The organism is Massilia sp. 05N420 (assembly GCF_056397205.1).
On sequence record NZ_JBFTMX010000014.1, the window covers coordinates 113,142 to 228,484 of the forward strand.

Genomic DNA, 115,343 nt, shown 5'->3' on the forward strand with positions numbered 1-115,343 from the left:
CTGCGCGGGGACGACGCACTTTCTCAGAAAATGGGCGTAGCGGAATCCCCCACCCCATGCTCCCCTTCGCCAGGCTTAGCCGGGCGCATGAACACCGTCAGGGTGGGAGCATAGGCGTAGTTGTTCTCGACATAGTCGCGCAGGCCCGCGGTAAAGAGGATGTTGCCGACCAGGCGGTTGGCCTTGTAGTGGGCGCCCCACCACTCATCGGCGCTGCCGACGCCGTCGCGCTTGCAGTAGACGGCCAGCGGCTTGCTGCTGCGGGTCACCGTCACCCGTCCGGGCGCGACCACGAACCAGCGGCCGATGTCGTTCGCCAGCAGGCAGCCGACGCCGGTCACTTCGCGATGATCGAGAATGGCGTGCACCTCCACCTGCTGCTCGGGGGAGTCGCCGTTGATGCCGCCGCTGCCCACGCAGCCCGCCAGGCAGGCGCCCAGCGCAAGCAATGAAACTTTCTTCATGTACCGTCCGCGGCAAAGCGCGGCAGGCGCACGCCGTCGACCTCGACCGTTTCGAAAAAGACGTGCTTCGGCCGGACCCAGGTCCTGCCGTCCTCGCCACGGTAGACGATCACCGGCGTATGATCCGCCTCGAGCACGGCCTCGCAGACCAGCTCGTAGACCCCGCCCTTGTAGTGGCGGTAGCGCATCAGGCCTGTTCTGCGACCTGGCGGCTCTGGTTCTGGCTCTGGCTCTTTTTCTTCAGGCTCTGGATGACCCGCACGATGCCTTCGACGCCTGCACTCTCGTCGAGCGCACTGAAGGCATCCAGGACCTCGTTCAGCACGCGGTTGCGCACCGCAGCCTCGTCGGCCAGCATGACCGGGGCCTTGTCCTCGGCCGGCGCGAATTTCTGCACCTGCTGGGCCTGCTGCGCCTCGAGGGCCTTGCTGCCGTGCGTCAGCGCGGCCTGCCAGATCAACCAGCGGCGCTGGGTTTCATATACCAGGTACTCTTCCGGCTTATCCTCACGGCGCCGGACAATGTGGCCATCGCGTTGGGCCCATGCTTCGAATGCTTGACGCATTGCTGTCCTTTACAAAAGCTGTGTGCAAATCCTGCTTGCGGATCCGCGATCGTTACACACCTGCCAGTGGCCGGAGCGGTTCCGGCCCGGGCAACCCTAACAAAGCAATGAATTGCCAGGAGATACTTGACTTCAAAGAAATGTGCAAATACTACACTAAAATTGGCCTACTGCAACTTTTTCTTCCCGAATGAAAAAAGATACGAAATCGTTCCGCGTCTTGCCCCGATTGTTACATCTTGTCACAGTCAGGCCGTGTTTGCCAGACCTGTCATATGTTTTTCTTATCGAGCAATGATTTTACGTCATCACCATTGCATTTTCTACAAATTATTGCAATTGAGCATGGTTTCAAAAGGAAACCCTCCACAAATACAACAGGTAGCTGAAATCGCCTTACCGTCTCGCAACCGAGGTAAAGCAACATTCATTCCTCCTTGAAGAAATTTCATAAAATCAAATAGTTAGCGTTTTCCCGTTAAAGGATTTCCGCTGTCCTGTAAGTAATTCCGACAGGCATCGACTAAAGACGTTCTCATAAGCCGGTTGAGCTATTAAGATGCAGGTCTGTTTGATCTTTCGACGCTCACATTAATGAAAATTGCCACCTGGAACGTAAACTCCCTCAAAGTGCGCCTGCCGCACCTGCTGCAATGGCTTGCCGCCAATCCGGTCGACGTGCTCTGCATCCAGGAAACCAAGCTCACCGACGACAAATTCCCCGTCGCAGAGATCAACGCCTCCGGCTACGAGGTCGCCTTCACCGGCCAGAAGACGTATAACGGGGTCGCCATCCTCTCCCGGCATCCGCTGAGCGACGTGGTGCGCAACAACCCGCACTTCCCGGACGAGCAGCAGCGCCTGATCGCCGCCACCGTGCAGGGCGTGCGCATCATCTGCGCCTATGTGGTGAACGGCCAGGCGGTCGGCTCCGACAAGTACGCCTACAAGATGGCCTGGCTGTCCGCCCTGCGCGAGTGGGTGAAGGAAGAGATGGCGGCGCATCCGGACTTCGCGATCCTGGGCGACTACAACATCGCGCCGGACGACCGCGACGTCCACGATCCGGCCGAGTGGGAAGGCCAGATCCACTGCTCCGAACCGGAGCGCGAAGCCCTGCGCGCGCTGTTCGGCCTGGGGCTGACGGACGCCTTCCGGCTGTTCGAACAGCCGGAAAAGCAGTACAGCTGGTGGGACTACCGGATGATGGCCTTCCGCCGCAACCGCGGCCTGCGCATCGACCACATCCTGCTGTCGCCGGGCCTGGCGCAGCGCTGCACCGCCTGCACGATCGACCGCGAACCGCGCAAGTGGGAGCAGCCTTCCGACCACACCCCGGTCATCGCAACGCTCGACTGAACAGCGGCGGTATCTCCTCGGCGGCGGCCGGCTTCGCGAACAGGTAGCCCTGAAGATAAGCGCAGCCGTGCTGGCGCAGCAGGTCCATCTGGCCCTCGGTCTCCACCCCTTCGGCCACCACCGACAGCTGCAGGCTGCCGGCCAGCGCCATGATGGCGGCGACGATCGCCTGGTCTTCGCTGCTCGATTCCAGGTCGCGCACGAAGGCGCGGTCGATCTTGATCTTGTGGACCGGGAAGCGCTTCAGGTAGGCCAGGCTCGAATAGCCGGTGCCGAAGTCGTCGATCGACAGGCGGATGCCCATCTTCGAGATCTGCCCCAGCGTCTCCAGAGTCTGCTGGCCGTGCTGCATCAGCGCGGTCTCGGTGATCTCGAATTCGAGCAGGCTCGGGTCGATGCCGGTATCAATGAGGATGCGGCGGATCGATTCGATCAGGCCGCGCTGCATGAACTGGCGCGCCGACAGGTTGATCGCCAGCGGCACCGCCGGCAGCCCCGTGCGCTGCCACGCCACCGCCTGTTCGCAGGCGGCGCGGATCACCCACTCCCCCACCGGCACGATCAGGCCGTTCTCCTCCAGCATCGGGATGAAATCGTCGGGCGCGACCAGGCCGTGGCCGGGACGGCGCCAGCGCAGCAGCACTTCCAGGCCTCTCACGCTGCGCTCCCGCATGCAGACGATGGGCTGGTAGAACAGCGTGAATTCATGGCGTTCGAGGGCCCCGCGCAGGCTGGTCTCGAGTTCGAAATGGCGCGCCGCCGCCACGTTCATGCGCTCGGCGAAGAACTGGTAGTTGTTGCGGCCCGAGGCCTTGGCGTGGTACATCGCGGCGTCCGCCTTGCGCATCAGGGTCTCGACGTCTTCGCCGTCGTCCGGGCACAGGCAGATGCCGATCGAGGGCGAGATATGCAGGCTGCGGCCTTCGAAGCGCACCGGCTCGGCCAGCGCGCCGATGATCTTCTCGCCGACCAGCGCGCATTCCTCGGCCGCGCGCACGCCCGGCACCAGCACCACGAATTCGTCGCCGCCCAGGCGCGCCACGGTGTCGACCGCGCGCACCACCTTGCACAGGCGGTTCGCGACTTCCTTCAGCAGGTGGTCGCCGGTCAGGTGGCCGAGCGAATCGTTGATGGTCTTGAAGCGGTCCAGGTCGATGAACATCACGGCCAGCTTGCGGCCCTCGCGGCGCGCCGCCAGCATCGCCCGGTCCAGGCGTTCGGAGAGGAGCGCGCGGTTCGGCAGCCCGGTCAGGGCGTCATGATAGGCCATGTGGTGGACCCGTGCCTCGGCCTGGCGGCGCTCGACGATCTCGGCCTGCAGCAGCCGGTTTGCGCCGGCCAGTTCGGCGGTACGCTCGTGGACCCTCACTTCGAGTTCGTCGCGCGCCCGGCGCAGGGCGTCGGCAGCCTCGCGCTGGTCGGTGACGTCGTCGATCAGCCAGACGCTGCGGCCGCTGCTCTCGGCCAGGTCGAAAGGCCGGCCCGACAGGCGCGCCCAGAAGCGCGTGCCGTCACGCCGCATCAGCTGGTATTCGGCCATGTGCACACGCCCGGCCGCGAAGTCGGAGCGGGTCTGGCGACGCGCCTCGTCCCAGCTGGCCGCGTCCGGATAGAGCGCGCGCACCGAGGTGCCCTCGATCGCGGCGCCGGGATAGCGGAACAGCTCTTCCATCTTGCGATTGCAGCGCAGCGTGCGCCCGTGCTCGACCACCGCGATGCCCAGCACCGCGTTGTCGAGGATGGCCTGGTTTTCCAGCAGGGCGTTGCGCAGCGATTCCTCGTCGCACTTCTGGCGGGTGCGGTCCTCGATCATCCAGATCGTACCCTTGGCCGGCGCCTCACGGTTGATCGCATAGCCGATCAGCCTGGCCCACATCGGCGTGCCGTCCTTGCGCACCATGGTGCTCTCGGCCTCGAAGGGCTTGCCCTGCCCGAGCACGCTGTAGGCCGCCACGCCCAGCGCGTCGAAAGACTGGTCGTCGGCATACAGGATCCGCGTCAGCCGTTCCAGGGTCTCGCCCTCCCGGTAGCCGAACATGCGGTCGAAGCTGCTGTTGGCGCGCGTGATGACGCGCTCGCGGGTGAAGAAGATGCCGATCGAGGCGTTGGTCATGATCGCCTGCACCTCGATCAGGGCCTGGCGCGCCTCGGTGACGTCTTCCAGGATCCAGATCGTGCCGGCCTCGCGCGAGGTCATGTCGACCGCCTTGGCGCGGATGCGGCACCAGATCAGCGAGCCGTCGCGGCGGCGCAGCTGGATCTCGGCCTGTTCGAACAGCTCGCCGGCGGCCAGGACCTGGATCGCCTTCTCCATGAAGGCTGCGTACTGCGTCCGCGAGAAGAAGAACTCGACCGGGTCGCGTCCGACCAGCTCGCAGGCATCGTAGCCCAGCATCTGGGCCATGCGCGGATTGCAGGACTTGACCATATGCGGCAAGGTGACGACGATGCCGACCGGGGCGTGTTCGAGCACCGCGGCCTGCTCCAGGCGGGCGCGCTGGTCGGCCTGGCCAGTGCGGCGGTCTCGTGCAGCGCCTGCGGGACGCTGCGCTCGCAGAACAGCGCCGGCAGCGTGCGGCCCTCGATCGGCGCACCGAGCAGCCGCTCGAGCGCCTCGTTGGCCGCCCAAATCATCCCCTGCGCGTCGCAGGCGCATGCCGGCGCCGCGAGCAGCGCCAGCGCTTCGGCCACCAGGGCCGGTTTGCTCGTTACACGATCCATCCCTTGTTCCAGTCTCCGGGTCCGTCCATCGGACCTCTATTTCCCATGGGAATCATAAACCACAAATCACCGGAAATATCAAACTGGCAAAAAAAAGGCCCGCCGTGTTGTACGGCGGGCTCATCGGCTGAATGCGCTCCTGGAGTCGCTCTTAGAAAGCGTCGCCGGGGATGCGTACCCAGCCCTCCATCAGCACACGGGCGCTGCGGCTCATCACGGCCTTTTTGACGACCCAGTCGCCATCCACCTGCCCGGCCTGGGCGCCGACGCGCAGGGTGCCGGACGGGTGGCCGAAACGCACGGCCTCGTGCGCACGGCCGCCGGCGGCCAGGCTGACCAGGGTACCGGGAATCGCCGCCGCGGTGCCGATCGCCACCGCCGCCGTGCCCATCATCGCGTGGTGCAGCTTGCCCATCGAGAGCGCGCGCACCAGCAGGTCGATGTCGTGCGCTTTCACCTGCTTGCCGCTCGACGCCGTGTAATCGGCGGGCGGCGCGACGAAGGCGACCTTCGGCGTGTGCTGGCGGCGCGCGGCTTCCTCCACGTGCGCGATAAGGCCCATGCGCATGGCGCCGTGGGCGCGGATCGATTCGAACATCGCCAGCGCCTTCGGGTCGCCGTTGATGTCGTCCTGCAGCTCGGTGCCCTTGTAGCCGACATCCAGAGCGTTCACGAAGATGGTGGGAATGCCGGCGTTGATCATCGTGGCTCTCAGGGTGCCGACACCGGGCACCTCCAGCTCGTCGACCAGGTTCCCGGTCGGGAACATCGAATTGCTCCCCCCTTCGCCGCCCTCGCCCTCCTCGGACGCCGGGTCCATGAACTCGAGCTGCACTTCGGCCGCCGGGAAGGTCACGCCGTCCAGCTCGAAGTCGCCGGTTTCCTGGACCTGGCCATTGGTGACCGGCACGTGGGCGACGATGGTTTTCTGGATATTCGCCTGCCAGATGCGGATGGTGACGCTACCGTTTTCCGGAATACGGCCGGCGTCGATGAAACCGTTGGCGATGGCATAGGGGCCGATCGCCGCCGACAGGTTGCCGCAGTTGCCGCTCCAGTCGACGAAGGGCTTGTCGATCGAGACCTGGCCGAACAGGTAGTCGACGTCGTGGTCCGGGCGCGTGGCCTTGCCGACGATGACGGTCTTGCTGGTGCTGGAAGTGGCGCCGCCCATGCCGTCGATCTGCTTGCCGTAGGGGTCGGGGCTGCCGATCACGCGCATCAAGAGCTTGTCGCGCGCCTCGCCGGGGACTTGCGCCGCTTCGGGCAGGTCCTGGAGGCGGAAGAAGACGCCCTTGCTGGTGCCGCCACGCATGTAGGTGGCGGGGATTTTAATCTGTGGGACGTGGGCCATATGTGTTAGCTCCAAAACCGTCATTCCCGGCATTGCCGGGAATGACGGGTTCAATATCATGCAGCGACTTTGGTGGTCGCCAAAAAGTCCTGCGCAAACCGCTGCAGCACGCCGCCGGCCTCGTAGATCGACACCTCTTCCGCCGTATCCAGGCGGCAGATCACCGGCACCTCGACCGTCTCGCCGTTCTTGCGATGGATGACCAGCGTAAGCGTCGCGCGCGGCGTGCGCTCGCCCACCACGTCATAGGTCTCGGTACCGTCCAGGCCCAGGGTCAGGCGGGTGGTGCCCGGCTGGAATTCCAGCGGCAGCACGCCCATGCCGACCAGGTTCGTGCGGTGGATGCGCTCGAAGCCTTCGGCCACGATGGCTTCCACGCCCGCCAGGCGCACGCCCTTGGCCGCCCAGTCGCGCGAGGAGCCCTGGCCATAGTCGGCACCGGCCACCACGATCAGCGGCTGCTTGCGTTCCATATAGGTCTCGATCGCTTCCCACATGCGCGTGACCTGCCCTTCCGGCTCGATGCGGGCCAGCGAGCCGGCGCGCACGCTGCCGTCGGCATTGCGCACCATTTCGTTCTTCAGCGTTGGATTGGCGAAGGTTGCGCGCTGGGCCGTCAGGTGGTCGCCGCGGTGGGTCGCGTAGGAGTTGAAGTCCTCTTCCGGCAGGCCCATCTTGTGCAGGTATTCGCCGGCCGCGGAGTTCATCATGATGGCGTTCGACGGCGACAGGTGGTCGGTGGTGATGTTATCGCCCAGCACCGCCAGTGCGCGCATGCCTTTCATGGTGCGCTCGCCGGCCAGCGCGCCTTCCCAGTACGGCGGACGGCGGATATAGGTGCTCATCGGGCGCCAGTCGTACAGCGGCGACACGGCTTCTTCCGTCGTCTCCTGGCGCGCGAACATCACGTCGTACACATTGCGGAACTGCTGCGGCTTGACCGACTGCTCGACCACGGCGTCGATCTCGGCATCGCTCGGCCAGATGTCGGCCAGCCTGATCTCGCGGCCGGAGGCATCGACGCCCAGCACGTCCTTCTCGATGTCGAAGCGGATCGTGCCGGCGATCGCATAAGCCACCACCAGCGCCGGCGAAGCCAGGAAGGCTTGCTTGGCATAGGGGTGGATGCGGCCGTCGAAGTTGCGGTTGCCGGACAGGACGGCGGTCGCGTACAGGTCGCGCTCGACCACTTCTTTTTGAATGACCGGGTCCAGCGCGCCCGACATGCCGTTGCAGGTGGTGCAGGCAAAGGCGACGATGCCGAAGCCCAGCTTTTCCAGTTCCGGCAGCAGGCCCGCCTCTTCCAGGTAGAGCGCCACGGCCTTCGAGCCTGGCGCCAGCGACGATTTCACCCAGGGCTTGCGCAGCAGTCCCAGCTTGTTGGCGTTCCGCGCGATCAGGCCGGCGGCGATCATATTGCGCGGGTTGTTGGTGTTGGTGCAGCTGGTGATGGCGGCGATGATCACGGCGCCGTCCGGCATCAGGCCCGGCTCATTCTCGACCTTGCCGGCGATGCCCCGGGCCGCCAGTTCCGAAGTCGGCACGCGATTGTGGGGGTTGGAGGGTCCGGCGATGTTGCGCACCACGGTCGACAGGTCGAAATGCAGGGTGCGTTCGTACTCGACGTTCGCCAGGGTGTCGGACCACAGGCCCGCTTCCTTCGCATAGGTCTCGACCAGCTTCACCAGTTCGTCGTCGCGGCCGGTGAGCTTCAGGTACTTGATGGTCTGCTCGTCGATCGAGAACATGGCTGCGGTGGCGCCGTATTCGGGGGCCATGTTCGAGATCGTGGCGCGGTCGCCCAGGGTCAGGTTCGCCGAACCCTCGCCGAAGAATTCAAGGTAGGCGGAGACGACTTTCGACTTGCGCAGGAATTCGGTCAGCGCCAGCACGATGTCGGTGGCGGTGATGCCGGGCTGCGGTTTCCCGGTCAGCTCGACACCGACGATGTCCGGCAGCCGCATATAGGAAGCACGGCCCAGCATGACGCTCTCCGCTTCCAGGCCACCGACGCCGATCGCGATCACGCCCAGCGCATCGACCATCGGGGTATGCGAGTCGGTGCCGACCAGGGTGTCCGGGAAGGCCACGCCATCCTTTACCTGGACCACGGGGCTCATGCGTTCGAGGTTAATCTGGTGCAGGATGCCGTTCCCCGGCGGGATCACGTCGACGTTCTGGAAGGCCTTCTTGGTCCACTCGATGAAGTCGAAGCGGTCTTCGTTGCGGCGGTCTTCGATGGCGCGGTTCTTGGCGAAAGCGTCCGGATCGAAGCCGCCGCACTCGACCGCCAGCGAGTGGTCGACCACCAGCTGGGTCGGCACCACCGGATTGACCAGGGCCGGATTACCGCCTTGCAGGGCGATGGCGTCGCGCAGGCCGGCCAGGTCGACCAGGGCGGTCTGGCCCAGGATATCGTGGCAGACCACGCGCGCCGGGAACCATGGGAAATCGAGGTCCCGCTTGCGTTCGATGAGCTGCTTCAGCGAAGGCACCAGGGCCTGCGGCTCGCAGCGGCGTACCAGGTTTTCGGCCAGCACACGCGAGGTGTAAGGCAGGCCGTCCCAGGCGCCCGGCTGGATTTCCTCGACTGCGGCCTTGGCGTCGAAGTAGTGCAGATTGGTCTGGGCGGCATCCTGTCCGCGCAGGGGTTTGCGATATTGGCTGTTCATGATGGATCAGGTGAAACCAGAGATAAGAGCAGGTGCTGCGTGGCGCAGTACCGGCCTTCGTGAAAGATGGCATCCGGCTGGACGCCGAATTGCTGGAAGCCGAGGCTGTCGTACAGGCGACGGGCCGGCGCGTTGTCCTCGTTGACCACCAGCGTGAGCTGCCGGAGGTGGCCGAGCGAGCGGGCGAAGGCGATCAGATGCGCCGTCAGCAGTCGCCCGATGCCGGCGCCCTGATGCTCGCGCCCGACCATCAGGCTGTTCAGGCTGGCGACGTGACGCAGCCGCCTGCCCTCCTTGGCGCGCAGGCAGATGGCGCCGACCAGAAGTTCACGGTCGAAAGCGCCGAACCAGTGGTAGTCCGGCCTGGCAAGGCGCTCCGCATGCCAGGCGAGGGATTTGCCGAGCGCTTCTTCGTAGTCGGGACCGTGCGCGAACTGGAACTCGCGCAGGCTGGCCAGGCGCAGCTCGCGGTAGGCGGCTGTGTCGCTTGGGGTGAGTCGGCGGATAGTCGGGTCGTTCATGTCATCCTTCGTCATCCCCGCGAAAGCGGGGATGACGGCAGTGGTTTACTTACGCTCCGCCAGCGGCACGAACCTCAGATCCTCCGGACCGACATAGTTCGCGCTCGGACGAATGATCTTGTTGTCGATACGCTGCTCGATGATGTGTGCCGACCAGCCCGAGGTACGCGCGATCACGAACAGCGGCGTGAACATCGCGGTCGGCACGCCCATCATGTGGTAGGACACCGCCGAGAACCAGTCCAGGTTCGGGAACATCTTCTTCACTTCCCACATGACCGTTTCCAGGCGCTCGGCGATGTCGAACATCTTCATCGAACCGGCGCTCGCCGACAGATCGCGGGCTACTTCCTTGATCACCTTGTTGCGCGGGTCCGAGATCGTGTACACCGGGTGGCCGAAGCCGATCACGACTTCCTTGTTGGCGACGCGGTTGCGGATGTCGGCTTCGGCTTCGTCCGGGTTCTCGTAGCGCTTCTGGATCTCGAAGGCGACTTCGTTGGCGCCGCCGTGCTTCGGACCGCGCAGCGCGCCGATCGCGCCGGTGATGGCCGAGTAGATGTCGGAACCGGTGCCGGCGATCACGCGGCCGGTGAAGGTCGAGGCATTGAACTCGTGTTCGGCGTACAGGATCAGCGAAGTGTGCATCGCTTTCACCCACTCATCGGATGGCTTCTGGCCGTGCAGCAGGTGCAGGAAGTGACCGCCGATCGAGTCGTCGTCGGTCTCGACTTCGATGCGCTTGCCGTTATGGCTGAAGTGGTACCAGTACAGCAGCATCGAACCCGTTGACGCCATCAGGCGGTCGGCGATGTCGCGCGCGCCCGGGATGTTGTGGTCGTCCTTTTCCGGCAGGGTGCAGCCCAGCACCGAGACGCCGGTGCGCATCACGTCCATCGGGTGCGAGGCGGCCGGCAGGGCTTCCAGCGCGCTCTTCACCGCTTGCGGCAGGCCGCGCAACATCTTCAGCTTGGCCTTGTAGCCTTTCAGTTCGGCGGCGGTCGGCAGCTTGCCGTGCACCAGCAGGTAGGCGATCTCTTCGAATTCGGATGTGTCGGCCACGTCCAGGATGTCGTAGCCGCGGTAGTGCAGGTCGTTGCCGGAGCGGCCCACCGAGCACAGCGCGGTGTTACCGGCGGCGACGCCGGACAGGGCGACCGATTTCTTGGGTTTGAAAGTCGGGGTCTCGGTTTGGCTGGTCTGATCGGTCATGGTCTTGATATCTCCGTATTCGATGAATTATTTGGCTTTGTTCTGGGCAAACAGGGCATCGAGCTTCTGCTCGAAGCTATGGTAATCGATGCGGTCGTACAGTTCGGCGCGGGTCTGCATGGTGTCGACCACGCTCTTCTGGCTGCCTTCGCGGCGGATGGTCTCGTAGACGTTCTCGGCGGCCTTGTTCATGGCGCGGAAAGCCGACAGCGGATACAGCACGATGTCGACGTCGGCACCTTTCAACTCTTCGACGCTGAACAGCGGGGTCGCGCCGAATTCGGTGATGTTCGCGAGGATCGGCACCTTGACCGCCTTCTTGAACTGGGCGTACATCTCGAGGCTGGTGATCGCTTCCGGGAAGATCATGTCGGCGCCGGCTTCGACGCAGGCGACCGCGCGCTCCACGGCCTTGTCCAGGCCCTCGACGGCCAGCGCATCGGTGCGCGCCATGATGACGAAGTTGTCGTCGGTGCGGGCGTCGACGGCGGCTTTCACGCGGTCGACCATCTCGCCCTGGCTGACGATCTCCTTGCCCGGTCGGTGGCCGCAGCGCTTGGCGCCGACCTGGTCTTCGATATGGCAGGCGCCGGCGCCGGCCTTGATCAGCGAGCGCACGGTGCGGGCCACGTTGAAGGCGGACGAGCCGAAGCCGGTGTCGATGTCGACCAGCAGCGGCAGGTCGCAGACGTCGGTGATGCGGCGCACGTCGATCAGCACGTCTTCCAGGCCCGAGATGCCGAGGTCGGGCAGGCCCAGGGAGCCGGCAGCCACGCCGCCGCCCGACAGGTAGATCGCGCGGTAGCCGGCGCGCTTGGCCAGCAGGGCGTGGTTGGCGTTGATCGCGCCGATCACCTGCAGCGGATGTTCTTCCTGCACGGCCTGGCGGAATTTGGCGCCTGCGGAGAGTTGGCTCATGTCCTCTTACCTTTCAATGATGCGTTGACGGGAATATGCCCTCACTAATGCAAACGGCGTGCCAAGCCAATCGCTGGCGCCTTGCCCCGTGTTTTCAAGCACTTGCGCCGTTTCGCCCTGCGTGTTTCGGCATCGATGTTTCACGAACGTTTCATTTTGAAACATCGTTGCGCAACACGCAAGCCTGGATCCTGTTCGCACAGCTGAGTTGCTCAGGCGTAGAATCCCCTGCGCAATTCCTTTTTGACAAAAACAACCAAGAGGATCTATGTGCGACATTCGTAAGGCCGGCCTGCTCGCCGGCATCGCCCTGCTCTGCTTCGGCGCCCATGCCGAACCGGTCGACGCCAACACCATCAACCGCGTCGCCGACGAAGGCTATAACCGTGGCCAGGTCGTGAACCTGGCCGCMTACCTGAGCGACCGCATCGGCGGCCGCATGACCAATTCGCCGGCGATGCGCCAGGCGGAAAAGTGGACCCAGCAGATGTTCACGAGCTGGGGCCTGAAGAATGTCCACGCCGAAGGCTACGATTTCGGGCGCGGCTGGTGGATCGAATCCTCGAGCGTGCGCATGGTGGCGCCGCGACCGCTGGCCCTGACCGCGATCCCGGTGGCCTGGACACCGGCGACCCGTGGCACCGTGAGCGCGACTATCGTGGTGGCGCCGGTCCGCAACGTGCGCGACCTGGCCCAGTACAAGGGCAAGGTGAAAGGCAGGATCGTGCTGGTCAGCTATCCGGAGGTGCCGAAGGACGACACCAGCGCCACCTTCAAGCGCTACGACGAGGCCGAACTGGGCAAGTTGTCGACCTACGACCAGCCGCACTACGATCCGGACCAGTCGTTCGACCTGTACAAGAAATACTTCGAGCAGGCGCGCGAGATCGACCGCTTCATGGCGGCGGAAGGAGCGGTCGCGCTGGTCAAGATGTCCTACCGTAACGGCGGCCTGGTGCAGGGCGAAGGCTACTTCCACCGCAAGGGCGACACCGTCTCCCTGCCCGAAGTCGAGATGGCGGCCGAAGACTACCGCCGCCTGGCGCGCCTGGCCAAGGTCGGCGAAGTGAAGCTCGAACTGAACAGCAATGTCCACTTCGACGACCGCGACACGAACGCCTACAACATCCTGGCCGAGATCCCGGGCAGCGATCCCCAGGCCGGCTACGTGATGGCCGGCGCCCACCTCGACAGCTGGGTGGCCGGCGACGGCGCCGCCGACAACGGCGCCGGCTCGGTGGTGGTGATGGAAGCGGCGCGCATCCTCTCGCAGCTGGGCGTGAAGCCCAAGCGCACCATCCGCTTTGCGCTGTGGTCGGGCGAGGAACAAGGCCTGCTGGGCTCCCTCGCCTATATCAAAAATCACATCGCGACCCGCCCGCGCCCGAGCAATCCGGAGCACGCCAAACTGCCCGAATTCATGTGGGAGACCTACCCGGTCACGCCGCTGCCCGGCTATGACGAGATGGCCGCCTACTTCAACCTCGACAACGGCTCGGGCAAGATCCGTGGTATCTATGCCGAGGGTAACTTCGCGGCGATACCTGTGCTGAAGAACTGGCTCGCTCCCTTCGACAGCCTGGGTGCGAACAAGGTCGTGGCCAAGAAGACCGGCGGCACCGACCACCAGATCATGGCCGGCATGGGCCTGCCCGCCTTCCAGTTCATCCAGGACCCGCTCGACTACGGTTCGCGCGTGCACCATTCGAACCTCGACACCTTCGACCACCTGCGCACCGAAGACCTGCGCCAGGCCGCGGTGATCATGGCCACCGTGCTGCTGCAGGCGGCCGAGAGCGACACACCGATGCCGCGCAACGTGCTGCCGAAGCAGCCGACGCCGACCGATCCCTTCCACTACCGCGATCCGGCCAAGGAATGAGGATGAGGCGCGCATACGCATCGCTTGCCTGCGCGCTGCTGCTGGCCGGTCCGGGTGCGAACGCCCGGGCCGACGGCATCGCCAGCCGCGCCGAGGCGGTGAAGATCGTCGCCGACATGCGCCGCATCGTCACCTCGCAGGGCATCGAAAGGACGCAGGCGGTCAGGATCGGCGGCATCGAGCAGTGGATCAGTGTGCGCGGCGCCGACCGCCGCAACCCGGTGCTGCTGATGCTGCACGGCGGCCCGGGCTATGTGGCGATGCCGACCAGCTGGTACTTCCAGCGCGGCTGGGAAGAGTATTTCACGGTCGTGCAATGGGACCAGCGCGGCGCCGGCAAGACCTATGCCGCCAACGATCCGGGCAAGGTAGCGCCGACCATGACCCGCGCCCGCATGCTGGCCGACGCCGAGGAGATGGTGGCCTGGCTGCGCAAGGAATTCGGCAAGCAGCGCATCTACGTGATGGGGCACTCATGGGGCAGCTCGCTCGGCATCGAACTGGCGCAGCGCCATCCTGACTGGCTGCACGCCTATATCGGCATCGGCCAGATCACGGATGCGCCGGAAAGCGAGCGGCGCGGCTGGCGCTTCGCGATGGATGCGGCGAAGAAGGAGAACAATCTCGAGGCGGTGCGCGAGCTGGAATCGATCGCGCCCTACGCCCAGCCGGGCAAGCAGGTAGCACTGAAGGACCTCTACCTGCAGCGCAAATGGCTGGGCCGCTACGGCGGCGCGGTGTACGGCAGGACCGGCTTCGACGCCGAGGCGGCCGCGGTGAAGCTGTCGCCGGAATACACGGATGCGGATTTGAAGACCATCTGGGACGCCACCGAATTCTCGTCCAGCCGGCTGCTGGCGGAGACGATCTCGATGGACTTCAGCGGCTACACGACATTCCGCTGCCCGATCCTGATCTTCAACGGACGGCACGACTACAACGTGTCCTCATCGGCCACCGCGGAATGGTTCGGGAAGGTGAAGGCGCCGTCGAAGCGGCTGGTGTGGTTCGAGCATTCGGCCCACGAGATCTTCAACGAGGAGCCGGGGAAGACCCTGGTGTCGCTGGTGCGCCATGCGCGGCCGTTTGCGGAGAAGGCGGGCGACGTCGCGCCCTGACGCAGCTTCAGCGGCGCTGCTGGAAGACCAGCGTGTTTCCGCTCGGGTCGTCGACGTAGAATTCGCGGGTGCCCCAGGTCTGCTCGAGCGGGCCGGCGTGCACCGGCGACTCCGGCCGGGTGGGCGGATTCAATCCGCGCGCGACGAAGCCTGAAAACAGGGCATCCACGTCCTCGCACAGGACGATGACGCTGGAATGGCCGAAGCGGCCTTCCCCGGGCGTCAGGTTCAGGTGCAGCTCTTCCTTGCCCCTGGCCAGGCCCGCGTAGCACGCGGATTCCTCGGGCCAGCTGAAGCGCAGCTCGAAATCGAGCACGCGCGTATAGAAGGCGATGGCTTCCTGGATGTCGCGCACGACCAGTATCGGTATCATCTTCCCCGCCCCTTCCCAAATAAAGAACCCGAAGGCCGGAAACCGGCTTTCGGGTTCAGTGTACAGCAGCGGCGGATCAGTGTGCCGATGCGGCGGCGGCGCCGATACCAGTCTCCGAACGCACTTCCTGCGCCTCGAAACCAGCCTTGTCGATCGCCGCGCGCGGGCTCTTGTCGGTGATCGAGAACAGCCACACGCCCACGAAGCCGACGATCATCGAGAACAGGGCCGGCGAGGTGTACGGGAAGATCTCGGTCTTGTTGTGGAAGACGTCGACCCACACCGATTTCGACAGCACGGTCAGGCCCACGGCCGTGATCAGGCCCAGGAAGCCGCCGATGGTGGCGCCGCGGGTGGTGCACTTGCTCCACAGGACCGACATGAACAGCACCGGGAAGTTGGCCGAGGCGGCGATCGCGAAGGCCAGCGACACCATGAAGGCGACGTTCACGGTTTCGAACACATAGCCCAGGCCCACGGCGATGATGCCGAGGATGATGGTGGTGATCTTCGAGACGCGCAGTTCGCTGCCCGGGGCCGGCTGGCCCTTCTTGATGACGGTGGCGTAGATGTCGTGCGAGACGGCCGAGGCGCCCGACAGGGTCAGGCCGGCCACCACCGCGAGGATGGTCGCGAAGGCCACGGCCGAAATGAAGCCGAGGAAGACGTCGCCGCCGACCGCGTTCGCCAGGTGCACGGCCGCCATGTTGTTACCGCCCAGGAGCTTGCCTGCCGCATCCTTGAAGGCCGGGTTGGTACCGACCAGCACGATCGCGCCGAAGCCGATGATGAAGGTAAGGATGTAGAAATAGCCGATCCAGGTGGTGGCCCACAGCACCGACTTGCGCGCTTCCTTGGCGCTCGGGACGGTGAAGAAGCGCATCAGGATGTGCGGCAGCCCGGCGGTGCCGAACATCAGCGCCATGCCGAAGGAGATGCCGGAGATCGGGTCCTTGATGAAGTTACCCGGGCCCATGATCGAGTCCTTCTTGGCGTGCACTTCGACGGCCTTGGCGAACAGCGCTTCCGGGCTGAAGTTGTACATGGCCAGCACCGAGAACGCCATGAAGGAGGCGCCCGCCAGCAGCATCACGGCCTTGATGATCTGGACCCAGGTGGTGGCGGTCATGCCGCCGAACAGCACGTACACCATCATCAGGATACCGACCAGCACCACGGCGATGCTGTAGTCCAGGCCGAACAGCAGCTTGATCAGCTGGCCGGCGCCGACCATCTGGGCGATCAGGTAGAACAGCACGGTGACCAGGGTGCCCGAGGCGGCGAACATGCGCACCGGTTTCTGGGCGAAGCGGTAGGCGGCGACGTCGGCGAAGGTAAAACGGCCCAGGTTGCGCAGGCGCTCGGCCATCAGGAAGGTGATGACGGGCCAGCCGACCAGGAAGCCGATCGCGTAGATCAGGCCATCGAAGCCGTTGGCGAACACCGCGGCCGAGATGCCCAGAAAAGAAGCGGCCGACATGAAGTCGCCGGCGATGGCGAGACCGTTCTGGAAGCCGGTGATGCCGCCGCCCGCGGTGTAGAAGTCGGACGCCGAGCGGGTGCGCTTGGCGGCCCACTTGGTGATGAACAGGGTCAGGATGACGAACACAGCGAACATCGTGATCGCGGTCCAGTTGGTGGCCTGCTTGGTGGCCTGGCCCAGGTCGGGCGCGGCGATGGCGGCGTTGGCGGCCGCCAGGACGGCCAGCGCGCTGGCGTTACGGATCAGGTTCTTCATGCTGCGCGCACCTTGTTCGGCTGGTTGGTCTGTGCGGGCTGGCCGGCGGCGGCATTGCGCTGGATGGCGTCGGTCAGGGCGTCGAATTCCTTGTTCGCGCGGCGCACGTAGATGCCGGTGACGACGACCGTGAACAGGATCACGAACAGGCCCAGGGGCACACCCCAGGACATCACGCCCGCACCGATGCGGGAACCCATGAATTCCTTGTCGAAGGCGTTCAGCAGGGTGAAGCCGTAATACACGACCATCACGGCCCAGGTCAGCATCCAGCCGTAGCGGGAGCGGGTCTTGACCAGCTTCTGGTAATTCGGGTCGCTCTTGACCCGTTGAACAATGTCTTGATCCACTTTTGTCTCCAATACTTTTAGTGATGCCTTTTATGCAGGCTGTTTGCGATCCTACGGGCCGGTCCTTACCCGATTCTTACGGCATGGGTCGGATTCCACTACACTTGCGATATGAGTCATCCCACCCGCACCCTGCACGAGGGCCTCGACAAGCCTGTGATCTGGACCGTTTCCGTGTCCCGCCTGTCCGATCTGTTCCGCGACATCACCCTCGAATACGACCACCTGGCCCAGATCGAGCCGCTGCACCTGGGCTTCGACGACGCCGCGCGCCATATCCGCGAACGCATGGCGCTTGAGCACTGCGACGTCGTGATCGCGGCCGGCTCCAACGCCGCCTACCTGAAGGGACGGGTCTCGGTGCCGGTGGTGGTGGCGAAGGCCAGCGGCAGCGACGTGATGCAGGCGCTGGCGCGGGCGCGCCGCCTGTCGCCGCGGGTCGCGGTGATCAGCTACCAGCAGCCGATGCCGGAACTGGCGGAGTTCGCCGCCACCTTCGGCCTGTCCATCGTCCAGCGCACCTATGTGACCGAGGAGGATGCGCGGGCCGCCATCGACGAGCTGAAAGCGGACGGGATCGGGGCGATCGTCGGCGCCGGCCTGATTACCGACCTGGCCGAGGAAGCCGGCCTGAAGGCGGTGTTCGTGTATTCGGCGGCCTCGATCCGCCAGGCCTTCGACGATGCGCTGGAGATGGCGCGCCTGACCCGCCTGGAAGCGGGGCGCGGACGGCGCGTCAGCCCCGATCCGCGGCGCGCGCGGCGCGGCCTGAACGACCTGCGCGGCGACTCGCCGGCGATGGAGCGGCTGCGCCAGGCCGTGGTGCTGTACGCACGTTCGCCGGCCACGGTGCTGATCCAGGGCGAGACCGGCAGCGGCAAGGAGCTGGTGGCCCAGGCCATCCACCGCGAGAGTCCGCGCCGCGGCGCCCTGCGTCCCTTCGTCGCCGTGAACTGCGGCGCGATCGCCGAGTCGCTGCTGGAATCCGAGCTGTTCGGGCACGAGGAAGGCGCCTTCACCGGTGCGCGGCGCGGCGGGCGCGCCGGCCTGTTCGAAGCGGCCAACGGCGGCACCCTGTTCCTGGACGAGATCGGCGAGATGCCCCTTAGCCTGCAGACCCGCCTGCTGCGCGTGCTGGAAGAACGCGAAGTGATGCGGGTGGGCGGCACGCGGCCGGTGCCGATCGACGTGCGGGTGATCAGCGCCACCCACTGCGACCTCGACGCCCGCGTGCGCGAGGGACGCTTCCGCGCCGACCTGTTCTACCGCCTGGCGGTGCTGCGCCTGGCGCTGCCGCCCCTGCGCGAGCGCCGCGCCGACATCCCGCAGTTGGCCGAATGGTCGCTGAAGAACGCGATGGCGGCCCTCAGCGCCCGTCCGCATCCGAACCAGGCCGCCGAGATCGCCGCCTGCGCGCCGCTCCTGCAGGCCTATGCCTGGCCGGGCAATGTGCGCGAGCTGCGCAACCTGATGGAGAGGCTGGCGCTGTTCCTGGCCGCCGAGCCGCTGCAGGCCCTGACGCCGGCCTTCCTGCTGTCGGTAGCGCCGGAGCTGGGCCAGGCCCTGCCCTCGCCGGCTCCGGCCCCGTCCGCTCCCCCGCCCGCCGCGGCCGTTCTTCCATCGCCGCATGAAAGCGTGGCCGAGGTGCTGGCCCGTTTCGGCGGCCAGCGCGACGCCGCAGCCCGCCACCTGGGGATCAGCCGGACCACGCTGTGGCGGCGCCTGAAATCCGGCGCCTGACTTTCCTCAAAAGAGTTAATCTTCCCCAAGCCGGGACGCCAACAGGCGTCCTATGCTCGTCTTTTTTTGACGACCTGGCCACCTTGGAGGAGATATGGAAACCGCGCAACCCGCGTCATCCGCTGCAATCTTTTCGCTGATCGGCAACACCCCGCTGGTCGAGGTCACCCGGATGGACACCGGCCCCTGCCAGTTATTTCTCAAGCTCGAGTCCCAGAATCCTGGCGGTTCCATCAAGGACCGCATCGGCCGCGCCATGATCGAGGCCGCGGAAAAGGATGGCCGCCTGCAGCCGGGCGGCACGGTGGTCGAGGCCACCGCCGGCAATACCGGCCTCGGCCTGGCCCTGGTGGCCCGCATCAAGGGCTACCGCGTGGTGCTGGTGGTGCCGGACAAGATGGCGGCCGAAAAAGTCCTGCACCTGAAGGCCCTCGGCGCCGAGATCCACCTGACCCGCTCGGACGTCGGCAAGGGCCATCCCGAGTACTACCAGGACTATGCCGCGCGCCTGGCCCGCGAGATTCCCGGCGCCTGGTTCGCCGACCAGTTCAACAATCCGGCCAACCCCTGGGCCCACGAGACCACCACCGGTCCCGAGATCTGGGAACAGATGCGGCATGAGGTGGACGCCATCGTGGTCGGGGTCGGTTCTTCCGGCACCCTCACCGGCCTGTCGCGCTACTTCGAGAAGGTGCAACCGGCGCTCGAATTCGTGCTGGCCGACCCCGAGGGTTCGATCCTGGCCGAGTACGTGCGTACCGGGCGCGTGTCCGAGGTGTCCGGCTCGTGGGCGGTCGAGGGCATCGGCGAGGATTTCATTCCGGCGATCGCCGACCTGTCGCGGGTGCGCCGCGCCTACTCCATCGGCGACGAGGAAAGCTTCAACACCGCGCGCGCCCTGCTGCGCCAGGAAGGCTTGCTGGCCGGTTCCTCGACCGGCACCCTGCTGGCGGCCGCCCTGCGCTACTGCCGCGAGCAGACCACGCCGAAGCGCGTGGTCACCTTCGTGTGCGACACCGGCACCCGCTACCTCACCAAGGTCTACAGCGACGGCTGGATGGTCGACCAGGGCCTGCTGCACCGGCCGCGTACCGGCGACCTGCGCGACCTGATCGGGCGCCGCTTCGACGACGGCGAAGTCGTCACCGTGTCCCCGACCGACCCGCTGCTGACCGCCTTCAACCGCATGCGAAGCGCCGACCTGGCCCAGCTGCCGGTTGTCGACCGCGGCCGCCTGGTCGGACTGATCGACGAATCCGACCTGCTGCTGCACGTGACGCAAGACCAGCAACACTTCCAGGCCCCGGTATCCGGCACCATGACTTCCGAGCTGCAGACCCTGCCGCCTTCGGCCGGCATGCAGCAGTTGCGCGAGATCCTCGACCGCGGCCTGACCGCCGTGATCGCGGAAGGCGATCATTTCTACGGGCTGATCACGCGCTTCGACCTCCTCAACCACCTGCGCAGAACATTGAAATGAAATGAGTGAAATGAACGATAGAGAAAGCAAGCGCCATCTGGCCACCCGCGTCATCCACGGCGGCCAGGCACCCGACCCCGCCACCGGCGCGGTGATGCCGCCCATCTACGCGACCTCGACCTTTGCCCAGGAAAGCCCGGGCGTGCACAAGGGCCTCGACTACGGCCGCTCGCACAACCCGACCCGCTGGGCGCTGGAACGCTGCGTGGCCGACATCGAAAGCGGCGGCGCGGCCTTCGCCTTCGCGTCCGGCCTGGCCGCCATCTCCGCGGTGCTGGAACTGCTGCCCGCCGGCTCCCACATCGTGGCCGGCGACGACATGTACGGCGGCACCTACCGCCTGTTCGAAAGGGTGCGCCGCCACAGCGCCGGCCACGATTTCACCTACGTCGACCTGACCGATCCGCTGGCCGTCGCCAATGCCCTGCGTCCGGAAACCAGGATGGTGTGGGTGGAGACGCCGACCAACCCGATGCTGAAGCTGGCCGACCTGCACGCCATTGCCACCCTGTGCCGCGAGCGCGGCGTCCTCAGCGTGTGCGACAACACTTTCGCCAGCCCCATCGTCCAGCGTCCGCTGGAGCACGGCATCGACATCGTGGTGCACTCGACCACCAAGTACATGAACGGCCATTCGGACGTGATCGGCGGCGTCGCCGTGGTCGGCACGGAAGCGCGCCACCAGACCTTGCGCGAGCGCCTCGGCTTCATCCAGAACGCGGTGGGCGCGATCCAGGGACCATTCGACAGCTTCCTGGTGCTGCGCGGGATCAAGACCCTGGCGCTGCGGGTCGAGCGCAGCTCGGCGAATGCGCTGGAACTGGCGGGCTGGCTGGAAAGCCAGCGCAAGGTCAGCCGGGTGTTCTATCCCGGCCTGGCCTCGCATCCCCAGCACGAGCTGGCGCGGCGCCAGATGCACGGCTACGGCGGCATCATCTCGATCGACCTCGATACCGACCTGGCCGGGGCGCGCCGCTTCCTGGAACACTGCGAGATCTTCACCCTGGCCGAGAGCCTGGGCGGAGTCGAGAGCCTGATCGAGCACCCGGCCATCATGACCCATGCGACCATCCCGCCGGAGCAGCGGGCGCTGCTCGGCATCGGCGACGGCCTGATCCGGCTGTCGGTCGGCATCGAGCACATCGACGACCAGCGCGCCGATCTGGCGCGGGCGCTGGCCGCCGTTTGAAGGGCGAAACTCAGCGCTTCAGGGCCGGAATCGCCGCCGGCTTCAACGGCTTCACCGGCTCTTCCTTCATCTTCTTCTCCAGCAGCTCGAGGGCCACCTCGAGCTGGCGGTCGCGCCCGTTGAAGGTCTCGAAAGGCAGGTTGTCGACCTCGACATCCGGGGTCACGCCGACGCCTTCGATCAGCCACTCGCCATCGGTCGAGAACTGGCCGTTCTCGGCGACCCGCGCCATGCCGTTATCAAGCAGGCCGTTGCCGTCGCTGAGCCAGACGCCGGCGCCGGCGGTGCGCTTGCCGACCAGCGGGCCGAGCTTCAGGGCCTTGACGCCGGCGGCGAAGGTTTCGCCGTCCGAATAGGTCAGCTCGTCCGTCAGCACCACCAGGTGGCCGCGGAAGGTGTTCTGCATGTTCGAATAAGGCTGCTTGCCGTTCGAAGACCAGAAGGCCCAGGCGCGCCGCAGCAGCTTTTCGATGATCCAGCTGTCGATATTGCCGCCGTTATTGCGGCGCACGTCGATGATCAGGCCGTCCTTGTTGATGTTGGCGTAGAAGTCGCGCGCGAAGGCGTTGATGTCGCGCGCCACCATCGCCCGCAGGTGCAGGTAGCCGATCTTGCCTTTCGAGGCGCTCTCGACCTGCTGGGCCCTGCCCTGCTCCCAGTCGGCGTAGCGCAGGCTGGCATGGGTCGCCATCGTGACCGGGGTGACGATGACGGCGCGCAGTTCAGCTTTACCCCGCGCATCCTTGGCGCCCGGGCTCTTCACGTTCAGCAGCACCTGCTTGCCGGCGGTGTCCAGCAGCAGGTCGGAAATGTCGCGCGCTTCCAGCAGCGACTTGCCGTTGACGGCCGTGATGATGTCGCCTTCCCTGACCTGGACGTCCGGCGCGGCCAGCGGACCGGCCTCGGACGGCAGCTCCGGCTCGCTGCGGTAGACGTGGTCGACGCGGTAACCGTCGGCCACCCGGGTCAGCACCGCGCCCAGGCTGGCGGGCGTGCCCTCGGCGGGCGCGCGGCGCACGTCGCCCGGACGGATCTGCGAGTGCAGCGCGCCGACCTCGCCGATCATCATGCCCAGCACGTCGTCCAGTTCGGCGCGGTCGGTCACGCGCTCGACCAGCGGCGCATAGCGCGTACGCGCGGCGTTCCAGTCGATGCCGCGCATGTTGGCGTCGTACAGGAAGTCGCGGTGCATGCGCCAGGCGTCGTTGAACATCTGCTTCCATTCCATGCGCGGGTTCGAGCTGACCGCCCAGTCGTCGACCTTGACCTTGGACTTCGTGAGATCCGCGGGCGCCTTGGCGGCGGCGTCGACGATCAGCATGTCGCCCGGCGCGCCCTTGGCGAAAGTGCGGTAGAAGACGTGCTTGCGGTCGGTGGACAGGCCGAATTCGCGCACATTGGCGGCGAAGGTTTCGGGTTGCGGGCTGCTGCGCGAAATGGCGAGGGTCTTGAGGGTGCCCTTGGCGCGCTCGTCGTCGCCGGCGTCCAGCAGGTAGAGACGCTTGTCGTCGACGGCGAGGGCGCTGTAGTTACCCGCTGCGAGCGGCACTTCGTACAGGCGCTCGCGCAGGCCCTCGTACACGATCGGAGGCAGCGGCGCCGCCGGTTTGTCGGCACCCGCCCTGGCTTCCGCCGCGGCGGCGGCGGCGGCGACTGCCGCGCTCTTGGCGGCATCCGCCTCTTCCGCGCCGGGCGACTTCACGGCCGCCTTGGCCGCCGCCTCCGGCGACTTCTCTTCCGGCTTGGTCAGCTCGTCTTCCGGCTTGAACGGGAAGCGCACCCCGGGCTGCAGCGCCAGCGCATACACGCCCACGCGCTTGTCGAACACCGGGCCCATATTGCGGTCGCCCCAGGGCGAGGCATTGCCCAGGTTGAAGTGGCGCGCGGAGAGGAAGTACAGCCATTTACCGTCCGGCGAGAAGGCCGGCGAGCTGGCTTCGTAGCGATCGGTGGTGACGAAGCTGAGCTTGCGGCTGGCCAGGTTCAGCATGCCGATCTGGCTGCGCCGTTCGCTGCTGCCGTCGCGCACGAAGGCCAGGTTGCGGCTGTCCGGCGACCAGACCACCTGGTCCGGACGCTCGAGGCCGGCCTGGCCGGCATCGTCGATGATGACGTTGGCCTTGCTGGCCAGGTCGAGCAGCCAGGTGCGGCCCTTCTTGTCGGTGTGCGCCAGCCATTTGCCGTCCGGGGACGGGTAAAGGCCCAGGCGGTGGCTGGCGCCGTCCGTGGTCAGGCGTTCGCCGTGGCCGGAACCGTCGGCCGCATAGCGCCAGATCTCGTTCTCGCCGCTGGTGTCGGCGATGGCATAGATCCACTTGTCGTCGTGGCTGAAGACGGCGCCGCGGGCACGCGCGCCTTCCGGCACCGCGATCTCGACGCGGCGATGGCTGCCGGTGCCGGCGATCGTCACCCTGCCGCGGGCGGTGAGGACGATGCGATCAAGCTTGCTGGCGACCTCGATGCCGGTCAGGGCGTCGAGCGGCGACTTCACACGGCGCAGGCGCTGCTGGTCGAAGTCGGACACCAGGCTGGCGTGGACCAGCGAATCGCGCCCGCTCGCGATATCGAACACGTGCAGGTCGGCGCCCAGTTGGTAGGCGATGCGTCCATCGCCGAGCGAGGCGGTGCGCACGTCCCATTCCTTGTGTTGCGTGAGCTGGCGGCGGTCGCTGCCGTCCGGGAGCGAGGTCCACAGATTGTCGGCGCCGTTCGCATCGCTGATGAAGTACAGGCGGCCGTTCCACCACATGGCGTGGCGGTTGTTGGCGCGATTGTCAAGAGATTCGCCCTTGAACAGCGGCTCGGCCTCGGTCTTCGAACCCAGGTCGAAGCGCCACAGCCGGGCATGGGCGCCGCCGCGGTAGGACTTCACGTTGTCGCGGGTCTCGGACAGGCCCATGCGCGTGAAGTAGACGGTGCGCCCCAGATCGTCCAGCACGGCATCGTTGGCGTCGGCGAGCGGCAGTACGCGGCGCGTGAGCTTGACCGGATCGAGCACGGCGACCACGCGGCGCTTGCTCGGGCCGACCGGGTTGTCGATGGCGACCAGGACTTCGCCCTGGGCCGTCCAGCCGAGCACGCTCACGCCGCCATTCTCGAAGGTGATGCGCTTCGGCAGTCCGCCTTCGATCGGCATCACATAGGCTTCCTGGGCGCCCTCGTAGGAAGCGACGAAGGCGACCAACTTGCCGTCCTGGGAAATGGCGGCATGGGTTTCGCTCGACKGGTGGGTGGTCAGGCGGGTCGCCTTGCCGCCGGCGATGGAGGTGCGCCAGAGGTCGCCTTCGGCGGTGAACACGATGGTATCGCCGCGCACGGCGGGGAAACGGATATAGGGATCGGCGGCGACCGCCTGCTGGCCGATGAGGGCCAGCGACATTGCGAGGAGGGTGCGGGACACGTTCATGTTCACTAGGCAAGTTTGCTAAAGAACATGAGTTTGCCATAGCGAAACGCTTAGTTGGCGTGCATACGTGCAAAAAAGAGTGCCGTTGACCTCAGGCCGGCAACAGCCGCACCTCCCTGCCCTGCTCCCTCACCTTGAAGGTCGAGACCACGCCGGTCAGCTGCTCGGCCTGGGCGCGCATGGTGCCGGCGGCGGCCGCGGCCTGCTCGACCATCGCCGCGTTCTGGCGGGTCGCCTCGTCCATCTCCGCGATCGTGCGGCGCACCAGGGCGATGCCCTCGGCCTGCTCGGAGCTGGCGGCATCGATGGCGGCCAGCAGGTCGGCCACCTGCTGCACGCGCTCGAGGATCTGGCGCATCGTCAGGCCGGCCGCGCCGGCAATCCCGGCGCCCGATTCGATGGCGCCGAGCGATTCCGCGATCAGGCTCTTGATTTCCTTGGCGGCCGCGGCCGAATGCTGGGCCAGGCTGCGCACCTCGTTCGCCACCACGGCAAAGCCGCGGCCTTCGGCGCCGGCGCGCGCCGCCTCCACCGCCGCGTTCAGGGCCAGGATATTGGTCTGGAAGGCGATCCCGTCGATCATCGCGGTGATGTCGCCGATCCTGGCGGCCGACTGGCGGATCGTCGCCATGCGCTCGACCATCTGCTCGACCGCGCCCGCCCCTTCGCGCGCCACGCCGGATGCCGCCAGGGCCAGTTCGCTGGCATCGTGGGCGTTCACGTGATTCTGCTGCACCGCCTCGGTCAGCTCGGCCATCGAGCGCACGGTGGCATGCAGGCTGCTGGCCTGCTGCTCGGTGCGCTGCGACAGGTCGCGGTTGCCGGCGGCGAGGTCGGCCGAGGCGTCGTCGATCATGCGCGCGCTGTCGAGCACTTTCACGACGGTGGCGGAGACGCCGCCGGTCATGTGGTTGAGGGCGTCGAACAGGCGCCCGATCTCGTCGCCGCGCGCGTGGCGGATGGTGGCGCTGAGGTCGCCGCGGGCGACCCGTTCGGCCAGCCGCACGGCGTCCTGCAGCGGCGCGACGATGCTGCGCGTGAGCAGCCAGCCGGCCAGGCCGCCGAGCAGCAGCGCGGCGCCGCCGACGCCCAGCAGCAGGACGCGGCTGAACAGCGAGGCGCTTTCCGATGCCGCGGCCAGCGCGTGGGCCTGGCGGGTCTGGTGGGCCAGCAGCGCCCCCAGCGCCCGGGTATAGGCATCGAAGGTGGCGGAGAGGCTGGTGGATGCGAGCTGTTCGACCTCGACGGTCTTGCCGAGGTCCTTGGCCTGGAAGACCTGTTGGCGCACCTTCATGTAGGCGGCCTTGTCGGCGGCGGCCTGCTGCTGCAGCTTGCGCTCGTCCGCGCTGGTGGCCAGCGCCGCGATGCGCGATTCGAGTCTGGTGGCCTCCTGCTCGCCCTGGCCGAGCTGGGCCTGGAAATAGTCGCCGACTTCGAGGCTGTCGCTGCGGGCGATGGCGACGGCGCGCATGCCGTTCAGGCGCGCCACGCCGAGCAGTTCGGAACTCAGCTGCTGGCCGGCCAGGCGGTTGTTGACGAGATCGCTGGTCAGGGCATCGGCGGCCTGCATGCGCCACAGGGCGACGGCGCAGATGACGGCGATGGCGGCAGAGACGACGGCGAAAGCGCCGAGGATCTTGGTACCGGTCTGGAGCTTGGCAAGTCGCATGGGAGCAATGCTGGTTAAATTGCCGCCCAGTATAGGATTGCATTATGACAATCCGATGACGAAAAAAAAGCCCGCACGCGGCGGGCTTCCTGTGGCGGGGCGAACCCCGCGCACATTGTTACGTACTCGTTACTCGATCTCGACCGTTTCGACCGGCTCCGGCGGCGGCGGGACGTCGCCTTCCGGGAACTCGAGGAAGACGTCGTCCTTCTCGTTCAGGTCCACCGTCACGCGTCCGCCGTTGACCAGGCGGCCGAACAGCAGCTCGTCGGCCAGCGCCTTGCGGATCATGTCCTGGATCAGGCGCGACATCGGACGGGCGCCCATCTGCGGATCGAAGCCCTTCTTCGCGAGGAACTTGCGCAGCTTCTCGCTGAAGATGGCTTCCACCTTCTTCTCGTGCAGCTGCTCTTCCAGCTGCATCAGGAACTTGTCCACGACGCGCAGGATGATTTCCTCGTCCAGTGCGCGGAAGCTGATGATCGCATCCAGGCGGTTGCGGAACTCCGGCGTAAACATACGCTTGATGTCGGCCATCTCGTCGCCTGCCGCCTTCGAATCCACGAAGCCCACCGAGCGCTTGGTCAGGCTCTCGGCGCCCGCATTCGTGGTCATGATGATGATCACGTTGCGGAAGTCCGCCTTGCGGCCGTTGTTGTCGGTCAGCGTGCCATGGTCCATCACCTGCAGCAGGATGTTGAAGATGTCCGGATGGGCCTTCTCGATCTCGTCCAGCAGCAGCACCGCGTGCGGCTTCTTGGTGATGGCCTCGGTCAGCAGGCCGCCCTGGTCGAAGCCGACATAGCCCGGCGGCGCACCGATCAGGCGCGACACCGCATGGCGTTCCATGTACTCCGACATGTCGAAGCGCACCAGCTCGATGCCGAGGATGAAGGCCAGCTGCTTGGCCACCTCGGTCTTGCCGACGCCGGTCGGACCGGAGAACAGGAAGGAGCCGATCGGCTTGTCCTGTTTGCCCAGGCCCGCGCGGGCCATCTTGATCGCGGCCGACAGCGCCTCGATCGCCGGGTCCTGCCCGAACACGACGTTGCGCAGGTCGCGGTCGATGGTCTGCAGCTTGCTGCGGTCGTCCTGGTTGACGGTCTGCGGTGGAATCCGCGCGATCTTCGCGATGATGTCCTCGATCTCGGTCTTGCCGATGGTCTTCTTCTGCTTCGACTTCGGCAGAATGCGCTGGGCCGCGCCCGCTTCGTCGATCACGTCGATCGCCTTGTCCGGCAGGTGACGGTCATTGATGAAGCGCGCCGCCAGTTCCGCCGCGGTGGAGAGTGCCGACGACGAGTACTTCACGCCGTGGTGCTCCTCGAAGCGCGACTTCAGGCCGCGCAGGATCTGCACGGTCTGCTCGACCGAAGGCTCGTTGACGTCGACCTTCTGGAAGCGGCGGCTGAGCGCATGGTCTTTCTCGAACACGCCGCGGAATTCCGTGAACGTGGTCGCGCCGATGCACTTCAGCTGGCCGTTCGCCAGGGCCGGCTTCAGCAGGTTCGAAGCGTCGAGCGTGCCGCCCGAAGCCGAACCGGCGCCGATGATCGTGTGGATCTCGTCGATGAACAGGATGCCGTTCGGCATATCCTTCAGCTGCTTGAGCACCGCTTTCAGACGCTGCTCGAAGTCGCCGCGGTACTTGGTGCCGGCCAGCAGCGCGCCCATGTCCAACGAATACACGACGGCATTCTGCAGGATGTCGGGCACGTCTTCCTGGACGATGCGCCATGCCAGGCCTTCCGCGATCGCGGTCTTGCCGACCCCGGCCTCGCCCACCAGCAGCGGGTTGTTCTTGCGGCGGCGGCACAGGATCTGGATCACGCGGTCCACTTCCTCTTCGCGGCCGATCAGCGGATCGATGCGGCCATCGGCGGCAGCCTTGTTCAGGTTCTGGGTGAACTGGTCCAGCGGGCTTTCCTTGGCCTGGCCTTCGACCTGGGCTTCTTCCACGCCTTCCGACGCCTTCTGGCTGTCGATCTGCTGGTCCTTGCGCACGCCGTGCGAGATGAAATTGACCACGTCGAGACGGGTCACGCCCTGCTGGTGCAGGTAGTAGACGGCATGCGAGTCCTTCTCGCCGAAGATCGCCACCAGCACATTTGCGCCGGTCACTTCCTTCTTGCCGTTCGAGGCGGATTGCACGTGCATGATCGCACGCTGGATCACGCGCTGGAAGCCAAGGGTCGGCTGGGTATCGACCTCGCCCGTGCCCGGCACGGTCGGGGTATTGTCGCCGATGAAATTCGTCAAGGTCTTACGCAGGTCTTCGATGTTGACCGCGCATGCACGCAGGACTTCAGCGGCCGACGGGTTGTCGAGCAGCGCCAGCAGCAGGTGTTCGACCGTGATGAACTCGTGACGAGCCTGCCGCGCTTCGACAAAGGCCATATGTAAAGAGACTTCTAATTCCTGCGCAATCATACTTCCTCCATCACGCACTGCAGGGGGTGACCTGCCTTACGCGCATGCGTTAATACAAACTCCACTTTGGTACACGCTATATCTTTGGAAAACACGCCGCACACCCCTTTACCATGGCGATGTACGGAAAGCATGATCTGCGTCGCCGTCTCGCGATCCTTGTTGAAGTACTCCTGGATGATGGCGACCACGAATTCCATCGGCGTGTAGTCGTCATTCAGCAGCGCCACCTGATACAGGGGGGGTGGCTTTACGGTCTGCCGCTCCAGCAGCTGTTCGGTATCGTGCTTGGTTGCCATAAGAGTATTCTAAGATGCTTTCGCTGTTCGTGCGTACGTTAACAATCAGGGACAATTGAGGGAATCCCCCTATGCAATCCCATGTGCTTTCCATCTTACGCGTTTTCCCAACTGAGCGCAGATGGCGGTCCGATTGTAAAAATCAAGAGCTTGTTGCAAAGCAGTAGTGAATGTTTTTACAACACCCGTTCAAAAGCGCTTGACTTACAAGATTATTGCACCAACAATGCAAACATTGACATGTACTTATGTACTTGTTGATAAGAAGTGAGCAGGCTGAGGAGGGGGCAAGAAGCTTCTTGCTTTTATGGCTCGTGTGATTAGTTTTTATTTGAAAGTTTTTTATGGCAACTGGTACTGTTAAATGGTTCAATGATTCCAAGGGTTTTGGCTTCATCACTCCTGATGACGGCGGCGAGGATCTGTTCGCGCACTTCTCCGCAATCAATATGGCCGGTTTCAAGACCCTCAAAGAAGGTCAGAAAGTCCAATTCGAAGTCACGCAAGGCCCTAAAGGCAAGCAAGCTTCCAATATCCAGGGCGTGTAATCTCCCTCGGAAGCCAGAAAGCCCCGCTGCGGCGGGGCTTTTTTTCTTGGGCGCAGTCTCTCAGCCGCTGCGCCCCCGCTCCCCAGGCGCAACCCTCCACCAGCGCCGCAAGCAGTTCCGGCGTGCCCCGCAGAATCTCCTCGACCTCAGGCCCATCCAGCGCCGCCTTCTCGTCCATGCGTTTGATGAAGGTCTCGTAGCGCTCGGCCAGCTGCCTGGCGCTGGACGCCATAGATCAGCTTGCCGATCCGTTCGTAAAAAGGTAGGTCGGCCATGCCGCGTCTCAACCCATGTAGTCGATCATGACCTCGCCGAAGCCCGAGCAGGAGACCTGGGTCGCGCCCTCCATCAGGCGCGCGAAGTCGTAGGTGACGCGCTTCGACATGATCGCCTTCTCCATCGAGCTGATGAGCAGGTCGGCCGCCTCGGCCCAGCCCATGTGACGCAGCATCATCTCGGCCGACAGGATCAGCGAACCCGGGTTCACATAATCCTTGCCCGCATACTTGGGCGCGGTGCCGTGGGTCGCTTCGAACATCGCCACCGAATCCGACATATTGGCGCCTGGCGCGATACCGATGCCGCCGACCTGGGCCGCCAATGCGTCCGAAATATAGTCGCCGTTCAGGTTCAGGGTCGCGATCACGCTGTACTCGGCCGGGCGCAGCAGGATCTGCTGCAGGAAGGCGTCGGCGATCGAATCCTTGACGACGATGTCGCGGCCGGTCTTCGGGTTCTTGAACTTGCACCACGGACCGCCATCGACCAGCTCGGCGCCGAATTCGCGCTGGGCCAGCGCATAGCCCCAGTCGCGGAAGCCGCCTTCCGTGTACTTCATGATATTGCCCTTGTGGACCAGGGTCACCGAAGGCTTGTCGTGGTCGATCGCATACTGGATCGCCTTGCGCACCAGGCGCTCGGTGCCTTCGCGCGAGACCGGCTTGACGCCGATGCCCGAGGTCTGCGGGAAGCGGATCTTCCTGACGCCCATCTCGTTGACGAGGAAGTCGATGATCTTCTTCGCGCCCTCCGACTCGGCGGCCCACTCGATACCGGCGTAGATGTCTTCCGAATTTTCCCTGAAGATGACCATGTCGGTCTTCTGCGGCTCCTTCAGCGGCGAAGGCACGCCGGTGAAGTAGCGCACCGGGCGCAGGCAGACGTAGAGGTCCAGCTCCTGGCGCAGCGCCACGTTCAGCGAGCGGATGCCGCCGCCGACCGGGGTCGTCAGCGGGCCCTTGATCGACACCACATATTCTTTCACCGCATCGAGGGTCTCCGGCGGCAGCCAGACGTCGGGGCCGTAGATCCGGGTCGACTTCTCGCCGGCGAAGATCTCCATCCAGCTGATCTTGCGCCGCCCGCCATAGGCCTTCGCCACCGCCGCGTCGACCACCTTCAGCATCACCGGAGTGATGTCGACGCCCGTGCCGTCACCCTCGATGTAGGGGATGACCGGCTGGTCCGGGACGTCCAGGGAAAAGTCGGGCTTGACGGCGATCTTCTGGCCTTCGGTGGGTACTTTAATATGTTCGTACATCGTGTTCTCCGTAGGGGCGCGCTGGGCTGCGATAATCACAATATTGATGACGATTGCTATTTTGCTCTAAAAACCGATTACATGTCCCTCATCTTATTCAACAAGCCATTCCAGGTACTCTGCCAGTTCAGCGCCGAGCCGGGCCGCGCCTCGCTGGCCGATTACATCGATATCCCGAATATCTACCCGGCCGGCCGCCTCGACGCCGACAGCGAAGGCCTGATGCTGCTCACCGACGACGGCCGCCTGCAGCACCGCATCGCCCATCCGGACCAGAAGGAAGCCAAGACCTATATCGTGCAGGTGGAAGGCGCGGCCGACGCCGAACTGCTGGCGCGCCTGCAGGCGCCGCTCGACCTGGGCGACTTCGTGACCAAGCCCTGCCGCGCGGTGCAGATCGCCGAACCCGAATGGCTGTGGCCGCGCAATCCGCCGATCCGCGTGCGCCATGACAAGCCGACCAGCTGGATCGCCATCACGCTCGAAGAAGGAAAGAATCGCCAGGTGCGGCGCATGACGGCCGCGGTCGGACTGCCGACCTTGCGCCTGGTGCGCACCAGCATCGGCCCGTTCTCGCTGGCCAGCCATCCGCTGATGCCGGGCGACTGGATGGAAGTGCCGGCGGAGGCCGTCGGTGCCGGAAAGGCGAAGAAAGGCTGAGGGTTGACTTGCCTCAAGGGCAAGACCCTCATCCCGAAAGGAATGCCTGCCGTTAACGAGCCAGATTCACGTCGTGGATCGATTTCTTAACGAAAAGGAACCCGAAATGTCCAAACTCATCGCTGGGCTGTTTGCTTCGCTGTTCGCCGTTTCCGTGTTCGCCGCCACCCCGGCAGCCGCGTCCGCAGCCGCACCGGCCGCGTCGCCGGCGGAGCCGGCCGCCGTCGCACCGAAGAAAGCCAAGAAGATGAAAAAGACCAGGAAAACCGCAGCCCCCGCGATGCCATCCGAACCGGCCAGGTAAGCACCGGCGCCGGACAAGCGAGGCAGGCCGCGGCCTGCCTTTTTTCAAATTCGGGGTCAAATTCGGGGTCAGAGCACTTTTTTTGGCAAGATCCTCACGGCATCCCTGCTGGGCGATTAGTCGCGATGGAAGGCTGGACCTGCCCTATCCCAGCGCTGAAGCATGCGCCTGGGCAGTTGCCCAAAAAAGTGCTCTGACCCCGAAGTTGGCAAACGAAAAAACCCGCCGGACCGGGGTCGGGCGGGTCTTTCATCCTTCGGAACTGCGCGCCCGGAGGCGCGGCAGGTGTCGCTATCAGGCCGACAGGGCCTTGATGGCGGCAGCCAGGCGGCTCTTGTGGCGAGCGGCCTTGTTCTTGTGGATAATTTTCTTGTCAGCGATGCTGTCGATGGTCGACACGGACTGCTGGAAGATGGTGGTCGCAGCGGCCTTGTCGCCAGCCTGGATGGCCTTCTTGACAGCCTTGATCGCGGTGCGCAGGGTCGAGCGCTGTGCCGAGTTGTGAGCGTTTTGCTTAACTGCTTGACGAGCGCGCTTGCGCGCCTGTGCGGTATTTGCCATGGAAATTCCTAATCGGTGTAAGTTGCGTCCGCAAACACCTCAAACGATTAGTGTCTGCCAACTGAATTCAATACAGCCCTCGATTATAGCGAAGGTTTCATCGCAGGGCAATTCCCAATTCATATTCCTGTCCGCTTTACCCCGCAAAAAGCGACGCCACGGAGGTTTCCTGGGGCTATTGCCCAGCTATAATCGCGGCCTATGAACCTACTCCGAACCTTGGCGGCCATCTCGAGCATGACGATGGTTTCCCGCATCACCGGCCTGCTGCGCGACAGCCTGTTTGCCCGCGCCTTCGGCGCCTCGCCCTACACCGACGCCTTCTATATAGCGTTCCGCCTGCCCAACCTGCTGCGCCGCCTGTTCGGCGAAGGCGCCTTTTCGCAAGCCTTCGTGCCCATCCTGGCCGAATACAAGACCCAGAAGGGCGAAGCCGCCACCCACAGCCTGGTCGACCACGTCGCCACCACCCTGGTCTGGGCGACCGTGCTGGTCAGCGTGCTCGGCGTTATCGGCTCGCCGCTGATCCTGATGGCCATCGCCAGCGGCCTGGACGGCGACGGCTTCGACAAGGGGGTTGTGATGACCCGCCTGATGTTCCCCTACATCGCCTGCATGTCCTTCGTGGTGCTGTCCGGCGCCGTGCTCAACACCTGGCGCGAGTTCAAGATCCCGGCCTTCACGCCGGTGCTGTGGAACCTGTCCTCGATCATCTTCTCGCTATTCCTGGTGAAGTACTTCGAGGTGCCGATCTATTCGATGGCGGTGGCGGTGATGGTCGGCGGCGTGGCCCAGATCGCGATCCAGATCCCGGCCCTGAAGCGCATCGGYATGCTGCCGCGCCTGTCCTTCAACCCGCTCTCGGGCCTCAAGGACCCCGGCGTGCGCCGCATCCTCAAGAAGATGGGCCCGGCGGTGTTCGCCGTCTCCGCCGCCCAGATCAGTCTGCTCATCAACACCAACTACGCCTCGAACATGGGCGGCGGCGCGGTCTCCGTGCTGCAGTATGCCGACCGCCTGATGGAATTCCCGACCGGGATGCTGGGCGTGGCCCTCGGCACCATCCTGCTGCCCAGCCTGTCCAAGGCCAATTCGGACGGCGACGTTGCCGAATACTCGGCCCTGCTCGACTGGGGCCTGCGCCTGACCCTGCTGCTGGCCCTGCCCGCCGCGGTCGGCCTGGCGGCCCTGTCGACGCCGCTGATTGCCGCCCTGTTCAACTATGGCGAATTCAACGCCGCCAACGTGGCCGCCGCCACCGCGCCGCTGATGGCCTATGCCGCCGGCCTGCTGGGCATCATCCTGGTCAAGATCCTGGCGCCGGCCTTCTATGCGCGCCAGGACATCCGCACCCCGGTGCGGATCGCCATCGGCGTGCTGATCGCGACCCAGGCGATGAACCTGGTCTTCGTGCCGCTGCTGGGCGTGGCCGGGCTGGCGCTGTCGATCGGCATGGGCGCCTGCATCAACGCGCTCTTCCTGTTCATCGGCCTGCGCAAGCGACGCATCTACACGCCGCATGCCGGCTGGCTGGGCTTCTTCCTGAAGGTGGTGGCCGCCGTCGTCGTGATGGGCATGGCGGCCTGGTTCAGCCAGGCGCAGCTCGACTGGGCTGCGTTGCGCTCCCATCCCTTCCTGCGCATCGGCGCCCTGCTCCTGATCATCGGCTTCAGCGCCGCCGTCTACTTTGCCGTGCTGTTCGCGCTGGGCTTCCGTCCGCGCGACTTCATGCGCCGCGCGAAGTAAGACGGTCCTTCGCGTCCTTCGCGTCCTTCTCGTCCTTCTCGTCGTCGCCGGAACCCGAGGCTTCCGACGGCGGCGGCGGTTCGGCCGGTTCCGGCGGTGCCGCATTTTCCGCCGGCGGCGGTTTTGCATTCTCCGGATCGCCGCGTCCCGGGAACAGCGACGGCGGCTCGGACGGCGCGGCGCCGGGCGGCTGGCCGGCGGGCGGCTGGCCGGCAGCGGGCTGGCCCGGCTGGCCGAACAACCCCGGCTGCCCCGGCTGACCCGGCGGCTGCCCCGGCTGCCCCTGCGCCACCCCCTGCCCGGTCGCCGCAAACTTCCAGTCCGAGATGTGCTCGCGCCCCTCCAGGTTCTGGAAGCGCGCATCGAAGTTCGCCTGCTTCAGCGGCTTGGCCTGCGACAGGCTGTACACCGCCACCACCCCGCTGCCCTTGCCGTCGATGCCGCCTCCCTTGTTCAGCCAGACGATGCCCCACTCGGCCTTGCCGCTGACCGGGTCGACGAAGATCTTGCGCAGGTGACGGCGGGTGCCGGGAAAGCGCGGATCCTTCAGCAATTCTTCCAGCGAGGGCGGCTGCGGCGGCTGGCCGCGCGGGGTGGCCTCCGCATAGCTGGCCAGCGCGGCGCTGAAGGCGGCACCGATCTCCAGCAGCTCCTGCTCGGCGGCGGCGCGGCGCAGCAGGGCGTCGGCCTTCAGGGTCGCGGCGCCCACCAGGCCGATGATCGTGACCAGCACGATCAGACCGACATAGGTGAAGCCGGCCTCGCGGCGCAGCCGCATGCAAGGCCCGCGCGCTACCATTCCGAATACGGCTTGCCGTTATGGCCCTTGCCCTCGGCGCCGCTGCGGATGTCGTACACGTTGCCGCGCGACGGATCCTCGGGCGGCACGACGATCCAGCTGGCGTCGCTGTCCGCCACCGGATCGAAGGGCAGGCGCGGCAGGTATTTTTTATCGACCAGCTGCTCCAGCGATTCCGGATAGCGTCCGGTATCGGCATGGAACTGGTCGATCACTGCGCGCATGGTGCGCAGGTTCTCGGCCAGGATGGTCTCCTTCGTCCTGTCGACGCTCGGGAAAAAGCGCGGCACGGCCAGGGTCAGCAGCAGAGCCACGATACCCAGCACCACCAGCAGTTCGATCAGGGTGAATCCGCGGTTCGTCTTCATGCGTTCACCACCTGCCGTAGGGGATGCCGTTCAGGCCCACCCGGCCGGACAGCGAATACACGTCGTACACGTCGTCGCCCTCCTTCGGTTCTTTGGCCTCGCTGGCATAGCTGCGCTTGCCCCAGGTCTGGGCATCGTCCAGCGCCGGGTCGGCGGCGAAGGGATCGCGCGGCAGGCGGCGCAGGAAGTAGATCTTCGCCTTCTTCGGGCTGCGCTGGTCGACCACGCCGTCGGCCAGCAGCTCCAGCCTGGGCGGATAGCCGGTCGCGCCCACGGCCTTGGCGATGCGGCCTTCGTCGCTGGCCTTCTTGTAGGCGTCGATGGCCTGGCGGATCTCGCGCAGGGCCAGGCGCAGGTCCTGCTCGTGGCGGCGCTGCATGGCCATGCTGGCGGCTGGCACCACCATGGCCCCGAGCAGGGCCAGGATGGCGAGCGTGACCAGCAGCTCAATCAGCGTGAAGCCGCGCGCGCGACGCATCATTGGCGGGACGGCACCGGYGTCACGTCGGGCTGGGGCAGCGGCACGGCCTGCACCTCGGGCGTCGGCGGCAGCGCGGTGGCGGGACTCGAAGGCGGCGCGGATGGCGGCGGACCGCCCATGTTGACGCTGGTGGCCGGCACCATCGCCGCCGGCGCAGGCGCAGGCGCGGGCACCGGTGCAGCGGCGGGCGAGGCCGGCGCGGACAGCTGCGGACGGCCCGGCAGCGTGGCCGGCAGGCGCAGCGCCTGGTCCGGACGGCGCCGGAAGCTGGCCTCGGTGCCGGCATTGAATTCGGCGGCGCCGGCGGCGGGACGCTGGATGTTGCGCACCAGGTGGGGCGTGATCGACAACACCACCTCGGTCTTGTCCCGGGTGTCCTGGCGGCTGCCGAACAGGCGGCCGACCAGCGGCAGGTCGCCCAGGCCCGGCAGGTGGGTGGCGCTGCTGCGCTCGTCGTTCTTGATCAGGCCCGCCAGCACCTGGTTCTCGCCATCCTTCAGCTGCAGCATGGTGGCGGCCGAGCGCGTGCCGATGCGGTAGGCGGTGGTGCCGGTCTTGGTCTGGATGGTGTCGACCAGGGTGCTGGCCTCGAGCGAGATGCGGATGCCGATCTCGTTGTTCAGGTAGATGGTCGGCTCGACGTTCAGGGTCAGGCCGACGTCCACGTAATTCACCGACTCGGAGGCGAAGCCGCCCACGCCCGAGGAGATGGTGGTGGTGATGGTCGGCAGCTTGTCGCCGATGACGACCTTGGCCTTTTCCTTGTTGCGCACGCGGATGCGCGGCGCGGCCAGGGTGTTGGCGTCGCCGTCGGTCTTCTTGGCGGCGATGGTCGCCGACACGCCGGTCACGCCGATATTGCCGGCATTGAGGCCGCGCACCTGGTCGATGGTGAGAGGGACGTCGTTCAGGTTCTTCAGCGGCGCGAAGGACAGCGCGGTCGGCCAGTCGACGCCGAGATCGAGCAGGCGGTTGCGCTGCACCTCGAGCACCTCGACGTCGAGCACGACCTCGGGTTCCGGCACGTCCTGCAACTGGACCAGCTGGGTGGCCAGCCTGACCGCTTCCGGGCTGTCGCGCAGGATCACCAGGTTGRGCTTTTCGTCGACCACCACGTCGCGCGACTTGAGGATGGTCTTGAGCGTGTTGGCGATGCTCTTCGCGTCGGCATTCGCCAGGAAGAAGGTCTTGACCGTCATCTCCTGGTATTCCTTCTGCTTGGCCGCGATGTTCGGGTAGATCAGGATGGTGTTGCCGTCCATGACCTGGCGCTCGAGCTGGTTGGTCATCAGGAGGTAGTAGACCGCCGATTCGACGGTGCTGTTCTTCAGGAAGATGGAGGCCCGCTGGTCGGTCTTGACGTCCTTGTCGAACAGGAAGTTGAGGCCCGAATGGCGGGCGATGACTTCGAAGATCTGCTTGATCGGGGCATCGCGGAATTCCAGGCTGATCGGCGTCCTGAAGGCCTGGGCCAGGGCCGCCTCGCCCGGCGCCGCCGCGGTCTTTTCGGTGACCTCGGCCAGCAGCCGGCGCGCCGGTTCGTGGCTGKGGCGCTCGCTCAGGATCGCGCCCAGCTTCTGGCGCGCGGCGTCGTAGTCCTTGCGTTCGAAGGCGGCGCGCGCGTCCTCGAGCAGCACGGCGTGGCGGCGATCGGCCTCGACCAGGCGCAGGCCGGCGCGGGCGCGGTCGTTGACCGGATCGATGCCCAGCACGCGCTGGTAATCCTGCAGGGCCAGCTGCACATTGCCGTCGGCGAGTTCGCGGTCGGCCTGGGTCAGCAGGCGGTTGGTGGCGTTGTCGCGCGCGCCCAGCCAGGCCGTCTTGTAGGCCGCATTCGCCGGATCGGCGGCCACCGCTTCCTGGTATTTCAGCAGGCCGGCCTCGACCCTGTCCTGGGCCACCAGCGCATTGCCCTCGCGGTAGGCCGCCTGGCCGGCGCAACCGGCCAGCAGGATGGCGACTGCAAGAGGTACCGCCAAGTTACGGGACAGACGCAGCATCAGTCGAATACTCCAATATTGAGCTGCTGAACCTGGTTCAGCGGCAAATAGGTCAGGGTCAGCAAGGGCGGTGCGATGGCGTCGACGCGATAAGTGCCGTCGATCAGGCTCTTGTCGTGCACGACATAGGTGCGGTCGCCGCGCGTCAGGTAGACCTCCCAGGCGCCGTTGGCCACCGCCTTGCCGATGAAGGTGAAGGGCAGCGGCGGCGCGCTCGGCGGCGCAGGCGGCGGCGCGGGTTGAGGCGGCGGCGGAGGCGGCGTCCAGTCCTGGCGTCCGAACACGCCGCTCTCGCCCTGGCGGAATGCGGCCTCGCTGTCGCCGACCAGGGCTTCGCGCGGTATCAGTGCCAGGATGCGCGGTCCGCCGGAGCCCTCCGCCGCGGCCGGTGTGGCCGCCGCGGTGGCCGCTGCGAGCGCGGATGGGACAGGTGATGCGGCACGCGGGCGCGGTGCCCGCTCCGCCGCCTCGGCCACCTCGACCTCGGGCGAGCGGTCGCCGAAGATGGCCAGCAGCGCGGCGCCCGCCAGGGCCGCGCCCAGCAGCAAGTGGCGCGGCTTCATCGCTCGCCTCCCGGAACGTCCTTCAGGTAGAGGGTCAGGCGCAGGCGCGCCTCCACCACCGGATCGCCGATGCTGTCGCGGCGGAAGCCGATGTCGTCCAGCGAGGCGAACGGGATCGCGCGCAGCGCGCCCAGCGCGAACTGCCAGATGGCGCCATAACTTCCCTTCACCGGCAGGTTCACCTGGTAGGTGTAGAAGCGCGCATTGCGGTCGTAGGCGCTCTTGTACTCGCCCTGGCTGAGCGACAGGCCGTTCTTCGCCGCCAGCGCGAACAGGGTCTTCACCTGTTGCTCGGCGTAGCTGCGCGGGCCGAGGGCGGCATAGAAAGCGTCCAGCGTGTCGGGCGGCGGCGCGGCCGGAAGCGCGGGCGCCGGCACCTTTGATGCCGGGCTCGCCGTGCGCGCCGCGGCCGCCTTCAGCGCATCGTGTTCCTGGTCGGCCCGCACGGCCGCGTGCAGGGTCCAGGCCAGCGCCGCGAGGCAGGCCAGGATGGCCAGCCCGATCACCGTCAGCAGCGGATTGGCGCCCACGGCCAGCCGCAGGCGCAGCATCAGGCCGCCGAAGGATGGGGAGCTCATTGCGCCGCCCTCCACTGCGCGTCGAGCTGGAAGCGGATCGGCCGGTTCGGATCCTGTTCGTTGATCTCGTGGCGCGCCAGGACGACGCTGCTGAACCATTCCTGTTTCCGCAGCTGCCCGACGTAGGCGATCATGTCGTCGCTGCTCTTCGCCTCGGCGGTGATGAGCACGCTGTGCCTGCGTGCATCCGGTTCCAGGGCCAGCAGCGCGACGCTGGCCGGCGTGCCGGCCTGCACGGCGTCGTGCAGCGCGCGCCAGGGCAGGTTCAGCTGCAGCACGGCGGCGTTCACCGCGGCCGCCTGGGCGTCGGACACGGGCGGCCGGGCCACGGCCGGCGCCACCGTCCGCGCCTGCGCCTGGGTGCGCGCCTGCGATTGCGCGCGCAGCAAATCGATTTCCCACTGCCGCTTGCCGAGTCCGAGAGCGGCGGAAACCAGGCCGAATGCGACGCAGGCCAGCACCCACAGCGCGACCCAGCTCAGGCGTGGCGTGCGGAACACGCTGCGCACCAGGCCCGGCGGTGCGAAATCGATGCGGACCTTCTTCATGGCGCCCTCCCCGTCATGGCCAGGCGCGCGCTGTCCGGCCACAGCGGATCGAGCTCGTCCTCGAACAGGGTGCAGGCGAACTTCAGGCGCCCGGCGCTGCTGGCCCAGCCTTGCGGCGCCGGGCCGCAGACCTGCAGGCGCTCCGGGCGGCCCAGGCCCACGCGCAGAGCCTCGCGCGCGACGTGGCTTTCCAGCCAGTCGCGGTCGGCGCCGTCGGGAATCGGCGCGGTACGCACCGCGGCCAGCTGTCTGCCCTCGAAGGCCGCCACGCTCAGCACGCCGCCGTGCACCAGGCCGAACCAGGCGCCAGGACGCAGCCGCGAACGGAACTGGTTCAGCGCGGCGACGAATTGCGGCGCCACCTCGACCAGGTGGAAGCGGTGGCTGGCAGCGGCCTGCCGCRGCTGCGCCAGCAGGGCCTGCGGCACGGCCGCGGCCAGGAAGGGCTGGCTGGCGTTCCAGTCGGCGCGGATGCTCCATCCGGCCAGGCCGGCGCCGAACAGCGCCTGGTAGCGCAGCGCGGCGGCGGCTTCCAGGTCGGCCATCCGCGCCGCGCCGCCCGGGGGCGCAACCTGCCACAGGCGCACCAGTTCGTCGGACAGCACCACGCTCACGCGCATGCCGGCCACGTCGTGCTCATCCAGCAGCAGCGGCAGCGCCTCCGCGATCGCATCCAGGCCAGTGTACGCGCCATCCGCGGCCAGGCGCAGCTGTCCGAGCAGCAGGGCGCGCTCGTGCTGCCAGGCGCTGGTGCGCACCAGCGCCAGACCGTCGGGCGCGATCCCGAGGCGCAGCGCCTGCGCCAGCCAGGGTCTCAGCCATCTACGCATGCAGGGTCACCCGTTTGATCTCTTCGATGGTGGTGGCGCCGCGCCTGACCAGGTCGAGCGCGGCCATGCGCAGGCTGCGGGTGCCGTTGGCGGCGGCCGCGGCCTTGATGCGGCGGATCGGCTGCTTGTCGACGATCAGCTCGCGGATCTCGTCGTTCAGGGTCAGGATCTCGGCGATCGAGCGGCGGCCCTTGTAGCCGGTGCCGCGGCAGTCGCCGCAGCCCTTCCCGCGCATGAACAGGTAGTCGCCCACCTCTTCCGGGTGCAGGTGCGCCGAGGCCAGCTCGGCGTCGTCCGGCTCGTATTGCGCGGCGCAGTGCGGGCAGTTCATGCGGATCAGGCGCTGGGCCCAGATGCCGTTCAGGGCCGAGACGAAGGCATACGGATCGATGCCCATGTGGGTGAAGCGGCCGAACACGTCGAACACATTGTTGGCGTGGACGGTCGTCAGCACCAGGTGGCCGGTCAGGGCCGACTGCACCGCGATCTCGGCGGTCTCGCGGTCGCGGATCTCGCCGACCATGATCTTGTCCGGGTCGTGGCGCAGGATCGAGCGCAGACCCTTGGCGAAGGTCAGGCCCTTCTTCTCGTTGACCGGGATCTGCAGGATGCCCGGCAGCTGGTATTCGACCGGATCCTCGATGGTGATGATCTTCTCGCGCCCGTTGTGGATCTCGGTGAGCGCCGCGTACAGGGTCGTGGTCTTGCCCGAGCCGGTCGGCCCGGTCACCAGCAACATGCCGTAGGCTTCCTGGGCCAGCATGCGCAGGGTCGCCAGCGAGGGCGAGTCGAAGCCCAGCGCCTCCAGGGTCAGCGCGCCATAGGACTCGATCATGGCGCGCTTGTCGAGGATACGGATGACCGCGTCCTCGCCGTGGATGCTGGGCATGATGGAAACCCGCAGGTCGATCTCGCGGCCGCCGGACTCCACGCGGAAGCTGCCGTCCTGCGGGATGCGGCGCTCGGCGATGTCGAGTTCGGCCAGCACCTTCAGGCGCGAGATGATGTGCTCGGCCAGTTCGATGCCGCCCACCGAGGCCGCATGATCGAGCACGCCGTCGACGCGGTATTTCACGGCCAGGCCGCCGGCCGTGCTCTCGAGATGAATGTCGGAGGCGCCGGCCTTCAAGGCATCGTACAGGGTCGAGTTGACCAGCTTGACGGCCGGGCTGGCGCCCTCCGACACCGAGGCGAAGGACAGCATCGTGGCGGCCTTGCCGTCGCGGCGCCCGGAGTCGCTGTCGCCCACCAGCGTATCGACGGCGCGCGCCGATTCCTCCTGCTTGCCGAGATAGGCCTGGATGTCGCCGGCCAGCGCCAGGCGCAGGTGCAGCGGACGCACAGCCGTGCAGCCGGCCTGCGCCGCCAGCCAGGTCTGGAGGTCGAGGTCGAAGGGGTCGGCGATCACGCCGGTCAGCTGCCCCTCTCCGTCTTTCAGCAGGACGCAGTTGCGCGCCATCGCATGCGCCAGCGGCAGCAGGTCGAAGGCCGGCTGCCGGCCGAACATCTCGGCCGTCTCCATGACCGTCAGGCCGAAGGGCTCGGCCAGCCGGCGCACGATCTGGCGTGCTTCCAGCCCGGACAGGGACTGCAGCTCCTCGACCAGCGAACGCTGCGACTGGCGGCTCTGGGCGCGCGCGCGAGCCAGCAGGGCGGGATCGAAGTGAGCGAACATGTCGGCGTTCGAATCAGTCACGACATGTCTCCGGCAAGGTCGAAGATCGGCATGTACAGCAGCACCACGATGGCGCCGACCACCAGGCCGATGGCGGCCATCAGCAGCGGCTCGAAGGTGCGCGTGAAGCGGTCGATCCAGCGCCCGATCTCGCCGTCGTAGAAGGCGGCCGAGCGGGTCAGCATCGGGCCCATGTCGCCGGTGCGCTCGCCCACCCGCAGCATGCGCAGCGAGATCGGCGTGGTCAGGCCGTTGGCCTCGAAGGCGTCGGACAGCGGACGCCCGGATTCGATCGCCGCCTTGGCCGCGCGCAGGCTGGCGCCGATGCCGGGCGAGACCATGCCCTGCACGGTCTCGATCGCGCTGACGATGGTGATGCCGCCCTCGTTGAGCATGCCCAGGGTCAGGTAGAGGCGCGACAGTTCGTAGACGCGGGCGCGCTCGCCGATGCCCGGCAGCTTCGCCAGCAGGCGCGCGGCGCCGCCCTGGCGCAGCACGCGGCGCATGCCCCAGCCGGCCAGCAGGATGGCGGCGGCGAAGGACAGCAGCAGGCCGCCGGCGTGGCGGCCGGCGAACTGGCCCCAGTCCAGCATCAGGCGCGACATCCACGGCAGGTTGCGCCCGGCCCCTTGATACACCTCGGCGAAGCGCGGCACCACATAGGACATCAGGAAGATCGAGACGCCGCCGCCGACCACCAGCAGGATCGCCGGATAGATCGAGGCGCTGACGATTTTCGAGCGCACGGCATCGATGCGCTGCTGGTATTCGATATAGCGTTCGAGGGCGCGCGGCAGGTCGCTGGTGCCCTCGGCGGCACGCACGATGCCGACGTAGAGCGGCGGGAACAGGCCCGGCTGCTCGGCCAGCACGCCGGAGAAGCGCTTGCCCTCGCGCAGGCCGGCCAGCAGGCGCTCCAGCACCGCGCGGGTGGACGGACCGGCTTCCTTTTCGAGCAGGGCTTCGAGGCCCTCGACGATGCCCAGGCCCGCGGTCAGCAGGGCCAGCAGCTCCTCGCTGAACAGGACCAGCGACAGCTTGCCGCCGCGCCGGCGCAGCTGGAAGCCGGCCGCGCRCGCCGGTTCGACCGCGCTGACGTAGAGACCGCGCGCCTCGACCTGGCGGCGGGCGTCGGCTTCATCCGAGGCATCGACCACCACGCTGGCGATGCTCATGTCGGGAGCGAGGGTGCGGACCGCGAACTGCACGGCAGGCGCGCTTATTGCGAGCTGATGTCGGCGGCGTCGCCGGTGCCGCCCGGCTGGCCATCCTTGCCGAGCGAGACGATCTCGTAGTCGCCCTTGGTGCCGGGCGCACGGTACTGGTAGGGGTGGCCCCAGGGATCAGGCGGCACGCCCTTTTTCAGGTAGGGACCGTTCCACTTGCCGGCGGCGGTGGGCGGCGCCACCACCAGGGCGTTCAGGCCTTCCTCGGTGGTCGGGTAGCGGCCGACGTCGAGGCGGTAGGTGTCGAGCGACTTTTCGAAGGCTTCGATCTGGGCGCGCGCCACCGTGACTTCGGATTTGCCGAGCTGGGAGAAATACTTGGGGCCGACATAAGCGGCCAGCAGGCCGATGATGACGATCACCACCAGCAGCTCGAGCAGCGTGAAACCTGCGCTGCGGGCCTTGTCGACACGACCGTGTGCGCCCCGGTACTTCTCTGAAACCATCCCCACTCCTTTGTGCTTTTGGAAAGCCTAGCCGTGCAAGGCTACCATGCTCCTAGACGCACAGACAATTTCTTTTTTACTATGCAACACAAGTTGCGACAATCGAAGGAAACGTATCGATGCGTCACAGGCTTGTAACCGAAAAAAGCTAGGAATAATGCAGCCACGCAAGGGGAATCGCCGGGGAAATCAGCGCGCCTGCAGAACCCCGCTGCCGCCCAGCTGGCAGGTGCCGGCGCGGCAGACGGCGCCGGGATCCATCATGTATTGGCAGGTCGAGACCCTGCCGTCCGCCGCATTGGCGGTGCGCCGCTCTTCCTTGTAGCGCTCGCCGAGGGCCTGGAGTTCGGCCTGCTGCGTCTTGCCCGAGGACCAGGCCAGGTAGCTTTCGGGCCCTCCGCAGGGACGCGCACCGAGCGCCAGCGTATGACATTGCGCATCGCTGGAACAGTCCGGCGTGCCGACCAGGGCGCGGATGCGCGCAAGGGTATCGCCCGGTTCGCCTGCGGCGGCGGCCGGCGGGGTCTGGGTGCCGCGCGGCACCTGCCGGGCCTCGGGGGTGGCGGCGCTGCAGGCGGTACAGGCGGCCAGCGCCAGCAATAAGGGGATCAGGGTTCGCATGGACCCATCATGCGCCCCGGCCCGTCGCAGCGTCAAGCGTACCGATGGGGCGTCGGCACCCTTCGTTCATAAGCGCCTGTTACACGACAGATGCTTAGTTAATTCAAATATTATTCGGCTGAATGTGAATATCGCCGTTCGTTCGCTTGTGTGTTATCTGCCACACAAAGTTATCTTAAATGATATATTCTATGGCAAGTTTTGGGCAGTCCCGCAAGCCGCGCATCCGCGCATCCTCACCGAAAAAAGGCAAACCATGATCAGGACCACACTTCGCGGCGGTGTACTCAAACATATCTTCGGCGCTGCCGTCCTTGCCATCGCCTCCGCCGGCGTGGCCCAGGCGGCCGTCATCGATTTCGAAGGCCAGAGCGGGCCGGCGCTCAACACGAGAAGCTTCGTGCAGGACGGCTACAAGGTCACCTTCCTCGATCCGGGTGGCGTTGCGCCGCCGAACACGATCCTGATCGGCCGCTTCATCGACGGTGGCAACCTGGCCAGCTGCGGTCCGAACGTTTGCCCGATCAATAACACGACGACCTACTTCGACCTGCTGACCAGCGGCCTGATCGACATCACGCCGAACGTGTCGGGAGCGACCTTCAGCTTCAGCGGACTGGACGCCAGCTTCATCGCCGCCCTCGGCGAACAGTACCCGTCCATCCCGGCCGCGCTGCAAGTGATCGGCCTGCGCGCCGACGGGACCACCGTCGACACCATCCAGTTCAACATCCCGGACACGATCGCCTTCCAGCACTTCGACGCGACCGATGCCGTCGGCGGCCTCGACTTCTCGCAGCAACAGTTCATCGAACTGGCGATCGTCGGCTTCCGCTGCAACGCGGAGGGCCAGTGCGGTGGCCTGGACGGCAATCCGGCCCAGATCGGCCTGGACAATATCGCCCTGTCCGACCTGCCCAGCAACGAGGTGCCGGAGCCGGCCAGCGCGGCCCTGCTGGCGCTGGGCCTGTTGGGCGTGGGCGCAGGCACTCGCCGCCGCCGCTGATCCCTTCGCGGCACCGCCGGCGCGGCCTCCGGGATGCGCCGGCTCCCCTCCTTTTCTGCCCTCCTCCTCCCACGTGCCGAAGCGATAACACAGCTTGCCGCGGATGTGAATTTGTTTATGCAGTTTTTCCAGATGTCAGTACGCAAACGTCGCATCAGCACGACGTTGCCTTGGTGTACTTAAAATTTCCCAGGGTACACTTTCGGCATTTACTCGCAACTTCGCTTATTTCCACACAAAAATCTTTCAAAACATCAATATTTGCACTAAATTAACGAAAAAAATATTGAGCCGCGGAAAATTTCCTGCCTACAATAGATCATCTGTTGAACGCACCCTCTTCCGCACCATGAAACTTCACGCCTTCCGCTCCGTTTCCGCCCTCGTCGTCGCCGTCATCCTCGCCGCCTGCGGCGGTGGCCAGGCCGACCAGCCGACCCAGACCGCTGCCGCCGTGCTCGTGTCCGGACAGTCGGGCACTGCATCCCAGGTCGCTGCCACCATGCCGGTGCCGGATTGCGCCGCCGATGGCTGCAAGAGCCCGCGCATCATCGACGGCAACGCCGAAGCCTACCGCTACGATGCGATGCGCCGCGCCGCCGCCGGCCAGGCAGCCGGCGACACCAGCAGCAGCATCTGATTCTTGCCGGAGGCTCAGGCTTCCAGCAGGCGTAGTTCGAGGCAGCGCGCCAGAGCGTGCGCGCGATTGCCGACCCCGAGCAGGCGGTAGATCCGCTGCAGGTGGTTCTTGACGGTCAGCGCGCTGATCCCGAGGATCAGCGCCATCTCTTCATTGCTCTTCCCCTCGCGCAGCCAGCCGACGATCTCGGTTTCGCGCGCGCTCAGCGGCCGCGGCGGCCGGCCGGCGGCATGCGCTTCCGACGCCGGCAGGCGCAGCAGCGCCAGGTGCAGGTGGGCGAGCAGCAATTCCAGGAAATAGGCATGCCGCGGCCCCGGCCGCATCGGCAGGCCGAACAGCAGGAATACGCTTGCCCCGTCCGCCAGCGGCCCGGTGCCGTGCACCAGCACGCTGTCGAAGCCGGCTTCCCGCAACTCCGTTCCGAAACCGGCCAGGGCGCCGCGCCTGCCGTCCGCCTCATCCGCGCCGAGGTCGGCCAGCGCCGGCAGCCTGCCGCCCCGCATGCAGTGGCGGGCGATGCGCAGCGCCAGGCCGTCGCGGCAGTCTGCCAGCAGGGTTTCGGCATCGGCCGGAAGCAGGGTCGCATGCAGGCATTCCAGCCGGCGCAGCGCACCCGAAGGCGCGAACTGCAGCGCCACCATCACCTGGTGCGGCAGCAGTGCCTGCAGCTGGCCCTGGGTCCAGAGAAAGAACTGGCGCATGCTGGCCACCCGCAGGCCGGATTCGACGGCGCGCAGCAGGTATTCCTGCTCCTGCCGGCTGAGGATGACGACCGCGTCCACGCGCGAACTCAGGCGACCTCGGACCAGTCGACGCGCGCGTTCCAGGCCACGAAGCGGTAGCCGGTGCCGCGCACGGTTTCGATGTGTTCCTGGTGGCCGCTGGGCTGCAGGGCGTTGCGCAGGCGGCCGACGTGGGTATCGACGGTGCGCTCGTCGAGCACGGCATGGCGGCCCCAGACCTTGTCGAGCAGCTGGGAACGGGTGTGCACGCGCTCCGGATGGTGCATCAGGAAGTTCAGCAGGCGGAATTCGACCGGTCCCAGCGCCAGCAGGCGCGAGCCGGCGATCACGCGCTGGGTGCCGGGATCGAGGCGCAGGCCGGCCATCTGCACGGTCTCGCTCGACACGTGCGGAATGCGCCGCCGCAGCACCGCGCCCATGCGCGCCAGCAGCTCGCGCGGATTGAAGGGTTTGCCGAGGTAATCGTCGGCGCCCGATTCCAGTGCCAGGATCTTGTCGTGCTCGCCGGTTCGGCCGGACACCATGATGATCGGCAGCTCGCGGGTGCGCGCCTGGGCGCGCAGGCGGCGGATCAGCGCCTCTCCGGATTGTCCGGGCAGGTCCCACTCGAGCAGCAGCATGTCGGGCAGGCTGTCGTCCATCAGCACCAGGGCCGACTCGGCGTCGAGGCAGCTGGCGGCATGGTGGCCGGCGCTGCTCAGGTTCAGCTCGAGCAGCCGGCGGATGGCGGGATCGGGGTCGACCACGAGAATGTGTGCTGCCATGGAGCTCGGTCTACATTGCTGGGTCTGCGGGAACAGGAATGATTTTAATATGCACCAAGCAAGATGGACTGAACAATATGATTTGCCTTGGAGATTGATATCTTTCCCGAATAAATGAGAAAAGCGCGCAAACCCTAGAGGGAAGCGGGCTTCCCCCGTCCGGAACAGGCCGGCGAGGGCGCGGGAAAAGTGGCGAAAAGGATACATACAAGACACAAAAAACCCGCCTGCCATCGCGGACAGGCGGGTGATTGCAGCCGCTGCCCGGGTCAGGCGCGGCGGCGCTGCATCAGGCCCATCAGGCCGAGGCCGGTCATGACCAGGGCCCAGTCGGCCGGTTCGGGCACGTCGGTGTTGCCGCCGCCGGCGCCTTCGGTGACGAACGCGATGTCGCTGCCCTGGATCTGCGGCGGCGCGCCGGCGGACAGGTCGATCTGGACCACGGATCCGGTGAGGTAATCCGTCTGCTCCTGGTTCACGAAGGCGACGCTGAAGCGGCTGAAGTCGCTGCCGGTATCGCCGACATCGAGCGTCAGGTCGAAGCCGAGCAGACCGCCGAAGGTGACGGCTTGCCACAGCGCGCCGTCCGGAGCACGCAAGGTAAAGCCGTTGCCCGCCGCGGACGCGTCGCCGAACAGCGTGGTGCCGCTGCCGACGCCGGTGAGCTTGCTGATGAAGGCCGAGGTCGGCACCCCGGTGCCCGGGCCGGCCAGCGACAGCTCCAGGTAGCCGCTGCCTTCGGCGGCGAAGGACTTGGTGGTCAGGTCCACGTGGTAGGTGATCGGGGTGGCCAGGGCGGCGCCGCAGGCCATGGTCAGTGCCAGCAGCGAGCTGGTCAGGAGCGATTTCAGAGTTGCCATCTTGTTTGATCCTTGATTCGGTGGGTTAGAACGAGCCGCTGTACAGCTTCGGCGTGTACGAGATCGTGACCTTGTTCGGGTTGCTGAATGTCACGCTGACCGTCACCGAGGCACCCGCGGCGAGCGACGCATCGGGCAGCGTCACATACGGCGCACCATCCCTGGTGCCGCTCTTGTTGTCGAGCGTGACGCCGGCCGGCAGGCCTTGCAGCAGGAACTGCAGGGGACCGTTCAACGCCGCAGCGCCGATGTTGGTGAAGGTGACCGAGCCGCTGTACTTGTTGGTGATGCGGTTGACGGTGAAGCCCGACTGCACCGCTTTCACGCTGGCGCTCACGTCGGTCAGTACCGGCGCCAGGTTCAGGCTGACGATCACCGGATCGTGGTCGGAGGCGCGGAAGGCGTTGTTCACGTAGGGGTCGTTGCCGGCCTTGCCTTCCAGGTTGTAGTCGATCGCATCCGGTTCGTCGGCGTTGTTATGCCATTCGGTCACGCCGGCCACCTGCTTGTCCAGCGAGGTGCTGGCCAGCGCGTGGTCGAGGTAGCCGCTCTGGCCGTCGAACACATAGGAGTACGGCATGCCGTTCGGACGCACGAAGCGCTCCAGCTCGCTGACCATGCCCTGGCCGTTCAGGTAGACGATCGGATCTTCCTGGCCGTAGGCATTGAAGTCGCCCACCGCCAGCACGTCCGGATCGCCCGAGCTTGCCACGACCTGGTTGATGAAGCTCACCAGCTGCTGCGCCTGCTTGACGCGGGTGGCGTTCCAGCAGCCCTGGCCGTCGCCGCTGTCGCTGTCGCCGGTGCCGGCGCCGCTGCAGCTGCCCTTCGACTTCAGGTGGTTGACGATCAGCGAGAACCTGGCGCCGTTGGCGACCGACTTGAAGGTCTGGGCCATCGGCGGACGGTTGTTGATCGCGGCGTTGTCAGACATCGAAGCGCCCACCAGGCTCACCACGGCCGGCTTGTAGATCATCGCCACGCGGATCGCGTCGGTGCCGGTGGCCGGCGGCTGCGGCACGACGGCGTAGGCCGGATAGCCGACCGCCTGGTTGAGCTGGYCGACCAGGTAGTTGACCGCATAGTCGCCGTTGTTCTGGATTTCCATCAGGCCGACCACGTCGGCATCCATGCCCTTCAGCTCGTTGACGATCTTGTCGCGCTGGCGCACGAACTCGGCCAGGCTGTCGGCGCCGCGGCAATTGCTCTTGCTGGTCGAACTGCCGAGCTTGCAGCCCTGGCCGGTCCGGCCCTCGACATCGGTGCCGTCGGTGAAGGTGGTGAAGAAGTTCAGCACGTTGGCGCTGGCGACCTTGACGTTGCCCGGGGCGACTTCCGGCTTGTCCAGGCGCGCATTGGTGCGGCTGATCTGCGGGGTCTCGGTCGGCTGCACCTTGAACGCGGCGCCGCCGCCGCCGATCGCGCCGAAGTCGAGCACGCCGGTCAGGTCGTTCACGGTATCGCCGGTGCGCACGGTCTTGTCGTCGGCCAGGTAGGGAATCTGCGGCGGGGTCGTGAAGATGCCGTCGTCGAGGACGACCATGTTGCGGTCGTTGGCCTTGATCAGCGCGATCGCTTCCGGCGTGCCCGGGCGATAGCGGTTGGTGGCGGTTTCGCGGCGGCCGTTCGACAGCACCAGTTCGCCGCGGTCGGCCAGGTAGCTGTTGCCGTTCACGGTCAGCGGGCCGACGAAGCGCACCAGCATGCCTTCGTAGTTGGCGAGGTCGGCGTCCGGCAGCTGGATATTGGTCGGGGCGATGGTGTAGCCGCTGCCGGTGACGGTGACCGCGGTGACGCTGGTGAGTTCGGTGTAGGAACGGGTCGCGCCGCTCGGCTTGTATTCGGTCACGGTGCCGGTCACGCGCACCATGTCGCCGACGTTGCCGGCAGTGGCGGCGCCGAACACGTAGATGGCGTCCGAGGTGGTCGGGTCGCCGTCGCCGTTCGGGTCCTGGATGAAGAAGCCGCCGCCGCTGAGCTTCTTGGTGATCACGCCGCTGGTGGTCTGGACGGTGTTCGCGTACTTGCTGGTGGCGCCGCTGCCCTGGATCTGCGGGATCGTCAGCTGGCCGGCGACCGAGACGTTGACGGTGCAGCTGTTGCTCTGGCTGGCGTCGTTGCTGAAGCTCACGACCACCGGATAGAGGCCGGCCGGCACGTTGGCCGCGACCGACAGCTTGACCGAGGCGCTGCCGCCGGCGGCGGCGGCCGGTGCGAAGTCGGTAAGGCTGATGCCGCTCACGGCGCCGCTGGCGATGACGGCGGCGTTGACGATGCTGTCGCTGTCCGATGCGCTCAGGGCGCCGGAGAAAGCGGTGCCGAGTCCGCCGCTGACGGTGGCCGGGCAGTTCAGGACGATCGGCGCGGCCGGCGGGGTGCCGCCGCCAGTGCCGCTGCAGACATGCAGCTCGCTGGCGGTGTTGCGCGGCGCCGGCGTGCCGTTGACGAAATCGTTCTTGTTATCGTCGGTATCGGCACAGCCGCCGTCCTTGCGCAGCGCGGCGAGCGAACTCGACAGGTTCGGCGAGGTGGGGCCAGTGCCTTCGTAGCCGGTGGCGCTGGTGCCGAAGCCGACCAGGTCGGCCAGCGTGGGCTGGTCGGTCGGATTCGGATTGGCGACCGTCGGCAGAGCGGTCTGGCTCCTGACCAGCGCGACCTTGCCTGCGCTGGCGCTCATGTTGACGCTGCCGGATAAGGCGTCCGCGGCCGGCATCGCGGCACCGACCGCGCCGCCGGATTGCAGCTGAATCAAGTAGTACTGTCCCGCAGCCAGGGTTACCTTGGGAATGTTGACCTTGTTGCTACCCCAGCTGTTGCCGCCGGCAGAGGTGTACTGGATGCTCCAGCCATCGAGGGTGACAGGGGCGCCGCTGCGGTTGAACAGTTCGACGAAGTCGTTCTGGTAGGTGGCGCCGCCGTTGCCGCCGCCGCCGTAGACCTGGCTGATGACGATGGGGCCGCCGTCACCGGCGAAGGCCGGCGCCGACAGGCTGGCCAGCAGGGCCGCGAGCACGGTCAGGCGGCCTGGAGCTTGAAAGAATGAACGTTGGGTCATGTGGGTTCCCGAAGTGGATGCGGTTGTCAGTGAGGCACTTAACAAATCAATATTAAATGCACAAATTGACAACATCATGACCACGGATTAGTCCGTACGGACCAATCCGCTTCACCGCTCGAGAAACGGAAGGGGGACGGCCGTCAGCGCGGCCGTTTGCGGTAGGGAGCCGCCAGCGGCTCGCCGATGAACAGGCCCTGGGTCGGCCAGGCGACGCTCTTCCAGTAGGCTTCGATCGCGCTATTGCCCTGCACGTAATGCTTGAGCAGCACGGTCGGATTGGGGAATTTCTGCCAGTAGTTGCAGGGTTCGCTGACCGAGCCGTAGCTGGCGGTGGCGCCCGCCTCCAGCCAGCGCAGGCTGCTCATCTGCCCTTCTCCCAGCAGGTCGCCGCCGAGCGAAGTCAGGTGATCGGCCAGGGCGCCGGGCAGGAAATGCAGGGTATTCAGCTTGTCCACCTGGGCCATGCCGGTCTCGTAGATCATCACGTCCTTCGCGCCTTCCAGGACGTCGCCCTGGATCGTCTTGGTGCCGAGTTTCCTGGACTCGATACGGCCCGGCGGCGGGAAGAAGCCGGCGCGCGAGTTGCGCGCCTTTTCCGAGGTGACCAGGTAATAGGCGGTGGCCGGCACGACGCGGAAACCGGCCGAGGCGCCGCGATCGATCAGCGCCCTGGCTTCCGATACCGATTCGGTCGGCAGCAGCATCGACAGGCGCAGCTTGAGGTCGGTATAGGGCCGTGTGGAACTGGAGTTGAAGTAAGGGCTGGAGCGTCCGCTGGCGCAGGTCTTGGCGCACTGGGAGGGATCGAAGCCCAGCGTGTAGGCGCCGGTGATCGAATTGCACTCGACCCTGTAGGGCGCGGTCCAGACCATCAGCACCGCCTGGATGTCCGGGCCGAGGTGGCTGTCGATCTCTTCCCTGAGTTCCTGGAAGCGTTCGAAGCTGATCTCGTGCGGCTTGTCCGGAATGCTGACGTGGACCACGTTGGCTTCCGGGATGCCGCGCCGCTTGCGGTAGTACTCGCCGATCTTGACGCTGTTCGGCTCGGCATCGTTGATGACGACGGCCAGTTGCGCCGGCTGCAGGCTGGGGGCACTGGTGAACTGGGCATGGGCGCCGGCGCTGACCGCCAGCATCAGGAAGGGAAGAAAACGTCGGATCGATCTCATCCCTTCATCATGCCACAACTTGCAACGAGGACAATCTACGCCCGTTTGCGCTGGCGCCAGTGTCCGAACGCGGCGAGCACACCGATCCCGGCCAGCAGCATCGCGCCGGCGCTTGGCTCCGGCACCGGGACGATGGCGAAGATTTCCATCGCATTCACGGTGACGGCCTGGCCGCCCAGGCTGCCGTCGATGATGCTCATGCCCTCGTTCATCGGATTGCCATAGCTCAGTTGCCAGGACAAGGCCTTGGTGAGGTCGTCATTGACCAGCAGGTCGGGGCCGGAGCCGAACACGGGGCCGAACAGGATGTCGTTGAAGGTCTGGCGCAGGCCCTGGCTGGGCAGCTCGTAGCTGGTCGGCACCTGGCGGTAGACCGCCGGCGTGGTGAAGTTGAACAGGAAGGCGGTGCGCTGGAAGTCGCGCTCGGTCTCGTGCCAGCCGTCGGTGGACGACCAGCTCTGCGGGTTGTAGCCGCCCACCAGGAAGCTCTGCCCGCTGCTGTTGGTCACGTCGAGCAGGGTGAAGCTTGCGCCCCTGCCGTCGGCGGCCTGGTGGAAGGTGGCCGAGGTATCGCCCGGACGCAAGGTGTAGACCTTGTCGAGGTTGAACTCGCCCTTGCCGAGCCAGCGCTCTAGCTGGGCCTGGCGGCCGTCGTCCAGCAGGCTGGAGCCGCCGATGATATCGCCTGCACGCGCAAGGCCGCCGGCCAGCGCCAGCACCATGCCGCCCGCCGCAATGATCGTCTTCATGGGAGTCCCCCATCGGTTCGAGTCAAGGCATTGTATGCCTGACGCATGATGATGTACGCACTGTAGACCTGCGGAAAAGAGAACGCCGCCGGCGCTGGTGCGCGGGCGGCGTGATCAAGGCGAATGTGATTCAGGCGAACGGGTCAGGCGCGCTGGTAGACGTCCTCGAAACGCACGATGTCGTCTTCGCCCAGGTAGCTGCCCGACTGCACCTCGATCAGGTGCAGCGGCAGCTTGCCCGGGTTTTCCAGGCGGTGGGTCATGCCGATCGGAATATAGGTCGACTCGTTCTCGGCCAGCAGCTTGACGCTGTCGCCGCAGGTGACGCGCGCGGTGCCCGACACCACGACCCAGTGCTCGGCGCGGTGGTGGTGCATCTGCAGCGACAGCTTCTCGCCCGGCTTGACGCAGATGCGCTTGACCTGGAAGCGCTCGCCGGCATCGATGCCTTCGTAGAAGCCCCAGGGACGGTAGACCCGGGTGTGATACAGGTGCTCGGTGCGCTCCTGGACCTTCAGGTGGTCGACGATGTTCTTGACGCGCTGGACCTGGTCCTTGTGCGCCACCAGCACCGCGTCCGAGGTTTCCACCACGACCAGGTCCTTGACGCCGACCACGGCCACGATGCGGCTCTCGGCGCGCACCAGCGAATTGCTGACGCCGTCCAGGTAGACGTCGCCGCGCTGCACGTTGCCGTGGGCATCGGCCTGCTGCACGTCGGCCAGGGCCGACCAGGAACCGACGTCGCTCCAGCCGATGTCGGCGGCGACCACCACGCCGTCACGGGTATGTTCCATGACCGCATAGTCGATCGAATCCGACGGGCAGGCCGTGAACGCGGCTTCGTCCAGGCGGCAGAAGTCGAGGTCGCGGTAGGCGCTGGTCATGGCCTGCTCCGCCGCCCTGGCGATCTCGGGCGCGTGCTGCTCGATCTCGGCCAGGAAGCGGTCGGCGCGGAACATGAACATGCCGCTGTTCCAGTAGAAGCCGCCATCGGCCACGAAAGCCTCGGCCGTGTTGCGGTCGGGCTTCTCGACGAAACGCTCGATCTTGTAGCAATCATCAACGCCCGGCAGCGGCTCGCCGCGGCGGATGTAGCCGTAGCCGGTTTCCGGCACGCTCGGCACGATGCCGAAGGTGGCCAGCGAACCGTCCTGCACCATCTGGTACGCACGCTCGACCGCCAGGCGGAAGGCTTCGTTCTTCTCGATCACGTGGTCGGCCGGCAGCACCAGCATGATGGCCTCGGGATCCTCGGCCAGTAGGTGGCGCGCGGCCGCGGTCACGGCCGGGGCCGTGTTGCGGCCGACCGGCTCGAGCAGGATGCCGCTCGGGGTGATGCCCACCTCGCGCAGTTGCTCGGCAACCAGGAAACGGTGTTCGTTGCCGCAGACGACCAGCGGCGCCATCAACCCCGGCCAGCCGCGGACCCGCAAAGCGGTCTCCTGCAGCATGGTCTTGTCAGTGACCAGCGGCAAGAGCTGCTTGGGCATCAGGGCACGCGAGAGCGGCCACAGGCGGGTGCCGGCGCCGCCGGAGAGGATGACTGGATAAATTTTCATGCGCTAATTTTCTCTAATGGGGAATCTGTCTCGTCCGCGCCGTCTTTGCGGCGGCTGCGGCGACGGTCGCGGGCGTTCAGCCACTCGTCGGAGCTGTATTCGGACGAGTGCTTCATCTCGCCGGCGCGGTCGATGCTGTAGTCCTTGAAGACGATCATCTCGTGCAATGTCACATCGTTAAGCACGCGAGTATATTCGAAAAGCACGCTACGGACGATTTCGGCACCTTCGCAGATGTGGCTGCCATGGCCGATCCAGGTCGGGCCGATGATGGTGGCGCCGGCCTCGATCTTGACGCCCGAGCCGATATAGACCGGGCCCTTGATGGTGGTACCGTTCCAGTCGATGCTGGTGTTCAGGCCCACCCACAGGCCGGGCTCGATCTCGATGCCGGGCACGTCCATGTGATTGACTTCGCCGGTCAGCACGCTCTGCAGCACTTCCCAGTAATCCGACACGCTGCCGATGTCCAGCCAGTTGAACGGGCGGCCCTGGGCATAGAAGGGCATGCCCTTCTCCGCCAGCAGCGGGAACAGCTGGGAGCCGATGTCGAACTCCACGCCCGAGGGGATCAGGTCGATGACTTCGGGTTCGAAGATGTAGATGCCGGTGCTGATGAAATTCGACAGCGCCTCTTCCTGCTTCGGCTTTTCCTGGAACTGGGTGATGCGGCCGTTCTGGTCGGTGACCACCACGCCATAGCTCGACACCCTGTCCCAAGGCACTTCCTTGGTGATCACGGTGGCCATCGCCCCCTTGCGGCGGTGCTCCAGCAGGGCCGCCTTCAGGTCGAGGTCGATCAGGGCGTCGCCGCACAGGACGATGGTGGTGTCGTCGAAGAAGCCGCCGAATTCCTGGATCTTCTTCATGCCGCCGGCCGAGCCGATCGGCACCGCCACCACTTCGCCGTCTTCCTTGGTATAGCCTTCGAAGGAGTAGCCGATCTGGACGCCGAACTGCTCGCCCTCGCCGAAGTATTCCTCGATCTTTTCGTGCAGGTGGCTGACGTTGACCATGATCTCGGACACGCCGTGCTTGCGCAGGTGTTCGATCAGGTAAGCCRTCACGGGCTTGCCCAGCACGGGGATCATCGGTTTCGGCAGGTCATAGGTCAGCGGACGTACGCGGGTGCCTTTGCCTGCTGCAAGAATCATCGCTTTCATGGTTCGGTCCTCATGCTCATTTTGGGGTAGTCTGGTAGCGCCAGGAGTCGGCGCACATCTGCGCGATGTCACGCTTCGCCGTCCAACCGAGTTCCTCGCGCGCGCGGGTCGGGTCGGCGTAGCACTTCGCGATGTCGCCGGGGCGACGGTCTACGATCTGATACGGAATCGGCTTGCCGCAGGCCTTTTCGAAGGCATGCACCATTTCCAGCACGCTGTTGCCATTGCCGGTGCCCAGGTTGTAAGTATGCAGTCCGGCGCCCTGGGCCAGCTTGTCGAGGGTCTTGACGTGGCCGATCGCCAGGTCGACCACGTGGATGTAGTCGCGCATGCCGGTGCCGTCCGGGGTCGGGTAGTCGCCACCGTACACGGACAGTTTCTCGCGCTGGCCGTTGGCGACCTGGGCGATATAGGGCAGCAGGTTGTTGGGGATGCCGTTCGGCTCCTCGCCGATCAGCCCGCTTTCGTGGGCACCGACCGGGTTGAAATAGCGCAGCAGGGCGACGTGCCAGTCCGGCTCGGCCTTGAACAGGTCGCGCAGGATGTCTTCGATCATCAGCTTGCTGCGGCCGTAGGGGTTGGTGGCCGAGAGCGGGAAGTCTTCGCGGATCGGCACCGAGGCCGGGTCGCCGTACACCGTGGCCGACGACGAGAACACCAGGGTCTTGCAGCCGAACTTGGCCATGGTCTCGAACAGCACCACGCTGCCGGAGACATTGTTGTCGTAGTAGCGCAGCGGCTGCGCCACCGATTCGCCGACCGCCTTCAGGCCGGCAAAGTGGATCACGGCGTCGATCTTGTGCGCGCCGAACGCGGCTTCCATCGCCGCGCGGTCGCGGATGTCGGCCTCGACGAATTCGAAAGCCTTCCCCGTGATGCGAGTCACCCGTTCCTGCACGGAACGGTTGGCGTTGGACAGGTTGTCGACCACCACCACCTCGTGGCCTGCGTTCTGCAGTTCAACCACGGTGTGCGAACCGATATAACCCATGCCGCCGGTAACCAGAATCTTCATTGATATGTGCTTTCGTAAAAGTTATGCCTGTCGCCATGCCGGTCATGTTGCCGGCTGGCGCCTCGATTTATTCGTGCGGCAGCTTCTGTGGCTGCCGTAATCCCTGTTTGGTTTATGCCTTGCGGCGGCCGCTTACCGCCTCTTTGACGAAGAGTCGGAGAAAGGCCATGTCCTCGATGAAGTAGCGGCGGAACATGCGCCGTGGCTCCTGCAGGAAACGGTAGAACCATTCCAGCCCCGACTTCTGCATCCACACCGGCGCACGCTTGACGTGGCCGATCGCCACGTCGAAGGTGCCGCCCACGCCCATCGCGAACGGAATCTTCATCTCGGCCTGGTAGCGGCCGAGGAACTGCTCTTTTTTCGGCGAACTGATCGCCACGAACAGCAAATCCGGGCGCGCCTCGCGGATCTGCTCCACGACTTGCGCCTCTTCCGCCTCGCCCTTCCAGTAGCCGTTGCGGTAGCCGGCCAGCACCAGCTTCGGATACTTGCGCTGGTAGGTGGTGGCCACCTTGCCGACCACTTCTTCTTTCGCACCCAGCAGGAACACGCGCCAGCCCTTCTCTCCCGCGCGGCGCATCAGCGCCTCGAACAGGTCGACGCCGGCGACTCTTTCCTTGAGCGGCTTGCCGAGCAGGCGCGACGCCCATACGACCGGCATGCCGTCCACATTGATGAGCGCGCAATCGTTGATGATCTGCCTGAGCTCGGGATCGCGGCTGGCCTTGACCAGCTTGTCCACATTCACCACCACATGCTGATGGGGCCGTCCTGTATGGATGAAACCCTCGATGGTCTGCAGTGTTTCCTCCATCGACAGGTTGTCGATGGAGCACCCCATCAGTGTGATGCGTTCGCTCATATGATCATCCTTTTGTGCTCATTCGAGTTTCTGTTGCGATTCCTTGGCCAGCTCAGTTGCCAATACAGCGACGATGCGTTCCGCCGCGCGACCGTCCCACAGGTGCGGCCGGCGGCCCTGCTTGCCTTCGCCGCGCAGGATCTTGCGCGCTTCCAGCATGATCACGGCCGGATCGGTGCCGACCAGCACGTTCGAGCCCTCGTCGACGGTGACGGGGCGCTCGGTGTTTTCGCGGATGGTCACGCAGGGCACGCCCAGCGCGGTGGTTTCTTCCTGCAGGCCGCCGCTGTCGGTCAGGATGACGGCGGCGTCCTTCCACAGGTTGAGGAAAGCCATGTAGGCCTGCGGACCGGCCAGCGTGATGTTGGGGCCCAGGTCGATGCCGAACTTGTCGATGTTGGCGCGGGTACGCGGGTGCACCGGGAAGATCAGCGGCAGCTCGTTCGAGATTTCCTTCAGGGCGCCGGCGATGCGGGTGAAGGTTTCCTTGTCGTCGACGTTGCTGGGGCGGTGCATGGTGATCACGCCGTAGCGCTCGCCCGCATCCTTGCGCGCCTGCTTGTAGGCGCTGGTTTCAAAAGCCGAGGTGTCGGCATGGGCCAGCTTGTCGGCCTGGTACAGCACGTTGTCGACCATCACGTGGCCGACGTAATGCACGGCGGAATCCGGCTTGCCTTCGCGGCGCAGGTGTTCCAGCGCGGCCGGTTCGGTGACGAAGAACCAGTCCGAGATGCTGTCGGTGACCAGGCGGTTGATTTCTTCCGGCATCGTCATGTCGCCCGAGCGCAGGCCGGCCTCGACGTGGGCCACCGGGATGTTCAGTTTCTTGGCGACGATCGAGCAGGCCAGCGTGGAATTCACGTCGCCCACCACCAGCACGGCGGCCGGGCGTTCGTCCTGGCACAGCTCCTCGAAGCCGACCATGATCTTGGCGGTCTGCTGGGCATGGCTGCCGCCGCCGGCGGCCATGAAGACGTCGGGCTGCGGAATGCCGAGTTCCTCGAAGAAGACGTCGTTCATCTCGCGGTCGTAGTGCTGGCCGGTATGGATGATCTTGTACGACAGGGTTTTCGGTGATTGAGCCTGCAGCGCGCGGACGATCGGAGCGATCTTCATGAAGTTGGGTCGTGCGCCTGCAACCAGATAAATGAGCATGAAACAAGTTCCCTAGTAATTAGTATTGAAACAATTATTACAACGGTGGGTTATTAAAAAAACGTTATTGTAAACCTGCACTCGACCGGGACGGCGGACGATACGGTGCTGATCTTCAGCACGTCGCAAGGCTCCTTCGATTCGTAGCAGCGCGAATACCAGCCCAGCGGCGGATTTTCGTTGGCGCGCACCAGTTCCAGCTTGAGGTCGGCGCCATGGGCGTGCATCTGCAGGGCGAAGCGTTYACCGCGCACGTGCAAGCCAGAACTATCCAGGCGGACACTCAGTCCCGGCGCGAAATGCCAGAACAGCTCGACCTGGTGATGCTTCCTGGCGGCGAACTCGTCGCGCACGACCAGGCTGGAGGTCGCGGCGTCGAAACGCACGCTGCGCATGTGGCGCACCGGGTCCGCCAGGCGCTCGTAGCCGTCGTGCGAGCCGCGGAAATCAAATTCGTGGGGCGACTGCGGCATCCTTTCGATGGCCGCCCTGGCCTTCTTCAGCCACATGAAGCGACCGCCTGACACCGACTGGTCGAGACCGTCGATGCGCACGGTGTTGTGGGCCGAGGTGCCGCGGAAGTAGTCTCGCCACTTGTGCTCCTGCCAGTAGGAATAGGTGCCGGGGTCGACCAGGCATTCCTCGCCGCCGACCGACAGGTTCAGCGCCAGCGCGTCGGCGTGGCCGTGGGCGGCGATCCCGAGGTAGCCGAGCGGCCCGCAGTCGACCATGCCCTTGATCTCGTTGGCTTCGCCGAAGTGGGAGCCGAACAGCAGGTAGCCGCCGTCCGGGAAGGCCCAGCCGGTCTCGGATTCGTGCGGATCGGTTTCCGGGCGCTTGCCCGGCAGGGTATGCAGCAGCCAGCGCACGCCCGGATGCTCGCTCGCATACGCGCTGTCATGGCGCCGCAGCACGGCGTCGCCCAGGGCCAGCAGCTGGGCCGCACGGTCGCTGCCCGGGGCGTCCAGGCGGAACACGATGCCGTCGTCGGCGTCGCCCACCATCGGCACGTTGCCGCCGACGTCGCGCAGCGACCGTAAGAATCGTAATGCGCGCTGCAGGCTGGCCCAGTAGGCGCGCGAGAAGGGATGGCCGCAGGCCTGGCCGACCAGGCCGGCGACGAACAGGAATTCGGACGAGAAGATGTGGTAGGCGAAGGCCTGCTCGCGGTTCACGCCGTCGCGCGAGAACTGGGCCTGGGCCTCGTGTTCGAGTTCGCGCCTGGCCTGCTCGAGCCAGGCCCCGGACGACTTCCAGCAGGGCCAGATCGAGGCGCCCACATACAGGCCGGCGAGTTCGCCGATCAGGTGGTTGTTGGCCGAGGAATGGCGCGACAGGTGGCGCGCGATCGCGCTGCAGTGGGCGTGGATGGAATCGAGCCAGTCGGCGCGCAGGCGCTCGCCGTCCTCGCCGGCGAACAGGCCGCTGCCCTCGCCGCCGATCAATTGCCAGACCAGGCTCCAGTTGATCAGGCGGATGCCCAGTTCCAGCGAGCTGGTCCAGTTGGGGCCGACCAGCGGCGGACACTGGTCGAGCCAGCTGCGCAGCTGGTGGTGCAGGGCGTGCAGCCAGGCCACGTCGTTGGTCGCGGCCCAGGCCTGGCCCAGGCGCACGAGGTGCAGGTGGCGGTTCAGTTCCMAGACATGCTTGATGTCGCCGACCTGGTCGCGGTTGGTGATGGCGATGTCGCCGGCGTAGATGGCCGGTCCGGTCACGCCGCTTTCGGGATCGCGGTTCCACAGCGGCGGCATGCCGACGTCGAAGCGGCGTTCGGCGAACAGGACCACGTGGCCGGCGCAAATGCTGTCGGCGTCGGCCAGCAGGGCTTCGCGCTCGGCCGCGCTCAAGGCGGGCGCGCCATGGATGGCGAAGGTGCGGGCGCGCGGCAGCGGCGGCGCGGCGCGCTGCCTGAGCCGTTTCGCCACCCCTTTCGCCGCCGCCTGCTGGATCCGGTAGCCGACCTCGGCCACCGACATGCAGCGCAAACGGTTCACCAGCCAGACCATGCCTGTCGCTTCGCTCATCATTGTGTCCCCGCCAAGTCACGGTAGATCGCGGACAATTGCTCGCACACTACCTCGGTTGAGTAATGCTGCTCGATGGTTGCGCGCGCCCGCTCCGCCAGCCGTGCACGCAGGGCGTCGTCGCCCAATACCCGCTGCAGCGCCCCGGCCAGCGCCGCCTCGTCGCGCGGCGGCACCAGCAGGCCGTTGTCGCCGTCGACGAGGGTTTCCGGAATCCCGCCCACGCTGCTGGCGACCACCGCCCGGCCGGCCGCCATCGCTTCCAGCATCGACATCGGCAATCCCTCGGCATGCGAAGGCAGGCAGAATACGGCGGCGCGCGCCAGCTGCCCGTCGCGTTCGCGCGGGCCGAGCCAGCCGGGCAGTTCGATGCGCCCCAGGATGCCGAGCTCGGACGCGCGGCGGCGCAATGCTTCCGCATCGCCCTCGCCGCCGAACACCAGGCGCAGGTCCGGGAAGCGCGTCGCCAGCCGGGCGCCGGCGCCGAGCAGTTCGAACACGCCCTTGGCTTCCTCGATGCGGCCGAGGAAGAGGACGCGCTGCGCTTCGCCGCGAATGCCGGAGGGCGCCGGCAGCGGCACCGAATTCGGCACCACCGCCACCCTGGCCTTCGGCGCAAAGGCGCGCACGAAGTCGGCCCAGCCGGCCGACAGCGTGATCACGACGGAACTGGCTTCCAGCGTGTGGCGGATCCAGCGCCGCATCAGGGCGCCGGCCTCGACGGTGGCGAACTGGCGGAAGCCGCCGCCATGCAGATGAAAAATCGTCTTGCAGCCCGCCAGGCGGGCGATCAGCAGCACGATGGACTTGCGCACGAAGCTGGCGCGCGAGGCCGCGTGCACGTGCACCACGGCCGGATGCTGGCTCACACAGGCCAGCACGGTCTGCCAGAAACCGGACAGCGCGCCCTTCGCCTTCTCGGCTTTCGAGCCCTCGCGGTGGGTGGCGACGTAGCGCACCCGCTCGCGCTCGAACAAGCCATGCTGGCGCAGCACGGATACCACCGCCGCCACCCCGCCCCTGCCTTCCAGGGCGGTACCGACCATCAGGATGCGTGGCGTGGTTTTTCCCTGCATGGTCGGTGGATGTTTCAACAAAATACACGCTCTTATTAAACGGGCAATATTTCGATCATACATCATGAATTTCCCGTGGTGCGCACGGTTCGTCTTCCTCATCGACAATAACGAACTCGAACTTGCCCCGCGGTCCGCGCGGAATCGCCTCGATCCGCGCGACGCTCACCTCGACGCCGGGCACGCGCAGCAGGAATTTGTCGACCATCGCGCGCGCGTCCGCCTCGCTCCAGCCCTCGGTGGCCACCACCCGCAACAGGAAGCGGCCGTGGCCGCGATACACCACCTGGCCTTCGACCAGGTGGCGGTCGTGGCCCTGGAAGATGCGGTCCAGGCGGCCGATCATGCGGCCGTCCGGCAGGGTGAGGACTTTTTCCTGGCGTCCAAGGATGGTCTTGACGGTCGGGAACACGCGGCCGCAGGCGCAGGCTTCGCCGCCGGGGATCACGGTGTCGCCGGTGCGGTAGCGGACCAGCGGCATCGCCAGGTTGTTCAGGCCGGTGCCGACCAGCTCGCATGCCTCCGGCTGGTCGGTGTCGAGCAGGGCCACGCTGCCGTAGTCGGTCAGCACGTGGTAGCTGCCGTGCTCGCAGGTGCCGATCGCGGCCACCCGTTCGGACTGGCCGTACCAGTCGAACACGCGGACGCCGAAAGCCTGTTCGACCGCCGCCCTCACCTCCGGCTCCATGGTTTCCGACGAGGTCATCACGCCCTTCAGCGCCCTGCCTTCGTAGCGTCGTCCGCGCGCGTTCAGCCAGGCCGCCAGCGCCGCGATCGAGGATGGATAGGCGTGGATCACGACCGGATCGACCCCTTCGAGGGCGGCGACGTAGGCGCCGATCGTGTCATTCGACAGGTGGTAGGAGGACATCATCAGCATGTTGCCGACCCAGTCGCGGCACCAGTAGCGGCCGTCCTCCGGCTGGTCGGCGCAGACGATGTCGCCGCGAATCCAGGCGCGCGGCTGGCCGGGGCGCCAGCCGATCCAGCGCAGCTGGCGGTAGACGAAGCCCTCCTCGCGCACCATATTGCCGAGCGACTGGACGATGGTCAGCGGCGTACCGGAGGTGCCGCTGGTCTTGATGGTGGTGCGGATCAGGGAGCCGAAGCGGCGCGGGCGCAGCAGGCGTTCGGGATGCTGGCGCAGCTCCTGCTTGGTCAGCAGCGGGGTGCCGGGCGCCAGGCGCGGCAGGCTGAAAGGATCGCCGTCGAGCGGCACGCCGACCCTGGCGGCGCGCCTGGCCACATAGCGGGCCAGGGTCTCGCGCGAGCGCTCGTTCCTTGCCAGGGCCGGGTAGACCAGCAGACGCCCCCAGATGTTGCGGACCAGTTCACGCCCGAGAGAACGCAGGGAGAACTTGAGCGAATGGGTCCACATCGTGCAGGGCTACTCCATCAGGATCTTTTTATAAGTTCTTGCAACATTTCGGCCGAGAATATCATAGGTACGATGGGCTTTTACGTACGCTGGGCCACGCATGGCAAACCGCCGGGCTTGCTCAGGATTGTTCAATAACTCGCGGACGGCGGCCGCGAAAGCCTGCGCTTCCATCGGCACGCACAGGCCCGCGCCGCTCTGCGCCAGGACCAGCTGCTGGTCGGGAATGTCGGTGGCGACGGTGGGAATGCCGAGCGCCATGTATTCGATCACCTTGGTCGGCGACATGGTGTCGCCCAGCACCCCGCGCGGCATCGGCGCCAGGCCGACCTCGGCCCGCACCGCATAGCCGAGCGCCGTCCGTTGGGGCAGCCAGCCGGTCAGCAGCACGTGTTGTTCGAGCCCGCGCGCGGCGATCTCGCGCCGCATCCACGCCATCTCGTCGTTCGAGGGCGCATCGCCGGCGATCACCAGCAGGACCTCGGGACATTCGCGCCGCAGTTCTTCGGTGACGTCCAGCAGGAAATCGGACCTGCGCGACTGCGCGATGCGGCCCAGGTAGAGCACCACCCGACGGCCGTCCAGGCGCGGATCGGCGACGGGCTCGACCGTCGCGCGGTCGAACAGGGCGGCGTCCACACCCATCGGCACCGCCGTCATGCGCTCGCGTGGAAAACCCTTGCTGGCCAGCCAGTCGGCCATCGCATCGCTCTGCACGAAGATGTGACGCGCGCCCGGCAGCACCAGGCGGTAGATGACATGCCAGGACGCCCAGGCGCGCAGCGCGTGCGCCGCCCATTTGAGGCGGCCGATGGGGCCGCGCTGGTGGCGCGCGATGTCGTCGCGGCGCACCGCATAGCCTTCGACGATGGGGAAGGACATCCAGTAGACGAAGGGCACGCGCAGCAGCGCGGCCGCCACGCGGCCCAGCACGCCGCTGGCGATCTTGTCGCGCACCTGCAGGCAGTCCGGGCGCCGACCCTGCGTCAGGCCGCGCAAGCCGCCGAGGGCGCGCCACAGGCCCAGGAGGTCCCACAGCGGCGAGCAGACACTGGCGAGCGGCGAGTGAAGACGCCCCACCACGTGCATGCCGCCAGCCGGCCATCCGGGCGCGCCGGCTTCCTGCCCGCCCTGCCCCACCAGCTCGGTATGCACGCCGTAGCGCGGCATCTCGGTACCGAACAGGGTCAGCACATCGGCACGGGTCGGAGGGAGCGGATCGCGAAGGATGCAGGCAATCGATAACTGGGTCGGCATGAATTTATTCTAACGCAGCCGTACCGACGCACGATTGCGCGGTATTCAGCCTGCCCGCAGCGCTTCGAGACGTTGCAGCAGCGCGGCGCTGGTCCGGCTGTCGATCTTGCGGCAGAAATGGGCGTTCGAGGCGGCGATGCGCTCGAAGTCGTGCTCGTCGAGGATCTTTGGATTGCGCGCGCCGCGCTGCGGCCACTGGACGTAGCGGAAATTTTCCGACAGCACGCGTTCCCTGAAGCGCGAATTCATCACCAGGGTCTGGAAGAACAGCTCGTCGGCGCAGGACACGCTGCGGAAGAAACGCAGGAGGCCGGGCTCGCGGCGGATCCGCGCCAGCACCTCGCGCACGCAGTCGCGCGACAGCGCCCACCATGACGAGCCGCCATGGGGCTGCAGGCCGTTCGGCATGCGCCGCGTGAGGCCGCAGGCGCGCATCGCGCGGTTCGCCAGCGAGCAGGCCAGGCGCAGCGCCGGCCCCGCGTCCGGGCGGTAGAAATACTGGTAGCGGTAGGCGGCCGCCCACTGTCCCGGTCCGCGGCCGATCGGCGCGGTGTCCAGCAGCTCGTGCCCGCGCAATGCCGCCAGCGCCGACTTCAGTGCGGCGTTCGACAGCAGCGGGAAGTCCTGGGCGCTGAGGAACAGCAGCTTGTCGAACTCGGGCACCTCGGCCACGATCTGCGCCAGCGAATTGAGGGTGGCCTCGACCTGGCTGAAGCAACCCCAGTGCACGGCGACGCGCTGGCCGACCAGGCGCGCGCCTGGGTGGACTTCGGCGGGTTGGATGGCACCCTTGGCGTCGAGGTGGACGTAGATCAGGAAGTCCTCGTCGCGCAGGCGTTCGACCAGCGCGTTCAGCTGGGCGGGATCCTTGTGGGCGGCGATGAGGAAGACCTGCTTCATGATGAGCTACCGGCGAAAAAAAAATCCTTCGCGGCGCCTTGCCTGCGAAGGATTCCGGCCCGCGCGCCGAGTGTAGCACGGCGCTTCGGGAACTCGACGGACGCTTGGATCAGTTGAGATTCACGGTCTGGGTACCGATGGTGAAGGTACGGGTGCTGCCGGAGGCGCCGATCTTGACGGTCGGGCGCTTGCAGCCGACGTCCATCAGGACCAGGAATTCGCCGACCGACTTGCCGTCGTTCTTCAGGTAGAAGGCGCCGTGCGCTTCGGTCACGCCGGCCTTCGCCGCCGGGCCGGTCCAGGTCGCGAACGGGGCGTTGCCGTTCAGGTCGCGCAGGCAGACCGACTGGCCGCCCGCCGTGATCTTCACGCTCGACGGGCTCTCCACCGTGAACGCCACCGGGGCGTGGAGGTTGAACTCGTAGGTGTGCGGGACCACGGCCGACAGCTTGTCGCGCACCAGCATCGCATCCTGGCCCTTGAAGTACCAGATCTGGCGCTTGGCCATCGTCAGCTGGCCGCCGTAGGCCGGGGTCGCATCGCCTTCGGCGTAGTCGTAGTTCGGATTCACCGCCCACGCAGTGATCTTGCCGTTACGCTGCAGCTGCTCGCGGTAGCCGTCGACCAGCTGGCCCTTGCCGCCGTCGAAGGTGATCGCATTCTGCGACCTGGTCTGGTGGTACCAGTCGCTCCACTGCGGCGAGCCGTACCAGTCGTACCAGCCCGACTTGATCAGCAGCGGCTGGCCGGCCACCGACAGCAGCAGGCCGTTCTGGTCGCCGTGGCTGTGGTTGAAGGAACCGTATGGGCTCGACTTGAAGAAGAACGAGCTGCGGTTGGTGTTGCCGATATCGCTGTGGATCGCGACCCAGCCGATGCTCGGGTAATAGTTCTCGTTCGACGGCGCCGCGAACACGGTGTTGCCGGCGATCGGCATCGGGTACGGCGCTTCCAGCACCTGCATGCCGTCTTCGATGCCGCCCAGTTTGGATTGGTACCAGTTGGCGCGCGGGTTGACCAGGCGCTGGGCGAAGGCGTGGAACACGCGCGGATCCGGCTTGGTCTCGGAACCGTCGCCGAAGGCGTGGACCTTCGAGCCCGGCGGCGTCAGCATCATGGCGAAGTCGAGGAAGCCGAGGGTCCAGGGCTTGGCGTACATGTTGACGCCGGTGGCCTGGTTGATCGAATCCCACAGCGCGACCATGTAGCCGGCCGCGTACTCGGCGTAGGCGGTGCCGTTGGCGTAGCCGCCTTCCGGACCGGACCACGGCGACGGCGTGTTCACGTAGGCGCGGAAGGTGAAGTCGAACCACTTCTGCGCATCCGGGATGTCGCCCAGCGACAGGCTCGAGATCAGCGACATGAAGATCATCAGGGTGTTGCCGTGCGAGTCGAACGGGAACTGGTCCAGGCGGCCGTTGTCGCCGGCCAGGTTGCTGAACATCTCGTTGGTGCGCACGCGCACGACGTCCAGCCAGCGGTTGCGGCGGGTGGCGTCGAGGTCACCCGGCAGCAGGTCGATGGCCTTGATCAGCGACAGCGCGATCTGGCGGGTGGCCTGGTCCTGGTTGGCGTAGCTGGTCGGGCCGGTCGGGGTCAGGGAGGCGAGCTGGTCGCCGCGCTTGATCGCCTCGTTCAGGTAGATCGGGTCCTTGCGGATGCGCCACAGCAGGGCCGCGGCTTCCATCTGACGGGTGGCTTCGTTGATCCTGTTGCGCACGTCGACCTGCTGGGCGGCCATCTGCGCCGTCAGCGGGGCGCCGATGGTGATCGGCCACGTTGCATCGCTCAGGTTGGGCAGCGCACCCATCTGCAGCTTGACTTCGTTGGTGAGGCGGCTCAGGTAAGGATCGAGCTCGGCCTTCTTGGCGGTATTCCAGGTCGAGTAAGGCGTGGTGGTCGCCGGCAGCGAGCGCGGGCGAGCCTTGGCCAGGATGCGGGCGCGCAGGGTGGCGTTGTCGGGCACTTCGAACACGGCCGATTTGCTGGTGATCGCGAAGGAACGCGGGGCCGACCAGTCGGACGAGTTCGCCGGGCGCACGCGCCAGGTGTAGTTGCCGAGCGCCATGGCCTTGGTCGGTAGATACCAGTTACGGTCGACGGTGGCCGTCACCGGTGCGCCGCCGGCCGGCGTGATCTCGATCACGTAGCTGGCCGGACCGGAGGCATAGCGCGCCCAGGCGAAGCCGGGCGGGTTCTGGGCCTGGACCTGTCCGTTGGCCGGGGCCGGCTGGACGACGAGGGGATCGGTGGATTGCGCCCAGTCGGCACGCGCGCTGAACGAGCAGAACAGCGACATCAGGGCGACCGCGAGGACGATTCCTTTCCGATGAAATTTCATGTGGGAGCTCCGAGAATATTAGCTAAGACTTACAAGGGATGGCTCGTCGGCATGGCGCCAGACGTATTCGGCGACGCGCGCTTTTTGTGAGTGAAAAACGCTGTCCGGTTCCAAATAATAGTACCGCACATCAATTGATCTGCGGCAAAATTCCCTTAGAAATCAAAGATTTTTCTCGCCCATCGCGAAAATCCAACGTGTGTACGGACAACTTTGCAGAAGGAATATTTTCAATAACACCAGCCTCGTTTTTCAACTGAAAAGACAGTCTGGAAACTCCGAGAGCAATTCTGCAAACTTGCCTTAAAAACTACAAGTCAAACCGCCTCTTCCGCGCGCAGGGTCCGCATGCGTTTCATGTAGCGCAGGCAGTAGATACCAAAAGCCAATGGCGCCTGCGTCAGGTAGCGCCGCCGGACCGCGAATTCTTCCTGGCGCGCCTTGATCCGGTTGGCCGAGGACAGGCTGCCGGCATGGTCGCGGAACACCGCCAGCGGGCGGTCGACGGTCGACGGCCGCGCCACCCGGCCCAGGCGCAGCCAGAGGTCGACGTCCATCGCGTACTTCAGCTGTTCGTCGAACATGCCGACCCGGCCGAAGGCGCTGCGGCGGATGAAGACGGCCGGATGCGGCACCCAGGCGCGGCCGGCGGCGAAGGAATCGAAGCTGAACGGCAGCATCGGATAAGGCGGCACCAGGGCCCCGTTCTTGAGCACCTGCACGTTGCCGAACACCCAATCCGTCCCTTCCCTGGCGAAGCGCTCGGCAACCGTCTCCAGCACGTCGTCGCTGGCGTAGTAATCGTCCGAGTGCAGGTGGGCCACGTATTCGCCGGTGGCCGCTTCGATGCCCTGGTTCATGGCGCGGCTGACGCCGCCGCCGACGTCGCGCAGCACGCGCTTGCGGCCCGGGTAGGCGGCGATCATCTCCAGCGTGCCGTCGGTCGAGCCGCCGTCGACGAAGATGTGTTCGAAGTCCTGGCAGGTCTGGCGCTGCACCGAGGCAAGGGTATCGGGCAAGGTGGCGGCGCTGTTCCAGGTGCAGGTGACGATCGAGAAGGTGGGTTTGCTGGTCATGGTCATTTGGCGTAGAGATCGAGTAGTTGAGGGATGGCGCGCGACACGTCCATCGCGAAGGAATCCGGGAGCGGCACCGTCACTGCCGCACGTCCCAGCATGCCGACCAGCCGCTCCACCAGCCGCGGCATGGTCTCTGCCAGCTGCAGCTGGCCGTCGTAATATTGGTAGGCGGCCAGCTCCGGCGTGCCGCCGCGCGCCAGCGCCACGCACTGCTTGCCGAGCGCCAGCGCTTCCAGCACGGTGGTGGAGCAGGCTTCCTCGCACACCGACGGCACCACCAGCACGTGGCTGCGCGCCGACAGCTTGATGACCTCGCCATAGGGCTGCCAGCCGAGGAAGCGCACCTGCGGACCGGCGTAGCGGCTCTCGAGCTGCTCGCGCAGCGGGCCGTCGCCGACGATGGTGACCCGCGCATGCGGCGGCAGCCAGCCGGCGACCTGGCCCAGGAATTCGCCGAAGCCCTTGCCGGTATCGATGCGTCCCACCAGCAGCACCTCCCCTGCCCGGAGCTCGCCGGCTTGAGCCGCGAGCTCGCGCAGGAAGGGATAGCGGATGAAGTTGTGGATCACGCAAGCGCGCGACAGGTCGGCGTCCGGCACCGAGCGCAGGAAGGCGCGGCGCAGGAAGTCGGACACGAACACCGTCTTGTGGCGCGCGAAGGACTCGGCCGTTTCGGAACGGTAGCGCTGTACGGCAAAGCCAGAAACGGTCCGGCGCAGCGAATTCGGCGCCGGATGGATACAGGCGGCGCAGTCGCGCCGGTCGCGCGTCTCGCACACATGCCCTTCCTTGAAGCGCAGGTGGGTCACGCATTCGCTGCCCTGGTCGTGCCGGGTCTGGACGAAGTTCATCGTCGGCGGCACGTAGCGCCCCACCATCGGCAGGTGGCCGTGGTAGTGCACCACGTCGTACTGGCCGGCCTCGCGCATCAGCGCGCGCGCCACCCGCCGCGCGAACCAGGGGCGCTTGACCGGGTTGAAGAAGCCCAGCTGGGACTCCTTCCAGCCGGGCCGCGCAAACGCGAAGCCGGGCAGCAGCCGGCCGCGGAAGCCGATCTCGCGAGCAGCCTCGGCATGGAAGCGGTCGCTGCGTCCCATGATGTCGACTTCATGTCCCTGCTCCAGCAGGGCGTTGGACAGGGTGACGACATGCTTGCCCAGGCCGCCGATCTGGGTGCCCGGCAAATCCTCCGATACCATCAGGATCTTCAAACTGCTTTCCTCATCGACAATAAACCTTTGACTCTGGACCAGGCGAGAATCTTGTCGTCCTTTTCGATCACGAAAAGCGCGCCCCAGGCGAACAGCAGCGCCACCGTCAGCAGCACCAGCAGCACGAGGTCGAGCGGACCGCCGTCGAACAGGCGATTGCCGGCGTCGGCGAGCACGGCCACCAGGCCAACCCCGAACACGCTCGGCAGGTAGGCATGGCGCACCAGGTCCTTCATCCGCGCCGGCACGGTGCGGCCGTGTACCGCCGCCAGGAAGATGCAGGTCATCAGCACGGATGCAATCAGGTGGCCCCAGGCGGCGCCGACGATGCCCCAGCCATCCACGCCGAACCACACCACGACCAGGCCGAAGGCCGCGCGCACCAGCGCGAACATGCCGCTGACACGCGGATGCCCCATGCCGTCGTTGACCAGCGACGGCAGGCTGGTGAGCGAATCGATGAACTGCGACAGCGCCATCACCGTCAGCACCACCTGGCCGGCGCGCGCGAACTGCGGGTTCATCCAGTAATACAGGATCTGATAGGAGAACACGGCCACCAGCACCAGCACCGAGGCGTTGATGAACACGACATAGCGGCTGGCCTTCAGGTAGAGGGCGCGCAGGCGCTCCAGCTCGCCGCGCGCGGCCAGGGCGCTGGCAGCCGGGAACAGCACGCCCGACAGGCGGAAGGTCAGGCTGAGGATGCGGTTCGCCAGGGTCGAGGCCACCGTGAAATACGCCAGCCCGGTCACCCCCACCAGGGCGCCGATGATCAGCTTGTCCGCATAGGCATACGACAGACCGGCGAAACGGCTGAGGAAGGAATAGGCGGAAAAGCCCAGCAGCTCGCGCCGGATCTGGGCGCCCGGCCGGCGCCAGGCGAGTTCCGGCAGCAGGCGGCGGACGTAGCGCCACAGCACCACGCAGTTGATCGCGCTGGCGACGACGCGCAGCAGGATCACCTCGAACAGGCCATGGCCCAGCATCAGCACGGCCACCGTCAGCAGCGGCACGCCGGTGCCGAACACCATCTCGATCCGGCCGGCGATGTCGTAGCGCATCAGCGATTGCGGGATGCTCTGCAGATAGCTCTGCAGCTGGCCGAGGAAGAAGCCGAGCGCCGCCAGCTTCAGGGTGGCGGCGGCCTCCCCCACCAGCTGCGGCGGCACCGAGAACACGCGGGTGACGAAGAAGTGGGCGCCGCCGTACAGCCCGATGGCGCCAAGGAGGCCCAGCAGCGAATAGACGGCCAGGCCGAAGAACACGGTCTCGTCGATGCGCTTCTGGTCCTGGCGTGCATTGAATTCGGCGATGTACTTGACCGAGCCGGCGGTGACGTTGATGTCGATGACGGCGAAATAGCCGACGATGGCGGTGACCAGCGAATACACGCCGTAGTTCGCATCGCCCAGGCCCTTGACCACCAGCGGTACGGTGCCCAGGGCGACCAGCGCGGGAATGACGGCGCCGAGCAGGTTGGAGAAGGCGTTGCGAACCAGGCTCGGAGTCATCTCAAAGCGGGGCTTGCGCCGGCACCAGGTTGACGTGGCCGCGCTTGTTCGTCTCCCTTACCGGCTGGACGGCAGCTTCGCGGCACACGGCCATCGCCACATAAGGCAGGGCCAGGCAGATCGCCAGCATCTGGGTCGTGCGCACCTGCGGGAACGGCGTGCCGACCAGCAGGTCGGGCAGCATGAAGGCCAGCCCGGCGGCGCCGGCGGTCGCCACCCCGAGCACCTCCGGCGACACGGTCCGCAGCGCGCGGCGCGCGAAGGCGGCGAAGGCGAAGATGGTGCCGCCCAGCAGGACCAGCCCGGGCAGGCCGGCTTTCAGGGCGATGTGCAGCACGCCGCTGTGCAGGAACAGGCCGCCGTCCGGATTGGCCTGCCACGAAATGTGCTGGTAGCCCGTGTAGCGGCCCCAGGTGCCGATGCCGGTGAGCGGATGCGACAGGAAGTCGCCCATCGCGAACTTCAGCTCCAGCACCCGTTCGCTCTCGCTGCCGAAACGCTTCGACTGCATGTCGAAGAACAGGCTGGACAGGCCATGCGCGCCCTTGGTCTGGCCGAGACGCTTGAACGCGGCGTACAGCAATCCCACTCCCACCACCGGCGTGCCCAGCACCATCAGCTGGAGGCGGCGCTGCATCGGGAAGCGCATCATGACGATCAGGCCGGCCAGCACGAAGCCGATCCAGGCGGTGCGGCGGTAGGACAGCACCACGCACATGGCGGTCACGCACAGGGTGGCCCATTCGACCAGGTGCCAGAAACTGCCGCGCCTGGTTTTCACGATCTGGAACAGGTTGACGGCGGCGATCGCGAACGCGATCGTGCACAGCAGGCTGTCGTTGATGTCGAAGAAGGTCAGCTTGATCTTCAGGCCGTTCATGTTGGCATAGACGTTGTTCGGGTCGCCCTTGAAGATCGCCCAGCGCACCAGGCCGAACAGCGCACGGCCCAGGCCCGCCAGCATGATGAAGCGCGACAGTTCCACCACATCGTCGCGGGTACCGAAGGACAGCAGCAGCAGCGAGACCAGCGGCGCCATCCAGATGATGTTGGAGAAGCCGGCCACCGTCAGGATGTCCTGCAGCTTGACGTCCATGAACAGGCCCACCGCGACGTGGCCGCAGAGCAGCAGGAACCAGGCGAGGAACCAGGGCCGCAGGTTGCACGGCGGGGTCGGAAAACGCTGGAAGTTGGCCGACACGCGGGCGCAGCACCAGAACGCGAACATCATCCAGAACAGCAGCGGGAACAGCAGCACGCCGGAACCGCGGGTGTAGATGCCGGGCGAGCCCGCGGTCGACAGCGAGCCGTAGGTGGTCGAGTTCATGCAGAAGAACACCAGCATGTAGGCATACGCCAGCCAGCGCGGCCGCACCATCCCGATGCCGGCACCGACCACCGCCAGCAGGCACAGCAGTGCGACGATGATGAAAGGCAGCGAGGTGTAGACGTAGAGGATGAAGTTCTGCATCGAAGACCGCTATCCGTGGTTGGTGGCCGCGCCCAGCAGGCGGCTGCGCGCCTGCGGGTCGAGCGCACCGAGCATCTGGTTGACGAAGCGGTCCTGGACCTTGTAGGCATTGCCCTCGTCGGCCTCGATGGTCGAGACGCGCACCAGCATGCCGTCCGGGATGCGGCCCGACAGGCCGTACATGAAGCGCTGCAGCTTCTGGTCGAGGCCCGACATCACGGCCTTGTCGCCGATCGTGACCCAGTAGGTGATCGGCTCGTTGCGCGCGTTCTGGCGCGCCACCAGGCGCTTGACCGGCAACTTGCCGAAGCCGGTCGCCAGCTCGTCGCGGCGGTCCTTGAGCATGTCGAAGCCTTGCGCCACGTAGCAGACCTCGGGCAGGTGCAATTGCAGCTGCTTGCTCTGGTCGCCGCCGTAGGCAATCGACAGCATCACGCGCTGTCCCTGGGCGTTGATATAGGTGCGCGACAGGGTCTGGTCGTAGAGCGCGGCGATCAGTTCCTTCTGGTTCGGATCGGGTGTCAGCGGCACCACGCTGTTGTCGATGGTCCAACCGGCGAAGCTCTTCGGGATCATCGTGTCGAGATTGAAGTTGGCGCGGGCGTCGGCCACCTTCTGGGTCGGCGTCAGGGCGCCGGTCAGGGCCGAGGTGCCGGCCATCGCCACGCCCAGGATCACGCTGGCGGCAAATTTGCGGTTCATGCGGCCTCCCTGCTGCGCAGCGGCGCGTTCTTCGCCTCCCTGCGGCGGATGGTCCACTGCAGGGCCGAGTCGATCGACAGGATCAGCACCAGCGCGGTCACGAACAGCACCATGCCGGCAAAGCCGTGCAGGAAGCCCTGCCCCGCCGCGTCGCCGTAGTAATAGGTGATCAGGGTCAACACGATCACGCGGATCACGTTGGCCGAGAACGAGATCGGGATGATGAACAGGGCCAGGCCGACGTTGCGGAAGGCCGAGGGGTGGCGCATCAGGTTCAGGTAGAACAGGCCCAGCGCCTCCAGCGTGAGCAGGGTCTGCAGGCCGGCGCAGGCATCGGCCACCAGCAACTGGTACTGGCCGATCTGCAGGATCACGCCGGAGCGGCTGATCGGGTAACCGAAGGCGAACAGGATGTGCTCGGTGCCCCAGGAGACCGCCATCTTCATCGGCATCGTCACCGCCGCCACGAATTCGCTGGGCAGCGGCACCATGAAGATCATGAAGAAGAACGGGAACCACAGCACGCGCATGGAGCGCCCGCCGCGCTTGATCAAGAGCACCGACATCATCACCAGGATGATCGACAGCACTTCGAGCATCAGGATCTTCTGCGAGCGCCCCAGCATGTGGGTCAGCAGGCCGATCGCCAGGATGGGCCAGCCGGTCCAGCTGGCGCGCGGCGGCGTGGTCGCTTCCAGCATCTCCGGCCACTTGCGGTAGATCAGCCACAAGGCCAGGCCGAAGATGATCGGGCCATGGCCCTGCTCTTCGCCGACCCAGGCCCCGGTGAACAGGTCGTAGAAAGTCGGGACGAACAGCACGGCCAGGCCGAGCAGTACCGGCCACCATTCGGGCAGCGCGGCACGGAAAGAGCGCATCGAGCGAATGGCCAGCGTGTTCATTTCAGAACTCCATCACCACCGAACCGAGGATCTCGCAGCCGGCGTCGACCAGATGTTCGGCGGTGCGGCCGATGTGCGAAATACGGGTGTAGTTCTTGCGCGTGACCAGCAGCGCGCCGCCGGCACGGCTGGCGACCGCGATCGCGTCGACCCCGACATGGAAGGGCGGCACGTCGTACAGCACCACGTCGTAGCGGCTCTCGAGCATGGTGTTGAGGTTGCGGAAGCCCTCGCGCGCCAGCAGTTCCTGTGGGTTCGGCGGCAGCGTCCCGGCCGGCATCACCGACAGGTCGACGAAGGCCGGCACCCGTGCGATGACGTCGAGGTCGGCGCGTCCGGCCAGCAGGTCGGACAGGCCGGCGCGCGGCTTGATCGCGAACGTATCCTGCTGGCGCGGGGCGCGCAGGTTGGCGTCCACCAGCAGGGTTTGCTCGCCGAGCTGGGAGAACACGATCGCCAGGTTGGCCGCGAACAGCGCGGCGCCGTCGTCCTGGTCGACGCCGACGATGGCCAGGGCGCGCCGTCCGCGTGCGAACCAGCGCAGCATCAGCTGGCTGCGGATCGCACGCAGCGACTCGACCTGCGGCGAGAACGGTTCATAAGCGGCGATCAGCTTGGGCGACAGCCCGGCCTGCCCTTTCTGCAGATAGGGATAGGAGAACTGGCGCGCCAGCACCTGCTGGATGTCGTCCTCGCTCACCAGGCCCAGGCGCACGGCCGCTTCGCCGAAGCGGATTCCGGTTTCCTTCTGCATGCGCAGCACGCGTTCGGCGTCTTCCGGATTGAGCTTGCCCGAATCGAGCAGGAGGGCGCCCATGCTCATTTCGGCGGCGTGGTCGGCGTGGACGGCGGATAGCATCGGAGAATTCATGGTCTGTCCTCGATCAGTTCAGGCGCAGCAGGCGGCGCGGTGCCAGGGAGCGGATACCGCCGAGACGGCCGCGCGCCGGTTTCCATTCGATGGTGCCGAGCACCGGGATGCCCAGCATGTCCTTGACGTCGCTGGGCGAGCGCACCGGGCGGTTCAGCAGTTCCAGCAGCAGGGCCAGGCCGACGCCCAGCACGGTGCCGGCCAGGATGCCGATCAGGGTGTTCAGCAGCACGCGCGGGCCGGACGGCTCGGTCGGCGCCACGGCCGGGTTCAGCAGCGAGATGTCGGACTGCTCGGACTGCGCTTCGATCCGGGTCTGCGAGAAGCGCTGCGAAGCGGCGTCGAAGGCGCGCTGGGCGCTGTCGAGATCCTTCAGCAGCACGCCGAGTTCGTCGCGGGCGCGGTTCAGTTCCAGCACCTTGGCCTTCTGCTGGGCGACGGCTTCGCGCAGCTCGGATTCGCGGGCACGCAGCACCTGGGCATTCGCGCCGACGCTGCGGGAGACGGTGCCGAGGGCGGCGTTCAGCTCGCCGCGCACCTTGTCCAGCTCGGCCTTGGCGGCCTGGTACTGCGGGTGATTCTTGCCGTAGCGCTGGGAGGTGTCGGCGAACTTGCCTTCGGCGGTCGCCAGGTTGGCGCGCATCTGCTGGATCAGGGCATTGTTGGCGACGTCCGGCGAGGTCAGGGCCGAACCGGCGGCGGCCTGGCGCGAGTTGCCTTCCATCGCGGCGGTCTGCGCCTGGACCAGCTGGCCGGACAGGTCGTTCAGGCGCGACAGTTCGACGTCGACGCGGTTGTTGTCGAGACTGACGATGCCCTTCTCCTGCTGGTATTTGGAGAGGCGGGCCTGGGCGGCTTCGAGGTTGTCGCGCAGCTGCTTGGTCTGTTCATTGAAGTACGACGAGGCTTTCTTGGCCGGCTCGGTCTTGAGCTGAACGGTGATCTTCTGGTACTCGTCGGCGAAGGCGTTGGCGACCGCCGCCGCGAAGGCCGGGTCGGCGCCCTTGAAACTGATCTCGACCACCGAGGATTCGCGCGAGGGCACGATCTCGAGCTTCTTCAGCAGCAGGTCGGCCAACCAGTCGCGCACCGAGCCACGGCCTTCGGTGGCTTCGTTGAACTGCTGGATCACGGCCGGGCTGCTGGCCAGGTGCAGCGCATCGACCACCCGCAGCGCCACGTTCTTGCTGCTGATGATGTCGATCTGGGTGGCCATATAGCCCGGCAGCAGCTGACCCGGCATGGTCAGTCCGGTCAGCGGATCCACCCCCTTGTAGTTCAACAGAACGGATGCTGTCGCCTTGTACGTCTTGGATTGGATCAGGCTGAACCCGAGGGCCAGCGCGACCGTGACCAGCAGGGTCGTCAGGATGATCTTCTTCCGTGCAAGCAAGATCAGCAGGAATTGATGGACGTTCATGATGAACCTTTTTCAAAACGGGGTGGAACAGGAAACCGGGACTGCCTTACACAAAAATCAGAACCACGATTCGCGCACCGTGATGACGTCGTCGGTCTGCACCAGGTCGTCGTTCTTCACGTCGATCGTATGCGCCACGCCGCTCGCATCCTTGCGGGTCACGCGCAGGCCGCGCTGGGTGCCGCGCTGGGTCAGGCCGCCGCCGGCCGAGACGGCCTGCTGCACGGTCATCGCGCGCTCGATGCGGAACGGACCCGGACGGTTCACTTCGCCGGAGATGTAGGCGCGCGGTGCGCGTTCGACGAAGATGATGTCGCCGCCGGCCACTTCGTAGTCGCGGTCCAGTTCACCCTTGCGCACCATGTCGACGATGTCGATGGTTTCGCGGGTGGTCTTGCCGTTACGGTTGCGTACCAGGCTGACCATGTCGCCTCCATCCTGACTGATGCCGCCGGCGATCGCCAGCAAATCGAGCACCTTGCGCTTGCCCTCGATCGGATAGCGTCCCGGGCGGTTGACCTGGCCCAGCACCGACACCTGCTGGCTGGCCAGGGTGGTGATCAACAGGTTGACCTGGGCCTTCTTCAGGTAGCCGCCCTTCTCCAGCAGGCCGCCGATCTTCTTCTCGGCCTGCTGCGTGGTCAGGCCGCCGACCTGCACCTCACCCAGCAGCGGGAAGGTCATGCTGCCGGCTTCGGAGACGCGGGTCTCGGTGGCCAGGTCCGGGCTGCCGTAGACCGTTGCCTTGACCACATCGCCCGGGCCCAGCACCACTTCGGCGGCGCTGGTAAAACCGGCGGCCAATGCCAGGGTTGCTGCGATCATCCAGTGTACGAGTCGTTTCATTTTTGTTCCCTCTTTTTGATCAATGTTGAACGTGTCACTTCAGTCCGGCGACGCCGCGGTCGAGCGCTGCCTTGTCGGCATTGTTTTCCGACGCCGGCGCCGGTGTCGCGGCGGCACCGTTGGCCGGTACGCCGCCCTGCTGGTCGGCAACCGGCACCCCGTTGGTCCTCGCCACCGCGCTGGTCGGCGCACCGCCAGCCGGCAGCGTCGGCGCCGATTTCGGGTCGGGCATCAGCGATTTGTTCAGGTACTCGATCTTGGCGTCGGCACGCAGGCGCTGCAGCTCGGCCGTAGCCAGCTCCTTGTTTTTCTTGTTGACCAGGAACTGCTCGATCTGCGGCGAGGCAACCGCCAGCGTGACCGGTGCGTCCTTGACTTCGGTCACCGAAATGAACATCGCACGTGAACCTTCCTTGACCACGAACAGCTGCCCCTTCGGCATGCCGAGCAGCTTCGACGACAGCTCAGGCGGCACGTCGGCGGTGCTGCGGGTGACCTGGGTGCGTCCATACTTGAGCTTGTGGGCATCCAGCCAGACCGCGACTTCCTCCAGCGACTTGGCGCTGTCGGCGGCGGCCCGTACTTCCGGCGTCAGGTCGTTGGCACCGATCACGATTTCGCTCATGCTGAACTGCTTGCGGTTGGAGAAGAATTCCGGATGGGCATTGAAGTAATCCTCGACCTCTTTCGGCGTCGGCTTGGTCACGTTGCCGACCCGCTTCTGCAGATAGGCCTGGGCGATGATCAGCGACTTGGCGCGGTCGATCGCCTGCATGACCTTGGGATCGCGGTCCAGGTTTTCCTTGGCCGCTGCCTCCTCCAGCAACTGGCGGTCGATCAGGACCTGAAGCAATTGCTTGCTGGCGGTGTCCTGCTGGGCCGCCGAGACGCCTGCCCGCTGCAGCTCCTCGTTCAGCTGCAGCACCGTGACTTCTTCGCCGTTGACGCTGGCCAGCGCTTGTCCCGGTTTCTTTTCCTTGGCCTTGTCGCCGCACGCGCTCAAGGTTGCCGCAACGAGGATCAGCGCGGCGCACAGCACGCGTTTCGGAGTGGAGGGGGCATGGCTCGTTTTCATGGCCGCCAGGTGGTGTGTGTTCACTTTAGTTTCCTTGGGTTGGTGGGAACTCTTTTTATGACGAAGATGTCTCACATTTCAGTCTGCTACTGATGCATTCTGGGTGCCGCACGCTTGGGGCTCTGTTCGTCGGCTAACACTCAACCTTCGCCTTGCGTACGCTTCACGTGTCAGGCCGCGGCCCGGTTCTCCTGCGCTTCCATCAGCTCAACGAAAGCGGCATAGGCGCGGCGCAGGCCCTCCGGCAGCGGGGTCGTGGCCTGCCAGCCGAGCTGCCTGAGCTTCGAGACGTCCAGCAGCTTCCGCGGCGTGCCGTCCGGCTTGCTGGTATCGAAGCCGATGCGTCCCTTGTAGCCGACCACCTCGCCCACCAGCCGCGCCAGCTCGGCGATGGTGACGTCCTCGCCGGTGCCGACGTTGATGTGCGAATGCATCGGATCGGTGAGCTTCGCATAGGTGTCGTGGTCGAGGTTCATCACATGGACGCAGGCGGCCGCCATGTCGTCGACATAGAGGAATTCGCGCATCGGCTTGCCGCTGCCCCAGATCACGACTTCCGGCGCATTCGCCAGCTTGGCTTCATGGAAGCGCCGCATCAGGGCCGGGATCACGTGGCTGTTTTCCGGGTGGTAGTTGTCGCCCGGACCGTAGAGATTGGTCGGCATCACGCTGCGGTAGTCGGTGCCGTACTGGCGGTTGTAGCTCTCGCACAGCTTGATTCCGGCAATCTTGGCCATGGCGTAGGGTTCATTGGTCGGCTCCAGCGTGCCGCTCATCAGGTACTCTTCCTTGATCGGCTGCGGCGCCATGCGCGGGTAGATGCAGGACGAGCCCAGGAACAGCAGCTTTTGCACCCCGTTGACCCTGGCTTCGTGCACGACATTGGCCTGCACCATCATGTTGTCGTAGATGAAGTCCGCCGGGTAGCTATTGTTGGCGTGGATGCCGCCGACCTTCGCGGCCGCCAGGTAGACCTGGTCGATGGCTTCGTTACGGAAGAATTGTCGGACCTGCTCCTGGTCCGTCAGCTCCAGTTCCTGGTGGCTGCGGGTAATGATATTCGTATGGCCTTGCGCGCGCAGGGCGCGCACGATGGCCGAGCCGACCAGGCCGTTATGGCCGGCGACGTAGATGCGAGGCTGAGTATTCAACGTTCACTCCATTGAAATTGCAACGTTGTAACCATGCGATGCCAGCAGTTTGTGGCGGCGCGCCGTGTCCAGATCGGACGCCACCATTTCCTGCACCATCGCCGCGAAAGGGGTGCGCGGTTCCCAGCCGAGGCGTTCGCGCGCCTTGCCCGGATCGCCCAGCAGCGTGTCGACCTCCGTCGGACGGAAATATTGGGGATCGACCGCAACGATCGGCTGCCCCATCACCACCCCCGGCGCCTTGTCGCCGCTGAGGGAAGCGACGACGCCGCGCTCGTTCACGCCCTCGCCCTGCCAGGCGATTTCCATGCCCAGCTCGCGCGCGGCGAGCTCGACGAAGGTACGCACCGAGTACTGGCGGCCGGTGGCGATCACGTAGTCCTCGGGCTTGTCCTGCTGCAGCATCAGCCATTGCATCTCGACATAGTCGCGCGCGTGGCCCCAGTCGCGCATGGCGTCCAGGTTGCCGAGGAAGAGTTGCTGCTCCAGGCCCTGGGCGATGTTGGCGAGGCCGCGCGTGATCTTGCGGGTGACGAAGGTCTCGCCGCGGCGCGGGGATTCGTGGTTGAACAGGATGCCGTTGCAGGCATACATGCCATAGGCTTCGCGGTAATTAACCGTGATCCAGTAGGCATACAGCTTGGCGACCGCGTAGGGGCTGCGCGGATAGAAAGGCGTGGTCTCGCGCTGCGGGGTTTCCTGCACCAGGCCGTAAAGCTCGGAGGTCGATGCCTGGTAGAAGCGGGTCTTCTTTTCCAGGCCCAGGAAGCGGATCGCTTCCAGCAGGCGCAGGGTGCCGATGCCGTCGACGTCGGCCGTGTATTCCGGCGACTCGAAGGACACCGCCACATGGCTCATGGCGCCCAGGTTGTAGACCTCGTCCGGCTTGACTTCGCACATGATGCGATTCAGGTTCGAGGTGTCCGACAGATCGCCGTAGTGCAGGAAGAAATTCTTGTTTTCGACGTGGGGATCCTGGTAGATGTGGTCGATGCGCCCGGTATTGAACAGCGAAGCGCGCCGCTTGATCCCGTGTACCTCGTAACCCTTCGAGAGCAGCAGTTCGGCGAGGTACGAGCCGTCCTGTCCGGTCACTCCTGTGATCAGCGCTTTTTTCATGTTCTTGCTTGCCTTTCAGGTAGCAGTCCACATGGGTCTGCCCCTTAAATATTGCAATCTCATCAATTATTCTACGCAGCTCAATCGAGCCCGCAAGCGCCGATCCGATTGAATCCACCCCTTTAAGTCAACCTTAAGTAGACTTAATTTCCGACAAAACACACTTAAAATGCGTTTTCTCGCGTCAATACGACCTTCACCGTCCTGAGCACGATCCACAGATCCAGCCACAGCGACCAGTTGCGCAGGTAATCGAGGTCGTACTGGATGCGCGCTTCCATCTTGTCCAGCGTGGCGGTTTCACCACGCAGGCCGTTGACCTGGGCCCAACCCGTGATGCCCGGCTTGACCTTGTGGCGCAACATGTAGCCCTTGATCACCTTGCGGTACTGCTCGTTGTGCGCGACCGCGTGCGGGCGCGGGCCGACGATGCTCATGCGGCCCTGCAAGACATTGACAAATTGCGGCAACTCATCCAGCGAGGTGCGGCGCAGGAAGCCGCCGATCTTCGTGATCCGGCCGTCGTTGCGCTGGGCCTGGGTGACGGTCGCGCCGTTTTCCATCACGCTCATCGAGCGGAACTTGTAGACGATGATCTCCTCGCCATACAGGCCGTAGCGGCGCTGGCGGAAGATCACCGGTCCCTGCGAACTCAGCTTCACGGCAATGGCGACCACCAGCATCAGCGGCGCCAGCAGCAGCAGGATCAGCGCGGCCAGCGCGACGTCGGAGGCGCGCTTGATGGTGCTGTTCAGGCCCATGAAAGGGGTCTCGCAGATGGCGATCACCGGCATGCCGCCGACGTTGTCGAAGCGCGCCTGCATCAGGTCGAAGATGTAGACGTCGGGCAGGAAATAGACCGAGGCCGTGGTGTCCTGCAATTCGTCGATCAGCTTGCGGATGCGCGGCTGGGCCGAAATCGGCTGGCTGATGAAAATCATCTTGATGCCGTGCTCGCGCACGTACTGCGCCAGCTCGCCGGTCTTGCCCAGCATCGGGTGATGCATGCCGGCCGGGATGCGGTCGTCGGTGCGGTCGTCGAAAAAGCCGCGCACCGCCATGAAGAGGTTCGGATGCTTCTCGACCACGCCGGCGAACTTCAGGCCGACGTCGTTGGCGCCCACCACCACCACCGAGCGCACCTCCTTGCTGCGGTTCGGCGAATTCGCCAGGCGCGCGGCGATGTGGCTGGTCAGAAGGATCGCGGGCGTCGCGATCGCCCAGGTGGCCAGCACGCGGGCGTCGTAGAAGTACTTCAGGCCGCTCGACGAACCGAGGAACCACAGCACGGCCAGGGTCACGGCCCAGCCGAACACGGTATCGCGCGCATAGGCCCACATGCGTCCGCTGCGCCAGGTGCGGTAGGGATCGATGTGCTGGTACACGGCCGACGAAATGAAGAAGGCCAGGATCATCAGCACCAGCATGTAGCCCGAGAACGGTTCGTGGAACAGCAGCGCGGACAGGTACAGCGTTCCCATAATGATCAGGGGATCGAGCACCCGCTGGAAAAACGAGATCAGTGGTATGTCATTGACCGTCATAGGAACCTGTTGGAACTGCCTCAGAACTGGGCGTTGGCCGTCAGCGTCACGCTGTTCGACTTGAAGCTGCCAGTACCGAGGACCACGGAGCCGCTGCGCGACTGGTGCGCCACCCCGCCCTGCACCTGCAGCAGGGGGCGTGGATGCCAGGTCGCGCGCAGGCTGGTCGTGCGGATCGCATCGCGGAGGTTGTCCGAGCCGGCAAAGTCGCGGCGCGGGTTGTAGTTGCGGCGTTCATAGGTGGCGTCGGCGTTGACCGAGATCTTGGCGGTCGCATCCCACTGGGCGCCGACGCTGGCGCCGGTGTTCTGGGTATAGCTGACCACCGTGCTTTCGAGCGGGGCGAAATCGCGCCACACCGCTGCCGTGTAGGTCATCTTGCCGCGCGGCTGGTAGGTCGCGTTGATCTTGCCGGCGAATCCGCTGGTCCGGCCTTCGCCGAAGGAAGGCTGGTTGCGGCGTGTGTAGCCGACCAGGGCATCCAGCGTGGTCGAACCGGTTGCCAGCCATCGCACGCGCGCCTTCAACTCGTCCTGGGTAAAGTTGTCGTTGAAGGCGAAGGGACCGACCGGGCGCGGGACAGGATACTTGCCCTTCACATGGCGCGCCACCAGGCCGACCGTGCTGCCGCTGCGCGCCAGGTAGTCGAGTTCGAGTTCGGAAGCGTCCTCGGTCCGGTTGTTGTAGCGGTTGCTGAGGGCTTCGTAGCTGTACTTGTCGCGCTGGAAGCCGGCCCGCACCCTCCAGGCCGAATGGAAGCGCCAGGCGCCTTCGGCGTAGCTGCTGCGGGTGCGGCGCAGGTTGCGCTCCGTGCTGGCGAAATCGGTGTACGGGGCCAGCACCTGCTCCAGCGAGGTGCCGATCTTGCCTTCGAGGTGATTTCCGAGTTGCCAATTCCAGTTCGCTTGCAAGTCCTTGCCGTCGTAGTCGAGCTGCTTGAAGTGATCGAAGCTGGTCTTCGACAGCTTGGCGACGAGCGTGATGCGCTGCCGGCTGTAGGTCTTATCGAAGATCAAGCCAGCTTCACGCGTCCACCACGAATCGCCGCGCGTGTTGTCAAAGGCGGGCTGGTCCTCGGGAACGCGCAGCAGGTTGTCGTCGTGACCGTAAGCCACGCCGCCATAGACATGCAGCGCATCGTTGGGCCCGGCGCCGGCCGGCACGGCCGGGATCGCAGCGAAGGCGGAGCAAATCAGCAGGGCAAGGGGACGCACGCGGGAATTCAACATGATTGTTTGTCTTCTTAAGGTTAAACGCGCTGGACGGATTTACCAGTACGACCAGTTACCGGTACGGACGACCCAGATCCCCAGCAGGCCGTTGGTGACGGCGTGCGCCAGGATCGGCGACCACAAGCTGCGGTGACGCATGTACAGCAGGCTGTAGGCGGCGCCCGCGACGATGCCGGCCAGCCACAGGTTATGCTCGAAGCCGAACAGCAGGACGGTGATGATGAAGCTCTTGGGACCGAGTTGAGATGGCTCAACCGAGTCGAAATTGGGGGCAGCAACCCAGCGCATCAGGAAGGAGCGCCAGAACAATTCTTCCATCACGGGCACGACCAGGGCCGCGCCGAGGATGCGGATGGCGACCAGCAGCCAGTCGATCCGGCCCTCGCTGCGCGGATCGAAACCCGCAGGCGAGCCGAAGATCATCCAGCCGGCGTCCAGGCTGACCCACAGCACCAGCACCACGACGCCGGTGGCGAGCGCGGTCAGGACCGCGGGCGTGGAAAGGCGGAAATGCCTGAGTTCGGAATAGTGGCGCCAGAACAGCGCCAGCAGCAGCACGACGGCTGCGATCTTGGCGGGATACAGCCACAGCAGCGCGGAGGAGGCGACGCCCAGGCGTTCGAGGACGTCGCCGGCGACGATGAAGAACAGATAGGCCGCGAACGGCAGGATGCGGACCCAGGCCGCACGGCTGAACATGGGTGCATCGGCCGGACGTGTCGCCGCGGCGGGTGGAGCGATGCGTTCGTCATGTTCAGTCATGTCTCTCCATCATCGGCAGGCACTTGGCCTGCGCTCTCTAGCGAGCCATGCTACTCCCCCCTGACGCGCGCCTCGAGGCGCTCCCAGCGTTCCAGGGCATCAAGCAGCAAGTCCTCGATCTCCGCGAAACGCCCGTTGATTCTGCGCGCATCGGCGGGATTGGTCTTGTAAAAGTCTGGCGCGTTCAGTTGGGCCGTGATCGCCGACTGCTCGTCTTCAAGGCTGGCGATGAGCTGAGGGAGCTCCTCCAGCTCTCGCTGTTCCTTGTAGCTCAACTTTACCTTCTTGCCAGCCGCGTTCTGTGCGCTGGATGACATTTCGTTCGCTTTAACCGGGCTGGTCTTCGCGGCCGCGGCCGGCGTCGCAGCCGGCGCCTTGGCAGCCTCGGTTTTCACGCGCTCCCAGTCGCTGTAGCCACCGACGTATTCGCGCCACATCCCTTGCCCTTCGGAAACGATTACCTCGGTGACGACGTTGTCGAGGAAGGTACGGTCGTGGCTGACCAGGAAGACCGTGCCGCTGTACTCGGCCAGCAGCTCTTCCAGCAGCTCCAGGGTGTCGATGTCGAGGTCGTTGGTCGGCTCGTCCAGCACCAGGCAGTTGGCCGGCTTGGCGAACAGGCGGGCCAGCAGCAGGCGGTTGCGCTCGCCGCCTGACAGCGACTTGACCGGCGAGCGGGCACGCTCCGGCGCGAACAGGAAGTCGCCCAGGTAGCTCATCACGTGCTTGCGCTGGCCGTTGACCTCGACCCAGTCGCTGCCCGGCGAGATGGTGTCGGCCAGCGACGCCTCCTCATTGAGCTGCGCGCGCATCTGGTCGAAGTAGGCCACGTTCAGCTTGGTGCCGAGCTTGACCGTGCCGCTGTCGGCCGTTTCCTCGCCAAGGATAATCTTGAGCAAGGTGGTCTTGCCGGCGCCGTTCGGACCGATCAGGCCGACCTTGTCGCCACGCAGCACGATGCCGGAGAAGCCTTCGATGATCACTTTCTCGCCGTAGGACTTGGAGACGTTTTCCAGCTCCGCCACGATCTTGCCGGAGCGTTCGCCGGAGCCGACGTCGAGCCGCACCTGGCCCTGCTGGTCGCGGCGCGCGGCGCGCTCCAGGCGCAGGGCTTCGAGGCGGCGCACGCGGCCTTCGTCGCGGGTGCGGCGCGCCTGCACGCCCTTGCGGATCCACACCTCTTCCTGGGCCAGCACCTTGTCGAACTTCGCGTTCTCGATTTCCTCGATCGCCAGCAATTCCTTCTTGCGCTCCTGGTACTTGCTGAAGTTGCCCGGGAAGGACAGCAGGCGGCCACGGTCGAGCTCGATGATGCGGGTGGCGACGTTGTCGAGGAAGCGGCGGTCGTGGGTGATGAACAGCACCGAGCCGCGGTACTCGCGCAGCAGGCCCTCCAGCCACTGGATCGAGCTGAAGTCGAGGTGGTTGGTCGGCTCGTCCAGCAGCAGCACGTCCGGCGCAGATACGAGGGCCACCGCCAGCGCGACCCGCTTCTGCATCCCGCCGGACAGCGTGCCCATCTGCGCATCGCCCTTCAGGCCGAGGCGGTCCAGGGTCGTCTCGACCTTGTTTCCGATGTTCCAGGCATCGCTTGCATCGAGCTTGTGCTGCAGCTCGTGCATGCGCTCCATGAGCGCGTCGTCGTTGCCCTGGCCGAACTGTCCGGTCAGCGATTCATACTCGGCCAGCATCGCCTGTTGCTCGCCCATGCCGCCGGCGACGGCATCGAACACGGTCATGGCCGGATCGAACATCGGCTCCTGTTCGACGTAGGCGATCTTGAGGCCCTGCTGCATGACCAGCAGGCCGTCGTCGAGTTTCGAGCGTCCGGAAATGATCTTCAGCAGCGAGGATTTACCGGTGCCGTTGCGGCCGATGAGACCGACGCGCTCGCCGGCCTCCAGGGAGAAATCGGCATGGTCGAGCAGGGCGACGTGGCCGAAGGCCAGTTGCGCGGAAGTGAGGGAGATGACAGCCATGATCGTGTGCAGCAATGAGGGAAAGACGCATTGTACCGACTGGCGGGACCGAACTTCCAATATTGTCTGGATCATCGGCTATAATTGCGGTCGGTTCACGATTCCGGCCTGTTTCTCAGGGTCCGCTCGCCGAACCGCTGAGTCCTCCCCGTAGTACAATGGATAGTACGCGCGCCTCCTAAGCGTGAGATACAGGTTCGATTCCTGTCGGGGGGACCATCTTCACGTATCAGGATGCTCCATCATCTTCTTGATGGCTGCTCTCATCAACGCTGTCGAGCGATCCCCTTGTTTATCTGGTTTGCGTTTTGCAAAAAATACCAGCAGAAGCAGGGATTGCGTCAGAACATAGCGCTCACGAATCGCCTTCGGGTCCGGATACACTCCCGATACGATGTCGTCGATGAGTTCTTGTACCGGACTCGATTTCATGGCAGTCCTTCGTGAAGATCACGCTTTGTCCTATGGCGTTCATGCCATTTCTGAATTGTGTCCTCTTGGCGACTGTCTTTTTACGTTTAGTGTGATCGACGAATAGATCGAACAGATCGTTTTCCATGGCATACAGAACCAGCTCCGAGTCGGATGTCAGGGCCAGCTTATCCAAAATATTTGCCTTGTGCGAACTCACTGTCTTTGAACTGATTCCCAATTCCCGCCCGATCGTCGACATTCTTCTGCCGATCGCAATACGCTTTAGTATTTCCAACTCACGTTGTGTCAAGTGAACGAAGGCATTCATTGCGCTGAACGACTTCAAATTTGTCGCAATGAGTGTTGCTATTTCTTTTGCGACATAAAACTGGTTCTCTGCCACGATACGGATAGCATTCAAGATGTGATCTGGCGTGCAACTTTTATATAAGATTCCCCTGGCCCCCATCTGCAGGGCCGCTTGCACCGTAACAATGTCATCCCCCAAGGTAACAGTGATCAGACGCCGATGCTTCCATTCGGAGGAGGCCAGCGCTGCAGTATTTTCATCACGATACTGCAAGGGTGCCAGGATGACTGCAACGCCATTCTTAACGGCCGCATCGGCTGCCAAGGCGTCTTCCATATAAGCAACTTCCGCAGCCACTCGTATGTCCTTATGTCGTAAAAGAAGCGATTTCATGCCCTCACGAAGCAAGGACAGGCTACTTGCCACGACTACATTAATCATTTTCAGGAGCCTTTCTTTTTTATTTCTTCTGAACAGTTCTTACACCGCAATAGCAACTGATCGGCGGCCTCACTTATCTCACATAAATTTCACCATGATAAAATAAGCTTCCCGTTCAACTACCACTAGTCAAATAGCGGACTCAACTGATAATGTAATCGATCGCACCCTTGGTGTGTCAATAAAAACACTGTTGTTTTATAGACCCATATTTTTACACTTCTTTCCTTTCAATATTGAACAACATACGACAAATAATGAACAAGCAAGACAATCGTCATATTTGGCGTTTGCGTGATTTAACTGCCGATCCAGTTCAAAAGATTTCGGCATGCATTGCCCTAATCCATCCGCATCCCCGATTACGACATTCCGTTTATTATTTTTACCTGGAAAACCGAATTCACACCCACTCATTCGTATAGCTAACCTTATTAGCCAAAGTTTATTTATTTACAATGAAATAAACAAGAACGGAGCGGCCAGGGACTCTGCTTCCGCACGGCGGCCTGGACGATAGAGAACCTTGCGGCGTCGTTCGTATTCCAGAACACACTGCGATAAGAAGCATGTCGACATTACGAATAGTGGGCGCTGGATACTCGGGACTCGAAACATGGACGCAGCTTTATCAAGCATGACATTGAATGTATCGAGTCCACCTTTTATTCGCGCAATCCTCATTTGATTGCCGCGTTGTTCACTTCCGAAGCACATGATTTACGGAGCCACTCCTGCACTTGAGCAAAGTGCAGGAACTGCTGGATCCAGCCTTATGCCGGCATTAAGAATCGTCGTCGTCGGCTTCCACCCGCACTTCCCCAATGCCGATGACTCCGCCGCTCGGGGTGTTACTGCCGCTAACCCGCACGAACGATAGCGACATCATGCCGATCTCGGTGACTGTAGCGCCGTCGATTGCCTGCTTTATCTTGTAGCGAAGACGCACAGGACCATGCCCGCTGCCGTGATGAGTTGCGGCATGAATCTCGAAAGCGCCAAGCGTACCGAGGTAGACGCTACGCGTATTGCCAGACGAGCGAGTGCTCGAAGGAAGGTTCAAATAGACCTTGTAGAAATAGCCACCCTTCCCTCCCAATTCGGACAATTCGACGGCATCCAGCACGATATGCGCCGACCGGTAAGTCTTCGCTACCCCGGCGATGCGTGCCGGGTTCCCTTTTGCGATGTCGGCCAGTGCCCGGCCGTGTTCCGCGCTGACCGGTAACTGTACGCTCACCGAACGTTCGGCGAGCCCGACATCCAGCGCACCGCCCAGCGCGAAGCTCGTGTCGCTGGTCTGATGCGGTCCGGAAATCCGAAACGAACCCACGGATGGCATCGTGCCGGGCAGGCTATCCATGGTTGCCTGCACGCGGAACAGCCGTGCATTCTCCTTGTCGCTTTCCACCTGGGCCAGAGGCAGCTTGGTTGGCATGGTTTCGTTCTGATAGCGGTAGGCCAGCGTCGTTCGAGTACTGTAGGTTTGTGTCCTGAGCATGCTCAGTGAACTCGTATACACGTGCTTCCCCGACCAATAGGAATTGGTAAGCGCCGGCATCTTGCGCCCAGCGCCGGCAGCGACCCATGACACCCATATCCTGTCGACGTTCGCATGGTGCAGCCAGAAAATGGGATCATTGGGCGAAACCATGTCCGCCATCGCGTTGCCGATGAGGTTATGGAGTTGATTGTGCGGAGCACTCTCGAAGATCGGTTCGAATGCCTGCGACTTACCTTCCTGGAAATTAGTCACCGTGCTGGCAAAGGCCGCCATGCTCAAAGCCTGCAGGACATTCGTGTTCACCCGCTCGACATAAAGAGGATTATCGGTGCTCGGGTTCGTGAACTCGGCCGGAAGTTGGGCATAGGTATAGTAATCCCAGTATGGGAGGACCAGCTTGCTGTCTCCGGAAACGGCGCGCAATTGGCGCTCGAAATAGTAGATGTAGCCGCGATGCCATGCGAGGAAATATGGAAGGCTGTGCGGGCATTTACTAACGTGAATATTGGTCCAATACGTCCAGCTATTCGGACTGCCGGCATTCGTATTCGCTTTCATCAGCCTGACGGCTTTCAACAACGAGTCATATTGTGGCGTAATCTTAAATGCCTGCCACTCGGGACGAACCGTCAGGAGGGTCTGCCCGAACAACTCGATCGGCGCAGCGGCTGCGCCCAGGGCGAGCGCAGAGCGCTCGAGAAACGCTCTTCTGCTCATATTTGCATGATCCATCTCAAACTCCTTAGTAGCTTTGTCCTACCTCAAAAACTACGCAGCCAATTGTGCTAAGCAGCCCGAAGCGTAGTTCTTGACGATATTGAAGCGTACGTAGGAGGCGTTGATCTATCTCATATGGATTGCTGTTTCCCTTAAAAGCAACCCTGCCGTTCAAGTTGCTTTCCTCGAAACCCATAGGCCATGAATGGAAGAAGTTCTTCAGCAGCACGCCGCGCGCGTTCATCGAGATGGTCGCCAAAGCACCGATGCCGGCCGAGGAGACCTTCTCCAACGTCCGCATCGACACCGATGGCGAAGTCGCCCAGGTGTGGTTCGATTACAGCTTCCTGGACGGCAGCTACCGCCGCAACTGGGGCAAGGAAAGCTGGCAGCTGGTGCGCACCGAGAAGGGCTGGAAGATCGCCGCCGTGGTCTGGTCGCAGGAAATCAATCCGGTGCCGCCGCCGAAGAAGTAATCAGGCCGGCACCTCATCGGCGGCGCCGGAGTTCGCGCCGCTGCTGACACTGGCGCCGGTCCCCGCCCCCAGCATGGCGCCCACTTTCTTGACCAGCGCCGTCATCGCGAAGGGCTTGGTCAGGAGTTCCATCTGCGCCGGCAGGGTGTCGTTGCGCATCACCGTGCTTTCCGCGTAACCGGTCACCAGYAACACCGGGATCTGCGGCCACAGCATGCGTACCTGGTCGGCCAGCTGGCGGCCGTTCATGCCGTTCGGCAGGCCGATGTCGGTCACCAGCATGTCCGGGCGCCCGCCGCGGCCGCGCTCCTGCAGCTGGCGCAGGGCCTGGGGCGCATCGGCCGCTTCCATCACCGTATAGCCCTGCAGGCGCAGGACTTCTGCCATCACGCAGCGGATCTCGGCCTCGTCGTCGACCACCAGCACCGTGCCCTTGCGACTGGCGGCCGGCAGCGGGGCATCGCCATCCGCCACTTCCGGCTGCGGCGCTTCGGCGACCAGGCGCGGCAGCAGCATGCGCACCTCGGTGCCCTTCCCCGACATGGAATCGATGCGCACATGGCCGCCCGACTGGCGCGCGAAGCCGTACACCATCGACAGCCCGAGTCCGGTGCCCTGCCCCATCGGCTTGGTGGTGAAGAAGGGATCGAAGGCGCGCGCCAGCACGTCCGGCGGCATGCCGGCGCCGCTGTCGCGCACCGTCACCAGCACGTATTCGCCGGGCTTCAGGTCGCCGTAGCGGCCCGCCTGCAGTGGCGAGATCACCGCATTCTCGGTTTCGATCACGATCACCCCGCCTTCCGGCATGGCATCGCGCGCGTTGTTGGCCAGATTCAGCAGCGCGCTTTCCAGCTGGTTCGGGTCGCACAGCGTGGTCCACGGGGCCGAATGCAGCTGGGTGCGCAGGGTGATCGAGGGTCCTGACGAGCGCTTGACCAGGTCGATCATCGACATCACCAGGGCGTTCACGCTGGTCGGCTTCGGGTCGAGGGCCTGGCGGCGCGAGAAGGCCAGCAGGCGGTGCGTGAGCGAGGCCGCGCGCTGGGTCACGCCGAGGGCGGCGTCGATGCGCGCCGGCAGGTCGCCGGTCTGGCCCATGCGCAGGCGCAGCTTCATCAGCTCCAGGTGGCCGGCCACGCCCGCCAGCATATTGTTGAAGTCGTGCGCCAGGCCGCCGGTCAGCTGGCCCACCGCTTCCATCTTTTGCGACTGGCGCAGCGCCTCCTCGGCCTGGCGCAGGGCGTCGGCCTGCTGCTTCTCGGCCGTGATGTCGCGCGCCACGCCGTACAGCAGCTCGCCCTCCGGCGAGAGCGTCCACTGCACCCAGCGATGCGAGCCGTTCTTGTGCAGCACCCGGGTCTGGTAACCGACCAGGGGCGTGCCCTGGGCCAGGATGCCCATGTGGACGGCGACGTCCTCGCGGTCGTCCGGATGCACCATCTCCATGAAGGGCCGGGTGGTCGCCTCCTCGGCGCTCCAGCCGAAGGCTTCGGTGAAGGCCGGGTTGACGGTCAGGAAGCGTCCGGTCGCCAGCGAGGCCGCCGCCATCACGTCCGGCGAGATCCGCCACAGGCGGTCGCGGTCGGCGGCATGGGCGGCTACCTGGTGGCTCAGGCTGTCGTTCAGGCGCCGCAGCTCGTCGATCGCGCGCACCTTGCCGGTGGTTTCGATCACCGTGCACAGGATGCCGGCCACCTGGCCGTCCTCGTCGCGCACCGGGCTGTACGAAAAGCTGTAGTGATGCTGGGCCGGATAGCCGAGGCGGGTGCTGGTCACCGGCAGGTCTTCGAAATAGCAGGCTTCGCCCGTCCAGGCGCGCTCGGCGATCGGACCGACCGTGTCCCAGGCTTCGCCCCAGACCTCGCGGAAAGGGCGTCCGAGCGCCGTCTTCAGGCCCAGGATGGGAAGGTAGGCGTCGTTATGGAAACTGATGAGCTCAGGGCCCCAGCACAGGAAATTCGGGAACTTGGAATTGAGGACGCTGCCCAGCGCGATGCGCAGGGCGGACGGCCAGGACGGTATCGGTCCCAGCGGCGTCGCCGACCAGTCGTGCGCGGCTATGTGTTCGCCCATCAGGCCGCCGCCCGTGAGGAAGCCGAAAGAAGAAGTCACCGTCCTGTCCATCTTGAAGCGCTCATCCGGCCGATTGTAATAAGAAACAATGGCCGGGCGGCGCGCAATTGGCACAGGCTTGCGGTCTCGCTCTGTGCGGTGACGCCCCTTACAGGGGAGCGAAGCGGCGCGCCGCCTCGATCTTGCGCTGCACCGCGGCGCCGGCAGTTGCGAGTTCGCGTGCGAGGGCGGCGCCCGCCAGCGGCAGTGCGGCCTGGGTCTCCAGCGCGGCGGCGGCGTGCAGCAGGCCGAGGGTGCGGCAGCCTTCGGCCAGGCGCGCGAGGTGGGCGCGGACGGCGTCGAACTGGCCGGCGCCCAGCAGGCGCTCGACCTCGGCGCCGGCGCTCGCCAGCTGGCGCTGCAGGCCGCCCAGGTAGAGCAGCAGGCGGGAGGCGTCGATGCCCAGCCTTTCCATGGTGGCGTCCGGGCTTTCGTCCGCCTGCTCGTCCTGCCGGGCCAGGCTGTCCAGGTAGCCGCGCACCTTGCCGGCGTCGAAGGGCTTGACGATGTAGCCGTCGGCGCCCAGGCCGATCGCCTGCTCCATGGTGGCGCCGTCGCCGGCGGCCGAGACCAGCACGAAAGGCAGGCCGGCAAAGCGCTCGTCGGCCTTGACCCGGGCCAGCAGCTCCATGCCGGACAGGCGCGGCATGCGCAGGTCGCAGAACAGCATCGCCGGATGGATGCCGGTGTCGAGCTGGCGCCAGGCGTCCTCGCCGTCCTCGGCTTCCAGCACCTCGTAGCTGCCTGCGCTGTCGATCATGTGCATCAGCATCATGCGCGACACCACGTCGTCATCGACAATCAAGACCTTCATCGCGTCTCCGCTATTGTTCTTAAGCAAATTATACCCAGTGCCCGGGCGCGCACGATTCACGCCGTGGTTTCCTCGAAGCGCGCCAGCACGGCCAGCAGCTCGGGCAGGCGCGCCCTCACCTCGTCCAGGCGGCCGGCGTCGGCTTCGCTCTCGAGTTCGGTGCACAAGCGGTGCAGCTCGGCCTCGCCCAGGTAGCCTGCACTGCCGCGCATGCCGTGCAGCAAGCGGCCGCAGGCTTCGGTGTCGCCGGCTTCCAGCGCTGCGTCGAGCTCGCTGCGGCGGCGCGGCAGGTCGGCGGCGAAGGCGGTGCGCATCTTGCCCATCATGTCGCCGGCGCGGCGGCCGAACTTCGGCGAGATGCCGACCGGCGCCGAAGGGTCCGGCAGCGCCGGCCCGCTGGACACGCCGAACATGGCGTCCAGCTCGGCCGTGGTCGGCTTGGCGGCCGGCGCGCGCACCTCGGGCGGCACCATCGGCTGCAGCTCGATCCCGCGCTGCAACTGGCGCTCGATCGCGCGGCTCAGGTGGAAGTGCAGCTGGATGTCGTCGATCGGCTTGGTGAGGAAGGCGTCCATGCCGCAGGCCAGGTAGCGCGAGCGGTCTTCCTCGCTGGCGTTGGCGGTGAGGGCGACGATCATCAGGTGCTGGTCGAGCACCGGCGCCTCCATCGGGCCGCCGGCGCGGATCAGGCGGGTGGCGGTGGCGCCGTCCATATCTGGCATGCGGCCATCCATCAGGATCAGGTCGTAGCGGGTGCGGGCGCAGGCCGCCACCGCCAGCAGCCCGTTCTCGACCACGTCGACCTGGTGGCCCAGCTCTTCCAGCATCATGCGCGCGATGATCTGGTTGGTCGGGTAATCCTCGGCGCACAGCACGCGCAGGCGGTGGGTATGCGGCTCGCGCGCCACCTGCGCCACCACCGGTGGCTGCACGCCGTCGGCCAGCGGCAGCACGAAGCTGAAGGTCGAGCCCCTGCCCGGCGTGCTGGCGGCGCCGATCGTCCCGTCCATCAGTTCGACCAGCTGGCGGCAGATCGCCAGTCCCAGGCCGGTGCCGCCGTAGCGCCGGGTGGTGCCGGCATCGGCCTGCTCGAATTTCTGGAACAGGCGCGGCAGCGCATCGGCCTCGATGCCGATGCCGGTGTCCTCGACCGAGAAGCGGATCATGTTGCGTCCCGGCGCGTCGACCTGGTCCTCGGGACGGCGCTCGACCCGCACCGTCACGGTGCCGCTCTCGGTGAACTTGAAGGCGTTGCCGACCAGGTTGACCAGGATCTGGCGCAGCCGGGTCGGATCGCCCACCACGAAGCGCGGCAGGTCGTCGTCCAGGCGGACCGCGAAGCCCACGCTGTGGGCGCCGGCCTGCTCCTCGAACAGGGTGACCACGTGGCCAATGGTTTCGTCGAGGGCGAAGTCGATGTTCTCGGTGGTCAGCTTGCCGGCCTCGATCTTCGAGAAATCCAGCAGGTCGTTGATGATCGCCAGCAGCGACTGGGCGTTGGCCTGGCCGCGCAGGATCTGTTCGCGGGTCGTGTCCTTCAGCTGGCCGTCGCGCAAGGCGAAGCCGAGCATGCCGATCACGCCGGCCAGCGGAGTGCGCATCTCGTGGCTCATGTTCGCCAGGAACTCGGACTTCTGGCGCGTGGCGTCCTCGGCGCGCTGCTTGGCCAGGTAGAGGCGCTCCTCGTTCTCCTGCAGGGCGCCGTTGGCGCGCGCCAGCTCGTCGGTGCGGCGGCGGACCTGGCGCTGCTGCTCGCGCAGCTCGGCGGTCTGGCGCTCCAGCTGGCGGTTCTGCTGTTCGATGCGCTCGGTACGCGCGCTGACCTGCAGCTCCAGCAGCTCCTTCTGGCGCCGCAGGCCGTCCACGCGGATGCGGAACACGCCGTAGCCGATGCCCAGCACCAGCAGGACCACCACGCCGCGGAACCACCAGGTCTTCCAGTACGGCGGCAGCACCGTGATCTTGAAGGAGGCCGGGGCGTCGCTCCAGACCCCGTCCTTGTTGGCGGCGCGCACCTGGAAGGTGTATTCGCCCGGGTCGAGGTTGGTGTAGGTGGCGAAGCGCTTGCCGGCATCGGCGGCGATCCAGTCGTGGTCGAAGCCGAGCAGGCGGTAGGCGAAGCGGTTGCGCTGCGGGGCCGCGAAGTGCAGCGCCGAGAACTCCAGCGTGAACACGGTGTCTTCCGCGGTCAGCGTGATGCCTTTCGCACTTTCCAGCGGCCAGGACGCCAGGCCCGGATGGCTCTTGTGCACCGGCGCGCCGAAGATCTGCATGCCGGTGATCACGGCGCGCGGCGCGATCAGGTTGTCGTGCAGGGCGCGCGGGTGGAAGGCGGTGATGCCGTTGTTGCCGCCGAAGTAGAGGGTGCCGTCGGGCGCGCGCAGGGCCGAGGCGTCGAAATAGGCGCCCTCGATGGTGCCGTCGGCGGCGTCGTAGTTGCGCCAGCTGCCGCTGACCGGATCCAGGCGCGCGATATTGCTCGAGGTGCTGACCCAGATCTGGCCGTCCTGGTCTTCCAGCATGGCCGCCACGGCGTCGTCGTTCATGCCGTCGCGGCTGGTGTAGCGCTGGAAGCGCGGGGTGCCGTCGCTGCCCACCACCATCTTGTTCAGGCCGACCGCGGTGCCGACCCACAGGTTGCCCAGGTGGTCTTCCAGCAGGTAGTGCACCTCGTCGTGGCTGAGGCTGGTGATGTCGGCCGGATCGTGGCGGAAGTGACGGAACTTGCCGGTCGCGCGGTCGAGCAGGTCGAGGCCGTCGAAGGTGCCGACCCACATCCGGCCCTGGCGGTCCTCGAGCATCGGCCGCACGATGTTGTCGGCCAGGCTGGCGCCCTCGGCCGGGTTGTGCTGGTAGGTGACCAGCTTGCCGCTCTTCGGATCCAGCCGGTGCAGGCCGCCGCGGGTGGCGATCCACAGCACGCCGTCTCGCGCCACCATCAGGTTGCGCACGAAGTTGGCGTTGGCGTCGCTGGCGGACAGCGTGCGCCGCGTCAGGCGGCCGCTCTTCGGGTCCAGGTGGACCAGGCCGTTGCGGGCGCCGATCCACAGGCTGCCGTCGCGGTCGACGGCCACCGCGGTGGCCATCGCGTTACCCGACAGCCCGGCCTCGCCCGGCGCCAGGCGCCAGGTCTTTTCCTGGCGGGTGAGCGGATCGAAGTGGTGCAGACCGCCGTTACTGGCCAGCCACAGCTTGCCGCCGGCGTCGGCGACGATGCCGCGCACCTTGTTGTCGTTGAGGGTGATCGGCAGGTCGGGACCGCGCACGATGCGCGCGAAACCGCCGCCGCCGAGGTCGGCGCGCGAGACCCCGCCATACCAGGTGCCGGTCCAGAAGGTGCCGACGCGGTCGCTGTACAGGGCCGAGACCTGGTTGTCGCCCAGGCTGAAGTTGTCGGTAATGCGGTGCGGATGGTTCTCGAAGCGGCCGGCCGCCGGCAGCCAGCGGTACAGGCCACTATCGTGGGTGCCGACCCAGACCTGACGCTCGCCGTCCTGGTAGAGCGCGCTGACCTCGCCAGGCGGCATGCCGTTCGCCACGCCGAACAGGGTGAGCGCTTCCGCCCCGCCCTGCCCCTGGCCCTTGGAATCCAGTGCGCGGCGTTCCAGGCCGCCCATGCTGCCGATCCACAGGCGGTGGCTGGCGTCCAGCAGCAGGGCCTGGACCACGTCGAACTTGCCGCCCTGCGGCGAGCGGTGGTGGTTGAAGCGCATCAGGTCCGGCTCGATGCTGTCCAGCCCGTTCGCCGTGCCGACCCATAGCCGGCCGCCGGGATCCAGCGCCAGCGAGCTCAGATTGTCGGATGCCAGGCTGTCGGCCACGCCGGGCACGTGGTGCCAGGTGGCGAAGCGCTTGCTGGCGATGTCGAAGTGTTGCAGGCCGTCGCTGGTGGCCAGCCACAAGCCTTCCTTGCCGTCGTCGGCAATGGCGCGGATGTGGCGGTTGCCGTTGCCGCGCTTGGCCGGCTCGTCCGGCAGATAGCTGGAAAAGCTGCCGCTGTCCGGATGGTAGAGGGCGAGGCCGCCGTCGGTGCCGATCCACAGCCGCCCCTTGTGGTCGACGTAGAGCACGCGCACCCAGTTGTTGACCAGCGAGCTCGGATCGCCGACCACGTTGCGGAAGTTGGTGAAGCGGTAGCCGTCGTAGCGGGACAGGCCGGACTGGGTGCCGAACCACATGAACCCGTCGCGGTCCTGGACGATGGCCAGCACCGATTCCTGGGCCAGCCCGTCATCCACCGACAGGTGTTCGAAGCGCAAGGTCGGGGTCGGCGCAGCGAACGCCGTCCCGCCCAGCAGGCAGGCCAGCGTCAGCAGCAGCAACGCGCAAAGGCGCTGCAGCGAGCGCCCTACCAGGTCATGTTTAGTATCCACAAAGCAAGGGTAGCAAAGTCTGCCGCCCCTTTGTTGGATAAATACACTTTTGCTATCGTTTTAGTCGCCTTTTGCCACACCTTCGCGGCGCGGGTCGGCGCCGCCGAACCACAGCGGCACGCCATGGATGTCCATGCGTTCGATGCCGTGCAGGCCGGAGTTCTGGTCGAACACGCGGACCGTGTGGCCGCGCGCCTTCAGCTGCTCGATCGTGGCAAGCGGGAAGCGCCCCGCTTCGAGCTCGGTCGGGCCGTTGCGGCTGCCGAAGTTCGGCAAGGCGATCGCCTCCTGCACGTTGAGCCCCCAGTCGAGGGTGCCGACCAGGACCTTGGCCACATAGTTGATGATCAGCGGTCCGCCAGGCGAACCGATCGCCTCGACGAAGCGGCCGGTCTTCTTGTCGAACACGATGGTCGGGCTCATCGCGCTGCGCGGACGCTTGCCTGGCTCGACCCGGTTGGCGATCGGACCGCTGGCGTCACGCGAATCGAAGGAAAAGTCGGTCAGCTGGTTGTTGAGGATGAAGCCGTCGACCATCTGGCGCGAGCCGAAGGCATCCTCGACGCTGGTGGTCATGGACAGGCCGGCGCCATACTGGTCGACGGCCACGATATGCGAGGTCGAATGCGCCTCGATCGAATTGTCCAGGCCCCAGTTCCAGGCCATTTCCACGCCCGGCGGATTGCCCGCCTCGGCCTTGCCCATCGAGCGTGGCCCGATCAGGCTTGCGCGTTTGCCCAGGTAGTTCTTGTCCAGCAGGGCCGGAATGCCTCGGCCCGGCAGCGGCACGAAGTCGGTGTCGGCGGCGTAGCGGTCGCGGTCGGCATAGGCCAGGCGTCCGACTTCCGAGAACAGGTGCACCGCGTCGGCGTTCGGGATGCCGTTGGTGGGTGCCAGCGCCTTCATGTCGCGGGTTTCGAACATGCCCAGCATCTGGGCCACGGCGATGCCGCCCGAGGATGGCGGCGGCATGCCGCAGACCGTGTAGGCGCGGTAGTCGCTGCAGACCGGCTCGCGCAACTTGGGCTGGTAGGCGGCGATGTCGGCGGCGGTGAGCAGGCCCGGATTGGTCGGGTGGCTCTTGACCTTGGCTTCGATGTCGCGCGCGATGCGCCCTTGGTAGAAGACGTCGGCGCCGCCCTCGGCGATCTCGCGCAGGGTGCGTGCCAGCGCCGGATTCTTGAGGACGTGGCCGACCGGCCAGGGCTTGCCGTCCGGGCCGTAGAAATAGGCGCGCGCGGCCGCATCCTTGCGAATCCAGGCGTCGCCGGCCAGCAGCTGGTGCAGGCGCGGGCTGACCTTGAAACCGTTCTCGGACAGGCGGATCGCCGGCCCGAACAGGGTCTTCCAGGGCAGCTTGCYATGCTGCTTGTGGGCCAGGGCCAGCATGCGCAGCACGCCCGGCGCGCCGGTCGAACGGCCGCCGACGATGCCCTCGGTGCGCGACAGGGGGCTGCCGTCCGGGTGCTGGAACAGGTGCTCGTCGGCTTTCGATGGCGCGGTCTCGCGGCCGTCGAAGGCCTGCACCTTCTTGCCGTCGTAGTACATCAGGAAGGCGCCGCCGCCGATGCCGGAAGATTGCGGCTCGACCAGGKTCAGCACCAGCTGGGTCGCGATGCCGGCGTCGATCGCCGTGCCGCCCTGCTTCAGCATCTCGTAGCCGGCCTCGACCGCCAGCGGATTGGCGGCCGCGACCATGTAATTGCGCGCGGCCCAGCCGGACTTCTGCTGGTAGCCGGTGGCGGCTTCGGGGGCGCGCTGGAGTGAATCCTGAGCGAGGACAGGGAATTGGATGCTGGCCAGGACGGCCGCGAGGACGATCAGCTTCGACTTCAACTTCATTCGGTTCTCCGGAAAAAAACAGGGCGTGCAGCCGAAGGTGTTGTCGACCCGCACGCCCGATATCACGGAGCATCCTACATCAAATAAGCAAGTTGCTCACGGCAAGTCCGCGCCTGACTATCCTCTGCCGATTATTTCGGCTGCATCCGGATCGCGCCATCCAGGCGGATCGTCTCGCCATTCAGCATGGTGTTTTCGATGATGGTCCTGGCCAGGTGGGCGTACTCGCCCGGCATGCCGAGACGCTGCGGGAACGGCACCATCTTGCCCAGCGCATCGCGCACTTCCTGCGGCATGCCCATCAGCATCGGGGTCTCGAAGATGCCCGGGGCGATGGTCATCACGCGGATGCCGCTGCGCGACAGGTCGCGCGCCATCGGCAAGGTCATGCCGGCCACGCCGGCCTTCGAGGCGCCGTAGGCAGCCTGGCCGATCTGGCCGTCGAAGGCCGCGACCGAGGCGGTGTTGATGATGACGCCGCGCTCGCCGTGCTCCAGAGCGTCGGTCTTGCCCATGGCGTCGGCCGCCAGGCGGCACATATTGAAGGTGCCGACCAGGTTGATGTTGATCGCGCGCTGGAAGGCGTCCAGCGGGTGCGGGCCGTCCTTGCCGACGGTCTTGATGGCGGGCGCCACGCCGGCGCAGTTGACCAGGCCGCGGACCGTGCCCATCGCGGTGGCGGCCTCGACGACGGCCATGCCGTCCGCCTCAAGGGTCACGTCGCACTTCACGAAGCGCGCCTTGCCATTGCCGAGTTCGGCGGCCAGCTTCTCGCCGGCGTCAAGCTGCACGTCGGCCAGCACGACCATGCCGCCGGCTTCCACGATCATGCGCGCAGTCGCGGCGCCCAGGCCGGACGCGCCGCCGGTCACGATGAATACATTGTTCTGAATCTGCATGCTGCTGTCTCCTCCAGTTTCGAGTAAATCGAGTAACGTTTACGTAAACGTCAACTCCTGGATTGTAGCGAGCTTCAGCGATCAGCGCCATGTTTATAAGCATTGAACGGTCGTGCCGACGCGGGTGCAGGGGCGCCCGCTGCTGCTGACGCCGGCGCCGGTGGGGCCGAGGTTGTAGGTGCCGCCGGCGGCGTCGCGGCAGGCCCCGCCGACGCAGGAATTCAGCGGCGCCGAACTCGGCACCACGGGCTCGGGCGCCATGGCGGGCGCCGGCACCGGCACCGCGCCATAGCCGATCGCCGCCGCCTCGCCGCCATCCAGCGGACGCGGCGCCAGCGGACCGGCCGGCTGCCAGGCTTCGCGGCGGCGCTGGGTCCGGCTCGACTGCTTCTGCTGCTTCTGGCGCGGCTGCTGCGACTGCTGGGGCGGGGCCTGGCGGGTCAGGCTGTCGGTCTCGTCATGCACCTCGGCCGGGTCCTTGCGCGTGGGATCGGCGGTCTGCGGCTGGCGCGGGTTCAGGACCGGACCGTAGCTGGGTCCCTGGTTACCGCTCGGCAGCGTCGAGGGCGGCGCCGCGTTCGGAGTCGTAGTGCGCGCGGGCCGGGCGGCATCGCTGTGGCCGGCCGCCTCGTCGGCCACGCCGGCATCCTGGTTGGCCCGGTCGGTGCTCTGGGTCCGGGCCCCGGTGGCGGCGCTCTCCTCCTTGCGCAAATAGGATTCGGCCTGCTGCCGGGCTTCCTGGGCCTGCCGCGTCTGCTGCGGACTCTCGACCTGGGGCTGGACTTGAGACTGGCGCGCCTGGGCCGCCGGGACCGTGCCTACAAGCAGCGCGGACAGCGCCAACGCGCCGCATATTCCGATCTGATTCATGGCTCACCTCGATTGGCTGGATGAGGCCATTATCGGCGCGCGCAGTGACGGCAGGCGCGCGCCTGCATGACAGGAATTACTGGCCGGGCGGCGGCTCCCACAGCTCGACCTTGTTGCCCTCGGGATCGATGACCCAGCCGAACTTGCCGTACTCGCCGTCCTCGGTCTTGTCGAGCACCTGGCAGCCCTCGTCGCGCAGGGCCTGCAGCAGCGCGGCCAGCTCATGAACCCGGTAATTGATCATGAAGGGCGCAGTGCTGGGCGCGTACAGCGTGGTGTCCGATGCGTTGATCGACCAGACCGTCATGCCGCCGGTCGGCTTGCCCTCTTCGTCGCTCCAGCTGAAGGCCGTGCCGCCCCACTCCATGACGTCGATGCCGAGGTGTTGCTTGTACCAGGCGCGCAAGCTCACCGGGTCCTTTGCGTTAAAGAAAATGCCACCGATGCCAGTTACCCGTTTCATGCGCTCTCCCGTCTCCAAAAATTGTCGAATTAAAACTCTTTCACTGTAGCAGGGCGTCAACTCCCTGTCAGCATCCGGGCGTAGCCTGCTATGCTGGACAGGAATACGGCACCACAGGATAACGACAGGAGACGGCAATGCAGACTCTGCAGGAGATGTACCAGTCGAAACGCGGCAGCGCCCTCGACGCCCTTGATCACTTGCTCGACGGTGACATGATCATCGTGCCCACCGGGGTCGGCGAGCCCCCTTCCCTGCTGCACGCGCTATCCGAACAGTACCGACGCTTCAACGACGTCAAGGTCGCGCAGATCCTGGCGATGCGCAAGTACGGCTACTTCGAGAAAGCGTGCCGGCCGCACGTGCGCCACGCGGCGCTGTTCTTCGGCGGCGCCTCGCGCGCCGGTGGCCAGGGCGGCTGGTGCGACTTCATCCCGAACTATTTTTCCGAGATTCCGACCCTGATCGAACGTGGCCTGATGCCGGCCGACGTCGTGTTCGCCATGGCCTCACCGATGAGCGCCTCCGGCCACTTCGCCCTCAGCCTGGGCGCCGACTACACGATGGCGGCGGTGGCCAAGGCGCGCGCAGTGGTGCTCGAGGTGAATCCGAACGTGCCCTTCACCCATGGCCAGTGCCACGTCCATCTGTCGCAGGTGACGGCGATCGTCGAGAGCGACGACCCGATCATGGAAGTCGGCCTGCCGAAGATCGGCCCGGTGCAGGAAGCCATTGGGCTTCTCGTGGCCGAACACATCGAGGACGGTTCGACCCTGCAGATCGGCTACGGCGGCATCCCGGACGCGGTGGTGATGCAACTCACCGGCAAACGCGACCTCGGCATCCACACCGAGATGATCGGCGACGGCATTCTGACCCTGGTCGAATCCGGCGCCGTCAACAACAGCAGGAAGACCCTGTTGCCGGGCAAGATGGTGGCCACCTTCGCGCTCGGCTCGCGCAAGCTCTACGAGTTCATGCACCACAACCCGATGCTGGAGATGCATCCGTCGAACTTCACCAACGACCCGTATATCGCCGGCCAGAACGACAAGCTGGTGACGATCAACGCCAGCCTCCAGGTCGACCTGCTCGGGCAATGCGGCAGCGAAAGCATCGGCCACCTGCCCTACTCAGGCACCGGCGGCCAGGTCGACTTCGTGCGCGCCGCCAACCGCTCGCGCGGCGGCAAGTCCTTCATCGTGCTGCCTTCGACCGCCAAGGACGGCACGGTGTCGCGCATCGCGCCGACGCTCTCGCCCGGCACCCACGCCACCACCAGCAAGAACGACGTCAACTATGTGGTGACGGAATGGGGCGTGGCCCAGCTGCGCGGCAAGTCGGCCAAGCAGCGCGCCCAGGCGCTGATTGCGATTGCGCATCCGGATTTCAGGCCATGGCTGAGAGAAGAAGCCGACAAGATGTGCGTGTTTTGATTCGGCGCTCCTCTTGATTCCTTCCCGAAACTCGCGGCGGCGATCCTGAGCGCATGCCATGATGCCGCCATCGCAAGCACAGGAGGATCGATGAACCGAGTAGACGAAATCGGCACGGACGAACACGTGCGCGGCCCACAGGATGCCGCGCTGACCTTGATCGAATATGGCGATTTCCAGTGCCCCTACTGCGCGCGGGCACATGCCGGCCTGACCGCCCTGACGGACGAGGTCGGCAGCATCCGCCTGGTGTACCGCCACCTGCCGCTGGCCGGCTTCCACCCGCTGGCCGAACTCGCGGCGGAAGCGGCCGAGGCCGCCGGCAGCCAGGGCAAGTTCTGGGACATGCACGACCTGCTGTTCGAACAGCAGCGCACGGTCATGGACAAGCAGGACCTGGCCGTTCTGGCCGAAAGCCTGGACCTCGACATCGAGCGCTTCCGCACCGAGGTGCTGGAGCGCCGCCACCGCCCGCGCGTGCAGCAGGATCTCGCGCGGGCCCACCATGACGGCGCCACCGGCACGCCGACCTTCTTCATCAACGGCGTGCGCTATCGCGGTGATTCGGATCGCGATTCGCTGCGACGGGCCCTGGAAGAGGCGCTGGGACGCTGACGGCGCGTTCGGCCACGGCGGCCGCCGGGTGCATCAGGCCGGGCTCCGTCACCGCCAGCCAGCCGCCGCCCGCCGGCAGCAGCGGCACCAGCAGCAGCGCGACGATGTTGATGATCTTGATCAGCGGGTTCACCGCCGGCCCGGCCGTGTCCTTGTAGGGGTCGCCGACCGTATCGCCGGTGACGGCCGCCTTGTGGGCCTCGGAACCCTTGCCGCCGAAGTGATTGTCCTCGATGTACTTCTTGGCGTTGTCCCAGGCGCCGCCGCCGGTGGTCATCGAAATCGCCACGAACAGGCCGGTGACGATGGTCCCCATCAGCATGCCGCCCAGGGCGATCGGACCCAGCAGCATGCCGACCGCCACCGGCACCACCACCGGCAGCAGGGAGGGCAGGACCATCTCGCGGATCGCCGAGGCGGTCAGCATGTCGACGGCCTTGTCGTATTCCGGCTTGCCGGTACCGGCCATGATGCCAACGATCTCGCGGAACTGGCGCCTGACCTCGACCACGACGGCGCCGGCGGCCCGCCCCACCGCCTCCATCGCCAGCGCCCCGAACAGGTAGGGCACCAGGCCGCCGATGAAGAGGCCGACGATCACCATCGGATTCGACAGCTCGAAGCTGATGCGGGTGCCGCCCGCCTCCAGCGCATGCGTGTAGTCGGCGAACAGCACCAGCGCCGCCAGCCCGGCCGAGCCGATCGCATAGCCCTTGGTGACGGCCTTGGTGGTGTTGCCGACGGCATCGAGCGGATCGGTGACGGCGCGCACGCTGTCCGGCAGGCCGCTCATCTCGGCGATGCCGCCGGCGTTGTCGGTGATCGGCCCGTAGGCGTCCAGGGCGACGATGATGCCGGCCATCGACAGCATGGCGGTGGCGGCGATGGCGATGCCGTACAGCCCCGCCATCGCAAAGGCCAGCAGGATCGCGGCGCAGACCGCCAGCACCGGATAGGCGGTCGCCTTCATCGAGACGCCCAGGCCGGCGATGATGTTGGTGCCGTGGCCGGTGGTGGAGGCTTCGGCGATGTGGCGCACCGGGCGGAACTCGGTGCCGGTGTAGTACTCGGTGATGTAGACCATCGAACCGGTCAGCAGGATGCCGACCAGGGCGCAGCCCAGCATGCGCCAGCGCATGGCGTCGTCCGGCCACACCAGCCAGGTGACCACGGCAAAGCCGATCAGCGACAGCCCGGCCGACCACCACAGCCCCGTGTACAGGGCCGACATGATCTTGTGCCCGGGCCGGTTCTTGACCAGCGAGCAGCCGATGATCGAGGAGATGATCGACACCGCGCCCAGCAGCATCGGGTAGATCACTGCCGTGCCGCCCATCGTCGGCACCATGAGGGCGCCGAGCAGCATGGTCGCCACCAGCGTCACGACATAGGTCTCGAACAGGTCGGCCGCCATGCCGGCGCAGTCGCCGACGTTGTCGCCCACGTTGTCGGCGATCACGGCGGGATTGCGCGGATCGTCCTCGGGAATGCCGGCCTCGACCTTGCCGACGAGGTCGGCGCCGACGTCGGCGCCCTTGGTGAAGATGCCGCCGCCCAGGCGCGCGAAGATCGAGATCAGCGAGGCGCCGAAGGCCAGGCCGACCAGGGGCTGGATGGTGTCATGCAGAGACAGCGCCGGGTCGGCGCGCGCCACCAGGAGCCAGTAGAACAGCGACACCCCGAGCAAGCCGAGGCCGACCACCAGCATGCCGGTGATGGCGCCGCCGCGGAAGGCCACGTGCAGGGCCTGGTCCAGTCCGAGTGAGGCGGCCTGGGCGGTGCGGACGTTGGCGCGCACCGAGACGTTCATGCCGATGAAGCCGCAGGCGCCGGACAGCACGGCGCCGGCCAGGAAACCGGCCGCGGTCAGACCGCCGAGAAGAAAGAAGATGAGCACCAGCAGGATCACGCCGACGATGGCGATGGTGCGGTACTGGCGCGCCAGGTAGGCCGACGCGCCCTGCTGGATGGCCAGCGAGATTTCCTGCATGCGGCCGTTGCCGGGATCCTGTTGCAGGACCCAGCTGCGCGACCACAGCCCGTAAAGTACCGCGATGACGCCGCATGCGACGGCGAAGCCCAGCTGTGTGGATGCCATATCGTCCCTCCCCCATTGTCCTTCGATCAAGTACTACTATTACTTACGCGAGTAATGCGAACTTTGATCCAAAAACCTGGACGGATGGCACGACGTCATCCGGAGCCAACGGGCGGCCGCGTTCTGCGGGCGCGCCCGGACAAGCGATTATTCAGCCAGTGCGGCGAAGGCGGCCTCGCGCACCTGCTCGACCGGGCCCACGCCCGAGATCTTGCGGTACTTGGGCGCACCCGGCAGGCCCGACTGCGCCCACTTGTTGTAGTAGCCGAGCAGGACTTCGGTCTGGTTGTGGTAGACGGCCAGACGCTTCTTGACGGTTTCTTCCTGGTCGTCGTCACGCTGGACCAGCGGCTCGCCGGTGACGTCGTCCAGGCCTTCCACCTTCGGCGGATTGAACTTGACGTGGTACACGCGGCCCGAAGGCTGGTGGGTGCGGCGGCCGGTCATGCGCTCGACGATCATCTCGTCCGGCACGTCGATTTCCAGCACGTAGTCGATGTTCACGCCGCTTTCCTTCATCGCGTCCGCCTGCGCGATAGTGCGCGGGAAGCCGTCGAACAGGTAACCGTTGGCGCAGTCCGCCTCCTTCAGGCGCTCCTTCACCAGGCCGATGATGATGTCGTCCGACACCAGCTGGCCCGCGTCCATCACCTTCTTCGCCGCCAGGCCCAGCTCGGTGCCGGCCTTGATGGCTGCACGCAGCATGTCGCCGGTGGAGATCTGGGGAATATTGTATTTTTCTTTAATGTAATTCGCCTGAGTGCCTTTACCGGCGCCGGGGGCTCCTAACAGAATGAGACGCATGAAGGATTTCCTAAAAGGTGTTGAAGACGGTCATCATTTCTGATGGCCGAGTTTGATGCATATTTGACTAGCTTGATCCGAAAGTTACCACAAAAGCAGGCCCCGACGCCACTGCCGGAGGGCCATCGCAGGGTCTGCTTGACATGGCGCAGACCGCTAGCGCCATGGTTTCCATCAGGATCAAGATGCGAAGTAAGAACGTACGCGCGCCAGGTCTTCCGGGGTGTCTACCCCAGCCGCAGGGGCGCTGTCGGTGACGTGGACCGCGATCGGCACGCCATGCCAGAGCACGCGCAACTGTTCCAGCGCTTCGATCGTTTCGAGCGGAGAGGGTTCCAGTTGCGGATACTGCTGCAGGAAAGCGTTGCTGTAAGCATACAAACCGATGTGGCGCAGCGGCAGGTAATCGCCCGGCAAGGCGTCGCGGTTCCGGGCGAAACCGTCGCGGTGCCAGGGGATGGTGGCGCGCGAGAAGTAGAGGGCGCGGCCGAGCTTGTCCAGCACGACCTTGACCACGTTCGGATTGAAGGCGTCCGCCGCGTCGTGCAGCGGGTGGGCGCAGGTGGCCATCGGCACCTCGGCGCCGATGCGGGCCGCGCAGGCGGACAGCAGGGCCGGGTCGATCAGCGGCTCGTCGCCCTGCAGGTTGACCACGACGGCATCGGCGGGCAGGCCGAGGGTGCGCGCCACTTCGGCGATGCGGTCGGTGCCCGACGGATGGCTTGCTTCGGTCATGCAGGCTTCGACGCCATGGGCGGCGCAGGCGGCGAGGATGTCGGCGTGGTCGGTGGCGACCACGATGCGCGCGGCGCCGGACGCTTTGGCGCGCTCGGCCACGCGCACCACCATGGGCTTGCCACCGAGGTCGGCCAGCGGCTTGTTCGGCAGCCGGGTCGAAGCCAGGCGCGCCGGGATGATGACGATGAAGCTCATGAGGCGATTCAGACGGCCGGTTCGACCTTGCGGGCCTGGTCGGCCCACATGATCGGGATGCCGTCGCGGATCGGATAGGCCAGGCGGTCCGGGCGGCAGATCAGCTCCTGCGCTTTCTTGTCATATTCGAGCGGGCCTTTGCACAGGGGGCAGACCAGGATATCAAGCAGTCGGGCGTCCACGACATTTCTCCACGATTTGAGCGGCCAGCGCAGGGTCGATCTGCGCCGTGACCGGGACGACCCACAGGCGCGGGTCGTTGTTCAGGTGTTCAAGTTGCCGACATTTTACTGCATCCTTCTCGGTAATCAGGATGAGCCCGGCGTCCAGGCCCTGGAAAGGATCGTCCAGGAAGTCGTGGTGGTCGGGCAGCGGCAGCTCCTGCGGCGCCAGGCCGGCATTCCGCAGCATGGCGAAGAAGCGTCCCGGATTGCCGATGCCGGCCGCGGCCACGACGCGCTTGCCGGCCGCAACGCCGGCCAGCTCGGCCAGCGGCAGGCGCCGCGCCGGATCGCAGAGCTGCTCGGCATGATCGCCCGCCAGCCGCATCTGGTAAGGCCGGCCGCCCACCGCCAGCGCCAGCGCCGGCGTCAGCTCGGGCGTATTGACCACCGTAAAATCTCGGCGGCGCGAAGGCGGCTCGCGCAGCGGCCCGGCCGGAAGTAGCCAGCCGTTGCCGACGCCGCGGCCGTCGAACAGCACCAGCTCGACGTCGCGCCGCAGCGCGTAATGCTGGAGCCCGTCGTCCGTCACCAGCACGTCGACCCCGGGATGGCGCGCCAGCAGATGGCGGCCCGCCTCGGCGCGGCGGCGCCCCACCACCACCGGGCAGCCGGTGCGGGCGGCGATCAGCAGCGGTTCGTCGCCGACTTCGYGCGCGCTCGACCCGGCCAGCACCTCGCGCGGACCGCTGTCGGCATCGCCGCCATGGCCGCGCGAGATCACGCCCGGGCTCAGGCCGGCTGCGCGCAGCTGCTCGACCAGCCAGATGGTCAGCGGGGTTTTACCCGTACCGCCGATGAAGATATTGCCGACCACGATGACGGGTACCGGCAGGCCTTCGGATTGCAGGATGCCAAGGCGGAACAGGCCGGCGCGCAGGGCCGCCAGCAGGCGGAACAGCAGGGACAGCGGCCACAGCGCCAGGGCCAGCGGGCCGCGCCGCAGCCAGGCGCGGGTGAGGGTTGATTCGAGGGAGGATGCCATATCAGGAACGATACGCGTTACCGCATAAACGTCGTTCCCGCGAAAGCGGGGACGACGGTAGCCTGGCGCCGTGTTTACTTCTGCCCGCCCGTCTGCGCCGCGAACGTCAGCTTGTCATACCCCGCCATGCGCGCCGCTTCCAGCACATTGATCACCATCTGGTGCATGGCAAACTGGTCGGCATTCACGATGATCACCGGGTCCTTGACCGGACTGGCCAGCGGCTGGCCGTCCGCGCCGGTGCTTGCCGCGCGCTTGAGGTCGTCGGCGAGGCCGGCCACGCCGTGGAAGGACACCGGCAGGTTATTCACAGTGTAATTACCCTTGGCATCGACGGTGACGTTGATCTCGAAGGGCTTGTCGATCGCCTTCTCGGCGTCGGCGGTCGGCAGGGTGATCTGCAGCTCGGTGAACTTGCTGTAGGTGGTGGTGACCATCAGGAAGATCAGCACCACCAGCAGCACGTCGATGAACGGGATCAGGTTGATCTCCGGATCCTCGCGCTTGCGGCCGCGGCGGAAGTCCATCATTTGCGGGCACCGTGGACGACGTCGACGAATTTCACGGCCTTCAGCTCCATATCCATGATGAAGCTGTCGACCAGGGCGCGGAAGTGGCGGTAGAACACCAGGGCCGGCATCGCGATTGCCAGGCCGAAGCCGGTGTTGTACAGGGCCACCGAGATGCCGTGGGCCAGCTGGGCCGGATTGGTGCCGGACGCATTCTGGGCGCCGAAGATCTCGATCATGCCGACCACGGTGCCGAACAGGCCCATCAGCGGCGCCAGCGAGGCGATCGTGCCCAGGGTGGTCAGGAAACGTTCCAGCACATGGGCCACGCCCCTGCCCGCCTCTTCGATCGACTCCTTCATCACGTCGCGCGGGGCGTCGACGTTGCGCAGGGCCGCGGCCAGCACGGCGCCGAGCGGCGAGTTGGTCTGCAGCTTGTCGATGATGTCCGGCGTAACCTTGCCGCTGCGATAAACCTGAATGACTTCGTCGAGCAGCTGGCGCGGCAGGATTTTTTCGCGGCGCAAGTAGATCAGGCGTTCGATGATCAGCGCCAGTGCGATGATCGAGGCAATCAGCAACAACCAGATGGGCCAGCCGGCGGCTTGGAGAATGGCGAGCAAAAGGAACTCCTGGGTGAATGGAAAACGGTGCGTATGTGTATAGAAAAACTATACGTGAACGAATTCCGCAATGTAACGTGTTGCCCGCTTTGCGGCAAGTAGAGTTCTGCACACTTTCTGTGGATAAAAGTGTGCGCAAGCCTGCCACCGACAGGCAAGTTCTTTGATTCTTAAAGGATATTTTTCCATGCGTAAAAACATGGCACCCTGATCGAGGGATTTCCAATACGCAACAAAGTCCTCTTGCGACAAGGACACTTGCCCACAATTTCTGTGGATAAATTTGTGCGAAATAGCCTTTCCACAAGGTAAGTCATTGATTCTAATCATGTAAATTTTCCCGATGAAAAATTTAGCAGGGCGGCGACCGGATTCCGCCCCTTCCGCCGAGTCTGTTTCTTCACATTTTTTGTGGACAAAATTGTGCGCAAAAGCAAATACCCGCTGTAAAGCCATTGATTCAAAAGGAAAAAATGGCCGAGCTCGTTTTTTAGGCAGGATGGGGTTCTCCACACCGCCCCCGTCTTTGCACACAAATTGTGGAAAACGATGTGAGCAAGGCCACTCAATCAAGCCTAAGCGTTTGAATTCAAAGGAAATAGCTTGTTGAGCCTAAAATTTAGGCAGAACCAGGGTCTTCCCAGTGCTGGTATAGTCCCATCCCTGACGAAGCCAGGGGCCGGGATGCCGTGACATCGGTCCGATACCGCCGACACGACGAAGCGAAACCAGTGGACATCCCCCGGCAGGCAGGATTCTTCACAAATTTTGTGGAAAAGATTGTGAGCAAGGCGCTTGATCGATATCAAAGTATTTGAATTTAAAGGATAATTTATCTCTGCAGCATTTTTAGGCAGGCGCCGGCTTGTGCACAACACCCTGCCCTGGCCGCCCGGATAGCCCGGGTGTGCACATAAATTGTGGAAAACGATGTGAGCAAGGCCCTGAACAGCGGCCTAAGTGTTTGATTGCCTTAAGAAAACATATGCATGCCTCATTTTTATGCAAGAAGGATCGCCGAAGCGCTTATCCACTTCCTCACAGATTCTGTGGATAAGATTGTGGCCAAGTGCCGGCCAGACTCGACAAGTCTTTGATCCGTAAGGAAATTTTGTTTCTGCATCGAAATCAGGCAGCCGAAATAAACATTAAAAATCAACTGTTTACAAAAACAATTTGTTGTACACCCTGAGATATGGCGCCCGTATCAGGCCGCCCTATTTTTGTGGACAGTTCCATTTAGCTCATCCATATGCTGACTTCCTCCGACGCCGATCAGGCCTACGCCGCCCCGCCCGTCCTCACCGTCACCGCGCTCAACCAGCAGGTCGCGCGCCTGCTGGAACGCTCGTTTCCGCTGGTGTGGATCGGCGGCGAAATCTCGAACTTCACCCGCGCGGCGTCCGGACACTGGTATTTCACGTTGAAGGATGACGCCGCCCAGGTACGCGCCGTGATGTTCCGCGGCCGTGCCCAGTACGCCGGCTTCACGCCGCGCGAAGGCGACAAGGTCGAGGTGYGCGCCCTGGTCACCCTGTACGGCGCACGCGGCGACTACCAGATCAACGTCGAGGCGATCCGCCGCGCCGGCGTCGGCGCCCTCTACGAAGCCTTCATGCGCCTGAAGGACAAGCTGTCGAACGAAGGCCTGTTCGACCAGGAGCGCAAGCGTCCGCTGCCGCTGTTCACGCGCGCCATCGGCATCGTCACCAGTCCCCAGGCAGCGGCCCTGCGCGACGTCCTCACCGCGCTGCGGCGCCGCGCCCCGCATGTGCGGGTGGTGCTCTACCCCGCCCCGGTGCAGGGCCAGGGCGCGGCCGAGAAGATCGCCGAGGCCATCGCCACCGCTTCCCGGCGGCGGGAAGTCGACGTGCTGCTGGTCTGCCGCGGCGGCGGTTCGATCGAGGATCTCTGGAGCTTCAACGAGGAAGTGGTGGCGCGCGCCATCAACGCCGCCGCGATGCCGGTCATCTCGGGCGTGGGCCACGAGACCGACTTCACCATCGCCGACTTTGCCGCCGACCTGCGCGCGGCGACGCCGACCGCCGCCGCCGAGCTGGCCGCCACCGCGCGCGACGAGTGGATGAGCTCGCTGGAAGCGGATGCGGACGACCTGCGCCGCGCCATGGACCGCATCCTGTCCGAGGCCAACCAGGGCCTGGACAAGCTCAGCAGCCGGATGATCAGCCCCTCCGACCGCATCGCCAACCAGCGCCTGACACTCCTGGGCATGGCCAGCGGTCTGACGCATGCGGTGCGCGCGCCCATCAACCGGAATGGCGTGCTGCTGGCCCAGCTGCAGCAGCGCTGGGCCCGCCACCTGCCGGACCTGCGCTCGCTGCGTACCCTGCTGGCGTCGGAGCGGCGCCAGCTGGTGTCCGGCATGACGGGCCAGCTGCGCCAGCGCCGCGAAGCGCTGGCCGCGCTGTCCGCCCAGCTGGAGCTGCTGAACCCGCAGCGCACGCTCGAGCGCGGCTATGCGATCGTCAGCAATGCCAAGGGCAAGGTGCTGCATTCGCCCGGCCAGATCAAGCCGCGCGACACCATCATGGTGCGCCTGGCCGAGGGCAGCGCCGAGGTCGGCGTGGCGAGCGTGCAAGATCTGCTAAGTACTTGACCGGAAATAAATGTGAATTTTGGCAAACAGAACCGGATGCGCTGCAAGGCGGCGAGTGCGCCGCAGTGCGAGCACTGCAAGCAGGAGCCAACGCGGCAACGCGCCGGTTCTGGCAGCCAAAAACACATTTAGTTCTGGGCGAGTACTTGATGTAATCTGCAACCTTTTCGCATCCGGTTTAGAATAGCGACCGTTTCGGAAGAACGACCCGTTTCCAACCAATCAAGGAATAAGACATGGAACATACTCTGCCGCCGCTGCCGTACGCCAAGGATGCCCTCCAGCCGACCATGTCGGCTGAAACCCTGGAATTCCACTATGGCAAGCACCACCAGGCCTACGTGACCAACCTGAACAACCTGATCAAGGGCACCGAGTTCGAAAACCTGTCCCTGGAAGAAATCATCAAGAAATCGCAGGGCGGCGTGTTCAACAATTCCGCCCAGGTGTGGAACCACACCTTCTTCTGGAACTGCATGGCCCCGAACGCCGGCGGCGCCCCGACCGGTCCGGTCGCCGACGCGATCAACGCCAAGTGGGGTTCCTTCGACAAGTTCAAGGAAGAGTTCCAGAAATCGGCCGTGGGTAACTTCGGTTCGGGCTGGACCTGGCTGGTCAAGAAGCCGGACGGCACCGTCGACATCGTCAACACCTCGAACGCCGGCACCCCGCTGACCACCGAGAACAAGGCCCTGCTGACCGTCGACGTCTGGGAGCACGCCTACTACATCGACTACCGCAACGCCCGTCCGAAGTTCGTCGAATCGTGGTGGAACATCGTCAACTGGGACTTCGTGAACCAGAACTTCGCGTAATTCGGAACACGCTTCCAACTCATGGCCCGCCTTATGCGGGCCATGTTTTTGGGTTTGCACTGCCTACTCAGCCTTGGAGCGGTTTGCGCCGTACCTTGAATCGCCACTGCTCTTCCAAACATTCGTTGAGCATCATGAGCAGCGCGCTCAACGGCGATACAACCGTACGAGGACGGCAAGGTTTTTCATCGCCTCCAGGTTCGTGCTGCGATACCTATACCGAAAAGATCAGTACGCGCTCCGGAACCAAACGCCGGGCTTGCTCATCATATCTACCGTCGAAGGTACACCACAGTCGGCGGGATCCAGGACTGCGCGCAAAGCTTGCGCCGGCAGAAAGTAAGGGCTATACCGCATGCTATCGGCGACGTTGCGCCCGAAATATCAAGATCCGCCATTGAACCCAAGTCGCCGCCGAAGGAATTAACGAGAGTTTTCCACGAAGACGGGACTGACACGGACCGCGTGACGCTAATTGCTTGTTGCGACCGCAAGCTGGGCAGCGCTCATATCGTCACCTCCCCAGTTGATATCGCTGCGGTTGCCAGAGAAGCCGTTGCGATCACTCGTGAAATAACCCTGCATAGCCAGAAGTGACACGAATCCCGGCTACAGTGCTGTTCACAATGCGGTTGTTTCTCACCGTATACGGTCCGGTCGTATTGGTGCCGTAGTTAAAATCAATACCATATTGCATGCCATAGGTGGTGTTGTTGTAAATCCGCGTGGGCTTGGCATCGCTGATCATAATACCCAATGCTGCGTGGCGCTCGCTGAGCAGGGATTACTTTTGCTCGCCGAGCATTTGAGCGTGCCACCAATCATCACGTTGTTATAGATCTTGATGTTACTCGAGGCAGGCGTATGGTAGGACTGGATCGCCGATCCCGATGCG

The 115,343-nt window shown here is 65.5% G+C and carries 99 protein-coding genes and 1 tRNA gene (1 of these 100 only partly in view); 18 read left to right on the forward strand and 82 right to left on the reverse strand.

All coding sequences use genetic code 11. The features are described 5' to 3' along the window. Nucleotides 1-23: 23 nt before the first annotated feature. Genes AC1DIX_RS10765 through AC1DIX_RS10775 form a run of 3 tightly spaced genes read right to left on the reverse strand, consistent with a single transcriptional unit; the run spans nt 24 to nt 1,029 of the window. On the reverse strand, nt 24-464 hold the full coding sequence (locus AC1DIX_RS10765) for a hypothetical protein (RefSeq protein WP_442121687.1): 441 nt from the start codon (nt 462-464) through the stop codon (nt 24-26). Next, nucleotides 461-652: a DUF1653 domain-containing protein gene (locus AC1DIX_RS10770; RefSeq protein ID WP_442121688.1), complete on the reverse strand. Its 192-nt coding sequence runs from the start codon at nt 650-652 to the stop codon at nt 461-463. The genes AC1DIX_RS10765 and AC1DIX_RS10770 overlap by 4 nt, the downstream gene beginning before the upstream one ends. Then, nucleotides 652-1,029, reverse strand: a complete 378-nt coding sequence (locus tag AC1DIX_RS10775; protein WP_442121689.1) for a phiTE_015 family protein — start codon at nt 1,027-1,029, stop codon at nt 652-654. The genes AC1DIX_RS10770 and AC1DIX_RS10775 overlap by 1 nt, the downstream gene beginning before the upstream one ends. Nucleotides 1,030-1,623: 594 nt before the next feature. Between AC1DIX_RS10775 and xth the strand changes: the two genes are divergently transcribed. After that, entirely contained in the window at nt 1,624-2,388 is a 765-nt protein-coding gene (gene xth, locus AC1DIX_RS10780) for an exodeoxyribonuclease III (protein WP_442121690.1), read from the forward strand. Here xth and AC1DIX_RS10785 read toward each other — a convergent pair. The 6 genes from AC1DIX_RS10785 to prpB all read right to left on the reverse strand — a co-directional run bounded on the left by AC1DIX_RS10785 (nt 2,369) and on the right by prpB (nt 11,786). Then, nucleotides 2,369-4,861, reverse strand: a complete 2,493-nt coding sequence (locus tag AC1DIX_RS10785; protein ID WP_477324184.1) for a sensor domain-containing protein — start codon at nt 4,859-4,861, stop codon at nt 2,369-2,371. The two genes, xth and AC1DIX_RS10785, sit on opposite strands and share 20 nt — an antisense overlap. A 399-nt stretch (nt 4,862-5,260) precedes the next feature. Further along, nucleotides 5,261-6,463, reverse strand: a complete 1,203-nt coding sequence (gene prpF, locus AC1DIX_RS10790) for a 2-methylaconitate cis-trans isomerase PrpF (protein ID WP_477324186.1) — start codon at nt 6,461-6,463, stop codon at nt 5,261-5,263. Between the two features lie 56 nt (nt 6,464-6,519). Then, on the reverse strand, nt 6,520-9,135 hold the full coding sequence (gene acnD / locus AC1DIX_RS10795) for a Fe/S-dependent 2-methylisocitrate dehydratase AcnD (protein ID WP_477252540.1): 2,616 nt from the start codon (nt 9,133-9,135) through the stop codon (nt 6,520-6,522). Continuing rightward, nucleotides 9,132-9,656 carry an N-acetyltransferase family protein gene (locus AC1DIX_RS10800; RefSeq protein ID WP_477324188.1) on the reverse strand — a complete coding sequence of 175 codons (525 nt, stop codon included), beginning with the start codon at nt 9,654-9,656 and terminating at the stop codon, nt 9,132-9,134. Before AC1DIX_RS10800 ends, acnD begins: the two co-directional genes overlap by 4 nt. A gap of 45 nt (nt 9,657-9,701) precedes the next feature. Next, nucleotides 9,702-10,868: a bifunctional 2-methylcitrate synthase/citrate synthase gene (prpC, locus tag AC1DIX_RS10805; RefSeq protein ID WP_442121695.1), complete on the reverse strand. Its 1,167-nt coding sequence runs from the start codon at nt 10,866-10,868 to the stop codon at nt 9,702-9,704. A 27-nt stretch (nt 10,869-10,895) separates the two neighbouring features. Further along, nucleotides 10,896-11,786: a methylisocitrate lyase gene (gene prpB, locus AC1DIX_RS10810; RefSeq protein ID WP_477324190.1), complete on the reverse strand. Its 891-nt coding sequence runs from the start codon at nt 11,784-11,786 to the stop codon at nt 10,896-10,898. 268 nt (nt 11,787-12,054) lie between these two features. On the opposite strand from prpB, the gene AC1DIX_RS10815 reads away from it, so the two are divergent. Beyond that, a complete protein-coding gene (locus tag AC1DIX_RS10815) occupies nt 12,055-13,668 on the forward strand; it encodes a M20/M25/M40 family metallo-hydrolase (RefSeq protein ID WP_477324192.1) in 1,614 nt (537 codons plus the stop codon). A gap of 2 nt (nt 13,669-13,670) precedes the next feature. Further along, nucleotides 13,671-14,786 (forward strand): alpha/beta fold hydrolase, encoded by a 1,116-nt coding sequence (locus AC1DIX_RS10820; RefSeq protein ID WP_477324194.1) that lies wholly within the window; start codon nt 13,671-13,673, stop codon nt 14,784-14,786. 7 nt (nt 14,787-14,793) lie between these two features. Here the strand turns inward: AC1DIX_RS10820 and AC1DIX_RS10825 are convergent, their stop codons facing one another. The 3 genes from AC1DIX_RS10825 to AC1DIX_RS10835 all read right to left on the reverse strand — a co-directional run bounded on the left by AC1DIX_RS10825 (nt 14,794) and on the right by AC1DIX_RS10835 (nt 17,247). Then, nucleotides 14,794-15,159 (reverse strand): bleomycin resistance protein, encoded by a 366-nt coding sequence (locus tag AC1DIX_RS10825; RefSeq protein WP_477324196.1) that lies wholly within the window; start codon nt 15,157-15,159, stop codon nt 14,794-14,796. Nucleotides 15,160-15,235: 76 nt separating this feature from the next. Beyond that, the gene (locus AC1DIX_RS10830) at nt 15,236-16,897 is read right to left on the reverse strand and encodes a cation acetate symporter (RefSeq protein ID WP_442121700.1); all 1,662 of its coding nucleotides are present in this window, start codon (nt 16,895-16,897) and stop codon (nt 15,236-15,238) included. Then, nucleotides 16,894-17,247, reverse strand: coding sequence for a DUF485 domain-containing protein (locus AC1DIX_RS10835; protein ID WP_477252549.1), 354 nt, complete (start codon nt 17,245-17,247; stop codon nt 16,894-16,896). Before AC1DIX_RS10835 ends, AC1DIX_RS10830 begins: the two co-directional genes overlap by 4 nt. Nucleotides 17,248-17,358: 111 nt before the next feature. Between AC1DIX_RS10835 and prpR the strand changes: the two genes are divergently transcribed. From prpR to AC1DIX_RS10850, 3 genes are all read left to right on the forward strand, one after another. Beyond that, nucleotides 17,359-18,987, forward strand: a complete 1,629-nt coding sequence (gene prpR / locus AC1DIX_RS10840) for a propionate catabolism operon regulatory protein PrpR (RefSeq protein ID WP_477324198.1) — start codon at nt 17,359-17,361, stop codon at nt 18,985-18,987. 94 nt (nt 18,988-19,081) lie between these two features. After that, the gene (locus AC1DIX_RS10845) at nt 19,082-20,467 is read left to right on the forward strand and encodes a pyridoxal-phosphate dependent enzyme (RefSeq protein WP_477324200.1); all 1,386 of its coding nucleotides are present in this window, start codon (nt 19,082-19,084) and stop codon (nt 20,465-20,467) included. A gap of 10 nt (nt 20,468-20,477) precedes the next feature. After that, nucleotides 20,478-21,656, forward strand: coding sequence for a trans-sulfuration enzyme family protein (locus AC1DIX_RS10850; protein ID WP_477324202.1), 1,179 nt, complete (start codon nt 20,478-20,480; stop codon nt 21,654-21,656). A 10-nt stretch (nt 21,657-21,666) separates the two neighbouring features. Here AC1DIX_RS10850 and AC1DIX_RS10855 read toward each other — a convergent pair whose 3' ends face one another. From AC1DIX_RS10855 to clpS, 4 genes are all read right to left on the reverse strand, one after another. Then, nucleotides 21,667-25,062 carry a S41 family peptidase gene (locus AC1DIX_RS10855; protein WP_477324204.1) on the reverse strand — a complete coding sequence of 1,132 codons (3,396 nt, stop codon included), beginning with the start codon at nt 25,060-25,062 and terminating at the stop codon, nt 21,667-21,669. Nucleotides 25,063-25,153: 91 nt separating this feature from the next. Beyond that, complete coding sequence (locus AC1DIX_RS10860; RefSeq protein ID WP_477324206.1) at nt 25,154-26,731, reverse strand: methyl-accepting chemotaxis protein; 1,578 nt, start codon at nt 26,729-26,731, stop codon at nt 25,154-25,156. Nucleotides 26,732-26,860: 129 nt separating this feature from the next. Further along, nucleotides 26,861-29,161, reverse strand: coding sequence for an ATP-dependent Clp protease ATP-binding subunit ClpA (clpA, locus tag AC1DIX_RS10865; protein WP_442121707.1), 2,301 nt, complete (start codon nt 29,159-29,161; stop codon nt 26,861-26,863). Then, nucleotides 29,158-29,460 (reverse strand): ATP-dependent Clp protease adapter ClpS, encoded by a 303-nt coding sequence (clpS, locus tag AC1DIX_RS10870; RefSeq protein ID WP_027864722.1) that lies wholly within the window; start codon nt 29,458-29,460, stop codon nt 29,158-29,160. The genes clpA and clpS overlap by 4 nt, the downstream gene beginning before the upstream one ends. A gap of 344 nt (nt 29,461-29,804) precedes the next feature. On the opposite strand from clpS, the gene AC1DIX_RS10875 reads away from it, so the two are divergent. Then, on the forward strand, nt 29,805-30,008 hold the full coding sequence (locus AC1DIX_RS10875) for a cold-shock protein (RefSeq protein ID WP_060566744.1): 204 nt from the start codon (nt 29,805-29,807) through the stop codon (nt 30,006-30,008). Nucleotides 30,009-30,291: 283 nt separating this feature from the next. Here the strand turns inward: AC1DIX_RS10875 and icd are convergent, their stop codons facing one another. After that, nucleotides 30,292-31,548, reverse strand: a complete 1,257-nt coding sequence (gene icd, locus AC1DIX_RS10880; RefSeq protein WP_477324208.1) for an NADP-dependent isocitrate dehydrogenase — start codon at nt 31,546-31,548, stop codon at nt 30,292-30,294. 81 nt (nt 31,549-31,629) lie between these two features. On the opposite strand from icd, the gene AC1DIX_RS10885 reads away from it, so the two are divergent. Together AC1DIX_RS10885 and AC1DIX_RS10890 are read left to right on the forward strand one after the other, a co-directional pair. Next, nucleotides 31,630-32,208 (forward strand): pseudouridine synthase, encoded by a 579-nt coding sequence (locus AC1DIX_RS10885; RefSeq protein ID WP_442121710.1) that lies wholly within the window; start codon nt 31,630-31,632, stop codon nt 32,206-32,208. Between the two features lie 106 nt (nt 32,209-32,314). Then, nucleotides 32,315-32,512 (forward strand): hypothetical protein, encoded by a 198-nt coding sequence (locus tag AC1DIX_RS10890; protein ID WP_477324210.1) that lies wholly within the window; start codon nt 32,315-32,317, stop codon nt 32,510-32,512. Between the two features lie 294 nt (nt 32,513-32,806). On the opposite strand, the gene rpsT is transcribed toward AC1DIX_RS10890, so the two are convergent. Then, nucleotides 32,807-33,073, reverse strand: coding sequence for a 30S ribosomal protein S20 (gene rpsT, locus AC1DIX_RS10895; RefSeq protein ID WP_047823157.1), 267 nt, complete (start codon nt 33,071-33,073; stop codon nt 32,807-32,809). 201 nt (nt 33,074-33,274) lie between these two features. On the opposite strand from rpsT, the gene murJ reads away from it, so the two are divergent. After that, nucleotides 33,275-34,819 (forward strand): murein biosynthesis integral membrane protein MurJ, encoded by a 1,545-nt coding sequence (gene murJ / locus AC1DIX_RS10900; RefSeq protein WP_442121712.1) that lies wholly within the window; start codon nt 33,275-33,277, stop codon nt 34,817-34,819. Here murJ and AC1DIX_RS10905 read toward each other — a convergent pair. The 12 genes from AC1DIX_RS10905 to AC1DIX_RS10960 all read right to left on the reverse strand — a co-directional run bounded on the left by AC1DIX_RS10905 (nt 34,800) and on the right by AC1DIX_RS10960 (nt 44,954). Further along, entirely contained in the window at nt 34,800-35,597 is a 798-nt protein-coding gene (locus tag AC1DIX_RS10905; protein WP_477324212.1) for a type II secretion system protein, read from the reverse strand. The genes murJ and AC1DIX_RS10905 overlap by 20 nt on opposite strands. A 14-nt stretch (nt 35,598-35,611) precedes the next feature. Then, nucleotides 35,612-35,986: a type II secretion system protein gene (locus AC1DIX_RS10910; protein WP_442121714.1), complete on the reverse strand. Its 375-nt coding sequence runs from the start codon at nt 35,984-35,986 to the stop codon at nt 35,612-35,614. Nucleotides 35,987-35,990: 4 nt separating this feature from the next. Next, nucleotides 35,991-36,467, reverse strand: a complete 477-nt coding sequence (locus tag AC1DIX_RS10915; RefSeq protein WP_477324214.1) for a prepilin-type N-terminal cleavage/methylation domain-containing protein — start codon at nt 36,465-36,467, stop codon at nt 35,991-35,993. After that, nucleotides 36,464-38,467 carry a secretin N-terminal domain-containing protein gene (locus tag AC1DIX_RS10920; protein ID WP_477324216.1) on the reverse strand — a complete coding sequence of 668 codons (2,004 nt, stop codon included), beginning with the start codon at nt 38,465-38,467 and terminating at the stop codon, nt 36,464-36,466. Before AC1DIX_RS10920 ends, AC1DIX_RS10915 begins: the two co-directional genes overlap by 4 nt. Continuing rightward, complete coding sequence (locus AC1DIX_RS10925; protein WP_477324217.1) at nt 38,467-39,030, reverse strand: hypothetical protein; 564 nt, start codon at nt 39,028-39,030, stop codon at nt 38,467-38,469. The genes AC1DIX_RS10920 and AC1DIX_RS10925 overlap by 1 nt, the downstream gene beginning before the upstream one ends. Continuing rightward, nucleotides 39,027-39,608 carry a hypothetical protein gene (locus tag AC1DIX_RS10930; RefSeq protein WP_477324219.1) on the reverse strand — a complete coding sequence of 194 codons (582 nt, stop codon included), beginning with the start codon at nt 39,606-39,608 and terminating at the stop codon, nt 39,027-39,029. The genes AC1DIX_RS10925 and AC1DIX_RS10930 overlap by 4 nt, the downstream gene beginning before the upstream one ends. Then, nucleotides 39,605-40,156, reverse strand: a complete 552-nt coding sequence (locus AC1DIX_RS10935; protein ID WP_477324221.1) for a PilN domain-containing protein — start codon at nt 40,154-40,156, stop codon at nt 39,605-39,607. Before AC1DIX_RS10935 ends, AC1DIX_RS10930 begins: the two co-directional genes overlap by 4 nt. Then, complete coding sequence (locus AC1DIX_RS10940) at nt 40,153-40,986, reverse strand: hypothetical protein (protein ID WP_477324223.1); 834 nt, start codon at nt 40,984-40,986, stop codon at nt 40,153-40,155. Before AC1DIX_RS10940 ends, AC1DIX_RS10935 begins: the two co-directional genes overlap by 4 nt. Further along, the gene (locus AC1DIX_RS10945) at nt 40,979-42,661 is read right to left on the reverse strand and encodes a GspE/PulE family protein (RefSeq protein WP_477324326.1); all 1,683 of its coding nucleotides are present in this window, start codon (nt 42,659-42,661) and stop codon (nt 40,979-40,981) included. The genes AC1DIX_RS10940 and AC1DIX_RS10945 overlap by 8 nt, the downstream gene beginning before the upstream one ends. 17 nt (nt 42,662-42,678) lie before the next feature. Beyond that, nucleotides 42,679-43,869: a type II secretion system F family protein gene (locus AC1DIX_RS10950; RefSeq protein WP_477324225.1), complete on the reverse strand. Its 1,191-nt coding sequence runs from the start codon at nt 43,867-43,869 to the stop codon at nt 42,679-42,681. An 11-nt stretch (nt 43,870-43,880) separates the two neighbouring features. Then, nucleotides 43,881-44,333: a type II secretion system major pseudopilin GspG gene (gspG, locus tag AC1DIX_RS10955; RefSeq protein ID WP_442121722.1), complete on the reverse strand. Its 453-nt coding sequence runs from the start codon at nt 44,331-44,333 to the stop codon at nt 43,881-43,883. Between the two features lie 189 nt (nt 44,334-44,522). Beyond that, complete coding sequence (locus AC1DIX_RS10960) at nt 44,523-44,954, reverse strand: hypothetical protein (RefSeq protein ID WP_477324227.1); 432 nt, start codon at nt 44,952-44,954, stop codon at nt 44,523-44,525. A 256-nt stretch (nt 44,955-45,210) separates the two neighbouring features. Here AC1DIX_RS10960 and AC1DIX_RS10965 point away from each other — a divergent pair, with 256 nt between their 5' ends. Then, the gene (locus AC1DIX_RS10965) at nt 45,211-45,960 is read left to right on the forward strand and encodes an NF038120 family PEP-CTERM protein (protein ID WP_477252576.1); all 750 of its coding nucleotides are present in this window, start codon (nt 45,211-45,213) and stop codon (nt 45,958-45,960) included. A 349-nt stretch (nt 45,961-46,309) separates the two neighbouring features. Further along, nucleotides 46,310-46,600, forward strand: a complete 291-nt coding sequence (locus AC1DIX_RS10970; protein WP_477324229.1) for a hypothetical protein — start codon at nt 46,310-46,312, stop codon at nt 46,598-46,600. A 14-nt stretch (nt 46,601-46,614) separates the two neighbouring features. On the opposite strand, the gene AC1DIX_RS10975 is transcribed toward AC1DIX_RS10970, so the two are convergent. From AC1DIX_RS10975 to AC1DIX_RS11135, 33 genes are all read right to left on the reverse strand, one after another. Beyond that, the gene (locus tag AC1DIX_RS10975) at nt 46,615-47,382 is read right to left on the reverse strand and encodes a LuxR C-terminal-related transcriptional regulator (RefSeq protein WP_477324231.1); all 768 of its coding nucleotides are present in this window, start codon (nt 47,380-47,382) and stop codon (nt 46,615-46,617) included. A gap of 8 nt (nt 47,383-47,390) precedes the next feature. Then, a complete protein-coding gene (locus AC1DIX_RS10980; protein ID WP_477324233.1) occupies nt 47,391-48,107 on the reverse strand; it encodes a winged helix-turn-helix domain-containing protein in 717 nt (238 codons plus the stop codon). 269 nt (nt 48,108-48,376) lie between these two features. Continuing rightward, entirely contained in the window at nt 48,377-48,967 is a 591-nt protein-coding gene (locus tag AC1DIX_RS10985; RefSeq protein WP_442121728.1) for an NF038129 family PEP-CTERM protein, read from the reverse strand. A 25-nt stretch (nt 48,968-48,992) separates the two neighbouring features. Further along, nucleotides 48,993-52,022: an ExeM/NucH family extracellular endonuclease gene (locus AC1DIX_RS10990; protein ID WP_477324235.1), complete on the reverse strand. Its 3,030-nt coding sequence runs from the start codon at nt 52,020-52,022 to the stop codon at nt 48,993-48,995. A gap of 143 nt (nt 52,023-52,165) precedes the next feature. Then, nucleotides 52,166-53,194, reverse strand: a complete 1,029-nt coding sequence (locus AC1DIX_RS10995) for a TIGR03790 family protein (protein ID WP_477324237.1) — start codon at nt 53,192-53,194, stop codon at nt 52,166-52,168. A gap of 35 nt (nt 53,195-53,229) precedes the next feature. After that, complete coding sequence (locus tag AC1DIX_RS11000) at nt 53,230-53,943, reverse strand: PEP_CTERM-anchored TLD domain-containing protein (RefSeq protein WP_477324239.1); 714 nt, start codon at nt 53,941-53,943, stop codon at nt 53,230-53,232. A 143-nt stretch (nt 53,944-54,086) separates the two neighbouring features. Continuing rightward, nucleotides 54,087-55,505, reverse strand: coding sequence for a mannose-1-phosphate guanylyltransferase/mannose-6-phosphate isomerase (locus tag AC1DIX_RS11005; protein WP_477324241.1), 1,419 nt, complete (start codon nt 55,503-55,505; stop codon nt 54,087-54,089). Next, nucleotides 55,502-56,668 (reverse strand): nucleotidyltransferase family protein, encoded by a 1,167-nt coding sequence (locus tag AC1DIX_RS11010; protein ID WP_477324243.1) that lies wholly within the window; start codon nt 56,666-56,668, stop codon nt 55,502-55,504. The genes AC1DIX_RS11005 and AC1DIX_RS11010 overlap by 4 nt, the downstream gene beginning before the upstream one ends. A gap of 16 nt (nt 56,669-56,684) precedes the next feature. Further along, nucleotides 56,685-57,683, reverse strand: coding sequence for a UDP-glucose 4-epimerase GalE (gene galE / locus AC1DIX_RS11015; RefSeq protein ID WP_477324245.1), 999 nt, complete (start codon nt 57,681-57,683; stop codon nt 56,685-56,687). 112 nt (nt 57,684-57,795) lie between these two features. After that, nucleotides 57,796-58,548, reverse strand: coding sequence for a WecB/TagA/CpsF family glycosyltransferase (locus tag AC1DIX_RS11020; protein ID WP_442124348.1), 753 nt, complete (start codon nt 58,546-58,548; stop codon nt 57,796-57,798). A gap of 18 nt (nt 58,549-58,566) precedes the next feature. Then, on the reverse strand, nt 58,567-59,703 hold the full coding sequence (gene wecB, locus AC1DIX_RS11025; protein WP_477324247.1) for a non-hydrolyzing UDP-N-acetylglucosamine 2-epimerase: 1,137 nt from the start codon (nt 59,701-59,703) through the stop codon (nt 58,567-58,569). Nucleotides 59,704-59,756: 53 nt separating this feature from the next. After that, nucleotides 59,757-61,727 carry a heparinase II/III family protein gene (locus AC1DIX_RS11030; RefSeq protein ID WP_477324249.1) on the reverse strand — a complete coding sequence of 657 codons (1,971 nt, stop codon included), beginning with the start codon at nt 61,725-61,727 and terminating at the stop codon, nt 59,757-59,759. Then, complete coding sequence (locus AC1DIX_RS11035; RefSeq protein WP_477324251.1) at nt 61,727-62,821, reverse strand: glycosyltransferase family 4 protein; 1,095 nt, start codon at nt 62,819-62,821, stop codon at nt 61,727-61,729. The genes AC1DIX_RS11030 and AC1DIX_RS11035 overlap by 1 nt, the downstream gene beginning before the upstream one ends. 37 nt (nt 62,822-62,858) lie before the next feature. Then, nucleotides 62,859-64,181, reverse strand: a complete 1,323-nt coding sequence (locus tag AC1DIX_RS11040) for a phenylacetate--CoA ligase family protein (RefSeq protein WP_477324253.1) — start codon at nt 64,179-64,181, stop codon at nt 62,859-62,861. A 9-nt stretch (nt 64,182-64,190) separates the two neighbouring features. Beyond that, nucleotides 64,191-65,438 (reverse strand): glycosyltransferase, encoded by a 1,248-nt coding sequence (locus AC1DIX_RS11045; protein ID WP_477324255.1) that lies wholly within the window; start codon nt 65,436-65,438, stop codon nt 64,191-64,193. Nucleotides 65,439-65,483: 45 nt separating this feature from the next. Beyond that, nucleotides 65,484-66,338, reverse strand: a complete 855-nt coding sequence (locus tag AC1DIX_RS11050; RefSeq protein WP_477324257.1) for a beta-1,6-N-acetylglucosaminyltransferase — start codon at nt 66,336-66,338, stop codon at nt 65,484-65,486. Nucleotides 66,339-66,447: 109 nt separating this feature from the next. Beyond that, nucleotides 66,448-68,679: a DUF4962 domain-containing protein gene (locus tag AC1DIX_RS11055; protein ID WP_477324259.1), complete on the reverse strand. Its 2,232-nt coding sequence runs from the start codon at nt 68,677-68,679 to the stop codon at nt 66,448-66,450. A 317-nt stretch (nt 68,680-68,996) separates the two neighbouring features. Continuing rightward, nucleotides 68,997-69,755: a glycosyltransferase family 2 protein gene (locus tag AC1DIX_RS11060; RefSeq protein WP_477324261.1), complete on the reverse strand. Its 759-nt coding sequence runs from the start codon at nt 69,753-69,755 to the stop codon at nt 68,997-68,999. A gap of 2 nt (nt 69,756-69,757) precedes the next feature. Next, the gene (locus tag AC1DIX_RS11065) at nt 69,758-70,969 is read right to left on the reverse strand and encodes a glycosyltransferase family 4 protein (RefSeq protein WP_477324263.1); all 1,212 of its coding nucleotides are present in this window, start codon (nt 70,967-70,969) and stop codon (nt 69,758-69,760) included. Beyond that, nucleotides 70,966-72,483 carry an oligosaccharide flippase family protein gene (locus tag AC1DIX_RS11070; RefSeq protein WP_477324265.1) on the reverse strand — a complete coding sequence of 506 codons (1,518 nt, stop codon included), beginning with the start codon at nt 72,481-72,483 and terminating at the stop codon, nt 70,966-70,968. Before AC1DIX_RS11070 ends, AC1DIX_RS11065 begins: the two co-directional genes overlap by 4 nt. A gap of 1 nt (nt 72,484) precedes the next feature. Beyond that, complete coding sequence (locus tag AC1DIX_RS11075) at nt 72,485-73,954, reverse strand: O-antigen ligase family protein (protein ID WP_477324267.1); 1,470 nt, start codon at nt 73,952-73,954, stop codon at nt 72,485-72,487. Nucleotides 73,955-73,963: 9 nt separating this feature from the next. Further along, on the reverse strand, nt 73,964-74,656 hold the full coding sequence (epsI, locus tag AC1DIX_RS11080; protein WP_442124336.1) for an exosortase-associated protein EpsI, B-type: 693 nt from the start codon (nt 74,654-74,656) through the stop codon (nt 73,964-73,966). Beyond that, nucleotides 74,653-75,558 (reverse strand): exosortase B, encoded by a 906-nt coding sequence (gene xrtB, locus AC1DIX_RS11085; protein ID WP_477324269.1) that lies wholly within the window; start codon nt 75,556-75,558, stop codon nt 74,653-74,655. The genes epsI and xrtB overlap by 4 nt, the downstream gene beginning before the upstream one ends. A gap of 1 nt (nt 75,559) precedes the next feature. Further along, nucleotides 75,560-76,429 (reverse strand): chain length determinant protein tyrosine kinase EpsG, encoded by an 870-nt coding sequence (gene epsG / locus AC1DIX_RS11090; protein WP_477324271.1) that lies wholly within the window; start codon nt 76,427-76,429, stop codon nt 75,560-75,562. A gap of 13 nt (nt 76,430-76,442) precedes the next feature. Next, entirely contained in the window at nt 76,443-77,849 is a 1,407-nt protein-coding gene (gene epsF / locus AC1DIX_RS11095) for a chain length determinant protein EpsF (RefSeq protein WP_442124333.1), read from the reverse strand. Nucleotides 77,850-77,906: 57 nt separating this feature from the next. Beyond that, nucleotides 77,907-78,695, reverse strand: coding sequence for a polysaccharide export protein EpsE (epsE, locus tag AC1DIX_RS11100; RefSeq protein ID WP_442124332.1), 789 nt, complete (start codon nt 78,693-78,695; stop codon nt 77,907-77,909). A 34-nt stretch (nt 78,696-78,729) separates the two neighbouring features. Beyond that, nucleotides 78,730-79,794, reverse strand: a complete 1,065-nt coding sequence (locus AC1DIX_RS11105; RefSeq protein WP_442124331.1) for an EpsD family peptidyl-prolyl cis-trans isomerase — start codon at nt 79,792-79,794, stop codon at nt 78,730-78,732. A 146-nt stretch (nt 79,795-79,940) separates the two neighbouring features. After that, nucleotides 79,941-80,921, reverse strand: coding sequence for a GDP-L-fucose synthase (fcl, locus tag AC1DIX_RS11110; protein ID WP_442124330.1), 981 nt, complete (start codon nt 80,919-80,921; stop codon nt 79,941-79,943). A gap of 3 nt (nt 80,922-80,924) precedes the next feature. After that, the gene (gene gmd, locus AC1DIX_RS11115; RefSeq protein WP_442124329.1) at nt 80,925-82,040 is read right to left on the reverse strand and encodes a GDP-mannose 4,6-dehydratase; all 1,116 of its coding nucleotides are present in this window, start codon (nt 82,038-82,040) and stop codon (nt 80,925-80,927) included. 164 nt (nt 82,041-82,204) lie between these two features. Further along, nucleotides 82,205-83,584 (reverse strand): undecaprenyl-phosphate glucose phosphotransferase, encoded by a 1,380-nt coding sequence (locus AC1DIX_RS11120; protein WP_477324273.1) that lies wholly within the window; start codon nt 83,582-83,584, stop codon nt 82,205-82,207. A gap of 20 nt (nt 83,585-83,604) precedes the next feature. Beyond that, nucleotides 83,605-84,813 (reverse strand): XrtB/PEP-CTERM-associated polysaccharide biosynthesis outer membrane protein EpsL, encoded by a 1,209-nt coding sequence (epsL, locus tag AC1DIX_RS11125; protein ID WP_442124327.1) that lies wholly within the window; start codon nt 84,811-84,813, stop codon nt 83,605-83,607. A 39-nt stretch (nt 84,814-84,852) separates the two neighbouring features. After that, the gene (locus tag AC1DIX_RS11130; protein ID WP_477324275.1) at nt 84,853-85,578 is read right to left on the reverse strand and encodes a CAAX prenyl protease-related protein; all 726 of its coding nucleotides are present in this window, start codon (nt 85,576-85,578) and stop codon (nt 84,853-84,855) included. Nucleotides 85,579-85,628: 50 nt separating this feature from the next. Continuing rightward, a complete protein-coding gene (locus AC1DIX_RS11135; protein ID WP_477324277.1) occupies nt 85,629-87,557 on the reverse strand; it encodes an ATP-binding cassette domain-containing protein in 1,929 nt (642 codons plus the stop codon). A 144-nt stretch (nt 87,558-87,701) separates the two neighbouring features. Between AC1DIX_RS11135 and AC1DIX_RS11140 the strand changes: the two genes are divergently transcribed. Further along, nucleotides 87,702-87,776: transfer RNA gene (locus AC1DIX_RS11140), tRNA-Arg, on the forward strand. Nucleotides 87,777-87,912: 136 nt separating this feature from the next. On the opposite strand, the gene AC1DIX_RS11145 is transcribed toward AC1DIX_RS11140, so the two are convergent. Both AC1DIX_RS11145 and AC1DIX_RS11150 read right to left on the reverse strand, forming a co-directional pair. Beyond that, a complete protein-coding gene (locus AC1DIX_RS11145; RefSeq protein WP_477324279.1) occupies nt 87,913-88,722 on the reverse strand; it encodes a LuxR C-terminal-related transcriptional regulator in 810 nt (269 codons plus the stop codon). Nucleotides 88,723-89,506: 784 nt separating this feature from the next. Next, on the reverse strand, nt 89,507-90,958 hold the full coding sequence (locus AC1DIX_RS11150) for a tyrosinase family protein (protein ID WP_477324281.1): 1,452 nt from the start codon (nt 90,956-90,958) through the stop codon (nt 89,507-89,509). A 161-nt stretch (nt 90,959-91,119) separates the two neighbouring features. On the opposite strand from AC1DIX_RS11150, the gene AC1DIX_RS11155 reads away from it, so the two are divergent. After that, on the forward strand, nt 91,120-91,419 hold the full coding sequence (locus tag AC1DIX_RS11155) for a nuclear transport factor 2 family protein (protein ID WP_442124322.1): 300 nt from the start codon (nt 91,120-91,122) through the stop codon (nt 91,417-91,419). On the opposite strand, the gene AC1DIX_RS11160 is transcribed toward AC1DIX_RS11155, so the two are convergent. The 7 genes from AC1DIX_RS11160 to AC1DIX_RS11190 form a co-directional block, all read right to left on the reverse strand. Further along, a complete protein-coding gene (locus tag AC1DIX_RS11160) occupies nt 91,420-93,531 on the reverse strand; it encodes a hybrid sensor histidine kinase/response regulator (RefSeq protein WP_477324283.1) in 2,112 nt (703 codons plus the stop codon). A gap of 109 nt (nt 93,532-93,640) precedes the next feature. Continuing rightward, nucleotides 93,641-94,345 carry a response regulator gene (locus AC1DIX_RS11165; RefSeq protein WP_477324285.1) on the reverse strand — a complete coding sequence of 235 codons (705 nt, stop codon included), beginning with the start codon at nt 94,343-94,345 and terminating at the stop codon, nt 93,641-93,643. 56 nt (nt 94,346-94,401) lie between these two features. Then, nucleotides 94,402-98,718 carry a hybrid sensor histidine kinase/response regulator gene (locus AC1DIX_RS11170; RefSeq protein ID WP_477324287.1) on the reverse strand — a complete coding sequence of 1,439 codons (4,317 nt, stop codon included), beginning with the start codon at nt 98,716-98,718 and terminating at the stop codon, nt 94,402-94,404. Between the two features lie 60 nt (nt 98,719-98,778). Next, nucleotides 98,779-100,560, reverse strand: a complete 1,782-nt coding sequence (gene ggt, locus AC1DIX_RS11175; protein WP_477324289.1) for a gamma-glutamyltransferase — start codon at nt 100,558-100,560, stop codon at nt 98,779-98,781. Nucleotides 100,561-100,691: 131 nt separating this feature from the next. Beyond that, nucleotides 100,692-101,459 carry a 3-hydroxyacyl-CoA dehydrogenase gene (locus AC1DIX_RS11180; RefSeq protein ID WP_442124317.1) on the reverse strand — a complete coding sequence of 256 codons (768 nt, stop codon included), beginning with the start codon at nt 101,457-101,459 and terminating at the stop codon, nt 100,692-100,694. A 93-nt stretch (nt 101,460-101,552) separates the two neighbouring features. Continuing rightward, nucleotides 101,553-102,329, reverse strand: a complete 777-nt coding sequence (locus AC1DIX_RS11185) for a hypothetical protein (protein WP_477324291.1) — start codon at nt 102,327-102,329, stop codon at nt 101,553-101,555. A gap of 76 nt (nt 102,330-102,405) precedes the next feature. After that, complete coding sequence (locus tag AC1DIX_RS11190) at nt 102,406-102,792, reverse strand: VOC family protein (RefSeq protein WP_477324293.1); 387 nt, start codon at nt 102,790-102,792, stop codon at nt 102,406-102,408. Nucleotides 102,793-102,929: 137 nt separating this feature from the next. Between AC1DIX_RS11190 and AC1DIX_RS11195 the strand changes: the two genes are divergently transcribed. Beyond that, complete coding sequence (locus tag AC1DIX_RS11195) at nt 102,930-104,228, forward strand: acetyl-CoA hydrolase/transferase family protein (protein ID WP_442124314.1); 1,299 nt, start codon at nt 102,930-102,932, stop codon at nt 104,226-104,228. Nucleotides 104,229-104,318: 90 nt separating this feature from the next. After that, entirely contained in the window at nt 104,319-104,843 is a 525-nt protein-coding gene (locus tag AC1DIX_RS11200; RefSeq protein ID WP_477324295.1) for a DsbA family protein, read from the forward strand. On the opposite strand, the gene AC1DIX_RS11205 is transcribed toward AC1DIX_RS11200, so the two are convergent. The 8 genes from AC1DIX_RS11205 to AC1DIX_RS11240 form a co-directional block, all read right to left on the reverse strand. Next, entirely contained in the window at nt 104,767-106,941 is a 2,175-nt protein-coding gene (locus AC1DIX_RS11205; RefSeq protein ID WP_477324297.1) for a sodium-translocating pyrophosphatase, read from the reverse strand. The genes AC1DIX_RS11200 and AC1DIX_RS11205 overlap by 77 nt on opposite strands. A 147-nt stretch (nt 106,942-107,088) precedes the next feature. Then, nucleotides 107,089-107,745, reverse strand: coding sequence for an adenylate kinase (gene adk / locus AC1DIX_RS11210; protein WP_442124311.1), 657 nt, complete (start codon nt 107,743-107,745; stop codon nt 107,089-107,091). Between the two features lie 180 nt (nt 107,746-107,925). Continuing rightward, nucleotides 107,926-108,678 (reverse strand): 3-deoxy-manno-octulosonate cytidylyltransferase, encoded by a 753-nt coding sequence (gene kdsB / locus AC1DIX_RS11215; RefSeq protein ID WP_477324299.1) that lies wholly within the window; start codon nt 108,676-108,678, stop codon nt 107,926-107,928. Nucleotides 108,679-108,686: 8 nt separating this feature from the next. Further along, nucleotides 108,687-108,860: a Trm112 family protein gene (locus AC1DIX_RS11220; protein WP_442124309.1), complete on the reverse strand. Its 174-nt coding sequence runs from the start codon at nt 108,858-108,860 to the stop codon at nt 108,687-108,689. Continuing rightward, a complete protein-coding gene (gene lpxK, locus AC1DIX_RS11225) occupies nt 108,841-109,884 on the reverse strand; it encodes a tetraacyldisaccharide 4'-kinase (protein ID WP_477324301.1) in 1,044 nt (347 codons plus the stop codon). The genes AC1DIX_RS11220 and lpxK overlap by 20 nt, the downstream gene beginning before the upstream one ends. 74 nt (nt 109,885-109,958) lie before the next feature. After that, the gene (locus AC1DIX_RS11230) at nt 109,959-110,411 is read right to left on the reverse strand and encodes an ExbD/TolR family protein (protein WP_477324328.1); all 453 of its coding nucleotides are present in this window, start codon (nt 110,409-110,411) and stop codon (nt 109,959-109,961) included. Then, on the reverse strand, nt 110,411-111,016 hold the full coding sequence (locus tag AC1DIX_RS11235) for a MotA/TolQ/ExbB proton channel family protein (protein WP_442124307.1): 606 nt from the start codon (nt 111,014-111,016) through the stop codon (nt 110,411-110,413). Before AC1DIX_RS11235 ends, AC1DIX_RS11230 begins: the two co-directional genes overlap by 1 nt. Nucleotides 111,017-111,064: 48 nt before the next feature. Further along, a complete protein-coding gene (locus AC1DIX_RS11240) occupies nt 111,065-111,529 on the reverse strand; it encodes a hypothetical protein (RefSeq protein WP_477324303.1) in 465 nt (154 codons plus the stop codon). 739 nt (nt 111,530-112,268) lie between these two features. Between AC1DIX_RS11240 and xseA the strand changes: the two genes are divergently transcribed. Beyond that, nucleotides 112,269-113,633, forward strand: a complete 1,365-nt coding sequence (gene xseA / locus AC1DIX_RS11245) for an exodeoxyribonuclease VII large subunit (RefSeq protein ID WP_477324305.1) — start codon at nt 112,269-112,271, stop codon at nt 113,631-113,633. Nucleotides 113,634-113,869: 236 nt separating this feature from the next. After that, the gene (locus tag AC1DIX_RS11250; RefSeq protein WP_477324307.1) at nt 113,870-114,448 is read left to right on the forward strand and encodes a superoxide dismutase; all 579 of its coding nucleotides are present in this window, start codon (nt 113,870-113,872) and stop codon (nt 114,446-114,448) included. Between the two features lie 562 nt (nt 114,449-115,010). On the opposite strand, the gene AC1DIX_RS11255 is transcribed toward AC1DIX_RS11250, so the two are convergent. Together AC1DIX_RS11255 and AC1DIX_RS11260 are read right to left on the reverse strand one after the other, a co-directional pair. Next, a complete protein-coding gene (locus AC1DIX_RS11255) occupies nt 115,011-115,196 on the reverse strand; it encodes a hypothetical protein (protein ID WP_477324309.1) in 186 nt (61 codons plus the stop codon). Next, nucleotides 115,193-115,343, reverse strand: partial view of a hypothetical protein gene (locus AC1DIX_RS11260; protein ID WP_477324310.1) — the 3' portion only. The gene runs 95 nt beyond the window's last position; only the last 151 of its 246 coding nucleotides appear in the window; its start codon lies beyond the right edge, outside the window — the gene reads right to left on this strand; it ends in the stop codon at nt 115,193-115,195. The genes AC1DIX_RS11255 and AC1DIX_RS11260 overlap by 4 nt, the downstream gene beginning before the upstream one ends.

Coding starts and splice junctions, on each gene's coding strand:
- epsE (WP_442124332.1), bottom strand. CDS start 78,695: ATGAAACGACTCGTACACTGGATGATCGCAGCAACCCTGGCATTGGCC.
- AC1DIX_RS10945 (WP_477324326.1), bottom strand. CDS start 42,661: ATGTTCGCTCACTTCGATCCCGCCCTGCTGGCTCGCGCGCGCGCCCAG.
- AC1DIX_RS10890 (WP_477324210.1), top strand. CDS start 32,315: ATGTCCAAACTCATCGCTGGGCTGTTTGCTTCGCTGTTCGCCGTTTCC.
- AC1DIX_RS11150 (WP_477324281.1), bottom strand. CDS start 90,958: ATGGATCATGCAAATATGAGCAGAAGAGCGTTTCTCGAGCGCTCTGCG.
- AC1DIX_RS11130 (WP_477324275.1), bottom strand. CDS start 85,578: ATGACTGAACATGACGAACGCATCGCTCCACCCGCCGCGGCGACACGT.
- AC1DIX_RS10970 (WP_477324229.1), top strand. CDS start 46,310: ATGAAACTTCACGCCTTCCGCTCCGTTTCCGCCCTCGTCGTCGCCGTC.
- AC1DIX_RS10995 (WP_477324237.1), bottom strand. CDS start 53,194: ATGAGATCGATCCGACGTTTTCTTCCCTTCCTGATGCTGGCGGTCAGC.
- AC1DIX_RS10965 (WP_477252576.1), top strand. CDS start 45,211: ATGATCAGGACCACACTTCGCGGCGGTGTACTCAAACATATCTTCGGC.
- AC1DIX_RS10830 (WP_442121700.1), bottom strand. CDS start 16,897: ATGAAGAACCTGATCCGTAACGCCAGCGCGCTGGCCGTCCTGGCGGCC.
- AC1DIX_RS11195 (WP_442124314.1), top strand. CDS start 102,930: ATGCAGACTCTGCAGGAGATGTACCAGTCGAAACGCGGCAGCGCCCTC.
- epsF (WP_442124333.1), bottom strand. CDS start 77,849: ATGAACGTCCATCAATTCCTGCTGATCTTGCTTGCACGGAAGAAGATC.
- prpB (WP_477324190.1), bottom strand. CDS start 11,786: ATGAGCCAACTCTCCGCAGGCGCCAAATTCCGCCAGGCCGTGCAGGAA.
- AC1DIX_RS10910 (WP_442121714.1), bottom strand. CDS start 35,986: ATGAAGACGAACCGCGGATTCACCCTGATCGAACTGCTGGTGGTGCTG.
- AC1DIX_RS10800 (WP_477324188.1), bottom strand. CDS start 9,656: ATGAACGACCCGACTATCCGCCGACTCACCCCAAGCGACACAGCCGCC.
- AC1DIX_RS10905 (WP_477324212.1), bottom strand. CDS start 35,597: ATGCGGCTGCGCCGCGAGGCCGGCTTCACCTATGTCGGTCTGATCGTG.
- AC1DIX_RS10765 (WP_442121687.1), bottom strand. CDS start 464: ATGAAGAAAGTTTCATTGCTTGCGCTGGGCGCCTGCCTGGCGGGCTGC.
- kdsB (WP_477324299.1), bottom strand. CDS start 108,678: ATGAGCTTCATCGTCATCATCCCGGCGCGCCTGGCTTCGACCCGGCTG.
- xrtB (WP_477324269.1), bottom strand. CDS start 75,558: ATGAACACGCTGGCCATTCGCTCGATGCGCTCTTTCCGTGCCGCGCTG.
- AC1DIX_RS11135 (WP_477324277.1), bottom strand. CDS start 87,557: ATGGCTGTCATCTCCCTCACTTCCGCGCAACTGGCCTTCGGCCACGTC.
- AC1DIX_RS10875 (WP_060566744.1), top strand. CDS start 29,805: ATGGCAACTGGTACTGTTAAATGGTTCAATGATTCCAAGGGTTTTGGC.
- prpF (WP_477324186.1), bottom strand. CDS start 6,463: ATGGCCCACGTCCCACAGATTAAAATCCCCGCCACCTACATGCGTGGC.
- AC1DIX_RS11200 (WP_477324295.1), top strand. CDS start 104,319: ATGAACCGAGTAGACGAAATCGGCACGGACGAACACGTGCGCGGCCCA.
- AC1DIX_RS11040 (WP_477324253.1), bottom strand. CDS start 64,181: ATGTGGACCCATTCGCTCAAGTTCTCCCTGCGTTCTCTCGGGCGTGAA.
- wecB (WP_477324247.1), bottom strand. CDS start 59,703: ATGCTCATTTATCTGGTTGCAGGCGCACGACCCAACTTCATGAAGATC.
- AC1DIX_RS10915 (WP_477324214.1), bottom strand. CDS start 36,467: ATGATGCGTCGCGCGCGCGGCTTCACGCTGATTGAGCTGCTGGTCACG.
- AC1DIX_RS11000 (WP_477324239.1), bottom strand. CDS start 53,943: ATGAAGACGATCATTGCGGCGGGCGGCATGGTGCTGGCGCTGGCCGGC.
- epsL (WP_442124327.1), bottom strand. CDS start 84,813: ATGTTGAATTCCCGCGTGCGTCCCCTTGCCCTGCTGATTTGCTCCGCC.
- AC1DIX_RS11050 (WP_477324257.1), bottom strand. CDS start 66,338: ATGAAGCAGGTCTTCCTCATCGCCGCCCACAAGGATCCCGCCCAGCTG.
- AC1DIX_RS11190 (WP_477324293.1), bottom strand. CDS start 102,792: ATGAAACGGGTAACTGGCATCGGTGGCATTTTCTTTAACGCAAAGGAC.
- AC1DIX_RS11060 (WP_477324261.1), bottom strand. CDS start 69,755: ATGACCAGCAAACCCACCTTCTCGATCGTCACCTGCACCTGGAACAGC.
- AC1DIX_RS10845 (WP_477324200.1), top strand. CDS start 19,082: ATGGAAACCGCGCAACCCGCGTCATCCGCTGCAATCTTTTCGCTGATC.
- AC1DIX_RS10825 (WP_477324196.1), bottom strand. CDS start 15,159: ATGATACCGATACTGGTCGTGCGCGACATCCAGGAAGCCATCGCCTTC.
- AC1DIX_RS11075 (WP_477324267.1), bottom strand. CDS start 73,954: ATGCAGAACTTCATCCTCTACGTCTACACCTCGCTGCCTTTCATCATC.
- clpA (WP_442121707.1), bottom strand. CDS start 29,161: ATGATTGCGCAGGAATTAGAAGTCTCTTTACATATGGCCTTTGTCGAA.
- gspG (WP_442121722.1), bottom strand. CDS start 44,333: ATGGTTTCAGAGAAGTACCGGGGCGCACACGGTCGTGTCGACAAGGCC.
- AC1DIX_RS11055 (WP_477324259.1), bottom strand. CDS start 68,679: ATGAAATTTCATCGGAAAGGAATCGTCCTCGCGGTCGCCCTGATGTCG.
- epsG (WP_477324271.1), bottom strand. CDS start 76,429: ATGAATTCTCCGATGCTATCCGCCGTCCACGCCGACCACGCCGCCGAA.
- AC1DIX_RS11255 (WP_477324309.1), bottom strand. CDS start 115,196: ATGATCAGCGATGCCAAGCCCACGCGGATTTACAACAACACCACCTAT.
- AC1DIX_RS11120 (WP_477324273.1), bottom strand. CDS start 83,584: ATGACGGTCAATGACATACCACTGATCTCGTTTTTCCAGCGGGTGCTC.
- AC1DIX_RS11005 (WP_477324241.1), bottom strand. CDS start 55,505: ATGAAAATTTATCCAGTCATCCTCTCCGGCGGCGCCGGCACCCGCCTG.
- prpC (WP_442121695.1), bottom strand. CDS start 10,868: ATGACCGATCAGACCAGCCAAACCGAGACCCCGACTTTCAAACCCAAG.
- AC1DIX_RS10925 (WP_477324217.1), bottom strand. CDS start 39,030: ATGAAGCCGCGCCACTTGCTGCTGGGCGCGGCCCTGGCGGGCGCCGCG.
- AC1DIX_RS10850 (WP_477324202.1), top strand. CDS start 20,478: ATGAACGATAGAGAAAGCAAGCGCCATCTGGCCACCCGCGTCATCCAC.
- AC1DIX_RS11165 (WP_477324285.1), bottom strand. CDS start 94,345: ATGAAGGTCTTGATTGTCGATGACGACGTGGTGTCGCGCATGATGCTG.
- AC1DIX_RS11230 (WP_477324328.1), bottom strand. CDS start 110,411: ATGGACTTCCGCCGCGGCCGCAAGCGCGAGGATCCGGAGATCAACCTG.
- AC1DIX_RS11185 (WP_477324291.1), bottom strand. CDS start 102,329: ATGAATCAGATCGGAATATGCGGCGCGTTGGCGCTGTCCGCGCTGCTT.
- AC1DIX_RS10980 (WP_477324233.1), bottom strand. CDS start 48,107: ATGGCAGCACACATTCTCGTGGTCGACCCCGATCCCGCCATCCGCCGG.
- galE (WP_477324245.1), bottom strand. CDS start 57,683: ATGAAGATTCTGGTTACCGGCGGCATGGGTTATATCGGTTCGCACACC.
- AC1DIX_RS10820 (WP_477324194.1), top strand. CDS start 13,671: ATGAGGCGCGCATACGCATCGCTTGCCTGCGCGCTGCTGCTGGCCGGT.
- AC1DIX_RS11250 (WP_477324307.1), top strand. CDS start 113,870: ATGGAACATACTCTGCCGCCGCTGCCGTACGCCAAGGATGCCCTCCAG.
- gmd (WP_442124329.1), bottom strand. CDS start 82,040: ATGAAAAAAGCGCTGATCACAGGAGTGACCGGACAGGACGGCTCGTAC.
- AC1DIX_RS11070 (WP_477324265.1), bottom strand. CDS start 72,483: ATGACTCCGAGCCTGGTTCGCAACGCCTTCTCCAACCTGCTCGGCGCC.
- AC1DIX_RS10960 (WP_477324227.1), bottom strand. CDS start 44,954: ATGCGAACCCTGATCCCCTTATTGCTGGCGCTGGCCGCCTGTACCGCC.
- adk (WP_442124311.1), bottom strand. CDS start 107,745: ATGCGTCTCATTCTGTTAGGAGCCCCCGGCGCCGGTAAAGGCACTCAG.
- prpR (WP_477324198.1), top strand. CDS start 17,359: ATGAGTCATCCCACCCGCACCCTGCACGAGGGCCTCGACAAGCCTGTG.
- xth (WP_442121690.1), top strand. CDS start 1,624: ATGAAAATTGCCACCTGGAACGTAAACTCCCTCAAAGTGCGCCTGCCG.
- rpsT (WP_047823157.1), bottom strand. CDS start 33,073: ATGGCAAATACCGCACAGGCGCGCAAGCGCGCTCGTCAAGCAGTTAAG.
- icd (WP_477324208.1), bottom strand. CDS start 31,548: ATGTACGAACATATTAAAGTACCCACCGAAGGCCAGAAGATCGCCGTC.
- AC1DIX_RS11180 (WP_442124317.1), bottom strand. CDS start 101,459: ATGCAGATTCAGAACAATGTATTCATCGTGACCGGCGGCGCGTCCGGC.
- AC1DIX_RS10885 (WP_442121710.1), top strand. CDS start 31,630: ATGTCCCTCATCTTATTCAACAAGCCATTCCAGGTACTCTGCCAGTTC.
- AC1DIX_RS10935 (WP_477324221.1), bottom strand. CDS start 40,156: ATGAAGAAGGTCCGCATCGATTTCGCACCGCCGGGCCTGGTGCGCAGC.
- AC1DIX_RS10770 (WP_442121688.1), bottom strand. CDS start 652: ATGCGCTACCGCCACTACAAGGGCGGGGTCTACGAGCTGGTCTGCGAG.
- clpS (WP_027864722.1), bottom strand. CDS start 29,460: ATGGCAACCAAGCACGATACCGAACAGCTGCTGGAGCGGCAGACCGTA.
- AC1DIX_RS11145 (WP_477324279.1), bottom strand. CDS start 88,722: ATGATTAATGTAGTCGTGGCAAGTAGCCTGTCCTTGCTTCGTGAGGGC.
- epsI (WP_442124336.1), bottom strand. CDS start 74,656: ATGAACCGCAAATTTGCCGCCAGCGTGATCCTGGGCGTGGCGATGGCC.
- AC1DIX_RS11020 (WP_442124348.1), bottom strand. CDS start 58,548: ATGAGCGAACGCATCACACTGATGGGGTGCTCCATCGACAACCTGTCG.
- AC1DIX_RS10930 (WP_477324219.1), bottom strand. CDS start 39,608: ATGAGCTCCCCATCCTTCGGCGGCCTGATGCTGCGCCTGCGGCTGGCC.
- AC1DIX_RS10985 (WP_442121728.1), bottom strand. CDS start 48,967: ATGGCAACTCTGAAATCGCTCCTGACCAGCTCGCTGCTGGCACTGACC.
- AC1DIX_RS10860 (WP_477324206.1), bottom strand. CDS start 26,731: ATGCGACTTGCCAAGCTCCAGACCGGTACCAAGATCCTCGGCGCTTTC.
- acnD (WP_477252540.1), bottom strand. CDS start 9,135: ATGAACAGCCAATATCGCAAACCCCTGCGCGGACAGGATGCCGCCCAG.
- AC1DIX_RS11045 (WP_477324255.1), bottom strand. CDS start 65,438: ATGCCGACCCAGTTATCGATTGCCTGCATCCTTCGCGATCCGCTCCCT.
- AC1DIX_RS10775 (WP_442121689.1), bottom strand. CDS start 1,029: ATGCGTCAAGCATTCGAAGCATGGGCCCAACGCGATGGCCACATTGTC.
- AC1DIX_RS11205 (WP_477324297.1), bottom strand. CDS start 106,941: ATGGCATCCACACAGCTGGGCTTCGCCGTCGCATGCGGCGTCATCGCG.